The organism is Pseudoduganella plicata, assembly GCF_004421005.1.
In the GTDB taxonomy this organism is placed as follows: domain Bacteria; phylum Pseudomonadota; class Gammaproteobacteria; order Burkholderiales; family Burkholderiaceae_D; genus Rugamonas; species Rugamonas plicata.
On sequence record NZ_CP038026.1, the window covers coordinates 1,836,682 to 1,952,024 of the forward strand.

The window sequence follows — 115,343 nt, forward strand, 5'->3', positions numbered from 1 at the left end:
TTTCGAATTCTGGCTCCCCGACCTGGACTCGAACCAGGGACCTGCGGATTAACAGTCCGTCGCTCTACCGACTGAGCTATCAGGGAAAAGAGGCCGCATTATATATGTCTGCGGCTGGGAAGCCAACTTTTTTTGCCAACATCGGGGACAGCCACCTTACATCTGGCGAAACAGGTGCGCATACAGGGGGCTGACGCGCACCTTCTCCGGGCGATGCCGCAGGGTGAGCGTCAGCTTGCCGGCGTCGTCGCGGGTGGCGGCAAGCACGCAGCCCGAATTGACGATGGTGCCGCGGTGGACCTGCCAGAACACGCGCTCGTCCAGTTGCGGCAGCAGCTCCTTCAGCGACGTGCGGATCAGCGCCTCGCCGTCGCTTGTCACGACGTTGACGTATTTGTCCAGCGCCTCGAAGTACACGACATCGGTCACGGGGATCATCCGCACCTGGTTGCCGACGGCGGCGCGGATCAGCGTCAGGCGTTCCGGCCGCGCCGCCGGTGCCGGTGCGGCGGGTGTCAGCGCGCGCAACTGCTCCATCAGTGTTTCCAGGGCGCCGCCGTCGGGCCGTGCGGGTTCCGTCTTCAGCCGCGCCTTCAGGCGTTCCACCGTGCGGGCCAGCCGCTCGTCGCTGACGGGCTTGAGTACGTAATCGGCCGCCGCGTTGTCGAAGGCGCGCACCGCATATTCGTCGTATGCCGTCACAAACACGACCTGTGGGAACGGGCGCGGGCCGGACCACTCGTCGGCCAGTTCCTCGGCCGCCTCCAGACCCGTCTTGCCGGGCATTTTGATATCGAGGAACAGCACTTCGGGCTGCAGCGCCAGCGCCTGCTCCAGCGCGGCCTGGCCGTGCGGGCACATGGCGACGATCTTCAGTTCGGGCCACAGGCGGCCCAGGGTCGCGGCCAGCGTGGCGGCCAGTATCGGTTCGTCTTCGGCAATCAGCGCGGTAATGGTCATCGGTTCACTCGTGTTTGTCCGGCATGGGAAGGGTAACGCGGGCGATGGCGCCGCCGCCGGGTGCCGCGTCCAGCGTCACGCCGGAACGCTCGCCGAACAGCGCCTTCAGGCGTTCGCGCGTATTCGACAGCCCGACGCTGGTGCCCTCCTTGCCTGGCCCCGCGTCGGGCCCGCGGCCGTTGTCGGTCACGGTCAGCAGCAGCAGGTCGCCTTCGCGGCGCGCTGCAATGCCGACATGGCCGCCCGCGATGGTGGGTTCGAGGCCATGGGCGATGGCGTTTTCCACCAGCGGCTGCAGCAGCATGGGAGGTATCCGTACAGTGCGCAGCGGCTCCGGCAGGTCGAACGAATAGCTCAGGCGCTCGCCCATGCGCACGGCCATCAGGCCCAGATAGGCGTCGAGCAGCGTGAATTCCTGCGCCAGCGGCGTGGCCTGAGAACGGGACGACGACAGCGTCCCGCGCAGGAACTGGATCAGCTGGTCCAGCATGCGCTGGGCGCGCGGCGGGTCGATGGCGATCAGTCCCTGCAGGTTGGCCAGGGTATTGAACAGCATATGCGGTTCGATCTGCGCCTGCAGCAGCTGCAACTGGGCCTGCAGCGCCTGGCGCTCGACCGCCTCGGCGCGCGCCCGTTCCTGGGCTGCGGCAGCCTCCGCACGGGCGAGCCGGTCGCGACCTGCGAAATACAGCGTGACGCCGCCCGTGGCCAGCAGCGTAAACAGCAGCATGCCACTGGTGCGCGTGGTACCCAGCGTGTGCAGCTGTTTCAATTCCATCCCCAGCAGCAGCCCTGCGAGCCGCGCGCCGAAGATCTGGCCGGCCGGCACGCCGACGGCAATGACGGCTCCGAATGCGAGCCAGTGCGGCCGCCTGCTCTCGCCCCACACGGCCAGGCGCACCCCGTCGATGATGCAGAACGAAATCGTGCCGATGCAGGCCGAGATGACGAGGCTTGCCAGGAAGTCGCTGCCGTCGCCGAAAGCGTATGTGACGATCAGCGCGCACAGGATGACCAGCCCGACCAGCGGAAAGGCATCCTTGCCGAGACGACGCCATGGGAACCGACTGCGCGCAGACGGAATCGTCGCGTCGGCAAGGACAGGTGAGTCGGACAGTGGCATCGGGGCTCTCGGCAGCGGTAAGGACTGCGCCATTCTGCGTCGCGCATACTGTTCTGGCAACGCCAGTGCGACGAAACTGCCACGCGGCACCGTCAACATGGTCTCCCACGGCGCCAATCGGCAAACGCGCCGGCACAGCCGCGTAGCAAAAACGCCACAACGAATAACGCTTATCTCGTTGCGCGCAGCTGATAGCGCTATCACGATTACCCCGTGCGACAGAGTGGAAACTTGCATCACAGCGCTCGCCCGACAGGCCGGGGAACGTACGACGATACTGCTCCGCACCATCGAGAATGCTTTACAAAACCGCATTCTTGTTGAAGACTATAGCGATACTGATAGCGCTATCTGCCATAACCACACCGCATGCAGGCAGACGAGGCGCAGTGAAGACCATCGCAAGTCAAGGCGCCCCGCCCCAAGGCGAAGACGCCGATCACACAAAAATGGAGACACTATGCGAACACCCCTTCCCCGGACCCTGATCTGGCTTGCCATCGCCAGCGCCTTCGCCCTGCCCGGTTCCGCCGTACACGCGCAGCAGGCTCCGACCGATGCCCCCGCGCCGGACAGCGCCGCCCAGGCAGCCGAACCGGCAGCGCCAGCACAAGAGGCCCCGCCTGCCGTGACAACGTCCGGCGCCTCCAGCGCAACGGAGGAAGCCACCACCGTCGTGCGCATCTCCGGCTCGCGCATCGTCGCGCGCGGCTTCACGCAGCCCACGCCGACGACCAGCCTGACGACGGCCGACCTGGAAAAGGCCGCGAAACCGAACCTGTTCAATACCCTGGCCGAACTGCCGGCGCTGCAGGGCAGCACGGGCCGCACCACCAGCACGAACAGCACCAGCAACGGCATCCAGGGCCTCAGTTCCCTCAGCCTGCGCGGCCTGGGCACGATCCGGACATTGACCCTGCTGGACGGCCAGCGCGTTGTCGGCGCCAACGTCACCGGGGTGACGGACGTCAGCCAGTTCCCGCAGCTGCTCGTCAAGCGGGTGGACGTGGTGACGGGTGGCGCGTCCGCATCGTACGGGTCGGACGCCGTCGGCGGTGTCGTCAACTTCGTCACGGACAAGAAATTCACGGGCTTCAAGGCCAACGTGCAAGGCGGCATGACGAAGTACGACGACGACAAGGGCGGCACGTTGCAGGCGGCATGGGGCAGCGGCTTCCTGAACGACCGCTTCCACATCGCCGTCAGCGGCGAGTTCACGAAGGAGAACGGCATCGATTCCCCCGGCTTCGGCGAAGTGGGGCCGAACGGGCGCACGTGGTACAAGAACCCCGCCTACTCCGTGCGTCCGCTGGCCCAGACCAACGACGGCCTGCCGCAGTACCGCGTCATCCAGCACGCGCAGCAGTACCAGTACGCGAAATATGGCCTGATCACCAGCGGCCCGCTGCAGGGTACCGCGTTCGGCCCCGGCGGCCAGCCCTTCCCGTTCCAGTACGGCTCGAACGGCGTGCCGGATGGCCGCGGCGGGGTGAGCGGCTGCGTCAATCCGTTCTGCATCGGCGGCGACCTTTCCGGCAGCGTGGGCGCCGGCACCAACCTGGCCATGAACTTCAAGCGCCAAGTGGCGTACACGCGCATGTCGTGGGACATCAATCCCGACAACGAGATCTACTTCACCGCCAACTTCGCGCAGGTCGCATCGAACTTCTCGCCCAATCCCGGCGCGGCCAAGAACGCCAACCTGACGGTGCAGTGCTCGAACCCGTTCCTGCCCGCGTCGATCGTCGCGGCCTGCGCGCAGAACAACATCACCAGCTTCCAGTACGGTACCGCCAACGCCATCTTCCCGGCCAATATCAACGTGCACCCGACGCGCACGCAGCGCCGCTTCGTGCTGGGCGCGGACGGCAAGTTCAACTTCCTCGGCAAGGAATGGTCGTACGACGCCTACGCGACGCATGGCGAGAACAAGACCAATATCGACGTGCACGACATCACGCTCAATGCGCGCTATAACGCCGCCATCGACGCGGTGCGCGGCCCGGACGGCCGCATCGTCTGCCGCAATCCCGTGGCCGCGGCATCCGGCTGCGTCCCGCTGAACATCATCGGCGACAATCCGATCGATCCGGCCGCCTGGGCATACATCGCACCTAGCCAGGGCCCGCGCCAGCGCACCACGCAAAGCCAGGACGTGGCCAGCTTCAACCTGAACGGCGAAGTGTTCGAAGGCTGGGCCGGTCCGATCGCGCTGGCCACCGGTGCCGAGTACCGCCGCGAGAAGTACCGCGTGCGGGGCGACGCGTACGGTGCCGGCGTTGCGCCCGAGTCCCCCAACAACGACTACTACCCGGCCGATCCGCTGCTCAATACCGTTGTCGGTAACAACTGGTATGCCGGGAATTACCACAACGGCGAAGGGTCGTACAACGTGCGCGAGGCGTACGTCGAGCTGAATATCCCAGTGCTGAAGTCCGACACGTGGGGCGAGGCCAACATCAATATCGCCGACCGGGAAACGAAGTACAGCACGGCCGGCAAGGTGCGCAGCTGGAAGCTGGGCGCGAGCTGGCAGACGCCGATCGACGGCCTGCGCCTGCGCGGCGTGACTTCCCAGGACGTGCGCGCGCCGAACCTGTCCGAGCTGTACGCGGCGCCGGTCGTCGTCAACAACATCGTGCAGTACCAGGGCAACACGATCTCGGTACAGGAACGCACCGTCGGCAATACGGCGCTGCGGCCGGAGATCGCCCGCAACAACTCGTTCGGCATCGTGCTGAACCAGCCGAAATGGGCGCCGGGCTTTTCCATCTCGGCCGACTACTTCGACATCAAGGTGAAGGGCGTGATCTCGGCCCTGACGGCCCAGCAGGAAGTAGACCTGTGCGTGGCCGGCAACCAGGAAATCTGTTCGGCGATGGTGCTGAACAGCCCGGGCAGCAACTACGTCACGCTGCAGAACTTCAACCTGGCTTCGCTGCACACGAAGGGCATCGACATCGAGACCGCTTACCGCACCCCGCTGGCGAAACTGGGCCTGCCGGGCCGCTTCACGTTCCGCGCGCTGGGCACGCGCATGCTGCACGCGATCACGGAATCGGGGGTCGTCGGCACGATCGCCGTCGACGGTGCGGGCTCGAACCTGGGCAACACGCCGAAGTGGAAGGTGCTGGCGCAGCAGACGTGGGAACACGACAAGCTGTCGCTGTCCCTGACGGAACGGTGGATCAGCGACGGCACCTACCGCAACGACTTCATCGAGTGCCAGACCAACTGCCCCGTTTCGACGCTGATCCATCCGACGATCTACGACAACAAGATGAAGGGGGCCGCGTATCTGGACATCGGCGGCAGCTGGAATTTTTCCAGGCAGCTGCAGGCCTACTTCAAGATCGACAACGTGACGGACCGCGATCCGGAAGCGGCGCCGCAGACCAACGCCAGCTTCGGCATCAACCCGGCGCTGTACGACGTCGTCGGCCGGGCCTACCGCGTTGGCCTGCGTTACACGTACTGATACGACCGTGCCGGATCTCGTATCGGTATTGCTGGCGGTCGGCCTGCTGACCGTCATGATCGCCTGGGGCAAGGTGCAGCCGCTGGTGGCGTTCGTCGTCGCCTCGCTGCTGGCCGCCCTGCTTCTCGGCGTGCCCGCGGCGCAGATCCCCGCCGCGATCGAGAAAGGCATCGGCGACCTGCTTGGCTCGCTCGTTGTCGTCATCTGCCTGGGCGCCGTGTTCGGCAAGCTGATTGCCGACAGCGGCGCCGCCCGGCGCATCGCCACGTGCCTGATCGGCGTGCTGGGGCCCTCCCGGCTGCCGGTGGCGCTGACGGTCACCGGGCTCGTCGTCGGCGTGCCGCTGTACTACAACGTCGGCTTCGTGCTGCTCGTGCCGCTGATCCTGTCGCTCGTCTTCCAGTCGGGTCGCCCGGCCGTGGCCCTGGCGATTCCGCTGCTGGCGGGCCTGTCGATCGCCCACGGCTTCCTGCCGCCACACCCGGCGCCGACGGCGCTGGTCGCGGCCGTGCATGCGGACATGGGCAGGACGCTGCTGTACGGGATCCTCGTCGCCATCCCGACGCTGATCGTCGCCGGCCCCGTGTTCGCCATGACGCTGCAACGCATCCGCGCCGAGCCGCCGCTGTTCCGCGCGGTGGACGTACCCGAGGCCGAACTTCCCGGCACCTTCAACAGCTTCGCCACGGCGCTGCTGCCCGTGATCCTGCTGGGTGTCGGCACCGTCGCGACGATGATCCGCCCGGAGCTGACGGCACCGCTGGCCTTCTGGACCAATCCGCTGACGGTGATGCTGGTGTCGTACGGTGTTGCCGTCGTCACGCTCGGGCTGGCGCGCGGCAAAAGATTCGCCGCGATGATGGGCGGCTCGCAGGACGCGATGCGCGAGATCGCGCCGATCCTTTTGATCATCGCCGGCGCCGGGGCACTGAAGCAGGTGCTCGTGGTATCGGGCGTCAGCGCGCAACTGGGGGCCATGCTGGGCGACCTGCCGGTGCCGCCGCTGGTACTGGGCTGGTCGGTGGCGACGGTGATCCGCATCTGCCTGGGATCGGCGACTGTCGCCGGTGTGACGGCGGGCGGCATCGTCGCGCCGCTGGTGCAAAGCTCGGGTGTCGATCCCAACCTGATGGTGCTGGCCATCGGCGCGGGAAGCCTGATGTGCAGCCACGTGAACGATTCGGGCTTCTGGATGTTCAAGGAATATTTCGGGCTGTCGCTGGCGGACACGTTCCGTTCGTGGACGCTGATGGAAACGCTGGTGGGTGTATTCGGCCTGCTGTTCGTGATGCTGTTATCGCTGTTGATCGGATAAATCGATGAAGAGAATGCTTACGATGAGTGCCCTGCTGCTGGCCGCGTCCGCCGCGGTTGCCTCCCCTTCCGCTTATGAGGCCATGCCGGACGATCCGGGCGCCGTCGTCGCCCGCGCCAAGGGCGACGGCACCACCGACGACAGCGCCGCGCTGCAGCAGGCCATCGACCGCGCCGCCAACCAGGGGCAAGGCGGCGTGGTGTTCCTGCCGTCCGGCCGTTATCGCATCACGCGCAGCATCCTGATACCGCTGGCTGTGCGCGTGTATGGGGTGGGGCCTACCCGCCCGGTGTTCGTGCTGGCACCGAACACGCCCGGCTTCCAGAAGGGCGTGGCGAACATGGTGATCTTCACGGGCGGCGACCAGTACAGCGTGGGCAAGGTGCCGATGCCGGTACCGAGCGCCGTCCCGGCCGACGGGCCGCCCGTGCGCGACGCGAATTCTTCCACGTTTTATTCCGCGCTGTCGAACGTCGACTTCGAGATCGGCGACGGGAACCCGGCCGCCGCGGCGGTACGCATGCATACGGCGCAGCACTCGAACCTGAGCCACATCGACTTCCATATCGGCTCGGGCCTGGCGGGCGTCTACCAGGTCGGCAATATCGCCTACAACCTGCGCTTCCACGGCGGCCGTTACGGCATTCTCAGCGAAAAGACGTCGCCGGCGTGGCAGTTCACGTTGCTTGATTCCACGTTCGACGGCCAGCGCGATGCGGCCATCCGCGAGCACGAGGCGGGCCTGACGCTGGTGAATACCGACATCCGCAACACCCCCGTCGGCGTCGAGATCAACCGCGGCTACGGCGACTGGCTGTGGGGGAAGGACGTACGCTTCGAAAACGTCAGCAAGGCCGCCGTCATCGTCAGCAACGAGAACAATGTCTACACGCAGGTCGGCTTCGAGAACGCCACCGCCCGCAATGTGCCTACGTTTGTCCGCTTCCGCGACAGCGGCAAGACGCTGGCCGGCGCCGGGCGCGATTACAAGGTCACCGAATTTACATATGGCCTGACCTTGAAGCAGCTGGGCGAGCCGGGCCAGTTCGCCAGCAATTACAAGACGGCGGCGTTCACCGCTGCGGCGCCGGATCAGCGCGCGCTGCGCCTGCTGCCGCCCTCCTCGCAGTGGGCCAGCGTGCGCCGCTTCGGCGCGAAAGGCGACGGCGTGACGGACGATACGGCCGCCCTCCAGAAAGCCATCGACAGCAGCCGTGTCGTCTACCTGCCGCTGGGCTTTTATGTTGTCAACGATACGATCCGGCTGAAGGCCGACAGCGTCATCGTCGGCCTGCATCCCGGCCTGACGCAGCTGCTGCTGCCGAACGGCTCGCCCGCCTACCAGGGCGTCGGCGCGCCGAAGGCGCTGCTGGAAAGCGCGCGCGGCGGCGATGCGATCGTCTCCGGCATCGGCCTGGCGACGGGTGAAGTCAACCAGCGCGCCGTGGGCGTGCTGTGGCGCGCCGGCGAACGGTCGCTGGTGGACGACGTGCGCATCCAGGGCGGCCACGGCACCCGGCTGTACGACGGCAGCCGTAACGACCCGTACCGCAAGGACGCGAAGTTCGACACGACGGCGCACTGGGACCGCCAGTACCCCAGCATCTGGGTGACCGACAATGGCGGCGGCACGTTCTCCGGCATCTGGTCGCCCAGCGGCTATGCGCAAGCGGGCTTCTATGTGACGAACACGAAGACGCCGGGCCACGTCTACGAGCTGTCGGCCGAGCACCACGTGCGCGCCGAGATCGTGCTGGACAACGTGGAGAACTGGGAATTCCTCGCGCCGCAAACGGAAGAGGAAGTGCGCGACGGTGCGGATGCCGTCTCGCTGGAGATCCGTAATTCGCGCAACCTGCTGTTCGCGAACTATCATGCCTACCGCGTCACCCGCTCCATCAAGCCGATGCCGGCGGCGGCGCTGATCACGAATTCGTCGAACATCCGCTTCCGCAACGTGCACGTCAACGGCGAAAGCGGCTTTTCGACCTGCGACGACAATGGCTGCACCACGTTCCTGCGCGCCAGCAAATACCCGTACGAGAACGCCATCCGCGACGTCACCAACAAGATCGACGTGCGCGAGCGCGAGTTCGCAGTGCTGGACTATCCGGGCACGCAGAAGAAAGCCCCGGCACCGCTGGGTAAAGTGGAAAAACTGGAGAGCGGGTTCTTCTCCATCGCCGGCGCGGCCGTGGATGCGAACGGCAAGCTGTACTTCGTCGACCGCCACTGGCGCCGCATCTACAGCTGGGCCAGGGACGAAGGGCTGGTCGTCGTGCGCGACGCGCCGCTCGATCCCGTCAACCTGGCCATCGACCATTCGGGCAACGTGATGGTGCTGTCGTCGTTCGGGCCGCAGGCATCCGTGTATGCGTTCAAGCCGGGAGCGCCGGCTACGGACGTGACGATGATCGAGCCGACGCCCGTCGCCGCGCGTGCCGGCGCGCAGGTGGCCGTCCCCGTCAACTTCTGGCAGAACGGCGAGTTCCGCGACCAGCTGAACTTCGACACGTATGAGTTCACCACCCTGGCGGAGATGTTCGCGCGCGACGTGGCGCTGCCGAAGGCGCAGCAGTACGTGTCGCCCGACGGCAGCCTCGTACTGCCCGCCTACCGGGTGCTGCGCCAGGGTGCGGCGGATCACCTGGGTTATCGCTGGTCCGATACGCTCAACACGCACGGCTTCGTCAGCGCGCCGGTAGGCCAGCGCGTCGTGTTCACGAATGGCTCCGAGAACCGCACGTTCAGTGGCATGGTCGGCGCGGCCGGTGGCATCACCGATCTCAAACAGGTGGCCGACCGGGGTGGCGAAAGCGCGGCGGTGGACCGTGCCGGCAATGTGTACGTCGCCAACGGTCAGGTATTTGTGTATGGTCCGGATGGCAAACAGCGCGGCCGCATCGACGTGCCGGAACGCCCGCTGCAGCTGATCTTCGGCGGCGCCGACCGGCGTACGCTGTTCATCCTGACGCACCATGCGCTGTATGCGACGCGCGTGCAGTGAGAGGCTGGCCGTGAAATTCGCAGCCATCGTGTTATGCCTGGCGACGTTGCCGGCATTCGCCCAGCAGTCGTTCCAGCTGTGGCCGGACGGCGCGCCAGGGTCGGAGCGCCGCCACAACGAGCCGGAAACCGTCAAGGATACCTACGTCAGCAATGTGCACGACCCGTCGCTGACGGTGATGCGGGCGGATGCGCGCCATGCCAACGGCGCCGCCGTCATCGTCGTGCCCGGCGGTGGCCATCGCATGCTGGTGTTCCAGAACGAAGGCGTGCAGGCCGCGAAGAACCTGAATCGCGCCGGCGTCACGGCGTTCGTGCTGAAATACCGGCTGGCGCGCGACGCGGGATCGACATACAGCATCGAGAACAACGCCGCTGCGGACCTGCGACGCGCGGTGCGCTGGGTGCGCGCGCATGCGGCGGAGTATGGCGTCGATCCGCAACGCGTGGGCATCATGGGCTTCTCCGCTGGCGGCGAGCTGGTATCGCTGGTGGCGGACAATCCCGCCCCCGCCGCGCAGCCACGCGATGCCGTCGATCGCCACAGCGCGCGGCCCGACTTCCAGGTGCTGGTCTATCCCGGCCCGCTGGGTGTGCCGGCCAAGGCAGCAACGGGCGCGCCGCCAGCGTTCATCGTCGCCGGCTCGCGCGACAAGTGCTGCATGCCGCCCGCGCTGGGTCTCTACCAGCAACTGGTGGCGGCAGGCGTGTCGGCCGAACTGCACCTGTACGCCGACACGGACCACGCGTTCAACGTGGGCCAGCGCGGCGAGCGCATCTCGCTGCAGCACTGGCCCGACCGCCTGACGGACTGGCTGGCCGACGGCGGCTGGCTGGTCCCGCGCGGCGACCGACCGCCTGAAGGCGTGCCGGCGCCATGACTGATTGAGGAGACTGAATGAAGCGTTTTGCCGTCGGCATCCTGACCCTGGCCGCCGCTGCCGACAGCCTGGCGGACAGCCAGTACAAGCTGCTGGTACTGGCCATGCCGGGCAAGTACCACTACGAATACATCCCCATCGCCCGCGACAGCCTCGAAAAGCTGGGCAAGCTGCACGCCTTCGACGTCACGTATACGCACCGCCCCGAAGCATTCGACGGCGACCTGAAACAGTATGCGGCCGTGATGTTCCTGAACACGCCGGGCGAAGAACTGAACGCCGGCCAGCGTGCCAAATTCGAGGCATATATGAAAGGCGGCGGCAACGCCATCGTCGTCCACCGCGCCGCCATCACGCCACCGGGCGAGTGGCCGTTCTACGAAAAGCTCGTTGGCCGCAGGGTCGGTGTGCACCCGATGCTGCAGACGGGCGTCGTCACCGTCGTGGACAAGGGTTTCCCCGCCACGTATGGCTTACCGGAGCGCTGGGTCTGGAGCGACGAGTTCTACGTGCTGACCAATCCGTACAACGTCAAGATCCACCCGGTGCTGAACGTCGACGAGTCCAGCTACGATCCCGAGAAGATCTGGCCGGGGCAGGTGTCGAAGGGGATGGGTAAGGAGCATCCCATCGCGTGGTACCACCAGGTCGAGGCTGGGCGGGTGTTTGTTACCACGCTTGGGCACAACGGCGAGATGTATCGGGATCCCCAGTATCTGGGGCATTTGATGGGCGGGATTTATTGGGCGGTTACTGGCAAGGGGCAATCCACACGGTGAGTATACTTTGGATGGAACCCGCAACGAGTGGCCTAACCGATCCCTAAAGAGCACTGCATCGTTCGGTAGGCCGGCGTTGGAGGTGTACAGGCTATCCATGCACGTCACCTCTCGGTAGCGCTACGTTAGGTCAATGTACGGCCTTGACGCTTGAGTAGTACTGCTAACCGGCCGCGCGAAGAACTAGCCAAGATGTACTAGCCAAGATACGTGTCAGTTTCACCAACAATGAATTTCCAGTTTTCCTCGAATTCGCCAGCCGGTCGTCGCACAAGTACGGTCTAACATGATGCCTAGTGAGGACCGCTAATCTCCAAGATTGCCCTCGGCACGACTGAGAAAATGCGCGAGCGTGGGATGCTTGCGTTATCATTCCCAGCCCATATACCTGATCATAAGGTGCCCCTGAACGCAGACTGCCGCTATCCGGCCACCGAACCATTTTAGTGTTCGCGCGATTTCGCTGCAGGCAGATCAAAATGTTAGCTATGTTCAACACAAGGTGCCCACATAGCATTCTAGATAGCGCTATGATGCTCAAGAAATCTTTGGGTTCGTCCCTTTTACGACCATTTGATTTCGACGAACTACTACGACTCGAATCCCGGAGCTCGCTGGCATTACTCGTTAGCGTTATTCACCTGAGAGACGGAAGCTGTCGCTTCAACTGCCCAACTGTTCTGATGAGCTCATTGCCGAGCAACGCAGTGGTAACAGCAATTCTTAAAGCGCCCTCCTCTGACGGCAACTTGCCATAGTCAGCGGCGGTGCTTAGTGTGTTTTCGATATCACTTACTATGAGATGTACCTAGATTATTCCATACTAATATGCAGCTCACCAAACTAATTCTCGAAGACTTTAAGAAAGTTAAGAAAGTTCAGATCGATCTGGCCGAAATTAACGTGTTAGTAGGCGGGAACAATGCCGGAAAAAGCAGCGTACTCCAGGGAATACACTTTAGTGTTGCCGCTGCGATAGCGTCGCGGATTGCCGGAAAAGACACATACCCGCAAGACTCCCTACTATATTGCCCCTCTCGCAACTTCGAGGATTTGCGGCACGGCGCCGCATACACGAACCAGACCAACTTCAGTTTCTTCCGCGTATATGCTAAGTTCGCTGATGAGGAAGACGATGCCATCCATGTGGTCCGCGTGTATCGGGGCAGAAATGAGGGTAACGTCGGATGCGTTCGGACAAATCCAAGAGGTGCACAGTACGGTTTAGGCCTGTCTATTTCAAACTCCGACGAGATATTCAGCATATACGTCCCAGGGTTGGCTGGCATCCCTCAGTCCGAGCAGTACCGCTCCGAGAGTGTGATTCGCCGGGGAGTTGCTAGCGGCGATGCTAACCTTTATTTGCGAAATGTCCTGCTTCAAATTCAGACTAGCGGCAAGCTCCCAGTTCTAACAACTAGAATGCGGGAGATATTTCCGAAATTCTGGATTGAAGTAAGCTTCGACCCCAAACGGGACATTTACATTGACGTTCAAATCTCCACTACTACCGGAGCAGGGAGGAAGTGCCCTCTGGAGTTAGTAGGGACAGGAGTTTTGCAAACGTTACAAATTTTTTCCTACGTCACACTATTTGCGCCAAAATTATTACTGCTCGACGAACCTGATTCACACCTTCACCCAGACAACCAATCTGCGCTTGCCAAAGCACTTCAATACATCTCAGAAGATACTTCGACGAAGATCATTGTTTCGACTCATAGTCGCCATTTGGTAGAATCCCTTTATGAAAGTTCGAATTTTATTTGGCTGAAAGATGGCAAAGTATTCAAACAAGGCGTCGATATTGATGTCTTACCTATGTTATTGGATATCGGCGCATTGGACAGCTACGACAAGCTGAAAGCTGGCAAGATCAACCAAGTCTTCCTGACGGAAGACAGTAAAATGGAATTCGTAATGGCGCTTGCATCCGCATCCGGATTCGATCTCGACAAAACGCTATTCTTTTCGTATAAGACCTCTACCAACCTTGAAGCGGCGATTATCCTTGCAGAGTTTCTGCAGGATATTGCGCCAAATACGATGGTCATTGTTCATCGAGACCGGGACTTCATGACTGACGTAGAGGTCGAATTAGTGGAACAGAGGATTACAAAAATTGGAGCGCACAGCTTCATTACGGAAGGTTCGGATATCGAGGATTATTTTGTTATCGCAGAACATGTTGCATCTCTTCTGCAAGTGGATACAGATGAGGTCCGGATTTGGCTGGATGAGCTTGCAACAGATAGTCACAACGATTTAAGCATCACTTATAGCAGAAAAAGAGACGCCATCAAGACCCTTCTATATAAAAAAAATTCTGCCGAGTTTCCAGATACGATTAAGCTACTGGGCAAAGCTATCCCTTTACCTGTGGAGAAAAGAAAAGGAAAGGATATGATGAAACTTGTCCGTGCAGACATGCATCGTCGGTTCGGGAAAACTGTAGATTTGAAAACGCCTTCGGACTATCTATATTCATATTTTTTATATGAGCTTTCCCCTCTTTAACGCCGTATTTCCACTCAGTTTCTAAAGAATTGGTAGCTGTGTTCAACTGAGGTGGGACGATGCTCGTCCAATAAAACTTTCCAATGTATTGCACAACCACAGCAAATGTTACAACAAGAAAGCAAAAAGCCCAACCGAAAGGCTGGGCTTTTTGCTACAACTTGAATTCTGGCTCCCCGACCTGGACTCGAACCAGGGACCTGCGGATTAACAGTCCGTCGCTCTACCGACTGAGCTATCAGGGATTAGATGGCAGCATTGTAACCGTTCTGGACAACTTGCACAACACTATTTCCGCTGCGCACTACCCAAAACCATTTAGCTGCCAGACTACTTCTTCGATGACTCACGTCAACGAAGAAGCAGGATTTTAGAGGACTTTGGCGATCGCGTCAACAACGATGTCCAGGTTGCGCGAGTTCAGCGCGGCGACGCAGATGCGGCCCGTGTCCACGGCGTAGATCGACTGTTCGCGCAGCTTGGCGACCTGCTCTTTCGTCAGGCCCGAGTACGAGAACATGCCCACCTGCTGGCGCACGAATTCGAAGTCGTGCTGCGGCGCCTTTTCCTTCAGCTTCTTGACGAACGTATCGCGGGTTTCCTTGATGCGCACGCGCATCGCGGCCAGCTCTTCTTCCCACAGCTGGCGCAGTTCCGGCGTGGCCAGGACGGTGGCGACGACCTTGCCGCCGTGGACCGGCGGGTTCGAGTAGTTGGTGCGGACAACGCGCTTGAGCTGCGACAGCAGGCGGCCGGCCTCTTCGGCGCTGGAGGCGACGACGGACAGCGCGCCCACGCGCTCGCCGTACAGCGAGAACGACTTCGAGAACGAGTTCGACACCAGCAGCGGCACGCCCGTGGCGGCGAAGCGGCGCACCACGGCGCCGTCCTCGGCGATGCCGGCGCCGAAGCCCTGGTAAGCCATGTCCAGGAACGGGATCAGGCCGTTCGTGACGACGGCGTCGATGACCTTGTCCCACTGCTCGCTCGTCAGGTCCGCGCCGGTCGGGTTATGGCAGCAGGCGTGCAGCACGACGATGGCGCCTTGCGGCATGGCCTTCAGTGCGGCCAGCATGCCTTCGAAGTTGACGCCGTGCGTGGCGGCGTCGTAGTACGCGTAATTGTTGACCTTGAAGCCGGCGCTTTCGAACAGCGCGCGGTGGTTTTCCCAGCTCGGGTCGCTGATGAACACTTCCGACGCCGGCGAGAAACGCTTCAGGAAGTCGGCACCGATCTTCAGTGCGCCCGTGCCGCCGATGGCCTGCACGGTGATCGCGCGGCGCTCTTGAACAATGGCACTGTCGGCACCAAATACCAGCTCCTGCACAGCCTTGTCGTATGCTGCCAGGCCCTCGATGGGCAAGTAGGTACGCGGCGCTGGCTGCTCAATCAGAATGTTTTCGGCCTTCTGTACGCAAGATAACAGCGGCACCTTGCCGTTGTCGTCATAATAGACACCCACGCCCAGATTGATCTTGGCGGGATTGGTGTCTGCGTTAAATGCTTCGGTGATACCCAGGATCGGGTCGCGCGGAGCCATCTCGATGGCACTGAAAACGGAAGGGTTCGTCATGATAAGATTGGATTCGATTGGAAGCGGTTCGCAGCGGAATGATGACAGTTGCCGCCCATTGCGGGCAAAGCTGACTGCCAGCTCACTATTCTAACAAAGGTCTGACTTCATGGCTGATTTATCACTTGCCGGTGGCCCCGAGCCTACCGTCATCACCTTCCCGGACTCGCCGTTCAAGCTGCACCAGCCCTTCCCGCCTGCCGGCGACCAGCCCAGCGCCATCGAACAGCTGTGCGAAGGCATCTCCGACGGGCTGTCGTTCCAGACGCTGCTGGGCGTGACGGGTTCCGGCAAGACCTACACCATGGCCAACGTGATCGCCCGCATGGGCCGGCCCGCCATCGTGTTCGCGCCCAACAAGACGCTGGCCGCGCAGCTCTACAGCGAGTTCCGCGAGTTCTTCCCGCAGAACGCCGTCGAGTATTTCGTCTCGTACTACGATTACTACCAGCCGGAAGCCTACGTGCCGCAGCGCGACCTGTTCATCGAGAAGGACTCGTCGATCAACGAGCACATCGAGCAGATGCGCCTGTCGTGCACCAAGTCGCTGATGGAGCGGCGCGACGTCGTCATCGTCGCCACCGTGTCGGCCATCTACGGTATCGGTAATCCGAACGAATACCACCAGATGATCCTGACCCTGCGCGCCAAGGACAAGGTCAGCCAGCGCGACATCATCGCGCGCCTGATCCAGATGCAGTACACGCGCAACGAAGTGGACTTCGGCCGCGGCACGTTCCGCGTGCGCGGCGACACGCTCGACATCTTCCCGGCCGAACACGCCGAGCTGGCCGTGCGCCTGGAGCTGTTCGACGACGAGCTGGAGTCGATCCAGCTGTTCGACCCGCTGACCGGCCGCGTGCGCCAGAAGATCCCGCGCTTTACCGTCTATCCCGGCTCGCACTATGTGACGCCCCGTTCGACGGTGCTGCGCGCGATCGAGAGCATCAAGGCGGAGCTGCGCGACCGGCTGGAATTCTTCCGCCAGGAAGGCAAGCTGATTGAAGAACAGCGACTGGAACAGCGTACCCGCTTCGACCTGGAGATGATGGCGGAAATCGGCTTCACCAAGGGCATCGAGAACTACTCGCGCCACCTGTCCGGCGCCATGCCAGGGCAACCGCCACCGACGCTGATCGACTACCTGCCGAAGGACGCGCTGATGTTCATGGACGAATCGCACGTCCTGGTCGGCCAGCTCTCCGCGATGTACAACGGCGACCGCTCGCGCAAGACGAACCTCGTCGACTACGGCTTCCGCCTGCCGTCCGCGCTGGACAACCGGCCGCTCAAGTTCGAGGAATTCGAGAACAAGATGCGGCAGACGATCTTCGTCTCTGCCACGCCGGCCGACTACGAGAACTCGCATGCGGACCAGGTGGTGGAACAGGTGGTGCGGCCGACGGGCCTCGTCGACCCGCTGGTTATCGTGCGCCCTGCGCGCACGCAGGTGGACGACCTGATGTCCGAGATCACCGACCGCATCGCCAAGAACGAGCGCGTGCTGGTGACGACGTTGACGAAGCGGATGTCCGAGCAGCTGACGGAATACCTGTCGGATCACGGCATCAAGGTGCGCTACCTGCACAGCGACATCGAGACGGTGGAACGCGTGGAGATCCTGCGCGACCTGCGCATCGGCACGTTCGACGTCGTCGTCGGCATCAACCTGCTGCGCGAGGGCCTCGACCTGCCGGAAGTGTCACTGGTGGCGATCCTGGACGCGGACAAGGAAGGCTTCCTGCGCTCCGAGCGCTCGCTGATCCAGACGATCGGCCGCGCTGCCCGTAACCTGAACGGCGTCGCGCTGCTGTACGCGGACCAGATGACGGACTCGATGAAGAAGGCCATCGACGAAACGGAGCGCCGCCGCGCCAAGCAGATCGCGCACAACCTGAAGCACGGCATCATCGCGCGCGGCGTCAACAAGGTCATCCGCGACATGATCGACGGCGTCTACGATCCGAACAAGGAGTCGACGCAGCTCGAGGCGGCCCAGGAGACGGCCAAGTACGAGACGATGAGCCAGAAGCAGGTGTCAAAAGAAATCAAGCGCCTGGAAAAGCTGATGGTCGAACACGCCAAGAACCTGGAGTTCGAGAAGGCCGCGCAGGTGCGGGATCAGCTGCATCTGTTGAAGGAGCAGCTGTTCGGGGCGCCTGGAGCGGATGTGATTTCGATTACCGGCAAGTAGCCTGCCCTGCCTGACGAAGAGCCGCCACCGCCACAGCGGTGGCGGCTTTTTACGTTACAGCTCCCCTGCCCGCTCCAGCCGTTTGTACAGCAGCAGCGAATAGATCACGGGCCACAGCGGCATGATCACAAGAAGGGCAAGCAGCAGCGCCTGCCCTACGTCAGCCAGCACCGCCAGCAAACCCGCGAGCCCAGTACCGACCAGCACCTTGCCTCCTAGTCGATGGGTGGCGTACCAGACCTTTTCGCTCGCCAGTGTCCACGGCGTGCGGATCCCGACGAAGAAATTCCGCCTGACCTTTCCCATCGGATTACCGATAAGGATGAGCGACATGAACGTAATCCCCATCAGCATGCGGCCGATATCGAGATCGCCGTGCCAGACTGCGGCAAGCACTGTGACCTGAATGGACGCAAACACGATGACGAGTATGGTGATCAGGTGATCGAACGTGGCAGCGAACGCCTCGATGCTGAATCCCTTCGGCGACAGCCACGGCAGCAAGCCGCGCAAGCCCAATATAGCGACAATCAGCAATGGCCCGCTCAGCCAGACGTGCCAGCGCGGACCGTATGCGTCGATCTCGCCTTTCAGGTTCCAGTGTATCGGGACGACTTCCGGAAGCTGCGCATAGACATATGCGGTCAACGCGAGCGTTACAACCAAGGCTATGACGCAAGTGATCAGGTGACGCCTGTTCATGTCTTCCTCCTTGTTCGCTGTGGTTCGGTAACGTCCAGCATCCACGCGACGACATCCTGCAGCACAGTCGTATTCAGGCCATACCAGATCGTCTGGCCTTCGCGCCGGCGAGTAATAAGGTCGGCGTCGGCCAGAACAGCGAAATGGTGCGACATCGTCGGCCGGCTCATGTGGAAGCGTTCGGCCAACTGGCCAGCGGTCATTTCGCCGTCGCGCAGCAGGCGCAGGATTTCGCGCCTGGCCGGATCGGCAATAGCCTTGAAGGCGTCGGCGCTGGCAGTCATGTGTCGATGTAGGTCTAATTAGATAACTATCTAAATATAGAACGGAATCGGGTTCGATGCAAGCGTAGTGATGTCGCTGGCTGAACGTCGGGACAGACTCCTGTCACAGGGCGATTGTCCGGAGACACGAGCCAGCCCCCTATACCTCGTCGCCCCCGCCGTTCGGCTGCCCCGATGGCTTATTGATAGTGCCCATGCCCGCGCTCGAGCATATCCTTCAGCATCTTCGTGCGCTGCTGCGTCAGGTCCTTCTTGCGCATCATGAAGGACATCCCCTCCATCGAGCCCCAGCACATGCGGGGGTTGTCGCTGTCGCAGGCGAAGTGGGCTTCGAGTTCGGCGTCGCGGAATGCCAGCCATGCTTTCTGCGCCGCGCGCAGCTTGGCGATAAACACCTTGTCGTCCGCCTCCTTGCGCAGCAACGCCTGCCACGTGGCGTTCAGCTCCTTGTCCGCCTTCCTGAAGTCGTCCGCCGCGCAGGCATTCAGCTCCTGCTGGCCGCCAGACGGGTTGCAGCGGATCTCCTGGCCCGCAGCGCTTGCGAGGAACGCCAGGCTGCAAGCCACAGCGGCGATGGGGGTGGTCCACTTCATTGCGACTCCTTTTATTGTAGCGTTGAAACGGAGTGTCATTCGGCCGGCGCGGGCGTGAATTCGAGCAGCTCGCTCGACTCGTGAAACCGCACGCGGCCCACGCTGTCCAGGTGCTCGCGCACGATGCACGCCATGCCTTTCAGCTCGGGCACATACCAGTAGGTCGTGCGGGTCTTCTTGCGTGCACCGAGGCCATCGGCGCCCACGTCGAAATCGTTCAGGTCCGTGCGCTCGCTGCGGATGACGGTGGCCCGCCAGGAGCGCGGGCCTACTTTCACCTCTTCGTGGCTCGTCACGGTCAGCCACTCCTCCAGCGACTCGTGGTCGACCCGCGCGTACCAGCTCTTGCCGGTCGGCAGAGGCTCGTCGCAGGTTATCCCACCCGGCAGTGCCTTGCCGACCGGGATATCGAAAAGGCAGCTGTCGCTGGCGGTGCCCCCGTGGGGAGTTCCGCTGTCGGACGAAGGGGGGTCGACCTGATACCGATAGAACACGGGCTTGCCTACGATGTTGAGGTAAGACGCCACATAGCGGTCGGTGGTGATGTTGGTCTTGTAGCGTGGGGGCTGGAACGTCTCGACCGTTGTACGGTAAATCCAGCGATCGCCCAGCACTACATTATCCTGCGCCACCGCCGGGCCGCACAGCAGCACCGCAGCCAGCCAGCATCCTGCGCGCATGCTCATACGCCCTCCTCACAAGGTCTTGACGAACTCCCGAATCCCGCCCAGCAGCATCTCCACGGCCATCGCGGCCAGTATGAGGCCCATCAGCCGCTCGAACGCCGTCATCACCTGCGTGCCCAGCACCTTCTGCAGCCGCTCGGCGCCGAGGAACACGGCCAGCCAGATCACCACCACTGCAGCCAGCGCGGCCACGTGCATGACGACTTCGCCCGTGCTCTCGCGCGAGAACAGCAGCACCGTCGCCAGCGCCGACGGACCGGCCAGCGCGGGAATGGCCAGCGGCACAATGAACGGCTCGCCGCCATCGGACTTGCCCAGCACACCGTCCGGGTGCGGGAATACCATCCGGATCGCGATCATCATCAGGATCACGCTGCCGGCGATGCGCAGCGACACTTCGGAAAGGCTCAGCGCCTGCAGGAAGTGGCGGCCGAAGAACATGAACGTCAGCAGCACGATAAAGGCAATGAGGCACTCGCGCACGACGATTCTCGGGCGCTTGGCCGGCGCGACGGGCGCCAGCGCGGTGGCGAACAGCGGCACATTGCCGAACGGGTCGGTCACGAGCAGCAGCAGGATGAAGGTCTGGAAGAAGCTTTCGGTCATGATTTACTCTTGTTCTTATTGGCCTGCCGCCATGGTAGCAGCGGCGATAAAAAAATGGCGGAAGGCTGTGCAGCCTTCCGCCATCTCATTTTCTTACGCACGTCTAGGGGCCCCGAGAAACCGTAGCGGGCATCGTCAGGTGCCGTCGAGGGGCGGAGCCGTATGCTCTATACGGCGAGCAGCACAGGCGGCATCCTGGCGATGCGCAGTAGGTTTATCGGGGTCCCATCACGACTGGGACTCGCCCTTCTTGATCCACGCCGCCAGCTGGTGCGGGCGCAGGCCGTCGTAATCCTCGAACGGCTGGTGGATCCACGGGTTGTGCGGCAGTTCTTCCATCTGGTAGTCCGGCTTGAAGGCGGAGCAGCCCTTCGTCCAGATCACCGCGGAGCGCACTTCTTCCACGCCTTCGAAATTGTCCTTCAGGTGCGCGATGACCTTCGTCAGCGTCACGCCCGAATCGGCCAGGTCGTCGACCAGCAGGATCTTGCCTTTCAGCGGGCCCTTCGTCATCGTCATGTACTTGGCGATGTCCAGGTCGCCCTGCGTCGTGCCCTTGTCTTCGCGGTAGGAGCTGGTCGACAGGATCGCCAGCGGCACGTCGAAGATGCGCGAGAACACGTCGCCGGGGCGCACGCCGCCGCGCGCCAGGCACAGCACCATGTCGAATTTCCAACCCGATTCGTAGACCTTCAGTGCCAGGCGCTCAACCAGGCGGTTGTACTCGTCCCAGGTCACCCACAGGTGCTTTTCGTTGGATTGCGGAGCGTTCATGTGATTCCTTTACCTCTTGATTCTGTTATTCGAACGGGTGACGCAGGACGATCGTCTCTTCGCGGTCAGGGCCGGTGGAGACCATATCGACCGGCACGCCGACCAGTTCTTCGATACGCTTGATGTAGGCACGTGCGGCGGCAGGCAGCGCGGCCAGCGACTTGGCGCCGACGGTGCTGTCGGTCCAGCCGGGCATCTCTTCGTAGATCGGCTCGCAGCGCGCGGCTTCTTCGGCGCCGACAGGGAAGATGTCGGTGCGTACGCCATCGACCATGTAGCCGGTGCACAGCTTCAGCGTTTCCAGGCCGTCCAGCACGTCCAGCTTCGTCAGGCACATGCCCGAGACGCCGTTGATCTGCACGGAGCGGCGCAGCAGCGCGGCATCGAACCAGCCGCAGCGACGGGCGCGGCCCGTGACGGTGCCGAACTCGTGGCCCACTTGCGCCAGGTGGTGGCCCACGCCGACATCGGTCGGCAGCTCGGACGGGAACGGGCCCGAACCGACGCGCGTCGTGTATGCCTTGGTGATGCCCAGGATGTAGTGCAGCATGTTCGGACCCACGCCCGAACCGGCGGCGGCGTTGCCGGCCACGCAGTTCGACGACGTGACGAACGGGTAGGTGCCGTGGTCGACGTCCAGCAGCGAGCCTTGCGCGCCTTCGAACAGCAGGTTGGCGCCGGCCTTGTGGGCGGCGTACAGGGCGCTCGACACGTCGGTGACCATCGGGCGCAGGCGCGGCACGTAGGCCAGCGCGTCGTCCAGCGTCTTCTGGTACTCGACCTTCGGCGCCTTCAGATAGTTTTCCAGCACGAAGTTGTGGTAGTCCAGGTTCTCGGCCAGCTTCTCGGCAAAACGCTTTTCGTTCAGCAGGTCGGCAACGCGGATGGCGCGGCGCGCCACCTTGTCTTCGTAGGCCGGGCCGATGCCCTTGCCCGTCGTGCCGATCTTGGCCGCGCCGCGGGCGGCTTCACGGGCCGCATCCAGCGCGGCGTGGTAAGGCAGGATGACCGGCGAGGCTTCCGACACTTTCAGGCGCGACGCCACTTCGACGCCGACCGCTTCCAGCTTGTCGATCTCGCGCAGCACGTCCGGCACGGAGACGACGACGCCGTTGCCGATGTAGCAGGCCACGCCCGGGCGCATGATGCCCGACGGGATCAGCTGCAGTGCCGTTTTGACGCCGCCGATGACCAGCGTATGGCCCGCGTTGTGGCCGCCCTGGAAGCGCACCACGCCTTGCGCGTGTTCCGTCAGCCAGTCGACGATTTTGCCCTTGCCTTCATCGCCCCACTGGGTACCGATAACGACGACGTTTTTTGCAGTGATTTTCTTTGACATCACACTTAACCTAAGTTTTTAAGAATCCAGTTACTACCACTATCGTCGAGCACCAGCGCACGGTCGCACTCGAACTCGTCCTGTTCATTGCTGTGACCCGGCAAAGACTGGATCACCACCTCGCCGGACTTGCGCAGCTCGGCGATTTTTTCCTTCAGTTCCGGCGCATTGCCCCACGGTGCGCGGATCGCGTGCTTGCGGTCCGCCGTGGGCAGCAGGCGTGCCAGTTCGCGCAGGTCCATCGAGAACCCCGTCGCGGGCCGGGCGCGGCCGAAGGCCTCGCCCACGTGATCGTAGCGGCCGCCACGGGCGACGGCGTTCGGCAGGCCAGGCACGTACAGCGCGAACATGGCGCCGCTTTCGTACTGGTAGCCGCGCAGGTCGGCCAGGTCGATGGCCACCTCGGCGCGGCCGATGGCCGATGCCGCCAGCGCGGCCAGTTCGGCCAGCGCCTTCGTGATGCCGGGGACATCCGGCAGCGCCGCGCGGGCCGCTTTCAGGACGTCGACGTCGCCATACAGGTTCGGCAGCGCCAGCAGCGCGGCGCGCGTGGTCGGCGCGTAAGCGGCGGTCAGTTCGGCCAGGCCCGCCACGTCCTTCGCGCGCAGCAGCTGCACGATGGCGATCTGGTCCTTGCCGGCGGCAGGGTCCAGCTCGAGGACCGCGCGCAGCACGCCCATGTGCGCCAGGTCGAGGCGCACTTCGGAGAAGCCGGCCAGTTCGAGCGACGCCAGCGCCAGCTCCTGGATCTCGGCATCGGCTTCCAGGCCGGCATGGCCATAGATCTCGGCACCGATCTGCAGCGGCTCGCGGGTCGTGTGCAAGCCCGACGGGCGGGTATGCAGCACGGGACCGGCGTAGCACAGGCGCGTGACGGTGGCGCGATTGAGCAGGTGCGCGTCGATGCGGGCGACCTGCGTCGTCATGTCGGCGCGCAGGCCCAGCATGCGCCCGGAGATCTGGTCAACGAGCTTGAAGGTGCGCAGGTCGGTGTCCTGGCCGGCACCGGCCAGCAGGGATTCGACGTATTCCAGCAGCGGCGGCATGACGAGCTCGTAGCCGTAGCGGCGGAAGTTATCCAGCATCAGGCGGCGCAGCTCTTCGATCTTGCGCGCTTCGGACGGCAGGACGTCGGCGATATGTTCAGGCAATAGCCAATTCGGCATGAGGGAACCGGTTGTTCGCAGTTGTTAAAAATCGATCAAGTCATCGACGCGGCGCAAGGGCGCACCGCTCGGCGGCGGAGGCCGAACCGCATATTTTACGCGAAAACCGTGATAAAGAGGAAAAAAAGGCCGCCCGGAGGGGCGGCCTTTTTCGGCTTGCTGCTGTCGGCTTGCCGACCAAACGTCCGCGACTACGTCATTTGCCGGCGCTGCCCGAGCCCTTGAAGTACTTGAAGAACTCCGAGTTCGGATCGACCAGCATCACGTCGGCCTTCGTCTTGAACGACGCGCGATAGGCTTCCAGGCTGCGGTAGAACTTGTAGAACTCCGGATTGCGCCCGAACGCTTCGGCGTAGATCGCGCTGGCCTTGGCATCGCCCTCGCCCTTGATCTTCTCCGCTTCGCGATAGGCTTCGGCCAGGATCACCGTGCGCTGCTTGTCGGCATCGGCACGGATCTTTTCCGAGTCCGCCGAGCCCGTCGAACGCAGCTCGTTGGCGACGCGCATACGCTCGGCCTTCATCCGTTCGTAGACCGAGTTGTTGATCTGCTCGACGTAGTCGACGCGCTTCAGGCGCACGTCCAGGATCTGCACGCCGATCTGGCGGGCTTCCTCGACCACCTTGCCGCGGATCGCTTCCATTACCTTGCCGCGCTGGCCGGAGATCACTTCGCGCACGGTGCGCTTGGTGATCTCGTCGTTCAGCGCCGCCTTGACGATCTGCGACATGCGGTCGCGCGCACGGCCTTCATCGCCGCCGAAGCTGACGAAATACAGCTTCGGTTCCACGATGCGCCATTTGACGAACGAGTCGACCAGGATATTCATCTTCTCGGCCGTGATGAAGCGGTCCGCTTCCGGCGAATCGAGCGTCAGGATGCGCTTGTCCAGGTACAGGATGTTCTGGAACGGCGGCGGCAGCTTGAAGTGCAGCCCCGGTTCGTTGATCACCTGCTTGACTTCACCCAGCGCGAAGACGATGGCGAACTTGCGCTGGTCCACCACGAAGACGGTGGACGACAGCAGCATCACGGCGATGAAGCCCGTGACGAGGAAAGTTACGATGCGGTTCATTTAACGGCTCTCCCGATCGCGCGACGATTCGCGCGCGCGGCGCGGATCGGTCGTGCTCATGGTGTTCTCCGGCGGCGGCAGCAGCACGGCCGACGGCGGCGGCGCCGTCACGTTGGCGCGGTTCGCTTCGGTGGCGGCCACCTGTGCGATCAGCTTGTCCAGCGGCAGGTACAGCAGGTTGCTGCCGGCCTTGGCGTCCACCATCACCTTGCTCGTGTTGGTGAAGATCTGCTGCATCGTGTCCAGGTACATGCGGTCGCGCGTCACGCCCGGCGCCTTCTGGTACTCGGCCAGCACGGACTTGAAGCGGTCGGCGTTACCGGACGCGTTTTCGGTGACCATCGAACGGTACGCTTCGGCTTCCTGCAGCAGGCGGAATGCATAGCCGCGCGCCTTCGGAATGATGTCGTTGGCGTAGGCCTGGCCTTCGTTCTTCTGGCGCTCGCGGTCCTGGCCGGCCTTGACGGCGTCGTCGAACGCGGCCTGCACCTGCTCGGGCGGCTGCACGGCCTGCATCGTCACGTTGGTGACCATGGCGCCGGAAGCGTAGCGGTCCAGGATCTGCTGCATCAGCTGCTGCGTCTCGTACGCCACCTTCTCGCGGCCTTCGTACAGCACGAAGTCCATCTTGCTCTTGCCGACGATCTCGCGGATCGACGTCTCGGCCACCTGGCGCACGGTGTCTTCCGCATCGCGGTTGTTGTACAGCCAGGCGCGCGGGTCGGACAGGCGGTACTGCACGGCGAACTGGATGTCGATGATGTTCTCGTCGTCCGTCAGCATCAGCGCCTCGGCGGGCTGCTTGGTGCGCACGTTGCCGCGGTAGCCCACTTCGACGGTGCGGACCTGCGAGACGTTGACGGTCTCGTTGGCCTGGAACGGATACGGCCAGCGCCAGTTGAAGCCGGCCGGCGTTTCGTGGCTGTAGCGCCCGAACGTCGTGACGATGCCCTTCTGGCCTTCCTGGACGATGAACGCCCCGCTGGCCAGCCACACCAGGACCGCGATGGCAGCGACGGCGCCGACGGTGATGCCGGCACCTTTCAGTTCGCCGCCACCGCTGCCGCCGCCGTTGCCACCACCGCCGTTGTTGCGGTTCTTGTTGAACAGGCCGTTCAGGCGCTGATTGAAATCGCGCCACAGCTGATCGAGGTCCGGCGGTCCTTCACCGGGCTTTTTGCCTTCCTGGGCCTGCCTGTTGCCGTCCTTGTCCGAGCCCCAGCGGGGGTCGTTCAGCGACAGCTTCAGGCCTGTTCTTTTCTTTAGAGAGGGAAAAGGCATGTCTTAGTGTGTTCCGCCATTGGTAAATGTGGAGATAGCGTCCGGCGCCGTATCGTCGCGTGGACGGAGGTCGGCTTCCTGCTGATCCCTGGCTGCCTCGGTGATGGCGTCGCGCAGCAGGTCGAGTCCAACGCCTGTGCGCGCGCTGATGAAAACGCGTGAAATTTTATCATATTCATCACGTTCCACCGCCGGCTCCTGCCCCGCCGCGTCGATCTTGTTCCACACCAGAATCTGTGGAATGTGATCGGCGCCGATCTCGGCCAGGACCATGTTGACCTGCTCGATCTGCTCCATCTTGACGGGGCTGGCCGCGTCGACGACGTGCAGCAGCAGGTCGGCATGGATCGTCTCTTCCAGCGTGGCGCGAAACGCCGCCACCAGCTGGTGGGGCAGCTCGCGCACGAAGCCGACCGTGTCCGAGATGACGACGTGGCCCGCTTCCTCGCCCATGTACATGCGGCGCGACGTCGTGTCCAGCGTTGCGAACAGCTGGTCGGCAACGTACACGCCGGCCTTCGTCATCGTATTGAACAGCGTCGATTTGCCGGCATTGGTGTAGCCGACGAGGGAGACGGAGAACGTCTTGTTGCGGCCACGGGCGCGCCGCTGGGTTTCGTGCTGCTTGCGCAGCTTGGCCAGCCGCGCGCGCAACGCCTTGACCCGCTCGCCGATCAGCCGGCGGTCGGTCTCCAGCTGGGTTTCCCCGGGACCGCGCAGGCCGATACCGCCCTTTTGCCGTTCCAGGTGAGTCCAGCCGCGGATCAGCCGCGTGGAAAGATGCTGCAGCTGTGCCAGCTCGACCTGCAGCTTGCCCTCGTGGCTCTGCGCCCGCTGGGCGAAGATGTCGAGGATCAGGCTGGTACGGTCGAGCACGCGCACGTTCAGGCGTTTCTCGAGATTGCGCTGCTGGGCCGGCGACAGCGCATGGTTGAAGATGACGATTTCGAGCCCCAAGTCCTGTGCGGCATGACCGATCTCGTCGGCCTTGCCGCTGCCGACGAAATAGGCCGCATCGGGACTGGAGCGCTTGCCGGTAATGGTCGTGACCGGATCGGCTCCCGCGGACCGCGCGAGCAGCATCAGTTCGGCGATACTGGCGTCGAAATCGCCCTGACCGAAATCCACACCAACTAAGGCTGCGCGCATACGACGGTCAGACGATAGTGAAGCGAAGGACGGTTAAACGGCGTTATCTGATCGATCAACGCGTTCACTCGGCCTCGGATTCGATGTTGAGATTGACGGCGCGGGCCGGGACGACGGTCGAGATGGCGTGCTTGTAGACCATCTGCGTCACGGTATTGCGCAGCAGGACGACGTACTGGTCGAACGATTCGATATGGCCTTGCAGCTTGATACCGTTGACCAGGTAAATCGAGACGGGAACGTGCTCTTTGCGCAGCGCATTCAGAAATGGGTCTTGTAACAATTGCCCTTTATTGCTCATAACAGCTCCAGTTTATGTTGTAGTGTTGGAATTGGAGGCGAAACGCTTGAATTCAAGTGCCGGCCACACCCCTTTTACAGAGGGAAAAAGCGCCCTCGGCATAGCAGGAATGCTTTGGGGCTACTGTAACCTGTTTTCGTGTTTTATGCAGTGGGGTTTGGCTTAAATCGTGTTGAGGGGGTCTGTCCCCGGCCGGTCGGCGCCGGTGGCTCCGCTGGGGTCTGTCCCGGTAAGTCATGGCCTTTGCTTTTGCCGTTATCGTCTCAAGGGGACGGACCCCTGACGGGGCCGCTGACTTCGTTAAAGCTAACACTTACCGGGAGCAGACCCCTGCGGATCAACGGCTGCGGTACAAGCCAGGGTCAGTCCCCTGATGAAGCCGCTGACGTCGTTGAAGCTGCGACTTGGCGGGGACGGACGCCAACTGCCGCGGGCCAAACCCGGGACAGCCCCTGAGCTTATTCCTTACGCTTGTCGAAAGGATTCTTGCCAGTACGCAGCTCGATGCGCAGCGGCGTGCCGACCAGCTTGAACGTGTCGCGGAAGTGCTTTTCCAGGTAGCGCTTGTACGGCTCGCTGATCGCGTCCAGCGAGTTGCCGTGGATGACGATGATCGGCGGGTTCATGCCGCCCTGGTGGGCGTAGCGCATCTTCGGCCGCAGGCCGCCCTTGCGCTTCGGTTCCTGCTTCTCGACCGCCTCGGCCAGCGCGCGCGTCAGCTTCGGCGTCGACAGGTCGGCCATCGCGGCCGCGTAGGCCGAGTCCACCGATTTCATCAGCTGGGCAATGCCCGTCCCTTTGAGCGCCGAGATGAAGTGCGTGTTGGCGAAGCTGAGGAAGTCGATCTTGCGATCCATGTCCATCTTGACCTGGTCGCGCTGGTCCGACGTCAGGCCGTCCCACTTGTTCACGGCCAGCACCAGGGCGCGGCCGCTTTCCAGGATGAAGCCGGCGATGTGGGCGTCCTGCTCCGAGATGTCCTGCTGGGCATCCAGCATCAGCACGACGACGTTCGCTTCCGAGATCGACTGCAGGGTTTTCACGACCGAGAACTTCTCGACCGCTTCGAACACCTTGCCGCGGCGGCGGATGCCGGCCGTGTCGATCAGCGTGTAGTGCTTGCCGTCGCGCTCGAATGGAATCTCGATCGAGTCGCGCGTGGTGCCCGGCATGTCGAACGCGATGACGCGCTCTTCGCCCAGCAGCGTATTGATCAAGGTGGACTTGCCCACGTTCGGGCGGCCGACCAGCGCCAGCTTGATGCCGCGCTCGGACGGCAGCAGTTCCTCGACATCTTCCGGGCGCGACGCAAACGCCTTGTCCAGCGCTTCCTGCACGAGGTCGTGCACGCCGTCGCCGTGGGCGCCGGAAATCGCGTACGGATCGCCCAGGCCCAGTTCGTAGAAGTCGGAGACGGCCGACGTGTACTTCATGCCTTCGGCCTTGTTCACGACCAGCAGCACCGGCCGGCCGCTCTTGCGCAGGAAGTCGGTAATGGTCTTGTCGTGGGGCGTCATGCCCTGGCGGCCGTCGACGAGGAACACGACGACGTCCGCTTCCGCCACGGCCTGCTTGGTCTGCAGGGCCATCTGGAACATGATGCCTTCCTTCGCGACCGGTTCGAAACCGCCGGTATCGATGACCAGGAAGGGACGTTCGCCAATGCGGCCCTCGCCATAGTGACGATCGCGCGTCAGACCAGGCAAGTCCGCCACCAGCGCGTCGCGCGAGCGGGTCAGACGATTGAATAGGGTCGATTTCCCGACGTTCGGGCGACCCACGAGTGCAATTACCGGCTTCATTCTTTTTCAACTCAACCGCCGGAGCGGTCATAAATACTGCTTGGTTTTTAAAATACTGCGGGATGGCCGCCCCTTGCGGCCACCTTCGTTACTTATTCGACCGCGACGGCAGCCACGGTGCCGTTCTGGGTCTGGAAGACCATGTTCGAGCCCGACACCAGCGGCGCCGCCTTGATGGCGCTGCTGTCGATCTGCACGCGGCCCAGCATGGCGCCGTCCTCGCGCGACAGCAGGTGCACGTAGCCCTGGTAGTCGCCGACGGCCACGACGCGGCCGTACGACACCGGCGTGGACAGCACGCGGTTCGACAGCGTGTCGTTCTTCCACGCGCTGGCGCCGCCATCGCGGCCGTAGGCGGCCACGTGGCCCTTGTCGTCCGCGACGAATACGAAGCGCTGGTCGACGGCCACGCCGACATCCGACGAGGTTTCCTTGGTCCAGCGCGGCACGCCCGTCTGCAGGTCGAAGCAGCCGACCTTGCCCTGGTACGTGACGGCGCAGATATCGCTGCCCAGCACGACGGGATTGCCGCCGATGTCGGACACGCGTTCCAGCTCCGTGGCGCCGCGCGGCTCGGCCACGGGCACCTCGAAGCGCGGCACGCCGTTCGACAGCGCCAGCGCCAGCAGGCGCCCGGCCGGCTGCGCGATGTAGACGTTCGGCGCCGCGACGACGAGGCCCGGCGCGTTACGCAATGTCAGCGGCGGCGTGGTGCGCTGGATGAACCATTTGCGCTCGCCCGTCTTGCTGTCGTACGCCGTGATCTTGTTGTCCATGCTGCGCACGATCACCAGCTCGTCGCTGACGGCCGGTGCCGACAGCACTTCCGACGACGCCTGCACCTTCCACAGCCGGCTGCCGGTGGCGCCATCGAACGCCACGACCTGGCCCTTGGTGCCGCCCACGGCGACGACCTTGCCGTTCGAGCCCACGCCGGCCGTCAGGTTCGTGCCCGCCTTGACGCGCCACTGCGGCTTGCCGGTGGCCGCGTCCAGGCGCTCGACGTTGCCGTCGGCATCGGCCACGAACAGGCTGTTATCGGCCAGCGCCGGCGCGAACACGTACAGACCCGCCTTGCCGGTCGAGTGCTTCCAGACGATGCGCGCCGGGATCGGCGATTTCAGGTCGACCAGCTTGGCCGGCGGGTTCTTGTCTTTTTCCTTGAACGGGTTCAGCGAACCCAGTGTACCGCAGCCGGCTGTCACTGCCAGCAGGCTCACGCCGATTACTTTTCCGGTGATACGCATAAGTTTTTACTTGCTCCTCTTACTGTGGGGCTTCTGGCAAAGCGCTCGGGGCGCGGTACCTCTTGGTGTTACGTATTACGCTGCGGGTTTCTCTTCCGGCACTACGCCGCCGACGGCTTCGAATTTCAGTTCGATCAGCTGGCGCGCCGGGCTTTTCTTGTCCGTCTTGTCGAGCGCGGCCTGGTATGCCGTGCGGGCTTCGGCCAGCTTCTGCTGCGCGGCCAGGATGTCGCCCTTGCGGTCGTTGACGCTCGCGGCGAATGCCGCGGGAACGTCGCCGTCCAGCGCCTTCAGCGCCGCGTCGTACGCCTTCTCGTCCAGCAGCACGCCGGCCAGGCGCACTTTCGCCATCGCCTTGTATTCGTCCGTGCCATGGTCGATCACCCACTGCAGCTGCGCCTTGGCGGTCTTGTTGTCCTTCGCTTCGAACGCGCTCTTGGCTGCCGTCAGGGCGCCCATCTGGGCGTACACGGTGCTGCCGAAGCGGCTTTCCAGGTCGGCGGCAGCGCGCTGCACTTTCGCGTTGTCCTTCTCGGCGGCGTTACGCAGTTCGTCGTACAGCGCCGACGCCTGGGTCGACTGGGTGCGCTGGTGGTAGTTCCAGTAGGTCCAGCCGGAATAAGCCGCCAGGCCCGCGATGACGACCCACGTCGCCACGTTGCCGTACTTTGCCCACCAGGCCTTCAGGGTGGCCAGTTGTTCTTGTTCTTCGAGATCGTATGCCATGGATGCTTCTCAATCAGATGGGTTAATGGTGGTAGTGCACGTGGTCGTGACCATGGTCGCCGACGACCAGGTCGACGATGTGGTCCACCACGTCGTCGAACGGAACGGTGGCCTGCTGCTGCTCGCCCTCTTCGCCGCGCAGCGCCTTGACGTTGGCCGTGTTGTTGGCCACTTCATCGTCGCCGATGATGACGGCAAAGGCGGCGCCGCTGCCGTCGGCCTTCTTCATCTGGCTCTTGAAGCTGCCGGCGCCGGCAGGCGTCGCACAGTGCAGCATCACGTCCAGGCCCGCGTCGCGCAGGCGTTCGCCCAGGATGAATGCCTGCATCTGCGCTTCCTCGCCCTGGTGCACCAGGTAGACGTCGCACTGGTTCGGCGCGGCCGTCTCGCCGGCGGACTTCATCAGTTCGATCAGGCGCTCGATGCCCATCGCGAAGCCGACACCCGGCGTCGGCTTGCCTCCGAACATTTCGATCAGCGGGTCGTAGCGGCCGCCGGCACAGACGGTGCCCTGCGCGCCCAGTTCGTCCGTCACCCATTCGAACACGGTGCGGTTGTAGTAGTCGATGCCGCGCACGAGGCGCGTGTTGACGATATACGGCACGTTGTTGCGGTCGAGGATCTTGCGCAGGCCGTCGAAATGGGCGCGCGATGCGTCGCCCAGGTAATCCAGCAGCTTCGGTGCACCATTGACCATTTCCTGCATGGCCGGGTTCTTCGTATCCAGGATGCGCAGCGGGTTAGAGTGCAGGCGGCGCTTGGCCTCCGCATCCAGGATGTCCTCATGCTTTTCCAGGTATGCGATCAGGTCGACGCGGTGGCGCGCGCGCTCTTCCGCGTCGCCGATCGAGTTCAGTTCCAGGCGGATGTTCTGCAGGCCCAGGTCGTCCCACAGGCGGCGGCACAGCATGATCAGTTCCGCGTCGATGTCCGGACCGGCAAAGCCCACGGCTTCCGCGCCGAACTGGTGGAACTGGCGATAGCGGCCGCGCTGCGGACGCTCGTGGCGGAACATCTGGCCCTTGTACCACAGGCGCTTCGGGCCTTCGTACGTCAGGTTGTGTTCCAGCACGGCGCGCACGACGCCGGCGGTGCCTTCGGGGCGGAGCGTCAGCTGGTCGCCGTTCATCGAATCGGTAAAGGAATACATCTCCTTCTCGACGATGTCGGTCACGGCGCCGATGGCGCGTGCGAACAGGCGCGTCTCCTCGACGACCGGCGTGCGGATGTTCTGGTAGCCGTAGCTTTGCAGGATCGACTGCGCCGTGTTCTCGAAAATCTCCCACAGGTGGGCGTCGGCCGGCAGGATGTCGTTCATCCCCTTGATTCCGACGATCTTTTCAGGTTTCTTGTTTTCGGACATTAGCAATTCTCGTTAAATTCTCTTGATACTTGGTCAGAGTGTCTCTGGGAGTTCCGGCTTGCAAGCCGGAACCGTTCAGCCGGCGCGCGGCATGCCGCGCGAAACCCCGGTTTCACCCAGGATCTTTTCAGGTTTCTTGTTATCGGACATTTGATTTCTTAAGCTGTAACTGGTGAGTAGTTCTTCTGTACGTAATCGAGCACGATGCGCTGGAAATCCTGCACGATCGTCTCGCCGCGCAGGGTGGCGACCTTCTGGCCGTCGACGAACACCGGCGCGGCCGGCGATTCGCCCGTGCCGGGCAGGCTGATGCCGATATTGGCGTGCTTCGATTCGCCCGGACCGTTGACGATGCAGCCCATCACGGCCACGTTCATCGCCTCGACACCCGGATGCGACTTTTTCCATTCCGGCATCTGCTCGCGCAGGAACGTCTGGATGTCGTCCGCCAGCTCCTGGAACGTGGTCGACGTCGTGCGCCCGCAACCCGGGCAGGCGATGACCATCGGCGCGAACTTGCGCAGGCCCATTGTCTGCAGGATTTCCTGGCCGACCACGACTTCCTTGGTGCGGTCCCCGCCCGGTTCCGGCGTCAGCGAAATGCGGATCGTGTCGCCGATGCCTTCCTGCAACAGCACGGACAGCGCGGCCGTCGAGGCAACGATGCCCTTGCTGCCCATGCCCGCTTCCGTCAGGCCCAGGTGCAGCGGGTAGTGGCAGCGCTTTGCCAGTTCGCGGTAGACGGCGATCAGGTCCTGCACGCCGGAGACCTTGCAGGACAGGATGATCTTGTCCTTCGACAAGCCGATTTCCTCGGCGCGCACGGCGTTCTCGATGGCCGACGTGATCAGCGCTTCGTACATGACGGCCTGCGCGCTCCAGGGCTGCGCACGCGCCGCGTTTTCATCCATGATGCGGGCCAGCAGCGCCTGGTCCAGCGAGCCCCAGTTGACGCCGATGCGCACCGGCTTGTCGTGACGGATCGCCACTTCGATCATCTGGGCGAACTGCGTGTCGCGCTTGGCGCCCTTGCCCACGTTGCCCGGATTGATGCGGTACTTCGACAGCGCGGCGGCGCAGTCGGGATATTCCGTCAGCAGCGTGTGGCCGTTGTAGTGGAAGTCGCCCACCAGCGGCACGTCGATGCCCATCCTGTCGAGCTGTTCGCGGATGTACGGCACGGCGGCCGCAGCTTCCGGCCGGTCCACCGTCAGGCGCACCAGTTCTGAGCCGGCGCGGGCCAGCTCCTTGATCTGGATGGCCGTGCCGACGGCATCGGCCGTGTCGGTATTCGTCATCGACTGGACGACAACGGGGTTGTCGCCGCCGACCCAGACCTTGCGGTCGCCATGCGCCACCAGCACGCCATGGCTGGCGCGCCGCGGCGTCGGGCCGGACGGAATGGCCTGCGCGGGCGCGGCCGGGATATTCAGGGAAGACATGCTCATGCTATTAACTTAACTGATCACTTGACGGGCACGCGCGAAATCGTGCCGTTCGGGATTTTCGGCAGAGCCAGCGGCTGGCCGCGCAACGTGGCGCGCACGCCGTCCGGATTGCCGACGACCAGGGTGGACTGGCGGTCGATCTCGACCGTCTCAGTGCTGCCTGCCTTGACCAGGCGGGAAATCAGCGACTTCGCGCCGGGGCGCTTGACCTCGATCCACGAATCCTGCGTGACCGTCAGCACCAGGGCGTTGCCCGCCTCGGCAGGCGCTGCAGGCGCGGCGGGCGTCGCACCAGGCGCAGGCGTCGCAGCGACGGGCGGCTGGGCGGCAGGTGCCGGCGTGGTCGCGGCCGCCGTTGCGGGCGGCTCCGTTGCCGCGGGCACGGGTGCCGGCGGCGTCGCCTCGGCGGCAGGGGTACCCGTTGGCATGGTCGGCTGCACCAGCGGCACGTTCGGTGCCGGCAGCGCCGTTGTTTCCGTGCCCGGCTGCGACGGCACGGCCGCTGTTTCCGTGCCGGCCGAGCGGTGGAATATGTCGGTCGAGACGATGCCGGACTGCCACGCGGCAGCGGCCGCGACAAGGACCAGCACGACGGCGCCGCCAACGATCCAGCGTTTCGGTTTCGCGCGGCTCTCCGTCATCGACGGGAAACGCGATTCGCTGAACGTGGTGGAAATCTTCTCGCGGCGCACCGTGCCGTGGTCGACGGTCGGGGCCACGGTAGGCGTCACTTCGATCTGGGCCACCAGCGGCGCCGGGTCGAGCCGCACCACCTTGGCATAGGCGCGGATGAAGCCGCGCGTGACGGCCATGTTCGGCAGCGACGCGTAATCGCCCTGCTCGATGGCCACCACCTGGCGCGGGGCCAGTTTCAGCTGGTCCGCGATCTGGTCGATCGAGAGGCCCATCGCCTCCCGTTGTGCCGCCAGCTGTGCTCCGGGCGCCTGGGCCTGCTGGTTTTTAGGCTGCTCCTGCCATTCTGAATCCATTGTTATCCCTGTCTCACTCATCGAACGCCCCTCGTTGATACGCAGCATACTCGGGCGAGGCGGCATGGTGGCGGCGCAATGGCGTCACCCAACCCTGCTCCGCGTCCACGTCGCCCAGCTTATGCTGCACCTTGATCGCCAGCCACAATACATCGGCCGGCAGGCTGTCTGTCCTGGCAAGCTTGCCCAGCCGGGTGATGAATAAATTCGCGCGCGCATAGTCACGGCGCTCATAATAAACCCGTGCCAGGTTCGCATTGGTGGACGGCTGGTCCGGCGTCAGCTGCAGCGCCTGCAGCAGATACTTCTCGGCCGTGCCGATATCTTTCGACTTCAGCGCGCAATTGCCCGCATTGTTCAGTGCCTTGGCAGGCGAAGCATACTGCCGGCTGGCCAGCGCGGTATCGAAATACCGGAACGATTCGGCGACCCGGCCGTTCTGGCACAGGAAGGAACCGTAGTTGTTGGCAATGTCCGGATTGCCCGGCGCCAGCCCCAGCGCATGGCGGAAATTGGCGTCGGCCAGCGCCGTCTCGCCCATCGCCATGTAGATCAGCGCCCGCACCCCCCACGCCTCGGCGTACGCGGGATCGGCGGTAATCGCCTTCTTGATTTCGTCCAGCGCCACCGGCAGCTGGCCCTGCTCGTAGTAGCCGACGGCCAGCTGCATGCGGATCTGCGCGCGCTTCTGCGCGGCCGTGGTGTCGGACAGCGTGGGCAGCTCGGCCTTGCCTCCGCCGCCCGCGTCACCCGATCCGCTGCCCGCGCACGCCGCCAGCAGCCCGGCCATGCCGAAGGCTGCCAGACAGGCCGGAGTGCGCTGGGCCAGTTGCACCATCAGGAACGGATCTCCACAATCTTGCCGAAGTTGGCACCGAACTTCTGCTGGTATTCCGTCATCTTCTCCATGCGCTCCTGCACGCGGGTGCGGTCCTTGACCTCGCCGGCCAGCTGGCCGCAGGCGGCGTCGATGTCGTCGCCGCGCGTCTTGCGGATCGTCGTGACGATGCCCGCCTGCATCAGGACCTCGGCAAACGCCTTGATGCGCGGATTTTTCGAGCGTGTCAGGCCCGACTCCGGGAAGGGATTGAACGGAATCAGGTTGAATTTGCAGTTGATGCCCGTTTTCGGGTCGTTCACCAGCGCCACCAGTTCGCGTGCGTGCTCGTCGGTATCGTTGAAACCGTCCAGCATGCAGTACTCGAACGTAATGAAATCGCGCGGCGCGAATTCCAGATAGCGCTTGCAGGCCGCCAGCAGTTCCGCCAGCGGGTATTTCTTGTTCAGTGGGACGAGGCCATTGCGCAGCTCGTCGTTGGACGCGTGCAGCGAGACGGCCAGCGCGACGGGAACGTCCTGCGCCAGCTTGTCGATCATCGGCACGACGCCGGACGTGGACAGGGTGACGCGGCGGCGCGACAGGCCATACGCGTTATCGTCCAGCATCAGCTTCAGCGCGGTTGCCGTCGGCTCGTAGTTCAGCAGCGGCTCGCCCATGCCCATCATGACGACGTTGGTGATCTGGCGCTCGCCTTTCGGGCCAGGCTCGATGCCCTTGGTCTTGCGCAGCTCGAACTCGGCCATCCACAGCTGGCCGATGATTTCGGCCACCGTCAGGTTGCGGTTGAAGCCCTGCTTGCCCGTCGAGCAGAAGCGGCAGTTGACGGCGCAGCCGGCCTGCGTGGAGATGCACAGCGTGCCGCGGTTCTCTTCCGGGATGAACACGGTTTCCACGGCATTGCCGTTGCCGACGTCGACCAGCCACTTGCGGGTGCCGTCGGTGGACGTGTGGTCGCTGATGACGGCCGGCGCCGTGATGTGGGCGCGCGTTTTCAGCTTCTCGCGCAGCGACTTGGCGAGGTCCGTCATGCTGTCGAAGTCGGATGCACCGAACTGGTGGATCCAGCGTTGCAGCTGTTTGGCGCGGAACGGCTTCTCACCCAACTGAGCACAGTAGTCGATCAGTTGCGCGGGATCCAGGTCCAGCAGATTGGTGAGCGTCGTTTCCATAAGCCTGTTCAATTACCATTTCAAAACGCCCGCACCCCGGACAGTGTCCGGGGCGGCAAGCGCTACAACTTTACAGCAGACGCCGGCATGGCCGTGTCCGCATTGCACCGTTATCGCAGGAGCGAATTAACGGGAGTACACGTTCAGTGCTGGGAAGTAGTAAGCGATTTCCACAGCGGCGGTTTCGGCAGCGTCCGAACCGTGAACGGCGTTGGCGTCGATCGAGTCGGCGAAATCGGCGCGGATCGTGCCTTTTTCAGCTTTCTTCGGATCGGTGGCGCCCATCAGGTCGCGATGTGCGGCGATGGCGTTCTCGCCTTCCAGGACCGTGATCATGACAGGGCCGGAAACCATGAAGTCGACCAGGTCCTTGAAGAATGGGCGGGCAGCGTGCACGGCGTAGAAGCCTTCGGCTTCGGCGCGCGACAGTTGCGTCATGCGGGCAGCCACGATCTTCAGGCCAGCGCCTTCGAAACGGCTGTAGATCTGGCCGATAACGTTCTTCGCGACTGCGTCTGGTTTGATGATCGACAGGGTGCGTTCGATTGCCATTATGAAAAACTCCAATAAAAAGAAAGGTTTAAAACGGAATTGATTTCTGAATCAACCTTTGATTTTACCATACAACACCCCATATACTATGCATATAGGGGCGGAAGATGGCACGACAAGCGCTGAAGTACGGCGCTTCGGACCGAGCGGTGAAATCCGCGTGGCAGCCCAGGAGGATCGTCATGGCGCGTTGGCCGGCCGGGAAGCACGGCGGCGCGTCGGCAGCGGACGAATCCTCCGGATGACCAGGTTCAGACCATTCCGGCGGGCGCAAGCCCTTTTCCCGGCATCACGGGCAACCGCGCATGCTATGCTTTGGCAAGGGTACACCGTACCGATCCAACAAGGAGTGCAATATGGAACACAAGCTACAAAAGACGTATGACCTGTCCGCGGGCCGGCAGGTCGCCCGCAACACGGTGTTGCGCAACACATACTGGCTGCTGGCACTGTCGATGATTCCGACCGTGCTGGGCGCCGCCATCGGCGTGTCCTTCGGCGTGCCGATGCCGCGCGGCTTCATGGGCGCCCTGCTGTTCCTGGGCGTTGCCTTCGGCTTCATCTGGGCCATCGAGAAAAACAAGAACAGCGGCGTCGGCGTGGCTCTGCTGCTCGGCTTCACGTTCTTCATGGGCCTGATGCTGACACCTCTGCTGCAGCGCACGCTGGGCTACAGCAACGGCGGCACCCTGATCATGCTGGCCTTCGGCGGCACGGCGGCCGTGTTCGGCGTACTGGCAAGCATCGCCACCGTCTCGAAGCGCGACTTCTCGGCAGTTGGCAAATGGGCCATGGCCGGTCTGGTCGTGATCATCCTGGCATCGCTGGCGAATATCTTCTTCCAGATTCCCGCCCTGACGCTGACGATCTCCGTGCTGGCAATCGGCATCTTCTCCGCCTTCCTGCTGTACGACGTGCAGCGCATCGCCAACGGCGGCGAAACCAACTACATCAGCGCCACGCTGGCTGTGTACCTGGACGTGTACAACATCTTCACCAGCCTGCTGCAACTGCTGGGCTTCTCGAGCGGCAGCCGCGAGTAAGCTTGAGTTGCGTCATCGGAAGCCGGCCTTGGGCCGGCTTTTTTTTGCCTGCCGAGGCATGCAACGTCCCTGGTTTTGCATCCTTGGGTGACAGCCGAGGCGTGCAGGAGTTCCGTTTGATCGCCTGATCGGGCATAAGCAGCCCTGTGCGCTGACGCCTACGATTCGGTAGCCACACCCGCCGATCAGTTAATCCAGAGTGAGGACGCCATGACCTGTCCGCTGCCCTGCCGCCTTGCGGCTGCCCTGTTTGCGATGCTGCTGGTCGCCTCCCCCGCCATGGCGGACGGATTCGCCTCCGCTGCGATTACCGGCGTGCGGCTGGGCGCGCTCGACCTGACGCCGGATGACGGCGTCGCTGCCGGCTTCAGCATCTCGGGCATCACGCCGGCACTCTCCGCCACCCTGTACGGCGCCAGCTCGGACCACTACTCGGTCGGCTATCCCGGGCCGGACGTGCCCGCCAGCGTTGCGCTTGTGCTCAGCGACAGCGCCAGCTCGGCAGCCACGGACGGCACACTGGGCCACGTAACGTCACGCGCCTTCGGTACCGCGGCGCTCGGCGAATTTGGCTATGGCACCGCTTCCGGCAGCGAAGAAGTGCGCGTGCTGCTGGAACCGCACAGCGTGCTGACGATCGGCGGCCACCTGTCGAGCCTGGCGTATCGGACGGATGAGGTGCGGGACTACGATACGGTGGGGCTGACGACCGTCAGCATCGTCGGTGCAAGCGGCCACACATACACGCAGCTGGCGCGCCAGAGCCTCAGTTATGCCGACTGGCCGGCGCGGATGGCAATCGAGGATGATTTCATGCTGGCGTTCGCCAACGGGACCGCGCAGCGGCAGGCGGTGTCCCTGTACTTCCAGGCATGGTCCGCGGTGACGCGCAGCGTGACGCCGGTGCCCGAGCCGCCCATGGCTGCGCTGCTGCTTGGCGGCGCGGTTTTGCTGGCGGCGCAGCGCAAGCGAGGAAAGGTTCGAAGCCGGGGATCAGGTCCGACATGACAGTTTGTCCGAATGTCGAACCCCACCCCGGGTCTTATCAGATGAGGTCGAAGACCGCCATCGATTCCACGTGCGACGTGTGCGGGAACATATTGACCACACCCGCCTGGCGCAGCGCGTAGCCGGCGCGGTGAACGAGGACGCCGGCATCGCGCGCCAGCGTGGACGGGCTGCACGAAACGTAGACGATGCGCTTCGGCAGCAGCTCCGGATGCGTCTCCTTCAGCTCGGCCAACGCCAGCGACAGCGCCATCGCGCCGTCGCGCGGCGGGTCGATCAGCATGCGGTCGAACTTGCCCAGCGCGATCAGGTCGTCTTTCGTTACTTCGAACAGGTTGCGGGTCGAGAACGACGTTTTCGCGTCCAGGCCGTTGACCCTGGCGTTAGCCAGGGCGCGCTCCGTCAGCGCCGTGCTGCCCTCGATGCCGACGACTTCGCGCGCCTGCGTCGCCAGCGGCAGCGTAAAGTTGCCCAGGCCGCAGAACAGGTCGGCGACGCGGTCGTCCGGCTGCACGTCCAGCAGGCGCAACGCCTTGTGCACCAGCACGCGGTTGATATGGTGGTTCACCTGCGTGAAGTCGACGGGCTTGAACGGCATCCGCACATTGAACTCGGGCAGCAGGTAGTGCAGCTCCTTGTCCAGCGGGTAGAACGGGTAGGCCGTGTCCGGCCCTTTCGGCTGCAGCCACCACTGGATATCGTACTGGTCGGCGAATGCCTTGACCTTGGTTTCGTCATCCGCCGTCAACGGTTCCATATTGCGCATGACGAGCACCGTCAGGTCTTCGCCGATGGCCAGCTCGATCTGCGGCACCTTGTCGAAGATCGAGAGCGAGCCGATCAGCGCGCGCAGCGGCATCATCATGTCCGACACGTGCTTTGGCAGGATCTGGCAGCTCTGGATATCGGCCACGTACACGGACTTCTTCTCGTGGAAGCCCACCAGCACCGTGCCCTTCTTGGCGACAAAGCGCGCCGACAGCCGCGCGCGGTAGCGATAGCCCCACGTGGGGCCGTACATCGGCCGCATCATCAGCTCGGGCTTCACCTTCGACAGGTGCCACAGATTGTCTTCCAGCACACGCTGCTTGATGGCCACCTGCGCGGACGGCTCCAGGTGCTGCATCGAGCAGCCGCCGCAGTAGTCGAAGTGCACGCACTTCGGCTGCACCCGCATCGACGATTCGCGGTGCAGCGCCGTCATGCGCGCCGCTTCCCAGTTCTTCTTCTTGCGGAACGTCTCGAAGCTGACCCGTTCGCCGGGCAGCGCCCCTTCGACAAACACCACCTTGCCCGGCGTGCCGTCCTCGTTGTCCTGCATATGGCCGACGCCACGCGCGTCCATGTCGAGCGATTTGATATCGATGATGTTGTCTTGCATGAGTAGCAGTCGGTTGGCTATCGCCTTGGCGCCCGGGAGGTAGCGGGCGATGGAAAGGCTGAATCGGAAGGCCGATATGATAGCAGAGAAGCGGGCGCGGATCACCTGCCGGCGGGGCCGGCAGGCCCGTGGCCCAGACAGCGGAGGTGGCGTTGGCGCGGCTAGAGCAGCGAGTCGCGCACGACGCCGCGTGCCGCCATCGCCCGCTTCAGCTTGACGAGCGCTTCCTGCTGGATTTGCCGCACGCGCTCGCGGGTGACGCCCATTTCCTCGGCCAGTGTTTCCAGCGTTGCGGGGTCGTCGTTGTCAAGGCCGAACCGGCGCATGATGACGATGCGCTGCTTGTCCGGCAGCCTGGTCAGCCAGTCGCGCACCAGCTGCGTCATTTCGTGGTGTTCGGCCCTGGCGTCGGGACCATCCTCGGCATCGCCGGGCAGCATGTCCATCAGCGACGACTGCGGATCGTTGTCCAGTGGCGCATCGAGCGACGTGGCATGCTCGGACATGGCCAGGATGTCCTGAACATCCTCGACGGGACGGCCGACAAGCTCGGCGATATCCTCGGCGGTGGCGTCCTTGCCGTTGTGGTGCTGCGCTTCCAGGTGGTATTTGCCGCGCAGGATCTGGTTCAGCTCGCGCACCATATGGACCGGCAGGCGCACCGTGCGGGCCTGGTTCATGATGGCGCGTTCGATGCTCTGGCGGATCCACCAGGTGGCGTACGTGGAAAAGCGGAAGCCGCGCTCGGGCTCGAACTTGTCGATGGCACGCATCAGCCCGATATTGCCCTCCTCAATCATATCGAGCAGGACCACGCCCCGGTTGATGTAGTGCTTGGCGATGGAGACGACGAGCCGCAGGTTGTGCTCGATCATTTTCTGGCGGGCCGCAAAGTCGCCGGCCTTCGCCAGGGTGGCGTAGTGCACTTCCTGCTGGGCCGTCAGCAACGGCCGCGTACCGATCTGGTTCAGGTAATGCTGGGTTGTGTCGGTGGACAGCTCGGCGGCCAGCACCTTCTTCAGTTCGTCGACGGTCTCGAGGACCGTCACCGCTTCGGCGACAGTATTGGCGCCGTCCAGTCCATCGCCATCGTCGCCGTCGATCTGCTCTGCCGGGAAATCAATCGGTAGCGAGTCTTCTTCCAGCTGATCGTGCGGCGAGCTTGTCATGGCGGTCCCTAGCGGTTAGGCAGGAATTTGGACGGATCCACCGGCTTGCCCTGCTGCCTTATTTCAAAGTGCAGCTTGACACTGTCGGAATCGGAATCCCCCATCTCGGCGATGGCCTGGCCCCGGTTGACCGTCTGGCCCTCCTTGACAAGGATGGCGCGGTTGTGGGCATACGCGGACAGCAGACCGTTACTGTGCTTCACGATGACCAGATTACCATATCCGCGGATGCCGCTGCCGGCATACATCACCTTTCCTGCACCTGCCGCAAGCACCTGCTGACCTGGCCGGCCGGCGATATCGATACCCTTGTTCTTGCCTTCGTCGAAGCCCGCCACGACCTTGCCGTCGGACGGCCACGTCCAGGCGACTTCGCGGTCTTCCGCGCTCAGCGTCGAGGCCGCGGCGGGGGCCGACGGCTTGATGCTGGCCACCTGCGCCGGCTTCGTTGCCGGCGCGTCGGGCTTGCCGTCGCCATCCTTATCGACTTTCTGCAGATCGCCCAGCGTGCCTTCCGTGTACGGCTTCTTGTCGCCCTTCGGCTCCGTCTTTTTCGGCGGCGGTGGCGTCGTGATCTTCGTCTCCGGCGGCATCACGACGGCGGCGGTGCGCACGCCCGGCGCGTCTTCCGGCGGCGCCACGCGCAGCACCTGGTCGACCTTGATGTCGTTCGGATTGGCCAGGTTATTCCAGGTCACGAGATCGCGGTAGTTCTGGCCATGATCCAGCGCGATACGCAGCAACGTGTCGCCCTTGCGGACGGTGTAATAGCCCTCCCGATCCTTCTGCTCCTGCACGGGTGCAGCAGGTGGCGTGTGCGGGCGGCGCACGATCGGACGTTCCACCACGGGCGCCTGATTCGGCGTCGACGTACAGGCGCTCAGCACCGCGAGCGGCAGCAACAACAACAAGGAACTTTTCTTCGTCATACTCATCTGATTTTGTAATGGTTCATTCTCTACCCCGCCGGACGGCGACAGTGCTGCGCGCTGCATTCGCGCGCGCCATGGCACCGCCGCAACCCGGCAGGCTGTGACTTCGCCCGGGACCGGTGCGGATCCCAGGCGGACAATTTCATGCGGCGCCGCGGTCATCCCGGCAGGCTGGGTGTGGCTGCTGTGGCATGCCGCAGATCGGCCTGCACGTCGGCGACACAGACGGCGGGCCTGCAGACCCGCCTTTTTGACGTCGGGAAAGGCAGCTGTTTCGGGCCAACCCAAACAGGCGCCTGCCCCGGCACTTCTCCCGCATTCGCGCGCAATTTGCCCGCATTTTCTCATACCGGCCATGCCATGCTGACATCTCACCGATAACGCGGCCGGAGCGCTGGCCGATGACTTGCGCGTTGGCGTCCGCGCTGACGGTTACATTATTTACAAATCAAACAACGCCGGAGCGCAGCGGCACGAAGTGACAGTGCTCCAGCGTCTGGCGCGTCCAGTCGGCCTTGCCCGTGCGCGTCACCAGCTCGAGATGCTGGGTACGCTCACCGATCGGCGCCACCAGCCGCCCGCCAATCGCCAGCTGCTCCAGCAGCGCCTGCGGGACCTGCAAGCCGGCTGCAGCGAGGATGATGCCGTCGAACGGCGCTGCCTGGGGCAGCCCAAGCATACCATCTCCGTAATGCAACCGCAGATTTGCCACCCGCAGCGGGCGCAGATTCGACTTTGCCAGCTCGTGCAGCGGCCTGATGCGCTCAATGGAGTAGACCTCTTGCGCGATGCAGGCCAGCACCGCTGCCTGGTAGCCGCAACCCGTGCCGATTTCCAGCACCCGCGCAAGGTTGGCGCCATTACGCATCACTTCGATCATGCGCGCCACCATATACGGCTGCGAAATCGTCTGCTGGTGGCCGATCGGCAGCGAGGCGTCGATATACGCCTGGGCCGCCAGTCCTTCCTCCATGAACATGTGGCGCGGCACCGTGTCCAGCGCGGCCAGCACGACGGGGTCGTGCACGCCCTGCTTCGCCACCCGCGCCACCATTGCACGGCGCACGGCATCCGACACCAGTGCATGTGGCCGCGGCGGGCCGGCGGCGCGGTCCGCTCGGCATGCGGCCGTGCCGGCACCAGCGTCGGCTGCGCATGGCGCAGCTTGGGCGGCGCCGTGTTGTAGACGGCATTGTGCGCGGCGTTGCGCGTGGCCGTTTGCGGTGTTGCGACGGGCGAGAACACGGTCTGCTTTTTCGGCCCCTTGTCCGTCACGGACGACAGCGGCAACGGAAAGGTGCGGGGCTTGTCGCTCATGCGAGGGCCTTTGCCAGGAGGTCGAGTTGCTGCTTGTGGGTCAGGTCGATCTGCAATGGCGTCATCGAGATGCGCCCCTGCGCGACGGCGTGAAAGTCGGTACCCTCGCCCGCGTCCTTGCAGGCGCCGGGAGGGCCGATCCAGAAGATTTCGCGGCCACGCGGGTCCAGCGCCTTGATGACCGGCTCGGCCTGGTGGCGCCGACCGAGCCGAGTCGGTACGGGCGCGCCCAGCGCGTCGTACGGCAGGTTGGGAATATTGACGTTCAGCAGATAAGGCTTCTGCAGCGCGTCGGCATAGCGCTGCACGATATCGCACGCGGCCCTGGCGGCATCCTCGATATGGCTCCAGCCATAGGTCCCCTGCGAGAAGGCAATGGCGGGAATGCCGAACAGGTAACCTTCCGTGGCGGCGGCTACGGTGCCGGAGTACAGCGTGTCGTCGCCCATGTTCGGGCCGTGATTGATGCCGGAGACGACCAGGTCGGGCGGCTCCGACAGCAATCCGGTCAGCGCGATATGGACGCAGTCCGTCGGCGTACCGTTTACAAAATAGAAACCATTGGCAGCCTGCTGCACCGACAGCGGCCGGTCCAGCGACAGCGAATTGGAAGCGCCGGAGCGGTTGCTGTCGGGTGCCACCACGACAATATCCGCGATCCGGCCCAGCGCATCGGCCAGCGCATTGATGCCCGGCGCCAGGTAGCCGTCGTCGTTACTGATCAGGATTCTCATACGAAGAATTTTACCTGAAGCAACGCGACACCAGCGCATGCGGGCACGTTTGCCTGCCAAAAAAAGCGGCGCGGTGCGACGCTTAGCGCATCCCGATGCGCGGTTCCGACAGTTCGCCGTCTTCCGCCAGCTCGCCACGGTCCGTCCGGCTGCGTGGAACACGCCGGTATCCCGCGCGCGACTGCTCGGCGCTGACGACCTGGTGGCGCCCATGGCGCTCGCGCAGCGCCGGCTCCGCCATGCGGCTGCGCGCCTGCGCCAGCGCCGTGCGGGTGCGGATCGTGTCCGCATGCTCCGCGCCCAGCAGCCGGGTGCGCAGCCGCATGACGTGCTCCAGCAGATTGCAGGCCTGCTCCAGGTCCTCGGCGTGGACGAGGATGTCGGCCCGCACAGCCAGGCTTTCCACCGTTGCCAGGTGTTCGCTGCCCAGCAGCCTTTCATGCGAATCGATGACGACATCCTGGAGCGCCAGCGCCTCCGGGAACTGGCCCAGTTGTGCCAGCGTCGCGGCCAGCGCCGTGGATGCCTCCAGGGTGGCAGGCGCCCCCGCACCCAGCATGCGTTCGCGTGCTTCCAGCACGGCCTCCTGCTGCAGGCGTGCTTCGTCGAACTTGCCCTGCTCGAACAGTACTTCGGCCAGCAGCGCCTTGCTGTCCAGCGTATCGGCATGTTCGTCGCCCAGCATCAGCACGTACAGCGCCAGGCTTTCTTCCGCGCAGGCGGCGGCTCGCCCCACGTGCCCTTCGCCACGGTACAGGGCGGCGAGCCGGGCCAGGTCGCGCGCCAGCGGTAACGCCACGCCGCGCACGCCGCCCTGCTCCATCGCCGCCCTGGCCGCCCGCACGTTCGTCAGCAGTGGGATTTCCTCGCGCGACTGCCACGGACAGTGACCGCCCGCGAACCAGCCCAGGAATGCCTCGAATGTGCGGGCGACGGAAAAGCGGTCGTCGTCGTGGTCGCGGACGGGCAGATGTTCGCCGGCGGCCAGGCTGCGCGATTGCTGCACCTGCACTTCGTCGAAATAGCTTTCCAGCGACATGCGCGAATGCCCGTATGCCTGGGCGAGCAGGCGCTCGAACAGCGGCTGGTAGCCGGGAATGCCACGTTCCGTATCGCCCCGGCGCCACAGCGCGCGCCCGATCGGATCGTCCATCTCGATGCGCGAAGGCAGCGGGTAGATCAGCAACGGCCGCTGCTCTTCCTCGTGACTGCGGCGCCAGGCGGTCGCGCGCTGGACCAGCGCTTCCAGTCCCTCCAGGTGCTGCCGGTTCGGCGTGAATACGAGCACCAGCCTGGTGGGCAGCAGCGTGGTGCAGATGCCCGCCGTATCGGTGCGGCCCGCGCGCGAATCGACCAGCACGTAGCGGAAGCGCCGCGCCAGATTGGCGGCAAAAACGCGGAACAGCGCCGGACAGCCGGCGAACAGCGCCTCCCAGTCCAGCCGCGCCAGCCGCTCCGTGTAACCGGCATCGAGCCGGCCGGCGCGCAGCAGGTACAGCGGCCGGCTGTGGTCGACACGGACAATGTAACTCTCCCAGCCGACGGCATCGAGCACGGCCTGGGCCAGCGCTTCGTCGTCGTGGGCGGACGCCAGCCGGCTGCGTCGCAGCAGCTGATCGCGGCATGCCTCGAACAGCTCCAGCACGCCAGGGCCTTCTCCGCCCGCGCGGAAAAATTGATGCAGGCCCGGCGCCTCCATATCCCAATCCACCATGAGGGTGGGCACCGTCGCGTTGTTGCCACGCGCCAGCATGACGGCGAGGTTGGCCAGCGCCATCGTACGCCCCGCGCCGCCCTTGTGCGAATGAAAGGTGACGACTTCTCCAGGTTCGTCGAGCGGCGGAAGAGACAGGCGATGTGTTTCCATAGCGGACCTTCAGGGTGGGCTGGGGCGGGTAGGCAAGGAGTGACGTGCGGTCAACGGGGAAAACTGGGCGGCGCCGCGGGGCGCCATGGCGGTGGTACGGGCGGCAGCTCGAAGTCGCCGCATTGGTGATGCGCCGGAATGCTGCACTTCAGGTAGTGGTAGTGTGCGACGATGCGCTGGACGATCTTGTCGATGTCCGGCAGGAACTCCGGATTTGTTTTCAGGTCGCCGGTCGCCAGCGTATAGCGTGAAAAATCCACGTACATGCGGTCCGTGATCTGCAGTGGCAGACTGAGCGGATGGCGCGTCATGATCACGGGAATCGTGAAGTGGCTGGGCAGCGGATACCACGTGCGGCGCTCCGCCTCGATCAGCTGCATCGCCGCGAACTCGCGGCGTGTGTATGCATGGGCTTCGTACTTCGGCGTGTAGATCACGATCATGCAGACGCTTTCGCACAGCGCAAGCGCGATCTTGCGATCGAGGTCGTCTCCTCCACCGAGCTGTTCGCTGTCGACAAAGAGCTCCCGTTCGGTATCGAAGTGCGGCTCGAGGTAGCAGCGCAGAGCGTCGATCAGGTCATTCTTGAACTTGCTCATATAGGCGTGCTGGCCGTGGGCGTAGCTGAAGAAACAGCCGTAGCGGATCGTCATCTCATCCTCTCCTGTTTCTCCCCTGCTTATGTAATTTTAATAACGCATGCAAGCCCACTGTAACAAGCTTGCCGGGGGTGTCCCTTGCGCTGGCGCAAACGGCGCATGCGCAGTCAACCGACTGCGCAGTCAGGAGCGAATCATGCGCAAACAAAGCAAAAAAACCGGTGACAGGCTCCGGTTTTTCGAAAACAGGAGCCTGTCACCGGTTTTTGTCACCCTCTTTCCTGGCGGTGCCGTTCGGGCTTACGCGGGTTTGCCGGCGCCGGTCTGGAAGAACTCGATGACTTCGGCCTGCTCGCGGGTGCGCTTGAAGGGCGGCAGGCTTTGCCAGATGCGGCGGCCGTAGGGCTTGCTGATGACGCGCGGGTCGCACAGCATCAGCACGCCGCGATCGCCTTCGTCGCGGATCAGCCGGCCGGCGCCCTGCTTCAGGTTGATGATCGCTTCCGGCAGCGTGTGGTGGACGAAGCCGTTCATGCCCTTTTTTTCCATCACTTCGATGCGGGCGGCCAGCACCGGGTCGTCCGGCGGCGCGAACGGCAGCTTGTCGATGATGACGAGCGACAGCGCTTCGCCCCGCACGTCGACACCTTCCCAGAAGCTCTGGCTGCCGATCAGCACGCCGTTGCCGGCCTTGCGGAACTGATCCAGCAGTTCCGTGCGGCCCCGGTCGCCCTGGACGAACAGGGGGAACTTCAGCCCGCGTTTCTCGAACTCGTCGCGCAGCCGCTCGGCGGCCCGCTTGACGGCCCGCAGCGTCGTACACAGCAGGAACGTCCGTCCGCCGGCCGCCTCGATCACCGGCAGTGCGCAGTCCAGTACGGCATCGGTGTAGCCCATCGAGTTCGGATCGGGCAGCCCCTGGGGGACGTAAAGAATGCCCTGATCGCCGTAGTTGAACGGGCTTGGCCAGGACTTGGCCGGTTCGTCGTACAGCCCCAGCTGGTGGGCAAAATGCTTGAAATCGTTTTTGACGGCCAACGTTGCCGACGTGAAGATCCAGCTGCGCGGCACGCCTTCGCGCTGGTTGTTGAAGATCTGCGCGATCGACAGCGGCGTCTTGTGCAGCTGCAGGGAGCTGGCGAACGCCTCGACCCAGTACACCGCTTCCTGTCCCGCCGGCACCTTGGCCTTCGGATCGTATTGCCAGTCCTTGAATTTCTGCGCCAGTTCCACGCCGCGCACGCGGCACTGTTCCAGCGTTTCGGCGCGCTGGGCCTGGCCGTCCAGCACTTCCAGCATGCCGTCCAGTTCTTCCTTCAGCTTGGCGAGCGCAGGGAAAAAGTCCGACGACGGCGCGATCTGCGGCAGCGAGAGCCGGACGATGTCCTGCGGGAACGTCAGGCGCAGGTCGCGTGCCGCCTTTTCGACCACCGACACGACCTGCCCCCAGTTGGCGCCGTCGCGGGCATGCGACAGGCCTTCGGCCAGCACGTCGCGGCACAATTCCAGCACTTGCGACGTCGACACGCTTTCGCCAAAGAACAGCGTGGCCGTGTCCGGCAGCTGGTGCGCTTCGTCGAAGATGATGGTGTTGGCGGACGGCAGCAGCTCGGCCACGCCCGTATCTTTCAGCGCCACGTCGGCAAAGAACAGGTGGTGGTTGACGACGACCACGTCGGCCTGCTGCGCCTCGCGCCGCGCCTTCATGACGAAACAGTCTTCGTAATACTGGCATTCCTGGCCGACGCAGTTCTCGCGTGTGGACGTGACCAGGTTCCAGACGGGTGCATTCTCCGGCACGCGCGCCAGTTCGGCCTTGTCGCCCGTCTGCGTCATCTTCAGGAAGCGCGAAATCTCGCGCAGGTAGCCCACGTCCTCGCGCGACGTCATGCGCCCGTTCGCCAGCGTGCGCTCCAGGTGATAGTGGCACAGGTAGTTGGCGCGGCCCTTCAGCAACGCCACCGAAACGGGCGCCTGCAGCGCCTTGCGCACGGTCGGGATATCGCGCGAGAACAGCTGGTCCTGCAGGTTCTTGGTCCCCGTCGAGACAATGGTCTTGCCGCCCCACAGCAGCGCCGGGACGAGATACGCGAACGTCTTGCCCGTGCCGGTGCCCGCCTCGGCGATCAGCGTCTCCTGCCCGGCAATGGCCTGGGCGATGGCCTTGGCCATCTCGGTCTGCGATTTGCGCGGACGAAAGCCGCCAACCGCCGGCCCCAGCGGGCCGCCGGTGCCGAACAGGCGCTCCACTTCAGCGTCGTACTTGCCCGGTGGCGCGGCGGGAACGGCAGGTTCGCCGCTGCCCTCTTCGGGCGCGGCAGGCGTCAGGTCTTGATCGGTCAAAATAGTCTGTGAGGGTAAGCACCCGACGCAATCGCGCCAGGGCCATGTGGGTCAGGCCAATGCGTCAGGCCGGTACGTCGGGCACCAGCTGCATCTTCAGCAGCGTGATGTAGTCTTTCAGTTGCAGTTTGCGCTTTTTCAGGCGACGCAGTTGCAGCTGGTCGCAATGCCCGTCGAGCGTCAGCATATCGATCACCGCGTCGAGGTCACGATGTTCCACGTCCAGTTCGACAATGCGGCGCCGGATCTCTTCTTCGTTCTTCATGGGGATACGCTACCGTAAAGGGCGCCGTAGCGCCATCGTATGAAAAGTTTCCAATTCGCAACAATCCATATCGCAAACCGACCCTCTGTGAAACACCCGGCCCGCGACGAAACTGCTGGCCGGTGCATAGTTTAACCCAGGTAAGCATGAGAAAGAAGCCGCCGGGCATTTTATGCGCACACCCCTACCGGCACTTGGCCTGACCGGAACGCCGCAAGCAAGGCACCCGACTGCGCATGGTTTTCCAGGTCTACGCGGTGTGCGGCGCATTGATCGGCATCCTTGCGCTGGCATGCTATTTCCTGCGCCACCTGGAGCTGAACCTGACCGCGACGGATGTGACGATCCTCGTCACCGCGGGCATCGGTCTTGCCACGTCCACGCTGTCGATCGTCTACCTCGTGCTGGTGCGGGCGCGCACCCGCGCGCTCGTGTGCGGCGACGGGTATGTACTCGCCGCGTCGAAATTCCTGTCCGGGTGGGCGCGGTTCGAGGAAACGGGTCGCGCCAAGCTGACGCAGCTGCGCATCGATTTCAACCGGGCGTCGATCCGCGACCTCATCGCGCATCTCCACGATCTCGGGCTGATCTGCCGGGCCGACGGCGACACGCTCAATGAAGCGCTGCGGCTGCGCGACGAAATCGTCCATGGCGGCGCGCTGGCCGACCGGCGCCGGATCGAACATCTGGCATCGCTGATCGACGAAATCACCCGCCGCGTGAAAACCGTCACCACGGTGCGCGAGCACGAACCCGCCGCCCGGGACCACTGAACCAGCGAGTATCCGCTGCCCGCGATCGCCCTCCTTCGTACAGCCCTGCCGTCACGCCCCCGCGCGGCCCAATTGGCGTGATCCGACAGAAAAAAGGCCGGCAACGCCGGCCCCGCTGTCACGTCTATTTCGCTTCGGCCTTGCGCCGCGCCCGCTCCGCATCGGCAGCCGCCTTTGCCGCCGCGTCGGCTTCCCGCTTCGCCTTCCTGGCAGCGCGCTCGGCCTGCTTGCGGGCGATCTCTTCCTGGCGCTCTTTCGACTCGGCCTGCTTGGCCTGGAACTGCTCTACCTTCCTGGCGCGCTCTCCCGCGCCGGCAGCCTCCTGCGCTGCCCGTTCGCGCACGCGGGCATCATGCTCGGCCTGGCGCTGCGCCGGCGTCTTCGCCAGCGGTCGCGGGCGTGGCTTGTCGGCCGGGTCGGCCTTGGGCGCCGGCGGCTTCGCCGCGTTCTTCGCCGCGTCCTCGGCGTCCTTGCGGGCACGCTGTTCGAGCTCACGGTCACGCTCATCGACGGCATGCTTGCGCTTGAAATGACTGGCGTCGATCTCGATGGCGCGCAGCTCGCTCAGGCGCAGCCGGCGTTGCTCCTTTGCCTTGTCCAGGCAGTTATTGACGAAGAATTTCGTATAGCAGACCGCTTCCTGCGTGGCGAATTCGCGCTCCGCCGCCGCGCGCTCCTCCTTCACTTGCGCCAGCCGCGTATCGGCCTGCTCGACCGTCTCTGCGGGCGGGACGTTCTGATTGAGCTGCTGGGCGACAGCGCTCCCGGCCAGCAGGGCCGTGAGGACGATCATCGATATTTTCAGTTGTAAAGCCATGGTGTTCCGCGGTTTTTCTTGTGGGGTCAGGTCAGGGCGGCGGCCGCGCCGCGCTGGGCCTTGTCCATGTATTCGCGCGACTGCATCTCGACGATGCGCGAGACGGTGCGGTGGAATTCGTTGGCCAGCATGCCGCTCGTGTACAGCTCTTCCGGCTCCACCTCCGCCGACATGATCAGCTTGACGCCCTGGTCGTAAAACACGTCGATCAGCCACGTGAAGCGGCGCGCTTCGGACGACTGCCCGGCCGACATCATCGGCACACCGGACAATATCACGGTATGGAAGCGGCTGGCGATTTCCAGATAGTCGTTCTGCGAGCGCGGGCCGCCGCACAGTGTCTTGAAATCGAACCAGATCACGGTGCCGGCGCGGCGCAGCGCGCGGATTTCGCGATTCTCGATGTGCACGTGCGGATCTTCGTCCTTGCCCACCACCAGCTTTGCGTAAGCCTCGCGCAGCTTCTCGTCCGTCACCGGACCCAGCGGCGTGTAGTAGGCATTGACCTGCTCCAGCGCGCGGCCGCGATAGTCCACGCCGGCGTCCACATTCAGCACGTCCATCCTCTCCTTCAGCAGGGCAATGGTCGGCAGGATGCGGTCGCGGTGCAGGCCGTCCGGGTACAAGGTGGACGGCTCGTAGTTCGACGTCATGATGAACGACACGCCGTTGTCGTACAGCGCCTTCATCAGGTTGTACAGGATCATCGCGTCGGCCACGTCGGAGACGTGGAACTCGTCGAAACAGATCAGCCGGTATTTCTTGGCAATGCGTTTTGCCACCTCGTCGAGCGGATCGGCAATGCCCATCAGCTCGTCGAGCTGCAGATGCACGGCGCGCATGAATTCGTGGAAGTGCAGGCGCGTCTTGCGCACCACGGGCACGACCGAATAGAACGAGTCCATCAGGAACGACTTGCCGCGCCCCACCCCGCCCCACATGTAGACGCCGCGCGGCACGTCGGGACGGTTGATCAGGCGCTTGAAGCTGTTCGAGCGCTGGGCCTTGTACTCGACCCACTCGTCGTAGCACTGCTGCAGGCGTTCGACGGCGCGGCGCTGCGCCTCGTCGGGCTTGAAATGGCGCTGCTCCAGCGCTTCCTGGTAGAACTCGAGGACGTTCATCGATGGTTTCGTTTCGTACAAAAACACCGGGCCGGCGCTTGAGGCCGGCCCGGAGGGACTTACGCGATACTTAGAAGTTCAGCGTGCGCTTGTCGATGGCCAGTGCCGCTTCCTTCGTCGCTTCGGACAGCGAAGGGTGGGCGTGGCAGATGCGGGCGATGTCTTCGGCCGACGCCTTGAACTCCATTGCCACGACGGCTTCGGAAATCAGTTCGGAAGCCATCGGACCGATGATGTGCACGCCCAGGATTTCGTCCGTCGTCGCGTCGGCCAGGAATTTCACCATGCCCGACGTGTCGCCCAGGGCGCGCGCGCGGCCGTTGGCCAGGAACGGGAACGTGCCCGCCTTGTAGGCCACGCCGTCAGCCTTCAATTGCTGTTCGGTACGACCTACCCACGCGATTTCCGGCGACGTGTAGATCACCCATGGAATCGTGTCGAAGTTGGTGTGGCCATGCTGGCCGGCGATACGCTCGGCCACGGCAACGCCTTCTTCTTCCGCCTTGTGCGCCAGCATCGGGCCACGCACGACGTCGCCGATCGCCCACACGTTCGGCAGGTTGGTCTTGCAGTCGGCGTCCACGGCGATGAAGCCGCGCTCGTCCAGCTGCAGGCCGGCCTTCTCGGCGTTCAGGCCATTGGTGTTCGGCGTACGGCCGATCGAGACGATCAGCTTGTCGAACGTGCCTTCCTGCGCTTCGCCCTTGGCGTTGGTGTACTTGACGGTGACGTTGTTCTCGCCCGTCGTCACGCTCTCGATCTTCACGCCCAGGTTGATACCCAGGCCCTGCTTCGTGAACAGCTTCAGCGCCTCCTTGGCGATCTGCTCGTCCACGGCGCCCAGGAACGTCGGCAGGCCTTCCAGCACCGTCACTTCCGCGCCGAGACGACGCCAGACGGAACCCATCTCCAGGCCGATGACGCCGGCGCCGATGACGCCCAGCCTGGCCGGCACGCCTTCGATGGCCAGGGCGCCCGTATTCGACAGGATCAGCTTCTCGTCGAACGGTGCGCCTGGCAGCGCGCGGGCATTCGAGCCCGTCGCCACGATCACCTGCCTGGCGTTGATGGTTTCCGTGGTCGGACCGGAGATCTCGATCGGGTAGCCTTCCGCGCCGGCGGCGCCGCCAAAGGCGGCACGGCCGTGGAAGAACGTGACCTTGTTCTTCTTGAACAGGAACAGGATGCCGTCGTTGTTCTGCTTGACGACGGTGTTCTTGCGCTTGAGCATTTGCGGCAGGTTCAGCGACAGGCCGGCAACGTCGATGCCGTGCTCCTTGAACGCGTGACCGGCGTGCTCGAAATGTTCCGACGACTGCAGCAGTGCCTTCGATGGGATGCAGCCCACGTTGGTGCAGGTGCCGCCCGGTGCCGGGCCGCCCTTTTCGTTGGCCCACTCGTCGATACAGGCGACGGAGAAGCCCAGCTGCGCTGCGCGGATGGCCGCGATATAGCCGCCGGGACCGGCGCCGATCACCACTACGTCAAATTGCTTATTGCTCATATTTTTTTCCAATCAGGTCGCTCCCTGGAAGCGTTTCTTCCGGAACGAATATCCACAACAGAATGTAAATCACCAGCCCGAATCCGAACGAGACCGTAAACAGCACGAACACCAGGCGCCAGATCCACGCCTCGACACCGGACGCCACGCCGATACCGCCGCAGACACCGCCAAGCCAGCGGTCCGTACGCGAACGGCGCAGGCGGGAGAACTCGCTGGCCAGGTCGCCGTTGCCGGCGTTCGCGGCGTTGGGCGCCGCATCGAGCAGCCGCGCTTTCGCGCGGGCGAATTCCTCGTCCGTCAGCGCGCCGGCCTGGTGCAGTTCGTGCAGGCGCTTGATTTCGTCGGAGATCATTGTTGCCTCCAGAGGTCGGGGGTCTTGGGGACTGTCCCTTCCGGACTGTCCCCGACGTTTGCCGGCGTTTCGGCCGATCAGGCGGACTTCGTTCACCGTCGCGGGTGAAAACCGGTGACAGTCCCCATGCGGGGACCGTCACCAGCTCCGGTCAGCCGTCAGGCTGAACGCGGGCTGGTGCCTTCGATTACAGGTCCAGCAGCAGACGCGCAGGATCTTCCAGCGCTTCCTTCATCGCGACCAGGCCCAGCACGGCTTCGCGGCCGTCGATGATACGGTGGTCGTACGACATCGCCAGGTAGTTCATCGGGCGGATGACGATCTGGCCGTCTTCCACGACGGCACGGTCCTTGGTCGCGTGCACGCCCAGGATCGCCGACTGCGGCGGGTTGATGATCGGGGTCGACAGCATCGAGCCGAACGTGCCGCCGTTCGAGATCGAGAACGTACCGCCCGTCAGGTCTTCCAGCGTCAGCTTGCCTTCCTTGGCCTTGGCGCCGAATTCGCCGATCTTCTTCTCGATCTCGGCAATGCTCATCTGGTCGGCGTCGCGCAGGATCGGCACGACCAGGCCGCGTGGCGAGCCGACGGCGATACCGATGTCGAAGTAGCCGTGGTAGACGATGTCGTTGCCGTCGACCGAGGCGTTCAGGATCGGATACTTCTTCAGCGCGGCCACGGCGGCCTTGACGAAGAACGACATGAAGCCCAGCTTGACGCCGTGCTCTTTCTCGAACTTGTCCTTGTACTTGTTGCGCAGGTCCATCACCGGCTTCATGTTCACTTCGTTGAACGTGGTCAGGATGGCGTTGGTGGATTGCGATTCGACCAGGCGCTCGGCGATACGGGCGCGCAGGCGGCTCATCGGCACGCGCTCTTCCGGACGGTCGCCCAGCTTCGGTGCCGGTGCGGCCACTTGCTGCAGCGCCGGCTTGGCGGCTGGCGCAGGCTTGGCGGCGGCAGGTGCGGCGGCTGGCTTGGCGCCGGCGGCCAGGGCGTCGCCCTTGGTCACGCGGCCGTCCTTGCCGGAGCCGGACACGTCGGTCGCGGACAGGCCTTTTTCGGACAGGATCTTGGCGGCGGCGGGCATGGCCACGTCGCCCTTCGAGCCACCGGTGGCGGCAGCGGCGGCAGGTGCGGCAGCGGCTGGCGCCTCAGCCTGGACCGGGGCAGCGGTGACGGGCAGCGGCGAAGCCATTGCCGTGGCATCGGTGTCGATGATCGCGATCACCTGGCCGGCCACGACGGTGGCACCGTCGGCGGCGATGATCTGGGCGATCACACCGGACTCGGGAGCCGGCAGTTCCAGGACAACCTTGTCGGTTTCGATATCGATCATGTTTTCGTCGCGCGTGACGGACTCGCCCATCCGCTTGTGCCAGGACAGCAGGGTCGCTTCGGCGACGGATTCCGACAGTTGTGGAACTTTGACTTCGATTTTTGCCATTGATTACTCCGTGAATTTATGCGTGGGTAACCACGCCGCCCCGCTCTTGCGGTGGCGGCGTGGCGTGCCGGTTTTACTTGGTCAGGATGAAGCCCTTCAGCTTCGAGAATGCCGTCTCCAGCAGTTCTTTCTGCTGGGCGTAGTGCTTGTCGTAGTAACCGACAGCCGGCGACGCGGAAGCGGGACGGCCGGCATACGCCAGGCGCTGGCCCGATTCCATCGACTCGAAGATGTTGTGCTGGATCTGGAACCATGGACCCTGGTTCTGCGGCTCGTCCTGCGCCCACACCACTTCGGTGGCGGCCGGGAACTTCTTCAGTTCGGCGGCAAACGCCTTGTGCGGGAACGGATAGAGCTGCTCGACGCGGATGATGGCCGTATCAAGCTGGCCGCGCGTCTTGCGGGCGTTGGCCAGATCGAAGTAGACCTTGCCCGAGCAGGCGATCACGCGCTTGACCTTCTTGGCGTCGATTTTCTCGTCGACTTCGCCGATCACGGTCTGGAACGCGCCCTTGGCCAGTTCGGACAGCGGCGAGCCGGCATCCTTGTTACGCAGCAGCGACTTCGGCGTCATGACGACGAGCGGCTTGCGGAACTGGCGCACCATCTGGCGGCGCAGCAGGTGGAAGATCTGCGCGGCGGTCGTCGGCTGGACCACTTGCATATTGTTGTCCGCGCACAGCTGCAGGAAACGCTCGGGACGGGCGGACGAGTGTTCCGGACCCTGGCCTTCGTAACCGTGCGGCAGCAGCATGACGAGGCCGGAAGCACGGCCCCACTTCACTTCGCCGGAGCTGATGAACTGGTCGATGACGACCTGCGCACCATTGACGAAGTCGCCGAACTGGGCTTCCCAGATCGTCAGCGTGTTCGGCTCGGCGGTCGAGTAACCGTATTCGAAGCCCAGCACCGCTTCTTCCGACAGCACGGAGTCGATGACGGTGAATGGCGCCTGGCCTTCGGAAACGTTTTGCAGCGGCACATAGGTGCCGGCATCCCAACGCTCGCGGTTCTGGTCGTGCAGCACGGCGTGGCGGTGCGTGAAGGTTCCGCGGCCGGCGTCCTGGCCGGTCAGGCGCACGGCGTAGCCGGACGAGACCAGCGACGCGTAGGCCAGGTGTTCGCCCATGCCCCAGTCCAGGTTCAGCTCGCCTTTACCCATGTTGGCGCGGTCGGCCAGCACTTTTTCCACCAGCGAGTGGACCTTGAAGCCTTCCGGCACCGTGGTGATGCGGGTGGCCAGGCGCTTCAGTTCCGTCAGCGGCACGGCGGTATCGGCCGCGTCGGTCCACTTGCGGTTCAGGAACGGCAGCCAGTCGACGGCGAACTTGTTCTTGAAGTTCGAGATGACCGGATCGACGGTATGCTTGCCGGCATCCATGGCGGCGCGGTAAGCCGCGACCATCTGGTCGCCGCCGTCGGCCGGGATCACGCCCTGCGCCGCCAGCTTGTCGGCGTACAGGCGGCGGGTGCCCGGATGTTGCGCGATCTTCTTGTACATCAGCGGCTGCGTCAGCGCCGGCGTGTCCTGCTCGTTGTGGCCCAGCTTGCGGTAGCAGATGATGTCGACAACGATGTCCTTCTGGAACTGCGCGCGGTAGTCCAGCGCGATCTGCGAGGCCAGCACGCAAGCTTCAGGGTCGTCGGCATTGACGTGCAGCACCGGCGCTTCGATCATCTTGACGACGTCGGAGCAGTAGATCGTCGAGCGCGCATCGCGCGGGTCGGACGTGGTGAAACCGATCTGGTTGTTGATGACGATGTGCACCGTGCCGCCCGTGCCGTAGCCGCGGGTCTGCGCCAGGTTCAGCGTTTCCATGACGACACCCTGGCCGGCAAACGCGGCGTCGCCGTGCACCAGGATCGGCAGCACTTGCGCGCCGTGGACGTCGCCGCGGCGGTCCATGCGTGCCTTGACGGAGCCTTCGACGACCGGGTTGACGATTTCCAGGTGGGACGGGTTGAACGCCAGCGACAGGTGGACCGGGCCGCCCGCGGTGGAGATGTCGGACGAGAAGCCCTGGTGGTATTTCACGTCGCCGGCCGGCAGGTCGTCGCCGTGCTTGCCTTCGAACTCTTCGAACAGGTCTTTCGGCGCCTTGCCCAGCGTATTGACCAGCACGTTCAGACGGCCGCGGTGGGCCATGCCGATGACGATTTCCTGCACGCCTTTTTCACCGGCGCGCTGGATGATCTCGTCGATCGAGGCGATGAACGTTTCGCCGCCTTCCAGCGAGAAGCGCTTCTGGCCGACGTATTTCGTATGGAGGTAGCGTTCCAGGCCTTCGGCCGCGGTCAGGCGCTCCAGGATGTGCTTTTTCTTTTCCGGCGAGAAGTTCGGCGTGGAGCGGATCGATTCCAGGCGTTCCTGCAGCCAGCGCTTCTCGGCCGGGTCGGAGATGTACATGAATTCCGCGCCGATCGAACGGGTGTACGTGTCGCGCAGGAAGTTGGTCAGATCGCGCAGCGACGCGTTTTCAGGACCGAAATAGGTGTTGCTGATGTTGAACACGGTGTCCATGTCCGCATCGGTGAAGCCGTAGGATGCCGGATCCAGCTCGGGGATCATTGGCCGTTCCTGGCGCTGCAGCGGGTCCAGGTTGGCCCAGCGCGAACCCAAGTAGCGGTAGGCGGCGATGAGTTGCGTGGCAGCAACGCGCTTGCGGCCCATTTCCGGGTCGCCGGAAGCGACGACGGTGCGGATCGGGCCGGCCTTGGCGCGCTCGGCGAAGGACGCGATGACGGAAGCGTGGGCGACGTCGGGTTTGTTGGAGCCGTCTACCGCGGGGACGTGCTGCATGGCGTCGAAATACGCGCGCCAGTTGTCGGGGACGGAGCCTGGATTCTCCAGGTACGCCTCGTAGAGCTCTTCTACGTACGGCGCATTCCCACCGAACAGGTAGGAGTTGGACGTCAGTTGTTGCATCATTCTTGCTCACCTTTCTTCGCGCTTCGCGAGGAATTAGCGGGTTAATCTAACCTTCCGCGACACGGCCTGACCGATTAGCGGATTGCACATCAAGTTGTGGGGGAAGGGCTGTACACCTAAAACCCGAAATCGCCGGTGCCGCTGTGCAGTCTTTCTGCACGCATATGAAAGCGGCAACAACTCCTCCGAAATTTCAACAATGGTTGTTTAGCATAGCACGCTACGCTGAGGTAGAACAACATGGTACGCCAAAAAGCCTGGCGGCGCAGGCGCCACCGGCAGGTCCAGGGTTGGGAACCGTCCCCCTTGCGAGATCCAAGCGCTGCTCGACCAGGGCGCCCGTCCCGACTGATACTCCTGCCCGGCAGCGAAGCACGCGGACTGCCAAGCGCGCGGCGCACTTTTGTTTTTTCGATCACACTACGGCTGTAAACGTTGGTTGTCCGCCGGCAGCGGCCACACCCTCCCCGCCGGCAGTAGCAAGCCGCATGTGCCGAGCCTGCGTGCTCTGTTCTGCGTGATGTTTGCTTCGGTATTGCTTCGGTATCTGCTTCGGTATTTGCTCCAATAAAAAGTAACAACACAGCGACTATTGCACTTCGGGGGAAGCATGGGGGAAAGCGGGCTGCAACCAGCGGGCGACGTTGGCAACTTGCCGTTGCAGGATGTGATGGACCTGCTTGCCGGGACTTTTTATGTCCTGGACGACTCGGGCTACTTTGTCCTGTGGAACCAGCAGGTGGAGCGGGTCACCGGGCTATCGGCCGAGCGCCTGCGCGGACTGCACCTGCTCGAAGTATTCGATCCGTCCGACCGGCCCAATGTGGCGCGCGCCTTCTGCACCGTCCTGCAGCAGGATGAGCGCGTACAGCTGGAGGCGCGGGTGCGCTCCACATCGGGCGAACTGATCCCCTTTGCCTGCTGCGCCTCGCGCCTGCTGGTGGGCGAGGGCACCAGCTACGTCTGCGGCATGGGCCTGGACCTGTCGCGCGACCAGCGCCAGCGCGACAAGCTCGAACTGTTCGAGCGGGCACTCATGGCGGCCAGCAACGGCATTGTCATTACCCGGCATGATGGCGTGGACAATCCCATCGAGTACGTCAACCCGGCCTTCGAACGCATCAGCGGTTACTCGGCCGACGAGGTGACTGGCCGGGATTCGCGCTTCATGGGCGCGCCAGGCCTGGACGACGAGCCGCGCCGCAAGCTGGCGGCCGCGATCCAGGCACACGAGCCCGCGTCCATCGTGTTCCGCAACCAGCGCAAGAATGGCGAACTGTTCTGGAATCACCTGACCGTGACGCCCGTGCGCGACCACCACCACCGCGTTACGCACTTCATCGGCATCATCGAGGACATCACCGCCACCAAACAGCGCGCCGCGCAGCTGGAACACCTCGTCACGCACGACGCGCTGACGGGACTGGCAAACCGCGTGCTGCTGCGCGACCGGCTCGATCACGCGATCCACTCGGCCCAGCGCAACCACGAAATGGTGGCCGTCGTCATGATGGACCTGAACAAGTTCAAGGAAATCAACGACACGCAGGGTCACGCTGCCGGCGACCACGTGCTCAGGAACGTGGCCCAGCGGCTGCAGTCGGCACTGCGCGAATCCGACACCGTGGCACGCCTGGGCGGCGATGAGTTCGTGCTGGTGCTGGCCGAGCAGCCCAACCTGCGCTTCACGCTGCGCATGATCGACCGGGTGCGGCGCGCCATGTCGGGCGAAATGGATATCGAAGGCCGCATCCTGTCCGTCGGCGCCAGCATGGGCGTGGCCGTCTATCCGAACGACGGCCGCAACGTGCACGACCTGCTGCAGGCGGCGGACGCGGCCATGTACGAAAGCAAGCACGGCGGGCCTGACGCCATCCATTTCTACTCGCCGACAATGGCTACCACGACGGCGGCCCGCCAGCATATGGAGCATGCATTGCGCGATGCGCTCGACCGTGACGACCTGTACCTGCTGTTCCAGCCCGCCGTCTGCGTCGAAACCGGCAAGATCCTTGGCCTGGAAGCGTTGCTGCGCTGGCGCCACCCCGAGCGGGGCGAGCTGCTGCCGGCGGACTTCCTGCCGGAAGCGGAAGAAAACGGCCTGATCGTGCCGCTGGGCCGGCGCGTGCTGGAGGACGTCTGCGCCACCCTGCACTACCTGGCCGAGCTTGGCTACCCCGACCTGCCGATCTCGATCAATGCATCCAGCCGCGAGTTCACGCAGCGCGATTACCTGCTGCACCTGGGCCGACGCATTGCCCATCACGGCATCAAGCCGTCCAACCTGGCCCTGGAGCTGCACGAAGAGCAGCTGATGCACGATCCGGAGCAGGCCACGCGCCTGGCGAACGGGCTGCAGGAGCTGGGCATACGGCTGTCGGTGGACGAGTTCGGCGCCGGGCTGAACAACCTTTCCTGCCTGCGCCGCCTGCCCGTCAGCCAGCTCAAGATGACGCGGCGGCACGTCCAGGAAATCGGCGCCACGCCCAGCGACGGCATGCTGACCAAGACGATGCTCGACATCGGTCACAACCTCAACATCCGCGTCGTCGCAACAGGCGTCGAAACGCGCGACCAGCACGACTTCCTGGCCGCCCACGGCTGCAGCAGCGTGCAGGGCAATTACATCAGCGAGCCGCTGGCGCGGCCCGCACTGGCGGAATGGCTGACGGCGCACTAGCCATTGCCAGGACTACCAGCTGCCCCGCCGGCTGAACAGATTGGGCTCCAGTCGATGGCAGCGCCCGTGCGCATGGCGCATCACCTGCTGTCCATACCGGTTGCGCAGCGTGATCACGCAGTCGAACGGCTCACCCGTCGTGAAGTACCGGACTGCCGGTACGGCCGGCGCGGTCTCGAACGTCACCTCGATAGTGGCTTCGATCAGCTCGTCGGCTGCCAGGCCGATCTTCGGCAGTGCCCGCCGCAGCTGCTCGCCATAGTTGCGGGCTACCGTGACAGTAACATCGGTAGCGGGCTCGGCATCCCAACGCAGCAGGTCCAGGCGCACGACGCATCCCGGCAGTTGGGCGTACAGCATTCCGGGCGCCCAGTACCCTTCAACGTCGTTGTTGCGGCCGACGAAGGAGTCCAGCAGACCGGCTGCCAGGTGCCGCAATCTTCCGATACGTTTCAATGCGGGTTCTCCTTGCGCGCCGGTGGTTGCACTGCGCTATACATGCATCGGTTGCCCCTGCCAGAGCTGTCAGGACGGCCCGGCGGGCGCCGCGAGGCCCCAACAGACGCCCCGCGCTAGCGTATCATAGAGAGATCAGGACGCCGGGGCGTCCCATCCATTACGAGGCGCGCCTGGCGCGGATCAAACCTTGCACATGCATACTTCACACCGCAACTCGGGGATCGACGCCGTCGGCAGCATCCCTTGGGGCTCACACTTCTGCCAGTTCTACCGCAACGAGGCCGATCTGGCCGAGACACTCGTCCCCTTCTTCCAGGCTGGCCTGGACGCCAACGAATCCTGCCTGTGGGTGACGTCGCAATCGCTCGATGCCGGCAAGGCCACGTCGCTGATGGCGCGTGCCATCCCGGACTTCGACCGCTATGTCAGCAGCGGCCAGATGGAAATCGTCTCGATCTCGGACTGGTACAAGGCCGGCGACGTGTTCGACCCGGACGTCGTGCTGAACGGCTGGATCGAACGCGAACAGCGCTCGCGGGAACGTGGCTTTGCCGGCCTGCGCCTGACGGGCGACACGATCTGGGTCGAGCGCTCCGGCTGGGACGATTTCATGGACTACGAACGCAAGGTCAACGGCGCGTTCCGCCGCCACAACCTGGTGGCGCTGTGCACCTACTGCGTGGAAACGTGCAGCGCGGAGGACGTGATCGACGTCTGCCGCCACCACCAGTTTGCCCTGACCCGCCGCGACGGCGACTGGGAACTGCTGGAAAGCTCGTCGCTGAAGATCGCCAAGGAAGAGCTGATGCGCCTGAACATGGAGCTGGAACACCGTGTCGAGTCCCGCACGGCCGCCCTGAACACCGCCGTGCGCGCCCGCGACGAATTCCTTGCCATGCTGGGCCACGAGCTGCGCAATCCACTGGCGCCCATCCGCACCGCGGCCGAGGTCATCGGCTCCCTGGCGCCGGCCGGCTCGCCCATTGCCGCCAGCTCGGCCATCCTGGATCGCCAGGTGGGCCACCTGACGCGCCTGGTGGACGATCTGCTCGACGTTGCCCGGATCACGCAGGGCCATATCCAGCTGAACATGAAGGAAACGTCGCTGGCCGACATCATCGACATGGCCGTCGAGCAGGCCCGCCCGCTGATCGACCAACGCGGCCATTCGCTGGCGGTCGCCCTGCCCGGCCGCGCCGTGCGCGTCAACGCCGATGCCACACGGCTGGCACAGGTGTTCGGCAACCTGCTGCATAACGCGGCAAAATACACGCCGAACGGCGGCGAGGTCGGCATTGCCACGCGTATTCTCGGCAATATGGCAACGATCACCGTCACGGATACGGGCGCCGGCATCCCGTCAGGAATGCTGGACGCGGTATTCGGGCTGTTTACCCAGCTGCCGCGCTCGCTAGACCGCTCCGACGGCGGCCTCGGCATCGGACTGACGCTGGCTCGCCGCATCGTCGAACTGCACGGCGGGACGATCGCGGCGCACAGCGACGGTCCCGACCAGGGCAGCAGCTTTACCGTGCAGCTGGGTCTGGTGGAGCCAACACGAACGTCCGCACCCAGCCTGCCCGCGCCGGACCGTGCCGCTGCAGGAACGTCGGGCCGCCGTATCCTGCTGGTGGACGACAACGCCGACGCGCGCGAACTGATGGCTACGTTGCTGTCGCTCCACGGCCACGACGTCACCACGGCCGAGGACGGCGAAGGCGCACTGGCGGCAGCCCAACGCTGCGACCCGGAAGTGGTCATGCTCGATATCGGCCTGCCCGGCATCGACGGCTACGAAGTCGCCCGCCGGCTGCGCGCAATGCCGGCAACGGCCTGCGCGATGCTGATCGCATTGACGGGCTACGGCCAGCCGTCCGACCTGCAGGCGGCCACGGCGGCCGGGTTCGACGACCATATCCTGAAGCCGGCGAAGCTGGAGGACGTGCTGGCGAAGGTGGCGGCGCCGCGCTGAGCGGCGCGGTCCGCTACGACGGGGTAACGTTTTTGACCTGAACCAGGACGGACAGCGGTGGCTCAGCCGTGCAGCATGATGCGGCTGACAATGCTGTAATCGACCTTCCTGTACCTGCTGGCGCCGTCCGGGTCGTCGAATTGCTCGCCCCAGCTGCACAGCTTGCCGGCACCGTCACCGCAGACATGGTGCGCCAGGTTGCACCAGCGGTTGACAATACCTGTGCGTGCCAGGTCCAGGATGGCAGCCCCTGGCACGCCGTCGTCCTTCCGGTATGGCCGCAAATCCACATCGTCCGGGCATAGGCGATCACGGCTTGCGGCGGCAACGCGATGGAGTAGGCGGTATCGTCCCCGCCTTTGGCGATATCCTCGATATAGCCCTCGATCGTCCACTTGCCTGGGTTCGGAAGGTCCGGGCCAGCTCCACGATATCGTTGAGCAGGTTGGCCTCCCCGCCCGCATCATGCGAGGTAAAGTCTTGATCCCGCCTGTACGCGCGTGTTGCGCATGTATTCTTGTCGCCCAGCGCCTTGTCGAGACGCTTGTACGATCCTGGACGGTGCTTGTGGACCATGTACAGCGTGCTGGCGAAACCGAAGATGCCATGCGCCTTGTTGGCTCAATCAAGCCGAGCCACGAAATAGCGTCGGCCTGGATGACTATCAGGTTGCACCATCCTGCTGCGCCATGGGCCAAACCTCGACGACTCCGTACGCGACAGCACACGGTGTTTTCGAAACCAACTCGATCGCCTCAGCTATGTCTGATGCTTCAATGATGGCAAAGCCGGCAATCGGCAGGCGTGACGACATGAATGAGCCCGCCTCCGTATGCACTCCTTTCGCACCGTGGTTGCGCACCTGGACCGGCTGCCCCGCGATTCCCATGTCGGCGCCGCGCCGCAGTAGCAACTCGTCATGGGCATGGGCTGCACTCCGTACAGTCTCGCTCGTGCGCTCGTAGCCTTCGCGATCGCCATAACCGATAGTGATGAATTTTGCCATTCCCGAACTCCACTCGCAAAGAGACGCCCCATTTCGGTTTCGCATTCAGCGAAGCCGGTCTTCGGCCTTGTCGCATCGCAGGTTCACTTAGAAGCACCCGGGCACATCTCGGCCATACCATGTCGACGAATGAGGTTGGGCATATTCGACAAACCGACAAGAATCATCTGAAGCTTTCTTGCCCCTGTCATGTGCTGGTAGTGAGCTGCTGATCAAACAGGCTCGAGTCCCACCAGCGTGGGGACCATCGTCCGATCGACCGTCCAGTTCAAAATGGTGCTGAGTTCACGCTGACGTTACGGCAGACGTCGACTTTACTTGTTCGCGGCCGCGTATGCCCGCGCACTGCTAGCTGGCCGCGCTCGACCGCCGGCCAAGCAGTGACAGCAGTGCTTGAGGCTGAACGGGCTTGACGAGGTGCTGTTCGAAGCCGGCGTCCTTGCTGCGCAGCGCGTCTTCCGGCTGACCGAAGCCGCTGAGGGCGATGAGCCGGCAGGACTCCCCACCCGGCTTGTTGCGTATCCGTTGCGCCAGCTCATGGCCACTCATCAGCGGCAGTCCGATGTCGAGGATCGCCAGGTCCGGCCGGAACGCCGCCAGCTTGTCCAGTGCCGTGATCGGATCGTGGCATAGCTCGACGATATGTCCGTGTTGTTCCAGCATCACGCCCAGCATGCGTGCCGCGTCGGCATTGTCGTCGACAATGAGGATGCGGGAGCGGACCGCGTCGATCGCTTCGGTCGGGCTGACGCGTGCGTCCATTACCGGTACAGCCGCGGCCGGGAGCACCGGAAGCACGACGATAAACTCGCTGCCCAGTCCCGGACCGGCACTATGAGCTTCGATGTGCCCGCCATGCAACTCAACCAGCCGGTGCGCCAGCGAGAGGCCGACGCCGAGGCCTCCCTCGGCCCGGTCGATGCCGCGCGGGCCTTGATAGAACAGGTCGAAGACCTGGCGCAATTCCTGCCCCGACATGCCGCGCCCGTTGTCGAGGATACTGATGCGGGCGCTGCCGGCTGCATCCCGTGCGGCGGTCAATCGGATCGCGCCGCCGTTGGCCGTGTAGCGCGCCGCGTTGATCAGAAGATTGGCGACAACCTGCGCCAGCCGGACCGGATCGCCATTGACCATCAGCGCGGGCTCGACCGACAGCGTGAGTGCGTGCGCGCGCGACCGTATATCCGCAGAGGCGATCTCCACCGCCTTGTGGAGCGCTGCGTCCAGCGCCATGCTCTCGCTCTTCAGTTCGATCTTCCCCTGCGTGACCCGGGCAATATCGAGAAGGTCGTCGACCAGACGCACCAGATGATCGAGCTGCCGGCGCATCACGCGCCGCTCCTGACCGAAGGATGCATCGCCGCGCAATTCCATCATCTCCAGTGCCATCAGGATCGGCGAGAGCGGGTTGCGCAGCTCATGCCCCAGCATGGCCAGGAACTGGTCCTTGTTGCGGTTGGCTTCCGTCAACGCCGTCAGGATGACCTCACGCTCGTCGCGCGCCTGCTCCAGCGATTTTCGCGCCGTGACGTGTTCCGTTATGTCGACCACTACCGCCAGGACGCCCTCTGTGGCACCTTGTTCGTTTTGCAGCGGCTCCAGGCTGAGCCTGATGTAGCGCTCCGATGCGCCGTGAAACTCCTGCAGGCATATCTCATCGGCGCTGAACGCCGTGCCGCTCGCATGAACCTGTTGCAACAGGGCGTGCAGCCGGCCCCCCACAGCCGCAGGAAACGCCTGCGCAAACGTCCTGTCCCGGAGCTCCGCGCCGCCCGCCATCTCGACGAAGCGCTCGTTGACGACCTGGAAACGCAACTCCGGTCCGATCAGCAACGCGGTGGCAACGGGCGAGCGCAAGATCATCTGGTCGCGCTGCAGCAGCGCCCTGTCCCGTTCATGCCGTTCCGTGGCGTCGCGCGTAAAGCAGCGGGTATAGCGCAACTGGCCGTTCTCGAAACAACCGTTCGAGTGGATCACGACGTGGCGCACGCTGCCGTCACGGCAGCGCAGCCGCGCCGGCTGGTCGTACAGCGTGCCGCCACCCAGCAAAGTGTCGAGAATATGCTCGATGACGGGGCTGTCGACGTGGAACTCGGCAATATGGTGGCCCACGTACTCGTCCCACCGATACCCCAGCAGCGCCAGCTCGGCCTTGTTCGCCCACAGGATCGTGCCATCCGGCCCGACGCGGTGGATCCCTTCGGCGGCATTGTCCAGGAATTCCGCCAGATCGGCCTGCGTGGCCGCGGCCAGCCGCTCCGCCGCCTGCCGCCGCGCGACTTCGCCGTCCAGCGCGAAGGCTTTGCGCTCCAGTTCGAGCAGCACCATGGCATCGTTGCGCCCCACGGTGCCGGCACCCGGCTGGCGCTGCGAACCGGCGTGGGAGTGGCATTTGCAGATGGCAGCGAAACTTTCCGCCAGCTCCGCTGTCGGAAACAGTGTCCACGGATAGGCGCAAAACAGCGAAAATGCGGTCTGGCCGGCAAGTTCGTTCCATAGCTGCTCGAGTCGCACGGCAGCCTCATAGCGCCCGTCGGCACACAGCAAGGCCACCATTTCGCCGTATGCATGCAAGGGCGCTCCATCGTTTCGCGCGGTGCGCACGAGGGTCCCCATCACTGCGTCGAAGCGTCCTCTGTCGGGCCAGCCTCCCACCGACAGCTGCGCGAGCGTTTCCGCTGCATCCAGTACGACAAGCCTCGCCAGGGCGCCGGACGCCTGCGTGCCGAGCGCAGCGCGCAGGCGCGCCGTCACATCGCCTACTCGCGCCGCCGTGGCAATGAGGATGCCGGATCCGCCCTGCGCCAGAGCGGTGTGCAGGTGACTGACGATTTCCTCGGCAAGTAATACCTCGTCCTCGTAGAACCGGACAAAGTGATGGCTGTCGCGGCAAGCGGAGGACGCCGGGGCTTGTTCTGTGAACATGGGTACCTTGGATCGGTCCGGGGAACGGACACCGTCGGTCATTGTAGTCGTTATACGACTGGCGGGTAAATGACTATGTCAGGACTGCGGAACCGTCCAGGACAAACCAGATCCCGTCATCCGTTGCCCACCTGGCGGCCCGCCAGCCCGGCCGCTTCGTCCAGATAGTGCGCCAGCGTTTCCAGGCACGCCGGTTTGGTCAGGTGACGCGAGAATCCGGCGTCGAACGCGCGCTGCCGGGCCTCGCCCTGTCCGTAGCCCGTCACGGCAATAAACAGCGCCCCGGCGCAGCCCGGCTGCGTCTTCAGCCGGGCCACCAGCTCATAACCATCCATATCGGGCAGACCGATATCGAGCATTACCACGTGGGGCGCCGCCGCCGTGGCGCTCGACAACGCCGAGCGCGCATCGTGCGCCACCGTCACCGTGTGTCCCATTTGCCCGAGCAGCCGCGCAAGCATCGCGGCGCCGTCGGCATTGTCGTCGACCAGCAGGATGTTCAGCGGCGTGGAGGTGCCGCCGGCGCGTATCCCCGCTGCGCGCCGTTCGCTGCCGGCCGCCGGACCGCCGTGCCAGCGCGGCAGTTCGATCGTGATTGTCGTACCCAGCCGTTCGCCTTCGCTGTATGCGTGGACCCGCCCGTCGTGCAGCTCCACCAGCGATCGGACGAGTGCCAGGCCGAGTCCCAGCCCCCCTTGCGTGCGCCCCAGCGTTCGCCTGCCCTGGATGAAGGAGTCGAACACATCCGGCAACAACTCCGGCGCGATGCCGCTGCCGTTGTCCGTGACGGAAATACTGACGCGCTCGGCCTGTCCCGTCAGCACGACGGCGATCCGGCCACCTTCGGGCGTGTACTTGGCCGCGTTATTGATGACGTTCGCCAGGACCTGTACCAGACGCACGAAGTCGCCGTGCACCAGCATCGGCTCGGCCGGCGCCGAGTACGCGAGGACGTGACGGCGCTGTTCGACCAGCGGTCGCACCTGTTCGCTTGCCGTTTCGACCACAGAGTGCAGGTCGACCGCATGCAGATCCAGCTCGATCATGCCGCGCGTGACGCGTGACACGTCCAGCAGGTCATTGAGCAAGGTCGTCATATGGCCGACCTGGCGGGAAATGATCCTGCCCAGATCGAGCGCCCGCGCGCCCTCGACGTGGCCAAGCTCGAGCAGCTGCGCAGCCGCGCCAATCGGCGCGAGCGGATTGCGCAACTCGTGCGCGAGCATCGCCAGGAACTCGTCCTTGCGGCTGTTGGCAAGGCGCAGCGCGTTCTCCGCATTGGCCCGTTCGATGGCATCCCAGGTCCGTTGCGCCACCTCTTCCGCGACAAAGACGTCTGCGTCGCTCCACCGACGCGGGTTCGCACAGTGGAGGTAAAGGATGGCGACCAGCCGGCCACCCTTGACGAGCGGGACGACAAGCAGGCTCCTCGTCCCGATGCTGGCATAGCCGGCGGCGTACGGGGCGGAACGGGGGTCGGCTTCGATATCGTCGAGCCGCAGTGTCTGCCCCGCCCTGAGGACCGCGATGATGTTCGGCCCGAAACTGTCCAGCGGGCGGGTCTCGCCGGCCAGGCTCTGCATTGCGCCCCCGGCCGCCGTCCAGTCGCGGCGCACGGATACCGAGTCCGATACGGCATCGATTTCGCCATACCCGACGCGGTCTGCGTTGACGTATCGACCCAGCATTGAAGCGGCGTGTGCGGTAATCGCCAGCGGGTCATTCAGTCCGCGCAGTGTGTCGGACAGGGCAAGCTGGAACGCCTGCCGTTGTTCGGCAAGCACTTCGCGTGTGGTTTCGGCAAAGGTGACCAGTACGCCATTGGGCGTTCCGTCATCGGCGCGTACCGGACTGTATGAAAAACTGAAATAGCAGTCTTCCGGATAGCCGAACCGTTCGATCGTCAGCTTGAACCGCTCGAAACCGATGCCTTCGCCGGCCAGCACCTTCTGCCACATGGGGCCGATCGTCGGCCAGATTTCAGACCAGGTCACCCGGGCGTCGTTCCCCAGCGCGTCGGCGTCCTTCTCGCCCAGGATGGGCACGTAGGCATCGTTATAGAACTGCGTGAACCCGTCGCCCCACGCCAGGTACATCGGCAGACGGCAGTCGAGCAGCAGCCGAACCGCATTGCACAGGCTGGGCGGCCAATTGCCCACCGCGCCCAACGGGGTGCGGGACCAGTCGTGCGACATCATCCGCCGTTCCATTCGGGTGGGGGCGATGTCGGTCGCCGGGTCGTTGATAAGTCGAGGCCAATTCATGGTGGCTTTCCTGTCGATTCAGCGAGCAGGCCGAAGAAGTTCCCGGATCGACGCGATCAGTTGCTCCAGCGGTACCGGCTTGGTCAGATGTTTATCGAAACCGGCACCCAGCGCCCGCGCCCGGTCGGTTGGCTGTCCGTATCCTGTCACGGCGATCAGCCGGATGGCGGCGGTGAGCGGGTCGTTTCTCAGTCGTGCCGCCACATCATGGCCAGACATATCGGGCAGGTCGAGGTCGATCAGCGCCACGTCGGGGCTGGCCGAGGCGGCCAGCGCGATTCCCTCGGCCCCGTTTTCCGCGACATGCACCGTAAGACCGTGTTCGGCCAGCATCAGCGCCGTCATTTCCCGTACATCGCGGTTGTCCTCGATCACCAGGACGGTGCCGGCGGCCTGCGACCGTGCGTCCGGTGTCGCTGCCGGAGCGCCGGACCGGGTGTCGATCGTGGGGAAGCGCAGCGTGAAGACGCTGCCTTGCCCCACCCCGGCGCTGTGCGCCACCAGCGTGCCGCCATGCTGCCGCGCCAGTGCATCGACCACGGCCAGACCGATGCCCAACCCGTCTTTCGACCGATTGACCACCTTCCCCTGAACAAAGACCTCAAACGCCCTGGCCAGCAGTTCCGGCGCCAGGCCGATGCCGGTATCGGCAATGGCCAGTACGGCAAAACCCGCATCCGTGCGCAGGGTGATATCGATATTGCCGCCTTCGGGTGTATATTTCAGGGCATTATCGACAAGATTGCAGAACATCTGCTCCAGGCGCGTGGGGTCGCCCTGGATTGTCGCAGCGGCAAGGTCGACGCGGACCCGATGATTGCGCATGGCGCCGCGCGTCTCGAATCCCGCCAGACATCCCTCCAATGCCGCCTTCAGGTCGACCGGGCGGAGCACCATCCGGATTTTCCCGCTCAGGATGCGGTGGGCGTCCAACAAGTCGTCGACCAGCTTGGTCAGGTGCCCGGTTTGCCGGGCGATGATCGAACGGGCCTTCGCCGCCCGGTCGGCATCGATGCCCGGCAGGTTCAGCACCACCGTTCCCGAGGCGATCGCCGCCAGCGGATTGCGCAGTTCATGGCCAAGCATGGCCATGAATTCGTCCTTTGCCTGGTTTTGCGATTCAGCAATTTTCTGTGCCTCCTCGGCGTGGACGCGCGCGGCCCGAGCTTCGTCGAGCGTTCGCTGCCGGTTGTCCCGGGCGGCCGCGAGCAGGCAGCCCGCGTCGTGCAATGCCAGCTGCAGCCGGTTCATTTCGTCGACCCGTAAATCCTTCACGGGCGGGATCCGATGGCGCGACAACATCCCGGCATCGGCGGCGACCGTGCCGATCGCGCCCAGCAGCCGACGGCTGAACAGCACGGCGCCACCAATCGCGCACAGCAGCGCGGTGACGAAACCGGCAGCCGTCAACGCCACGGACTGCACGGCGGTTTTTTCGATTTCGGTGACGGGCACTCCGATACCGACAGTCCAGCCGGTGATGGCAGACCGTTCCCAGGCGCCGTACATCTCGACGCCGTCGCGCGTGTACGCCCGCCCGATGCCCTCGAAACCGGCAAGTATCGTGCGCAGCCGCTCTTCTCTTGGCGGAAGCCCGACAAATTTTTCCGGATGTTTGTTGCGCGCAATCGTGATGCCCTGCCGGTCGAACACGGCGATCAGCCATGACGGCGGAATATTTTCGTCCGGCAGCAACCTGTTCAGGTGGTCCGAATACATCCATTCGTTGACGACCATGCGGCGGCCGTCGCGGATCCGCACCGGATACTCCACGCTGACGACATACTTGCCAGTCGCACTACCTTTGATTAACCCGCTGTACACGGGCGCGCCGCCCGCGATGACGTTCTTTACCCTCGCTTGCGTGATGGCAACAGGGGCGGGAATCTTCGTACCGAAGGGACGCACCGTGTTGAACAGCTGCTGGCCGTTCTCGTCGATCAACGCCGCATGGATGTCCCGGTGGCTGTTTGCCGCTTTCGCCTGTGCATAGAACTCCTCGATCGCGCCGTTCTGCAGCACTCGCGACGTACTGAGCGTCTGCGCCGTCGCCATGGCGAACGTCATCTCGCGGTCCATCACGTTGACCGACGCCCGCGCCAGTTCCTGCATGCTGCGCAGGGCCGCCTGGCGCTCGGCCGTCAGCAGCAGGTCCAGTGCCACCGCCGAAAAAACCACCGTGGGAGCGAGGATGACCAGCACGAGCAATGCGATGTGGGATCTGACTTTCATGACTCAAGAAGAACTGGTGGGGACTCTGCAGGTCGCAGAGGGCGCCGCGGCGAACACCCTGCGGCATACGCTCCGGGCTGTGTGCACGGAGCTCTTGAGCTCGGCAGTAGCGGCGATTATAACAGTCGGGCCAGCGCTCCCTTCGGCACCCGCAATGTATTGTGCTGAGCACATTCCTGTATCCCCGGGACAAATACGTGTCGAGGGCGCTGGCGCCGCGCCTGCCCGCGGCGCCAGCGAGCGTGCCAGCAACACCTTGGCCGGGAACCGGGCGTATCGTCCAGGCGGACGACCGCCCGGGCAACGCTAGCCGCCGCGCCAGCTGCGCAAGGTCGACAATACGGTCAACAGCTCGGCGGGCTCGACCGGCTTGGCCACGTGCATCTGGAAACCGCTCGTCAACGCCCGCATCCGGTCCTGGACGCGTGCATAGGCGGTCAAGGCAACCGCAGGGGCAGCGGCGCGCCGCTCGGCGCTTTCACGCCGGCGCACCTCGGCAATGAAGCCGTGGCCATCCATGCCTGGCATGCCAATGTCGCTGACGATCATGTCCGGCCGAATCCCCTCCCACAGCAGGAGGCCCGACTCCGCGTCGTTGGCGGTTTCCACGATGGCGCCCGCGCCGGTCAGGACGGCGGCCAGCATGTTCCTGGCGTCGTCATCGTCCTCCACGAGCAGCACGACCGCTCCTGTCAGGCTGAACTGGTCCATGTCGATGGGCGCACGATAGGCGCCGGCGGCGACCTGCGGCGCAGCTGCATGAGCCTGGGCACTCGCCAGGGGCGCAACGGGCAGCACGACCGTGAAGGAAGCGCCCTGGCCCAGCCCTTCGCTGAACGCCGATACGGTGCCGCCATGCAGTTCGACCAGCTTCTTCACGATCGCCAGGCCAAGACCAAGGCCGCCATGCTTGCGACTCGACGTGGCATCGACTTGCGTGAAGCTTTCAAAGATGCGCGGCAGATATTCCTGCGGGATGCCGGCACCGTTATCGGACACGACGATGTGAATGCTCGAGTGATGCCGGTGCAAGGCGACGTGGACGCGGCCCCCCTTGGGCGTGAATTTGATGGCGTTGGACATCAGATTCCAGACGATCTGCTGCAGCCGCTCCGGATCGCCCGAGACGGGACCTGCCAGCGGGTCGAGCACCAGCTGGATGTTCAACGATTTCGCGATGGCGGCCGGGCGGACGGCCTCCACCGCCGCTTCGACCGAGGGTTGCGGCGAGAACAGCTGCACGTTCAGGCGCAGCTTGCCGCTGACAATGCGCGATATGTCCAGCAGATCCTCGACGATCTGCGCTTGCGCCCGCGCATTGCGTTCGATGGTCTCGATCGCCCGCTGGGCCATGGCACCATCGAGCTTGCCCGAGGTGAGCATATGGGACCAGCCCAGAATGGACGTCAGCGGCGTACGCAATTCGTGCGAGACCGTTGCCAGGAACTGGTCCTTTGCTTCGTTTGCGCGCGCGGCCTCCTCGTACAGCCGGTGCTTTTCGGCCGCTTCCAGCTCGGCACGTTTCTTGGCGAACAGCGCTTCCTGGTACAGCGAAGCCTTGTTCAGCCCGATCGCGGCCTGTGCCGCGAGCGTCTCGACGATGCGCTCATGCTCTTCCGTAAAAATATGTGGCGCCTCGTGTCCGAAGAAAAGCCCGCCGATGACCTCGTTCTCGCTTGATTTGACGCCCACCGCCAGATAGGAACGCACCGGCAGATGTCCGGCCGGCATGCCGTGGTGCGGCGCCATCCTGCCGTAGCGCGGGTCGAGCCGGATATCGTCACTGCGGATGGTACCCTCGCCACGGAACGTGGGGCCGAACAGGTGCGTGTTGCGCGGCAGGGGGAAACGGGAAAACGCTTCCTTGGGCACGCCCGCAATGGTGTAGAGCGTGTACGATTCGCCCGCCTCGTTGCGCACGTTATAGAAAAATGCGCCGAATTGGGCGCCGGTCAGGGCGGTCGCCTCGTCCGTGACGGCCTGGACAATTTTCTCGTGATCGAATTCCTGGACGATCAGCATCCCGATCCGCTGCAAGGCTTCGCGCTCACGCTCCCTCTCGAGACCGCCGCGGGCGTCCTGCACTTCAATGACGGTCCCCACGACCCGCCCGTCCCGCCGGATCGGGCTCGCCGTGAACGAGACCGGGTACAGGGTGCCGTCCTTGTGGACGAACACTTCCGTGCCCTGCTCCTGCATGTTGGCGGGCGCGGCGCGATCGATCGGGCACTCGGCAAGGGGGTACGGGCTGCCGTCGGGCCGCGTGTGGTGGACAAAATCATGCAGAGGCGCACCCTGCACCTCGGCAAGGGCAAAGCCGGTCAGCCGCTCGGCTGCCGGGTTCATGTATACGCAGTGCTGGTGCTCGTCCATGACGAACAAGGCAACTGTCGCGTTGGTGCACAGGTCATGCAGGTCGAGCAGACTTTTGGCAGTCTGGGTCATCGTTGGGTTTCCGAAAAATTAACGAATATTAGTGGGATCGGGCCGGTGGCGTCGCACGCACGTGGCCACGCGACCGACGAGCTGCCTGATGCATTCGATGAACGGTTCAACCCGTCCGCGCCTGGTGCAGTGACGATCGCATCCAGCTGCCGCCGCCGTCGCTTTCTCCGTCGGCCGTGCCTGTCATGGCCGGCGGATGCATCAACGCGCCCATGCCGCTTCGCGCCGGACCACGGCAATCAATTCCTGAGGTTCGTAAGGGACAACGATGTACTCGCTCGCTCCGCTGGCGATGCCCTTGGCGATGTCCCGTGTCGTGATAAAGGCTGCGGAGATATGGATGACACGGATCGCGCACGTTGCCGGGTCGGCCATGATCCTGCGGCACACCTCGATACCATCGATATCGGGCAGCCGGACATCGAGCAGCATGAGCGAAGGCAACAGTGCCGCGGCCATGCTGATCGCCTCCTGCCCGTTGCCCGCTTCCGCGACGACAAACCCCGCATTGCGGAGCAGGCGCGTCTTGACGTAGCGCGCCTGGGCATAATCGTCGACATTCAGTATCAGCATTCTTGAAGTCACCAAGGCTCTACGGGGAGAACGGATTGTAGCAGAGGTGAAATAAACACAACGCCTGAAAAGAACGCATGAAAAATATTGCAGCGTCCTGCAGCGCCACCGGAACTGCAGGATGCCTGTCAATCATGGGCACAAAAAAAGCGGACCCGAAGGTCCGCTTTCCCGTCGCTTGAAGCTTGACGCTTACTTGCGATCCTTCAGCGGCGGCACGTCGCGCACTGCCGAGCCGACGAACAGCTGGCGTGGACGGCCGATCTTCTGTTCCGGATCGGCGATCATTTCGTTCCACTGGGCGATCCAGCCGATGGTGCGGGCCATGGCGAAGATACCGGTGAACAGCGAAACCGGGATGCCCAGGGCCGACTGCACGATACCCGAGTAGAAGTCGACGTTCGGGTACAGCTTGCGCGAGACGAAGTACTCGTCGTTCAGCGCGATCTTTTCCAGTTCCATCGCCAGCTTGAACAGCGGGTCGTCCTGCAGGCCCAGCTCTTCCAGCACTTCGTGGCACGTTTCGCGCATCAGTTTTGCACGCGGGTCGAAGTTCTTGTAGACGCGGTGACCGAAGCCCATCAGCTTGACGCCCGAGTTCTTGTCCTTGACCTTCTCGATGAAGGCAGGGATGTTCTCGACCGAGCCGATTTCCTTCAGCATCGTCAGTGCCGCTTCGTTCGCGCCGCCGTGGGCAGGGCCCCACAGGCAGGCGATACCGGCAGCGATACAGGCGAACGGATTGGCGCCCGACGAACCGGCCAGGCGGACGGTCGAGGTGGAAGCGTTCTGCTCGTGGTCCGCGTGCAGGATCAGGATGCGGTCCAGCGCGCGCACCAGCACGTCGTTGACCTTGTACTCTTCGCACGGGTTACCGAACATCATGCGCATGAAGTTGGCGCTGTACGACAGGTCGTTGCGCGGGTACATGAACGGCTGGCCGATCGAATACTTGTACGCCATGGCGACCAGCGTCGGCATCTTGGCGATCAGGCGGATCGCGGAGATCTCGCGCTGCTGCGCGTCGTTGATGTCGAGCGAGTCGTGGTAGAACGACGCCAGTGCGCCGACGGTACCGACCAGGACCGACATCGGGTGCGCATCGCGGCGGAAGCCGCGGAAGAAGAACTGCATCTGCTCGTGCACCATCGTGTGCTTGGTGACGGTGTCGGCGAACGCGTCCTTCTGCGCCGCCGTCGGCAGTTCGCCGTTCAGCAGCAGGTAGCACGTTTCCATGAAGTCGGCGTTCACGGCCAGCTGCTCGATCGGGTAGCCACGGTACTGCAGCTCGCCCTTGTCGCCGTCGATATACGTGATCGACGAGTTGCACGACGCGGTGGACATGAAGCCCGGGTCGTACGTGAACTTGCCGGTCGCGCCGTACAGTTTGCGGATGTCGATGACGTCCGGACCGACGGTGCCTTTGTAGATCGGGAATTCGATCCCGGCGCTGCCGTCGGAGAACGACAGGGTGGCTTTGTTTTCAGAGGTGTTCATGGGCTCTTCCTTATGGAGAGATGCGGCATTAAAAAAAATCAGGCGCGGCGCAGGCGGGCCAGCAATGCATGCACGTGCGGAGAATCGACTTCGCCTTGCGGCTCGCTGCGCGCCAGAACCAGATCCATCAGCGCATTGTCCGACAAGTCGAGGAGCCGCGTGAATGCGTCCACTTCCTCGTCGGTCAATTCCGTTTCGTGCGCATCCAGAAAACGCGTCAGGATGATGTCGTTTTCCAGCAGACCGCGCCGCGCGCGCCAGCGCAGGCGGGCACGGTTGGCGGGGTCCGCCTGATGTTCACGGTTGATTTCGTCGCTCATATCAGATGGCGCGGCGGACCATCAATTCCTTGATCTTGCCGATCGCCTTGTTCGGGTTCAGGCCTTTCGGGCACACGTCCACGCAATTCATGATCGAGTGGCAGCGGAACAGGCGATACGGGTCTTCCAGGTTGTCCAGACGCTGGCCGGTCGCTTCGTCGCGCGAGTCGGCGATGAAGCGGTAGGCCTGCAGCAGGCCGGCGGGACCGACGAACTTGTCCGGATTCCACCAGAACGACGGGCACGAAGTGGAGCAGCATGCGCACAGGATGCACTCGTACAGGCCGTCCAGTTCCTCGCGCTCGGCGGGGGTCTGCAGGCGTTCCTTCTCCGGCGGAATCGAGTCGTTGATCAGGAACGGCTTGACCGAATCGTACTGCTTGAAGAACTGCGTCATGTCGACGATCAGGTCGCGGATGACCGGCAGGCCGGGCAGCGGACGCAGGACGATCGGCTCGGACAGCTCGTTCAGGTTGGTCGTGCAGGCCAGGCCGTTCTTGCCGTTGATGTTCATCGCGTCGGAACCGCACACGCCTTCGCGGCACGAGCGGCGCAGGGCCAGCGAATCGTCCACGTCGGACTTGATGCGCTGCAGGGCATCCAGCAGCATCTTGTCGGTGTCCTTCAGCTCGACCGTCAGGTCTTGCATGTACGGCTTGGCGTCCTTGTCCGGATCGTAGCGGTAAATCTTGAATTTGAGAGTGCGTGCCATTTTATGTGAGGCCCTTGCTTAGAAAGTACGTGCTTTTGGCTTGAAGGTTTCCACCGTCAGCGGTTTGGTGACGACCGGCTTGTACTCCAGGCGGTTGCCATTGGAGAACCACAGCGTGTGCTTCATCCAGTTTTCGTCGTCGCGTTGCGGGAAATCGCTGTGCGCGTGGGCGCCGCGCGATTCCTTGCGGGCGACGGCGGACGTGATCGTGGCCTTGGCCGTTTCGATCAGGTTGTCCAGTTCCAGCGCTTCCACGCGGGCGGTGTTGAACACCTTCGACTTGTCCTTGAACGACACGTGCTTGCGGCGCTCGTCCAGCTTCATGATCTCGTCGAAGCCCTGCTTGAGCAGGTCGTCGGTACGGAACACGCCGCAGTATTTCTGCATCGTGGCGCGGATGTCGTTGGCGACGCCCTGCACGCGCTCGGAACCGGTCGATGTTTCCAGGCGGTTCAGGCGCTCCATCGCGAAGTCGGCGGCGTCCTTCGGCAGGTCCTTGTGCTCTTTCGGGCCCAGGTTCTGGCCGACGACGTGGTTGCCGGCCGCGCGGCCGAACACCACCAGGTCCAGCAGCGAGTTCGTACCCAGGCGGTTGGCGCCGTGGACGGAAACGCAGGCGCATTCGCCGATCGCGTACAGACCGCCCACAACCTTCTGCGAACCGTCGCCGGCTGGCGTGACGACCTGGCCGTGGATATTGGTCGGGATGCCGCCCATCTGGTAGTGAATCGTCGGCACGACAGGAATCGGTTCCTTCGTCGCATCGACGTTGGCGAACTTGTGGCCGATTTCCAGGATCGACGGCAGGCGCTTCTCGATGGTGTCCTTGCCGATGTGGCGCAGGTCCAGCATGACGTGGTCCTTGTTCGGACCGCAGCCGCGGCCTTCCTTGATCTCCTGGTCCATCGAACGCGAAACGAAGTCGCGCGGCGCCAGATCCTTCAGGGTCGGCGCATAGCGTTCCATGAAGCGCTCGCCTTCGGAGTTGATCAGGATACCGCCCTCGCCGCGCACGCCTTCGGTGATCAGGACGCCCGCGCCGGCCACGCCGGTCGGGTGGAACTGCCAGAATTCCATGTCCTGCAGCGGCAGGCCGGCACGTGCCGCCATGCCCATGCCGTCGCCGGTGTTGATGAACGCATTGGTCGAGGCGGCGAAGATACGGCCGGCACCGCCCGTGGCGAAGATCGTCGTCTTCGCCTGCAGGATCATGCATTCGCCCGTTTCCATTTCCAGTGCCACGACACCGACCACGTCGCCTTCGGCGTCGCGGATCAGGTCCAGCGCCATCCATTCGACGAAGAAGTGGGTGCGTGCGCGCACGTTACGCTGATACAGCGTATGGAGCAGCGCGTGGCCGGTACGGTCGGCCGCGGCGCAGGCGCGCTGCACGGCTTTCTCGCCGAAGTTGGCCGTGTGGCCGCCGAACGGACGCTGATAAATCGTGCCGTCAGGATTGCGGTCGAACGGCATGCCGAAGTGTTCCAGTTCGTAGACGACCTTTGGCGCTTCGCGGCACATGAATTCGATGGCATCCTGGTCGCCCAGGTAGTCGCCGCCCTTGACGGTGTCGAACATGTGCCAGAACCAGCTGTCTTCGGCCATATTGCCCAGCGAAGCGCCGATGCCGCCCTGCGCCGCGACGGTGTGGGAACGGGTCGGGAAGACTTTCGACAGCACGGCAACGTTCAGGCCGGCTTCTGCCAGTTGCAGGGAAGCGCGCATGCCGGAACCGCCGGCGCCAACGATCACCGCGTCAAAGCGGCGGACAGGAATTCCAGATTTGATAGCTGCCACGATTTAAACACTCCAGAGTATCTGCACCGACCAGACGGCGCAAGCCACCAGCCAGATGGCGGAGGCGGTATGCAGGATGAAACGAACGGCGATGTTCTTGATGTAATCCTGGTAGATGCTGACCACGCCGACCCAGGCGTGGTAGAACATGCCGATCAGGGTGGCCAGCGTAAACAGCTTGAACCACGTCTGGGCGAACAGGCCGGCCCAGCCTTCGTACGTGAAATTACTGCCGGTCAGGAAAGCCAGCAGCAGCACGACGGTGTACACCACCATGACCACCGCCGTGGCGCGCTGCGCCAGGAACTCGCCCAGGCCGTAGCCCGCGCCCACGACGATGCGCTTCGGTCCGATATTGTTTTTCATTTTTTAGAACACTCCGAACAGTTTCAGGGCGACGAGAATGACGACAACCCACGTGATGACGAGTACGGCGATGGCGCTCTTGCGGGCCGAATCCTTGTCCAGGCCGACGTGCGTGTCCATGACCAGGTGGCGGACGCCGGCGCAGAAGTGGTGCATGTAGCCCCAGACCAGTGCCAGGATGACGAGCTTGGCGAACGGATGGGAGGCGATGCCCTGGAAGTGGGCAAAGGAGATCTCGGAACGGATGCTTTCCTGCAGCAGATACAGGATGAACGGCAGCAGGGCAAACATCAGGAAGCCGCTCACGCGGTGCATGATGGACACAATGGCGGAGAACGGCTGACGATAATTCATCAGCTCAGTAACGTGAATGTTACGGATTTCTCGCCGTTGCTTGCGCGGTGCTTCCCTTACGGCTTCAGACATGACAAACCTCCCTTTTACTTTCTATTTAATGAACCGCTGTTTGAGTCAATTCACGATGGCGCAGCTTTGTTGCGCTGCTCTGCAGTCCTGAGACAGCGATTTTCGCCTATTTCCCAGCTTCGACCAATATCTATTGTTACATATAACCAAAATTATGTTGCGCCGCTCCATGCGAACGCGGGTCACGCCGCTCCTCTAGTTCAGATCGTTCTGATAATGGTGGCGCGTGGTCAGGTACAGGCCGCGACGCAGCTCGACCGGCTTGTCGCCGTAAGTGAACGACACACGCTCGGCCGACAGCAGCGGCGTGCCGGGCTCGACCGCCAGCAGTACGGCCTCGTCAGGGCCCGCCACGACCGCGCGCACCTTCTCGTCGGCACGGATCATGCGCGTGCCGAATTCGGATTCGAACAGGCCGTACATGGGGCCCTTGTACTCGGACAGGCGCTCGGCCGTCAGCCCTTGAACAACCCGCCCGGCAGCCACTGCTCCTCAATGATCGTGGGAATGCCGTCGAACGACTGGACCCGCTTGATATAGATGATGGCGTCGCCCGACTTGAGCTCCAGCAGGCGCGCCACGTCCGCCGGCGCGCGCAGGCGGCGCACTTCCAGGAAACGGCTTTCGGGGTAATGGGGCACGCCTTCGTCCGGACGCAGCCGCAGGAAGCGGATGTGGGCGCGCGCTTCATGGTGCGTGGCAACAAACGTGCCCTTGCCCTGGCGGCGCATGACGAGATTGTCGGCAGCGAGTTCGTCGATCGCCTTGCGCACGGTGCCCTGGCTGACCTTGTAGCGGTTGGCCAGCTCCACTTCGCTGGGAATCATCTCGCCCGGTTTCCACTCGCCCGACTGCAGGCTCTGCGTGATCAGCGCCTTGATCTGCTGGTACAGAGGCGAAAACGTGGGCGAAGCGACGGCGGAGGCGGAAGGTGTGGCGGAGGCGGCCGGCGTGGCGGGCACGGTGGCCGGGGTGACCGATCCTGCGCCCGCAGCCGGCGCATCCGTTGTGCTGCCTGGACTGGTCTGGGTGGGCGTGACGGAATTCATAGACCGCGATTTCACCACAAAAGCCCCTGCCCGTCCAGTAAAACCACCCGAGTTATATGTCTTATATAAGACATAAGATATGATTGACAGAAGGCATAACGAAGCCTACACTCGCCCACGATGTTATTCCTGGCGAGCCTCGTGCGGCGCACCGCATGACCTCTCGCACAGGGCGAACATGGAGAGTATTGCCTCTGCGCGCCCGCTGCGCCCCTTGCAAATGGGGGGGCGAAAGTGAAGCCGCGCCGGGAGGCGAATTTGGTATCATTGCTGTTTTGAGCAACGGACGCCGCGCCCGGCAGTGCAGCAGAGCCGTAGGTGGGCAGGAGCGCGGGCATCAGCGCAAAACAGCAACAGTCAGTCAGCTTCGTTTTTTATTCCACTTTGGAGATTCATCATGGCTAAAACCCCAATGCGTGTTGCCGTAACCGGCGCCGCCGGCCAGATCGGCTATTCCCTGCTGTTCCGCATCGCCAACGGCGACATGCTGGGCAAGGATCAGCCGGTCATCCTGCAACTGCTTGAAATCCCTGACGAGAAAGCGCAGAAGGCGCTGAAGGGCGTCATGATGGAAATCGACGACTGCGCATTCCCGCTGCTGGCCGGCATGACCGCGCACAGCGACCCGATGACCGCCTTCAAGGATGCCGACGTGGCCCTGCTGGTCGGCGCCCGTCCACGCGGCCCGGGCATGGAACGCAAGGACCTGCTGGAAGCGAACGCGCAGATCTTCACGGTGCAGGGCAAGGCGCTGGACGCCGTCGCTTCGCGCAACGTGAAAGTGCTGGTCGTCGGCAATCCTGCCAACACCAACGCCTACATCGCCATGAAATCGGCACCTTCGCTGCCGGCCAAGAACTTCACCGCGATGCTGCGCCTGGACCACAACCGCGCCCTGTCGCAAGTGGCCGCCAAGACCGGCACGGCCGTCAAGGACATCGAGCAGCTGACCGTGTGGGGCAACCACTCGCCGACGATGTACGCCGACTACCGCTTCGCCACGGTGAACGGCAAGTCCGTCAAGGAACTGATCAACGACCAGGAATGGAATGCCAACACGTTCCTGCCGACCGTCGGCAAGCGCGGCGCGGCCATCATCGAAGCACGCGGCCTGTCCTCGGCAGCCTCGGCAGCCAACGCGGCCATCGACCACGTGCGCGACTGGGTGCTGGGCACCAACGGCAAGTGGACCACGATGGGCGTGCCGTCGGATGGTTCGTACGGCATTCCTGAAGGCATCATGTTCGGCTTCCCGGTCACGACCGAGAACGGCGAGTACAAGATCGTCCAGGGCCTGGAAATCGACGAATTCTCGCAGGAACGCATCAACCTGACGCTGAAGGAACTGACCGAAGAGCGCGAAGGCGTCAAGCACCTGCTGCCGTAACCCTCTTCGCTGTGGGACCCAAGCGTCCCATAACGTTCGCCGCGCTGCCCCCGGGCCGCGCGGCGTTATCGTCTCCAGACCACGCAGTTACCAAACACTCACCACACCCAGACGATGCACCCATCCGAGGTTTTATTCCAGGGCGAACGCCAGCCGCTGCTCCTGCCGGCCTGCGACCATTACGCGGGTTCGGAAAAGCTGATGCGCAAATCGATGGCCCTGCAACAAGAGCTTGGTCCCGTGTTCGACATCACGTTCGACTGCGAGGATGGCGCCGCCGCCGGCAACGAGGAAGCGCATGCACGCCTCGTGGCCGAGCTGCTGAACGACGCCGGCAACACCCAGAAACGCATCGGCGCCCGCGTGCACGACGTCTCCAGCCCGCACTTCGAGCGCGATGTCGAGATCATCGTCGGCACCGCGGCGCACAACGTCGCCTACATCGTGCTGCCGAAGCCGGACAGCGTGCAAGACGTCATGCGCGCCATCGAAACCATCAACGTCCATGCCCACAAGGCGGGCCGGCAGAACCTGCCGGTGCACGTGCTGATCGAGACGCACGGCGCCCTGCGCGGCGTGTTCGCCATCGCCGCCCTGCCCCAGGTCGAGTGCCTGTCGTTCGGCATCATGGACTTCGTCTCCAGCCACTACGGCGCGATTCCCGCCAATGCGATGCGCACGCCGAACCAGTTCGTGCACCCGCTGGTGGTGCGCGCCAAGCTGGAGATCGCCGCCGCCTGCCACGCATATGGCAAGGTGCCGTCGCATAACGTGACGACGGAAATCAAGGATTCGGCCGTGGTGGCGACGGACGCCCAGCGCGCCGCCGCCGAGTTCGGCTATACGCGCATGTGGAGCATCCACCCCAGCCAGATCAAGCCCATCGTCAAGGCATTCACGCCGCGCCTGTCGGAAGTCAACGAGGCGGCCGCGATCTTGCACGAGGCGCAGAAGACACAGTGGGGTCCGATCAACCAGCACGGCCGCTTGCACGACCGCGCCAGCTACCGATACTATTGGACGGTTTTGCAGCGCGCCCGCCTGGCGGGCCTGAGCCTGCCGGAAACGGCGGCGGCGCTGCTGGACCCGAAACCAACCGCAACGGAAACCAAGTAATGTCCATGTCCCGACTGATTGCCGCCGCGTTCGCGCTGGCGCTCGCCTCCGCCGCTCCGGCCGCTCTCGCTGCCGAGCCCGTCAAAACGAAAGCCAAGGCCGAGAAAACGGCCAAGCCGAAGGCCGCCAAGACCAAGGGCGCCAAGGCCAAGCCGGTTGCCGCGCCGAAGGAAGCCGATCCCGAGGCCGACGAGCCCGATATCGCGGACACCGCCGTGCAGGACTACCACTGCGAGCTGGGCAACAAGGTCACGATCTATCAGAACGCGACCGACGACGGCCATATCGCCCTGCGCTGGAAGAAGCGCCTGCACCGCCTGACGCGGGTGGCGACAACGACGGGCGCGCAGCGCTTCGAGAACAAGATGTATGGTCTGATCTGGATCGGCATCCCCGCCAAGGCGATGCTGCTCGATTCGAAGCAGAACCGCCAGCTGGCCAACGAATGCCGCAACGAAGAGCAGAGCAAGCCCCAGCCGGCGCCCGTGCCCGACACGCAGGTCAACAATGCGGCGGCAACGCCGGCCATGCCGGTATCTCAGCCCGTAGTGCAGCCGGCCTCGCAGTCTGCGGCGCAGGCCGCACCGCACGGCAGCGCCCATTGAACGAATAGCACCACCGTAGTTTCACAAATGACGGCAACCCAACCGTGGCGACGGGGGTGCCGAAGATATCCACCCGAAGGAGAGGTTATGCCCCACAACACATTCAACACGCTCAAGGATTTCCCGATTTCGGGCAAGACAAAGGGCAAGCTGTATTCGCTGCCCGCGCTGGAACAGGCGCTGGGCGCCAGGATCTCGCGCCTGCCAGTGTCGATCCGCGTGGTGCTGGAGTCCGTGCTGCGTAACTGCGACGGCAAGAAAGTCACCGAAGAGCATGTGAAGCAGGTTGCCAACTGGGCCGCCACGGCAGACCGTACCGACGAGATCCCGTTCGTCGTCGCCCGCGTCGTGCTGCAGGATTTCACCGGGGTGCCCCTGCTGGCCGACCTGGCCGCGATGCGCAACGTCGCCTACAAGATGGGTGCCAATCCGAAGAAGATCGAGCCGCTGGTGCCCGTCGACCTGGTCGTCGACCACTCCGTCACGATCGACCACTTCCGCGAGCCGAAGGCGCTGGACCTGAACATGAAGCTGGAATTTTCGCGCAACAACGAGCGCTACCAGTTCATGAAGTGGGGCATGCAGGCGTTCGACACGTTCGGCGTCGTGCCACCGGGCTTCGGCATCGTCCACCAGGTCAACCTGGAATACCTGGCACGCGGCGTGCACAACAACGGCGGCGTGTACTACCCTGACTCGCTGGTCGGCACCGACTCGCACACGACGATGATCAACGGTATCGGCGTTGTCGGCTGGGGCGTGGGCGGCATCGAGGCCGAAGCGGGCATGCTGGGCCAGCCCGTGTACTTCCTGACGCCGGACGTCATCGGCGTCAACCTGACCGGCAAGCTGCGCGAAGGCTGCACGGCAACCGACCTGGTGCTGACGATCACCGAAATGCTGCGCAAGGAAAAGGTCGTCGGCAAGTTCGTCGAGTTCTTCGGCGAAGGCACCGAATCGCTGACCGTGACGGACCGCGCCACCATCGCCAACATGGCGCCGGAATACGGCGCCACGATGGGCTTCTTCCCGGTCGACGACAAGACCATCGACTACTTCGAAGGCACCGGCCGCACGAAGGAAGAGATCGCCGCGTTCCAGGCCTACTTCAAGGCGCAGGGCATGTACGGCGTGCCGAAAGCGGGCGAAATCGACTTCACCCGTGAACTGCACCTGGACCTGGCATCGGTCACGCCGTCGCTGGCCGGCCCGAAGCGTCCACAGGACCGTATCGAAATCGGCAACGTCAAGGCGACGTTTACCGACCTGTTCTCGAAGCCGACCACGCAGAACGGCTTCAACAAGAACCCGATGGACCTGAACACGACGTACGAAACGACCAACAACGTGCAAGTGAAAAACGGCGACATCCTGATCGCCGCCATCACGTCGTGCACCAACACGTCGAACCCTTCCGTGCTGCTGGCCGCCGGCCTGCTGGCGAAGAAGGCCGTGGAAGCGGGCCTGACCGTCGCGCCGCACATCAAGACGTCGCTGGCCCCGGGCTCGCGCGTCGTGACGGAATACCTGACCGCCGCCGGCCTCTTGCCGTACCTGGAAAAGCTGGGCTTCGGCGTGACCGCCTATGGCTGCACGACCTGCATCGGTAACGCGGGCGACCTGACGCCGGAACTGAACGCCGCCATCACGACCAACGACATCGTCGCTGCCGCCGTGCTGTCCGGCAACCGTAACTTCGAAGCGCGTATCCACCCGAACATCCGCTCGAACTTCCTGGCGTCGCCACCGCTGGTCGTTGCCTACGCCATCGCCGGCAACATCACGCGCGACCTGATGACCGAACCGGTCGGCAAGGGCACGAACGGCCGCGACATCTACCTGGGCGATATCTGGCCGTCCTCGGAAGAGATCAACAAGCTGATGAAGTTCGCCATGAACTCCAAGGTCTTCAAGGAGAACTACGCGCAGGTCAAGGGCAACCCGGGCAAGCTGTGGGAAAACGTGTCGTCGACCGAAGGCCAGGTCTACAACTGGCCTGACTCGACGTACATCGCCGAGCCGCCATTCTTCGACGGCTTCGAGATGACGCCAAAAGCGGCCGCCACCGGCATCAGCAACGCGCGCGCGCTGGGCGTGTTCGGCGACTCGATCACGACCGACCACATCTCCCCTGCCGGCTCCATCAAGGAAGACGGCCCGGCCGGTAAATGGCTGAAGGAAAACGGCGTCCTGAAGGCCGACTTCAACTCGTACGGCTCGCGTCGCGGCAACCACGAGATCATGATGCGCGGCACGTTCGCCAACGTGCGCATCAAGAACAAGATGATCCCGGCGAAGCCTGACGGTTCCGCGGTCGAAGGCGGCATCACGATCCACCAGCCGTCCGGCGAACAGATGTCGATCTACGACGCGGCCATGAAGTACGTCAATGAAGGCACGCCGACAATGATCTTCGGCGGCGAAGAGTACGGCACCGGCTCGTCGCGCGACTGGGCCGCCAAGGGCACCCAGCTGCTGGGCGTGAAGGCCGTGCTGGTCCGTTCGTTCGAGCGTATCCACCGTTCCAACCTGGTCGGCATGGGCGTGCTGCCGCTGCAGTTCATCGGCAACGACAGCGTCGAATCTTTGGGCATCACCGGCAAGGAAACGTACGACCTGGTGGGCCTGGAAGGCGACATCAAGCCACAGCAGATCGTCACGCTGGTGATCAAGCGCGAAGACGGCAGCCGCCAGGACGTCAAGGTCCTGCTGCGCATCGACACGCCGATCGAAGTGGACTACTACAAGCATGGCGGCATCCTGCCGTTCGTGCTGCGCCAGCTGCTGGCGGCCTGAAGCAGCCCCGGCGGTGAATGCGCCGGGGGACTGTCGCTTCGGGAGCGCCGGGGGTTCGGGGAGCACCGCTCCTCGCCTGCGCAGCGGTGCTGGCCCGCGGGCCAGCACCATGTCCCCGGCTCTCACGCCGATGTAACCGGCGTTGGACGCAATTAAAAATCGCGTCGGAGAGCGTCACAAGGGACTGTCTCCAAGTCGGTTCCTGCCTCGGGACCATGCCGAACGACGCTCATGATGACAACGTCACGCCAAAGTCTTGGTCGGGTGCGCGTGCCCGCGTGGCACGCGCCCCTGCGTGTCGTTTTCGCTCGTTGACTGTTCGTTGACTGTTCGTTGACTGTTCGGTGGCATCAGTCCGCCAGCTTGAACAGCAGTGTAGTTTGTAGCCTGGCCGGATCAGGCTCGATCGAGGGGTTGTTCTCATGAACCTCGAGGCGGCAAGCGAATGTCTCCCCGTCAGGTGTCTGACGACTGTCCCACTTCAATCCCTTCTCCTTTGCCCAACCGACAAGCATTGCTGTCACGTCCATCAGTTCTGCGTACGATCCCGTGTGGGTAAGGCTGGCATAACGACCGGCCGGCAGTTCGCCCTCGATCAGCCGCCCCGAGAGCGGTATGGCCGCGTTGGTGGTCATGCCGACTTCGATCTCCAGGCGGGGCATGTCGATCAGGTTGAACTTGATGAATTCCATTCCGTTCGGCTCCACGCCGGCACTGGCGAATGCCGAAAAAAGTGCATCGAAAGCTGGATCGAGGTCATCGCCAAACGGGATGGAAACGGGAAGGCGGACGGCAATGTAGCGCTGAGCGGTCCGGTTGACGATTCGAGGGATGGTGAGCATCAGGCAGTCTCCGGTTGTCTGTGTCAAACGAGACGGACAGCGGCTCCGGGAATCGACATATGGTGGGATATTTTTCCGGTTCAGCGTAAACGCCTGCTCAGCACTTTCCTGGGCGCCGCGCCTGGCATTTGCGCACTCGCTTTATTGTCGAGTAAGTTATCATCTGAGGCGGCTGGGACTGCCCTGGCATGGGGGCTATCCCTGATGTTGCGCCACGCCGTCGGCAATGCAGCGGAACGGCAAGAGCGGGCGGCGCCCCGAATGTCCGTTCGGTTACAGACGCCCACCGAATCAACTACAATACGCCTGATAAGATTTTTACACTGACAGAGATTCCCAAGCGCTATGCGTCGCCCATCCAAAGATTCATCCACCAAATTGTCCGCCGACAGCCAGCGCCTTTCCACCCTTGCCCAGGCCGTCGGTCAGTCCGGCAGCCGGCTCGAGGAGCGCAGCTGGGAGCGCGCACTCGACACGCAACTGCATAAACTGCTGAAGACGGGTCACCAGGATACCGTCGATGCCGCCCTGAACGGCCTGTTCTCGGTCGACCTGAGCGCGTACGACGTGCTGATGGACAGCGTGGAAGCCGTCAGCGAGTCGGCCTGCATCGGCGTCGACAGCGACGGTGCCACGGCCCAGTACGACGTGCTGCTGGTGGCCGCGCCGATTCTCGCCTGGACCCGCTACGCCATCGCTTCCGGCGCCATCCCTGCCGACATCCTGAACACGTTGTCGGCCCATTTCTCGGCCCACCTGCTGGCCGACGGCACGAAACTGGCCATGGCGTCGAACCTGTATTCGATCGACCAGCTGCCGCGCACGCATGCCGAAACGTATGCCAAGATGCACAAGCTGGCGCAGGCGGCCATCAAGGGCGTCGCCGTCAAGTCGGACGTAAAGCCGCCTGAAACGGCGCCCTTCCTCGCCGACACGCGTTACCTGATCGCTGCCATCGTCGCGCCGGCGGGTGGCCCGCTGTTCCGCTGGCAGATGCCCGGCGCCCACCTGCACCAGGCCGACGAGCGCCGCAACGCGCTGGAAGCCTGGCGCACCCAGGCGCAGCCGACGGTGGCACGCCTGCTGCCCGGCTGCGGCATCGAACTGCTGCTGCCGGAGGCGTATTACATGGCGTGCCGCGAAGCGGACAAGCTGATCCGCCCCGTATCGATCCGCGCGGCCGTGCACTACCTGACGCACACGCTGGCATGCGAAGCGTCCGAACTGCGCGCCGTGATCGCCGGCTTCGGCGAGGAAGCGGCCGATGGCCAGATCGACGAATACCGCGTGGCGTTTACACGCCGTTCCGACAGCGACGTCATCTATGGTGTCGTCTGGCCGCTGTACGGCCAGGAAGACGAGGAAGGCACGCCACCGGAAGGTCCGCTGGCCGGTGGCCTGGCCAACCTGCTGCAGCCGCGCACGCCTGTCGAGGAAATCGTCGAGCATCTGAACGCGGCCGGCGTGTCGGTCGTCAAGAAGCTGGGCGAACGCTACGTCGCCGAGTATTGCGACGATTGCGGCGCGCCGCTGTTTGCCGACCCGTCCGGCGAACTGGTGCATGCCGAAATGCCGGAAGATGCGTCGGCCGGGACCGAGCACTTCCATTAATTGCGGCTGTGCCCATGAAAAAACCTCGCCGCGGCGAGGTTTTTTTACGTCTGGCTGCCCTCAGCGGCTCATATTGCTGCTGCCCTGGGTGCCGTTGCTGTTGTTCGAGTTGCGGCTGTTGGCCTTCGCGGAGCCCTGGCCGGAAGTGTCCGCTGCGGAACTGCTGTCATTGCCCGCACGCTGGGCGGTACCGCCCAAAGCCGAGTGCGACGGTTTCGAGCTGCCCGTCTCGCCTGCCGCGCCGGAGTCGCCGCTGGCGCCGCCGTTCTTGCTGTTGGCATTACCGGTAGCATTGAGCGAACGCGGCGCATTGCTCTTCGCCCCTTCCTTGCGTGCCTTGCGATCGCTCGTGGACATGCTCTCGGAACTGGTGCTGTTGGCCTGCGTCGGTTGCAGGCCTACGCTGCCCGGTTTGTTTTTCAGCGCGTCCATTGCCGTCTGGGCCTGGCCCGCGCCGGCAATAATGGTGATCAGAAAAGCTGCCGTGGCGGATGCCGCTGTGAATGGTGAAACGCGCATGATCATCTCCTTATTGTCGACCTGCATTGATCTGTTTTGTCGCCTGTTTGTCTTCAGGCCTGGAGACAGAATATTCTTCACTGCCATCAGATTGCATAGGCGCACTGAGCTCGCACGAGTGGGACGTGTCCTACGGCAATTGCTTGAGGGAATAGAACGTGTTTCGAGGGAATACGGAGGTGTGGGACAGGTCCCACGCGCGGCGGCGGGGACCCGATGAGGCAGGCTCAGGGTATGCAGCGACCATGCGGCAAAGCCGTGGCCGCTGCGTGGATCAGCGTTTGTTGCCCGTATCGCCAGTCGACGTGCCCGAATTCGTCGACGAGCCGGCGGTGCCAGCCTTGTCGGTCGCGCCCGAGTTGGACATATTGGTGGTGCCCGTAGTGGCCGAACCCGTCGTACCGGACGCACCCGTGGCGCCGGACGTGGTGCCCGAGCCGGACATGCCGTCCGTGCCCGACGCGCCGGCAGCGCTGCCGGAATTGCCCGACTGTTTCTTCGATTTGGACTTGGACTGCTTGCCGGTTTGCTTGTCGCGTGCCGAACTCGTGCCGGTGGCGTCCTGGCCGGAGCCGCTTTGCATGCCGCTGGCCGCGGTACCGCCGGTCGTACTGCCGGCGCCGGCGCCGGTGCCGCTCTGGGCGAAGGCGAAGCTGGTCACGGTTGCGAGGACTGCTGCTGCGATCATCGATTTGCGCATTGTAAACTCCTGGGAATGGTTGAGTGCAGGCGGTGCGGGTCGACCGCGGAAGTAAAGCTTACTTCCGGTTGCCATACTTCCCCATCAGCGCGCACTGCGCAGGTGGGTGGGACAGTGCCTACAAACCATTGCAGCCGGACAAATTACGCCGTGCTCTCAACGATCGTCAGCAGGCCGGCCATCGATTTGCTGATAAAAAATGCCGCGCGAACCCGGCATTGGAACTGCAACCTGCGAAATTACCAGGCCGAGAATGGATGACTGATCAGATTCGAGTTCAGGTAACGGGAATCGTCGGTGACCTCGTCGCCCACCCAGTCGGGGCGCTCGAATGCCTGGTCTTCCGACGGCACTTCGATTTCCGCGACGACAAGCCCGGCATTCGCGCCCAGGAATTCATCGACTTCCCACGTGAAGCCGCCGTGCTCGATGCGGCGGCGGTACTTCTCGATGATCGGCCGTTCGCACAGCCGGTCGAGGAATTCCTGTGCGTCCGCCAGCGGCAGTGGATATTCCCACTCCCGCGCGACAGTGCGCTTGCGGTCTTCGTCTTGATCGTCATGAACGCCTCGTCGCCGTAGATGCGCACACGCACGACGCGCTCGGGATGCGACGACAGGTAGCCCTGACGGATCAGTACCGGTTCGCCCTGTGCCTTCCAGGCGTCCCCGCGGACGAGGAACTTGTGCTCGATCTCGACGCCCATGTCAGTCGTCCAGCGACAGCAGGATCGGCTGCAGGATCGCCGCGCCCAGTGCCGCGCTGCGGGCACCGTTCCAGCCCACGTGCGGCGCCGGCAGGTCGGCGTTGTCCTTGAACGGCATCTCCAGCGTCAGCGCCAGGCAGCCGAAGTGGTGGCCGACATACTTCGAGGCCAGCGTCAGCATGTCTTCCTTGTACTTGCTGGCCAGGTAGCCGACCTTGTCCTGGAAGTCCGGGCTGGCGTTCTTGTAGCGGTCGATGAAGGCTTTCTGCGCGGCGGCCTGCGCCGGCGTGAATTTCTCCAGCATCTCGTTACCGGCCACGAAGTTGTACGGCAGCGCTTCGTCGCCGTGGATGTCGAAGAACATGTCGACACCCGTCGCGTGGAGCTTCTCCTTCACACACAGGACTTCCGGCGAACGCTCCAGGCTCGGCGTCATCCACTCGCGGTTCAGGTTTGCACCTGCCGCGTTGGTGCGCAGGTTGCCGCGCACGGAGCCGTCCGGGTTCATGTTCGGCACGATGTAGAAGACGCAGCGCTGCAGCAGCTTGCGGGCGACCGGATTGGCATCGTCCAGCAGGGCGTCGATCAGGCCCTCGACGAACCATTCGGCCATCGATTCGCCCGGATGCTGGCGCGCAATGAACCAGATCTTCTTTTCCGCCTGCGCATTGCCGATCGTGACAAGGTTCATGTCCCGCCCGTCGACGGTCGACCCGAGGTCGGACACGCGCGCGATCGGGTTCTCGGCCACTTCGCCCAGCAGGCGCAGGTGGCGCTCCCACGAATACGGCTCGAAATAGGCGTAGTAGACGCTGTCCAGGTCGGGCGTGTGGCGGATCGTCATGACCTGGCCGTCGAACGACGTCGGCACGCGGAACCAGTTCTCGCCATCGTAGCTGGCGCACGCGTTGTAGTCCTCGAAGCCTTTCGCGTAGGTGGCCTGGCCGGCATTCGTGAACCGCAGCGCCAGCGCCTGGCCGCGGGCACCTTGCACGCGGAAGTGGAACCACTGGTGGATGTCCGCGTGGGAGTCGCTGCGCAGTTTCAGTTCGATATGGGCGGGGTCCGCCGCGTTCACGACCTCGATGGCGCCGGAATCGAAGTTCTGGCTGATTTTGATTGTCATTGTTCTCTGTTCCATGGGAAAACCGATGGCGCTATTGTCCACGGTTTGCCGCGTTAAAGCAAAAGCGAACAAACACGGACGCCAGCGCAAAAAACCCGGGACAAACCCGGGTTCGGACAACCGCTTCCGGAAAAACCGGAGCCTGTCACCGGTTTTTCCAGAAAACCGGTGACAGGCTCCGGTTTTTTCCAGTGCATCGCTCAGTCGATGTTGCGGCCGCGCGCTTTCAGGGCCGCGCGCACGCCGGCGCCGTAGGCGGGATCGGCCTTGTCGAAGTGGCCCAGCTGGCGAAACACGATCTCATCCGGCACCTGCGACAGCGGACCGGCGAGGTTGTCGAACAGCGCCTGCTTTTCGTCCGCCGGCAGCAGGCGGAACAGGTTGCCGGCCTGGGTGTAGTCGTCCTCGACGCCACGGCCGTCGTAGCGGGCCGCGGGGCCGTTGACGGGCATGGCCGGCTCGCCGTGGCCGAGGCCCTGCGGGCTGGTGCCGGAGGCTTCCACGGTCGCGTAGTTCTGGTCGGCGCCGCCGTTGGCCAGCGCCATCGCGCCGTCACGCTGCTGGTTGTGGAACGGGCAGCGTGGCGCATTCACGGGCAGGTACTGGTGGTTGGTGCCGACCCGGTACAGCTGTGCATCGTGATAGGCGAACAGGCGCGCCTGCAGCATCTTGTCCGGCGAGTAGCCCATGCCCGGCACCACGTTGGCCGGTGACAGCGCCGCCTGCTCCACTTCGGCATGGTAGTTCAGCGGATTGCGGTTCAGTTCCAGGACACCCACCTGCTGCAGCGGGAAGTCGCCGTGCGGCCATACCTTGGTCAGGTCGAACGGATTCCAGCCGGTACGGCCTTCCCATGCGGCCAGTTCCGCTTCCGTGGCCGTCTGCACGAACACGGTCCAGCGCGGGAACTCGCCCGCGGCAATCGCGTTGAACAGGTCGCGCTGCGCGTAATCCGGGTCTTCGCCGGCCAGGCGCACGGCATCGGCCGCCGTCAGGTTCTTGATGCCCTGCTGCGTCTTGAAGTGCCATTTGACATACACGCGCTCGCCGGCGTCGTTGATCAGGCTGAAGGTGTGGGAACCAAAACCATCCATGTGACGGTAGCCGTCCGGCGTGCCGCGGCTGGAAAACAGCGTCGTCACCTGGTGCAGCGACTCGGGCGCGCGGCTCCAGAAGTCGAACATCGCCGTGGCGGACTTCAGGTTCGACTGGGCCAGGCGTTTCTGTGTGTGGATGAAGTCGGGGAACTTGATGCCGTCCTTGATGAAGAAGACGGGCGTGTTGTTGCCGACCAGGTCCCAGTTGCCCTCTTCCGTATAGAAGCGCACGGCAAAGCCGCGTGGGTCGCGTTCCGTGTCGGCACTGCCCTTCTCGCCGCCCACGGTCGAGAAGCGCAGGAACGTTTCCGTTTCCTTGCCGATGGCGGAGAACAGCTTCGCCTTGGTATAGCGGCTGATGTCGTGCGTGACGGTAAACTTGCCGTACGCGCCGGAGCCCTTCGCGTGCACCACCCGCTCGGGAATGCGCTCGCGGTTGAAGTGCTGCAGTTTTTCGATCAGGTGGAAGTCCTGCAGCAGCAGCGGCCCCCGGGAGCCGGCACTGGCGGAATTCTGGTTGTCGGCGACGGGAATGCCGGACGCGGTGGTGATCTGCTGGCTCATGGGCTTGCTTCCTCAGTGATGTGAACGTAGAGCAATTCTACGGTCCCATCATCGATTGGCAAAGGTAATTGATCCAATCACATCAATAGCCATTACCAATGGTAGAGCTGCCCTTCTCTCCTCCTGCACAGGGCGGCAACGTCCGGCTGCCCCATCAACATCGGCAGGTTACAAGGTCCGCCACACCGTCAGCGCGTCCCGCAGTCACGGCACGTCCTGCAGCGAACAGATGCTGTTGCCGCGCCGGCCGTGAGGGTGCCGGTGCTGTCCGCCCTGACTCCGTACCTCGACGAGATTCGCCGCCCGCCGGCGCGCCTCGGCCGGCGGGCGGCCCTCTTACAAGCCGGTCGATGTCAGCTGCGCCGCGAGCACCGCATCCTGGCCGATCCACGTACCGATCAGGTCCGCACGCGTATGCTGCTCCAGGTATGCGATCCAGTTGGTCGCGCCGCCCGCCGCATCGGCCGCCAGTCCGGAGTTGGCGTACAGCGCCTGCACGAACCCGATGTCGCTCATGCTGTCGTAACGCGCCCGGAACTCGGCCGACTGCGCGAAGCCAACTGCCAGCTGCGCCGCCGTCAGATGCTGGCCGGCCCACCATGCCAAGCCAGGCAGGTCGGCGGCGCGATCCAGCACGGCCTGGTACAGCAGGCCCAGCGTTTCGACCTGCCCCCCTGGGTAAATGACAGGTCCAGCGTGCCGTCGGCGAATTCGCTCCGTTCGATGCCGGACACCGTATCCGCCTCGCCCGCCGACGCATTCGTCAGCACGACGGCCTCGCCACCCGTCACGAGCAGGCCCCAGTCGGACTGCTTGCCCGCAAAGACGGCCGTATCGATGCCGTCGCCGCCAACCACCACGTCGTTGCCGGCGCCCCCGTCGAGGCGATCGTCGCCGCTGCCGGTGATCCAGCCTTGCTCGGCCGTCACATCCGCCGCCGCGACGACGATACCGTCGGCATAATGTGCGCGGTGCTCGGGACTGGTGGCGAACGCCACCAGCACGTCGGCACGCGACAGCGCCGGCCCGTCCGTGCCGGCCAGCTTGGCGAGCCAGTGCGCGGCGCCCGTCGCCTCGCCTTCGCGCCCCAGCACCTGCCGGTACAGCGCCTGCGCATAGGCGCTGTCGGTCGTCACGTTCAGCGGCGATGCGGCCCATTCCGGCGACCTGAGGAACGATTGCGCCACCTGGGTCAGCGACGCCCCTTGCTCGACGTAGAAGTTCAACCCCGGCAGGTCGGCCGCGCGGCCGAACGCGCCGTGGTACAGCAGCGCGATGTCGCGCAGCGACACCGCCTCCGCCGCCAGGAACAAGAGCGCATCCGCCCCCGCATCGAGCTCCGCGCGTGCCAGCGTCTCGCTCTGCGCCGGGGCGAACATCAGCGTCTGGTGGCCCGCGCTCAGCGTACCGTCGGCAGCCAGCGTGAAGTCCCAGTGGCCGCGGTCGCTGCGCCCGCCCTGCAGCACGTCGTTGCCGGTCCCGCCGGAAACGCTGTCGTTGCCGATGCCGCCGGCCGCCGCGTCGTTGCCGGCGTCGCCCGACAACAGGTCGTTGCCCCCGGCGCTGCCGATCACGTCGTCACCGCCACCGCCGGACAACTGGTCATCCTCCGGTCCCAGGAAGACGCTCTGGCTGGCGTCGTCGCCGATGACGATGTTGTTGCCCGCGCCGCCGCGCAGCGTGGCCGCGCCGACGACGGCGGCAAATTGCACGTTGTCGAGCTGCAGCGTGACGTTCGGGCCCACCTGCCGCGCATCGAGCACGATGCCGTGCACGGTGGCGCCCGTCGGGGCGGCGCCGGTGATCAGGATTGTGCCCGCCGCCGTGGCGGGCGCGGTCGGCGTCACCGTGGCCGTCTGCAGCAGAGTACTGGCCAGCAGGTTGTCGAGGAAGCTCGTGCCCTGGCCCGTCATCTGCTGCTGCACGTCCGAGCCGGTCGTGGTCTTCTGCTCGATGCGGCGGATCAGGTCCAGCAGCGCCTCCTGGTTCGACAGCAGCGTGGCCGGCCCGCTGGCGTCCAGCCCCGTGCCCACCGGCAGGCTGACGGTGAGCGCCGCGCCCACGCCACCCTTCGTGGCGGCCAGCGGAATGTCGGCCAGGCCCTTGTTCGGCGTGTTCGGATCGTCGGTGCGCGTCGACGTCACGACCGGCACGGTGACGGTGGTGTTGACGATGCCGGTGCCCGGGTCGGTCTGCTGCGTGCTGGTGATGGGCACGCCGTCGACCGTGCCGGTAGGCTGCGGCTGGGGCGGCTGAGGCTGCGGCGGCTGCGGCTCGGTTCCCGTCTGCACGGCATAGCTGTTCGACGTGGCCGTGCCGATTCCCGCCGTGCCGTCCGCGCTATGCACCTGCGCCATGTTCAGCACGACCGTGTTCGACGCGGCCCATGCGTTGGCTGCCGGGGTCAGCGTCGCCGTCCACGTCAGGCCGCCGTCCGCCGTTGCCAGTTGGGTCAAGGTGCCGTTCGGCGCGGTTAGGTCGGCCAGGTCGAGATCCTGCACCGCCTGGGTGAACGCGATCGTCACCACGGTCGTCTCGCCTGCGGTCAATGTCGTGTCTCCGACGGTGATCGTCGCCGCCGGCCGGAAGCCGACGTGGAAGCTGTGCGCCGCGGGGTTTGCCACCAGCGCATTGCCTGCAACGTCCACCACGCCGGACAGGCCGATCGTGTAATCGCCCGCCTCGCTGGCGTCCCAGCTGCCACCCGGCGCCGCCACCGTGTAGGTGACGGTATTGCCGTTGGCCTGCGCAGCGCTGACGGTCAGCGCGCCTGCCGGGCCGGTGACGGACACGTTGCCCGTGCCGATCGATACCTTGTCCAGCCCCGCGCCGCCCGTGTCGCCGTAGGTCACGGTGAACGTGAAGGTGGCCGTGGCCGGATCGATCAGGTCCGCGCGCACGGGCGTGGCCGCCGTCGGCGCCGCCGTGTCGATTACATAGGCCTGCGTCAGCGCGTTGCCGTGATTGCCCGCCGTGTCGCTGACGCGCACCTGCAGCGTGCCGCTGCCGGACAGCGTCTTGTTCTGCAGCGACCACACGCGGGATCCGATCGACCCGGTGGCCGTCGTCCAGCTGGTGCCATTGTCGAGCGAGACTTCGACGAATTCGCCGGCGGCCAGCGGGCCGCTCAGCGTGCCGCCCATGTTCTGCGTCGCGTCGTTCGTGATGAAGTCGGTGCCGCTGGTGCCGTTGTCGGCCGACAGCGCCGCATCGTCGATGGCGAGCGTCGGCGTACCCGTGTCGAGCTGGTAAGCGTGGCTGGCCGCGATACCGTCCTGCGCGTTCTTGTCGGTGACCTTGATGACGATCGTGTCGGTGCCGGCCAGCGTGATGCCACTCCACTGCACGGTGGTGCCGCTGACCTGGCTCGTGATGTCCACCCACTTGCCGCCGTTGTCCAGCGAGCCGAATACCATGTCGTCCGCCGTCAGCGCCTTGCTGAGCGTTGCCGTGACCGTCTGCCCCGCCACGTTCGTGATGAAATCGGTATTGCTGATGCCGGTGTCGCTGGACAGCTTCAGCGCGGACACGGCCGGCGCGGTGCTGTAGGCAACGTTGAAGGTCCCGGCCGACGCATTCGCAGCGACGGCGTTGCCGGCCAGATCCAGCACGGAGCCAGCGTTGATGGCGATCTTGTACGTGCCCACGTCGCCTGTATCCCAGCTGCCGCCCGGTGCCTGCGCCGTATAAGTCACCTCGTTACCGTTGACGGCGAAACCGGTGACACCCAGCTTGTTTCCGTTCGGGTCGAAGACGCCGACATTGCTCGTGCCGAACGTGCTCGCATCGAGCGTCGCGCCGCCCGTGTCGGCATACGTTACCGCGAAGGTAAATGTACTGCCCGACGGCGCGATCTGGTCATCTGCCTTGATGGTTGCCGTTGGCGCTGCCGTATCGAGCACGTACGCCTGCGACGCGGCGCTGCCGTGGTTGCCGGCTGCATCGGTCACGCGCACCTGCAGCGTGTCGCTGCCGGTCAGCGTCTGCCCGGCCAGCGACCAGGTTTTCGTGCCCGCCGTATTGGCAGCCGCGGTCCACGTGCCGCCGTCGTTCAGCGATACCTCGACGGTGTCGCCCGCCGCCGTGTTGGCCGACAGCGTGCCGGAAAGGGTCTGCGCGGCGACATTGGTGATGAAATCACCGGCGCTGGCGCCGGTATCGGCCGCCAGCGCCAGCGACGCCGACGTCAGGGTGGGCGCGGTGGTATCGAGCGTATATCCCTGCGTGGCGGTCGTGCCCTCGTTGCCGTGCTGGTCGTCCACGCGCAGGCGGATGCCGCCGCCGGGAACGAGCGTCGCGCCCGTCCAGGCCAGCGTCGTGCCGCTGACCTTGCCGGTGATGTCGGCCCAGCTGCTGCCGTTGTCGACCGAACCGTAGACGACGTCGCCGGCCGCCAGCGCGCCGGAGAGCGTGGCCGTGATGGTCTGCGCGGCGGCGGACGTGGCGAAGTCCGAATCGCTCGCGCCCGTGTCGTTGGAAATATCGATGCCGGAGAACGTGACCGTCGGCGCCGTGCGGTCCACGGTAACCGCCAGCGGGCTGCTGGCTGCGCTGGTCAGGCTGCCGGTGGCCGACGTCACGACCGAGTAGACGTTGTAGGTACCCGTGGTGAGTGCGGCCGTATTGATGCCGGCCACGGTCCAGCTGCCATTGCCGACGGTGGCGGTACCTGTGGCTTCCCCGGCGTTATAGACGCCATTGCCGTTGACATCGACGAACACGCGCACGGTGCTGGTGGTGTCGCCCGCCGCGCTGGTGCCGGAAAACGTCATCGCATTCGCGGCCGTCACGTTGTCGGTCGTGCTCAGCCCGGTATCGCTGGCGGTGGCCAGGCCCGGCGCACCTGGCTGGCCAGGCGTGACGTTGACGGTGATCGTGCGGATCGCGGTGGCGCTGCCGTCGGATACCTGCACGCTGAAGCTGTCGGTGCCGGCATAACCTGCCGTCGGCACATAGGTCAGCGTGCCGCCGGGCGTGATGTCGGTCGCCCCGGTTGCGGCCGTGGCGCTGTTCAGGGTCAGCGTGCCGTGCGCGGGACCGCTATTCTGGGTCCACGTCAGCGTCTGGCCGGTATCGACGTCGCTGACGTGCAGCAGGCCGGCAAGGTTGACTGCGCCGCCGTTCTGCGCCGCGTTGAGCGACGTTGTCGCGCCGACGAACGATGGTGCGACGTTGGCCGCCGTGATATTGCTGAGGACGACATCGTCTATGCCGGGGATGAACGGGTCGTTCGAATTCACCATCTGGATATCGACGTAGGCGACGCCCTTGAGCGCGGGGTCCGAACCGATCAGCGTCAGCGAGAATTCCCCGTCCAGCGGGCCACTCACCACCGACCCTTTGTTGGTCGTGAAACGGAATTGCGCACCAGTCGTTCCGGGGATATCGGCAATATTGAGCGACGTCAGATCGAACAGCTTCCCATTGTCGAGCGACAGGCGCAGGGACGTGGCAATTTCGTCGAAAGTGTTGAACAGCGCTTTGCCATGCAGGCGCGCGTAATCGTGGTCGGTGTACATCACATCGTCCATCACAATCCACTCGCCGGCGTTGCCGGTAAATGTCAGCGTATGGCCGTCGACGGTCTGGCTGGCGATTCGCTGGAATGGACCGGCGTTGGGATCTTCGTCGGCGACTACGTTCGCGCTGAAATCAAATGTGCTGGACATAACTATTAATTCCTGTGAGACGTTTTCCTGGCGCCGCTAACAATAGCTGCCCGATACGGGCAGCACATGGGCTATGGGCGCGGGGGAATAAGCCTTCAAGCGCAATAATGAAATTCATTGTGATAAAAGGTGGCAAGGTCGATGCGGTTCCCTGCAGCGAAACAGGAACGCTCACGGGCTTGCCATCTCCCGACAATTCGGTCGTGACGGTGCCGCCGCCCGCCGGCACGGTGACGTCGAACGGTTTCAGTGTGGTATTGGCATTATTGCCGCTATACGTCTTCACGGCCGAGGCGCCCATTGCCGGCTTGCCCAGCACGAGGCCCGCCGCAGGCACGTTGTCGGACGAGCCGGTATTGTCGGCGGGGATGGCGATACTGACCGCGGCACCGCTGCCCGGCTTGAAACTGGCCGTGTGGTTATGCGACGGCATGTTCGCTGGCGTGAGCGTGAAGTCCGCATTGCCCGCAACGGTGACAGGCGAGGTGGTGCTGCCGCCAGTCTCTGGAGGCTGCCCGAGCTGCGTCGACCCCATCGGGAACCGGTTGCGCAGGTCAGGCAGCGCAAATGTCCTGACCCCGTCTCCACCCGGGAAGCGATTACCGATTACGGCATACAGCGCCGCGTATTGCTGTATCTGCAATAACGAGCCGTCGCATATTGCCCATCCCTGTGGCGCATAAGGCGCCGGCCAGAGCATTATGTGGCCAATGAATGTCTCCATCATTCCTCCAAGGTCTGATAATCGTCGCTGGTGGCGCGACCATCATGCCATAGGGCCTTACGCGCACGCGCATGAACCGGAAAATATTAATGTCCGGCAGAGGAAGAAAGATAAATTATTAATGTTGCCGTTATGCCTGCATCGTTCCGATAACCCGGTACCGCTCATGCCACGCCAGCGCCTCCTCCAGCACGTGCGGCGTCTGGCCGCCGCGCAGCAGCGCGCGCGCGTAATAATCGCGCAGCGCCGGGCGGAAGTCCGGGTGAGTGCAGCGCTCGATGATCAGCGGGGCCCGTTCGCGCGGCGCCAGGCCGCGCAGGTCCGCCAGTCCCCATTCGGTCACCAGCACGTCGACGTCGTGTTCCGTATGATCCACGTGCGCGACCATCGGCACGACACTGGAAATGGCACCGTCCTTCGCCGCCGATTTGCTGACGAAAATCGCCAGCTCGCCGTTGCGGGCGAAGTCGCCGGAGCCGCCGATGCCGTTCATCATATGGGTACCGCCCACGTGGGTGGAATTGACGTTGCCGTAAATATCGAACTCCAGCGCGGTATTCATGCCGATAATCCCCAGCCGGCGCACGATTTCCGGGTGATTGCTGATTTCCTGCGGCCGCAGCACGAGGCGATCGCGGTAACGGTCGATATTGTGGATGAAGTGTTCGTGCATCGGTGCCGACAAGGTGATCGACGACGCCGAGGCGAACGCCAGATGCCCCGAGTCGAGCAGCGCGATGGCCGAATCCTGCAGCACTTCCGAATACATCGTCAGGCCGCGGAACGGCGATTGCGACAGCCCGTGCAGCACGGCGTTGGCAATCGTGCCGATGCCGGCCTGCAGCGGCAGCAGCTGCGGTCCCATCCGTCCGGCAGCGACCTCCCCTTCCAGGAATGTCACGACGTGGCGCGCGATGGCGTCCGTTTCCGCATCCGGCGGCAGCACGTTGGACGGGCTGTCCGGGCTGTCGGTCACGACGATGGCGACGATGCGGTCCGGATCGATGGCGATCGCCGTGGTGCCGATGCGCTCGCCCGGGGACGTCAGTTGAATCGGTGCGCGTTCGGGGCGCGGACGCGGCAGATAGATGTCGTGCAGCCCTTCCAGCGCCAGCGGCGCGGAGAGGTTCAGTTCGACGATGACGTGTTTTGCCTGCTGCACGAAGCTGGCGCTGTTGCCGACCGCCATGGTCGGCACGATGGCGCCATCGGCGCGGATCGCCGCCGCCTCGATGACGGCGATGTCCACTGGCGGCAGCGCGCCGCTGCGCAGCTGCTCGGCCGTCTCGGACAGGTGCTGGTCGATGAACAGCACCTCGCCCGAGTTGATCTTGCGCCGCAAGGCGGCGTCGGCCTGGAACGGCAGGCGCCGCGCGATGACGCCGGCGTTGGCCATCAGGCCGTCGCTGTCATTGCCCAGCGAAGCGCCCGTGATCAGCGTCAGGCACAGCGGCTCGGTGCGGGCCCGCTCGACCAGCGCGCGCGGCAAGGCCTTGGCGTCGCCGGCCCGGGTAAAGCCGCTCATCCCGACCGTCATCGCCGGCGCGAACAGGCGCGCGGCCGCGTCGGCGGGCATCACGCGCGCCAGCAGGTCCGCGCGGCGGATGCGGTGCGCATACAGGGCTTGGTTCATGGCGTGCTCCTCGATTCTCTTGTTGGATCGCGCCAGTATAAAATCCCGCCTTCATGCAGAATATGACTAATCTTCCGATTCAGGATTCGCAAAATTCATGGACATCCGCTCGCTGCGCTACTTCGTCGAAACGGCCCGCCTGTCGAGTTTTACGCAGGCGGCCGGGCTGCTGCACGTGACCCAATCGACGATCAGCAAGATGGTGCACCAGCTGGAAGAAGAGCTGGGCACGCCGCTGCTGATCCGCGACGGCCGGCGCCTGACACTGACCGACACGGGCCGCGTCGTCTACGCACGGGGGCAGGAAATGCTGGCGACGATGCGCACGCTAGCGGCCGAGGTGCGCGACATCCAGGCCACGCGGCGCGGCACGCTGACGGTCGGCATCCCTCCCATGATCAACCTGCTGTTTACGCCCGCGCTGAAGGCGTTCCGCGAACGCCACCCGGACATCGCGCTAGTGCTGCGCGAGGAAACGGGACAGCAGGCCGAAAGGCTGGTGGCGGCGGGCGAACTGGAACTGGGCATGACCGTGCTGCCGGCGGATCCCGGCCTGGCTGTCGAGACGCTGCCGGTGGCGACGTACCCGATCTGGGCGCTGGCGGCGCCGGGCACGTTCCGCGCGGGCCGCAGGACGCTGCCGCTGAAAGCCCTGAAGGAGCTGCCGCTGGTGCTGCTGACGGACGATTTCGCCATAACGCGTGCGTTGCGGCAGGCTTTCACGGGCGCCGGGTTCGCGCCGCGCGTGGCTGCCCAGAGCGCACAATGGGACTGGCTGGTGGAGATGGCGTCCGCCGGCATCGGCGTGGCGCTGCTGCCGGAACCGTTCATCGACCGGCTGGCGGACGAGAAGCTGCACGCCGTGCGCATCGTCGAGCCGGAACTGCCGTGGCAGGTGGCGCACGTATGGAACGGACGCTATCTGTCGCACGCGGCGCGCGCGTGGCTGGACGTCTGTACCGAAGTGCTGGGCTGACCGTGCGAACCAGCGCCGCACCGGCAGCCCGACGGTCCACGTCAGGCCGGCCGTGCGGTGGTTCAGCCCACCCTGCATGGCTGCATCGATCTGGCAGTCTTTTCGTCCTGTCCCGCATGGACGCGACCGGCCAGCAGGCAGCCGGCAAGGCAGGCAAATAAGGTGCTGCGCATGGTGTCCCCCCTGTTGCGACACCGTCATGGTACCGGCGGCCAGCGCACCTGGCGTGTCCGGTTGCCCTTCAGGGCATGCGGCCCGTCCGCAGGGCATATGCCCAGTCGCCCCGGCCGTTGCGCTCGGCCAGTGCGGCCGCGCCATGCCAGTCGTACGCCAGGGCGATATGCTCGACAGTCCACGTCCCGCCGGTACGCTCGAGCACGGCGTAGCGGGCATGCGGCGTGCCGTTCTCCATCTTGTGCAGGATAGGATAGTCGTCGCGGTAGGCCTGCAGGCCGACGCTGCCGGGATTGACGATCAGGCGGCCGTCGTCCAGCAGCATGCTGCGCGGCAGATGTGTGTGGCCGCACAGGAACAGGCTGGCCTGCGCGGTGCCCGCGCGCTCGCGCACCTCGTCATGCGCGGCCGCGTGCCGGCCGGCGGGCGAGACGCCATCGAGCCAAAGCACGGTGTCCGATGCGGGCGTGCCGTGCACCATCAGGACATCGTCGACAGGCCGCAGCGTGGCGGGCAGCGCGCGCATCCAGTCGCGCTGGTCGTCCGTGATGTCGTCGTGGGCAAAACGGTCGGAGGGCCGCATCCGCGCCGGATCGCAGCCCATCTGGCGCTCGTGGTTGCCCGCGATGGTGGGAAAATTCAGCGGCATCAGGCGCGCTGCCGTGGCGCGCGGCTGCAATGGGCCGGACAGGATATCGCCCAGGTTGACCACCACGTCCACGCGGCGGCGCGCGATGTCGGCCAGCACGGCCTCCAGCGCTGCCAGGTTGCCATGGATGTCGGAGATGGCCGCGATTCTCATGATTGTCAGTATAAGCGAGGGACATCACAAATCGCGTCCCGCGGCCATGCCAGAATGGACGTTTGCAACGGAGGCTGGCGATGGAATACGAATACCGTGGTTATACGATCCGCAGCGAAGTATACGAAGACCCGACCGGCGGCCAGGTCAGGTGGCATTGCGCCGTCGAGATGCGGCCGCATACCGGAACCGCCCCCGAGCGCTTCACGACCGAGGAGCACTATGCTACCCGCGACGAGGCGGAACTGGGCGCGCAACGCGCGGCGCGCGACTACCTGGACCGCAAGCTGGCTGGCCTGACGGCGACCCACAACCCTCAGGTATAAGCCAGCAGGCGCCCGCAGCTGATCACCCCGACCCACAACAGCAGCGACAGCGCTGCGTGCAGCCGGGCGCGTGCAGGCGTGGCCGCCCCCACATCCCACGCGGATACGCGGCGCCACGGGCCCAGATGGAAGAACGCCGCGTTGATGCCGGCCGCCAGCAGCAGCGCCATCTTCAGCGTGAAGGTACGGTTGCCGAGGAAATCGCCGGGCTGGGATGAGAACATCAGCAGTCCGGCAGGCACGATGAGCAGCAGGCTGCCCACGGCCCACGGCAGCAGATGTGCCGCCAGCGCGCGCAGCGGCAACGCCCGCGCGCAGCCCAGCACGCGCAAGTCGAACAGCGCGACGGCGCCAACCAGCACGGCAAACCCCGTGATATGGACGATCTCGACGATGGGATACAGCCACGCGGCCTCGCGCATCGCCTGCGATACCGGGGTCGCCGCCAGCCACGCCGCCCACGCGGGCAGCGCCGCCATCAGCGCAGTTCCGTCGTCTTGTCGCCCACGGTGATGCGCTCGGCGCGCAGCTCATCGAGCTTGCTGCGGTGCGGATAGCCATAGACCATGACCTTCGTCCCGGCGGCCAGCGCCTCCTTGGCCAGGCCGCGGTTCTCCATCCGCGAGGGCGGCGCCAGCACGACGTGCCAGCGCTTGTCGGCCGACTGCAGCAGCACATGGCCGTGCGGCTGCGTGTAGCCGCTTTCGACGATGGTGCCGGACAGGTTCAGGGGTTTGCCCGCATCGTATTCGCTCCAGCCGTGGTGGGCAAAGGCGCTGGTGGACAGCAGCACGGCGGCGAGTGCCGGCATGAGCGACCGTGACACGGGCGTACGTGTCGCGGGGGTGCGTGATATGGAGCGGTTCATGGCTTCTCCTAGGTAGGTACTTCGGAAAACCGATAACGCAGCGGCTTGCGGCAAACGGTGGCGCCGGTGGCCGCGCGGTCACGATGGCGTCACAACAGCAATGTAATCTGCAGACTCCCGCCCGGCCCGGGCTATTCCCGGAGCGTGACGCTAACGCGGCTGGCTGCGGCGCTCCCGCCGCCGGTGCAACTGCGGCGAGCACAGCACCCGCAGCGCCGTCTGCCGCGGCACGCCGGCCAGCTGCATGTATTCCAGCGCAGGATGCACCCCGTCCGTATTCGCAATGCGTAATGCCTCGTCCACGCGCGCGGCCGTGAAATCGTCCGCGCGCGCCCTTCTGTTGCCGCGTTCCGCCATGATCGAACCCTTACTGCCAGTGGACCTGCCACGTTATCAAAACCTTATGGATGGAGGCGCACGCTTGTCACGCCGCAGCCCTGCCGTCCCTGCCTTGCCCGTCGAACGCACCAGGTTGCCGGCCCGATGACATCGTCAACCACGATGAGTGGCCGTCCCGCGTCACTGCGATCCACGTCGAGCGCTTAAAATACGCTTTTAAAAGGACAACGACGTGAAAAAAACCGACCTCGCCAAGAACGATGCCAAAAAACTGATGGGCAAGATGACGGGGCCGGGCGCCCCGCAGTTCGGCAGCGCCGCCGCACCCGCCATCGACAAACGCGAACAGCGCAAGCGCGACCAGGCGCTGGGGCTGGTGCCGTTTGCGGTCAAGCTCAACAGTGAGCTGGTGCAGCAGCTGCAGGCGCTGGCTGCCGAGAAGGGGCTGGATATGAATGCGACCGTGGCCGAGGTGCTGACCAAGGGGTTGGCGGCTGACTGACATCCGGCACAAGGACGATACGCCGCGGGCTGTCGCAATGGACCGGCTCCATTTGTGCCACATGCCGCATCCCGCGCCACGTCCGACGCCGGGTTGCTGCGATCCGCAATGCGGACATAACAACTCCTGACATCCCAACGGCTGTTCCGCAGCATGGTCGATGCTGTCTCCGCTCGAACAAATTGCGCGCCCAACAGCGGTTAGCGCTGAACTGCCTGCCGAGGCCAGCCCAAAAGCCGGCCTCGGCATCCATGCTCAAATGCGCACGCGGCTATTCGGCCGGGCAACCTCCGGTAGCGCTCATGCCTTGCGACGACGTGCGACGGCGCCAACCAGCCCCAGGCCGCCCAGCAACAGCATCCACATGGTCGGTTCCGGCACCGCGGCAATCTGTAGCGTCATCACGACATCGCTGACCTGCATTGCCGCAAAGGCGGGATAGCGGTCATACCAGCAATGATCCGTGCAGACGTAACGCTCGTAGCTCAAAGCGCCGGCATCCGCGGACGTCGAAAACTGAAGGACCGACCGGCCCGCGATCAACTGGTCCACGGTACTGGAATATGGCTGGCTGCCATCGATATCGCTGCCGCCGACGCGATAGATCGCCGGGTTGCCGTCGACAGTCCAGGAAGCGTAGAACGAGTTCTTTGCGAATGGACGCTCGAATTGTTCCAAACCCGCCGGCGGCGGGGTTACGTACAGTGCGCCCGTCACCTTGGCGTCGATCGTCAAGGCAGTGATCCGATAGCCGTCGCGCACGTCGAACTGCAGCGACGCCGTATTGAACCACCCTTTGAAGGTCGGAGAATAGTAGTCACCCATTACCCTGAAATCCGCGGCGGGGATCAACCCGGCCATCGACAGGCTGGCCGTGCTGCCCGTATCGGACAGCACGGCCAGGTCAACGCGATCGTGGGCAGACAACGTGGCGACATCAAAATTTGTTGTCGTAACCCGGTCAGCGGCCTGCGCTACGCCGGCCGATGCGGCAAGACCGAGAATCAGCCCGGCAATCGTTTGTTTCATGAGTTCTCCTCTTCTGTTTCGAATAATGCGGCATTGCTGCGGCTGGCAACACAATAGCATCCGCATTCGCCATCAAGAATCACGAACAGTAACAAAAGAACATTTTTTTCTCATCATCTGCATTGGCCGGTGCGCTCTCGTCGTTTCGCAAAGCGAAAAGGCCAGCGCAATGGCTGGCCTTTCTTTGGAATCTGCGGATCCGGGTCCGGTAAGCGCACGCCGCTCCCGTTCTTTCACCGATTGAACTCAGTTCGCCCTCTTGCGCGCGATCGCGCCAATGGCGAGCAACCCGGCCAGCATCATGCCATACGTCTCCGGCTCCGGCACCATGGACACATTGACGTGGGCCACGTCGGACGCAGGTCCGCCCAGGCATGGTCCCCGCCAAAATAACGGTGGCGATATTCCGCCGATGCCGTCGTGGGCGCCGCGATCCCGTGGAGTAATCAAATCGTCCTTCGTCTCCGTATCGTATCCGAAGACGGATGTCAGCTGGAACGGTGTGCCGGGCGTTTGCGATCGCTTCGACTTCCGCCAGCATGGCGTCCAGCTCACCGGCCTCGGCGACTGGCATGCGCTGATTAGCCGGGTACTTGTTGTTCAGGTCTTGCGCTTTCTTTGCAGCGGCGTCGCGCTGTGCGCGCAGTTGTGCGAGTTTCGACATGGATTTCCTCAGGGTTTGGTCCGCTCTCGCGGCCGATATGGACGAAAAAAAACCGCCTCGAGGGCGGCTGCTTTAGTGGCGCGAGAGCGTCAGCTAACTTGGAGGCGGGCCAGCATGGCGATGCGCTGCTGCTGGCGGGCGCGGTGTTCTTCAGTGGCGATATCCTCGATACCGCCGGCGTTGTCTTCGATCTTGGGCGCCTTGGAGTAGGCGCTCATGTTCCAGGCGGCCTGGGCCTTCTTGCCCTCGGCGATGCGGTCGACGAGGCCGGCCGCAAGCGCCTCCTCGGCGGAGTACCAGGTCTCGGCATCCATGGCGGCTTTCACGTCGTCGACGGCCATGCCGCTTTTCGCCGCGTACTGGCCCGCCAGCGTGCCGTCGATCTTCGACAGCAGCGACACGGTGGCCGTCAGGTCGGCTGCGTTGCCCATGGCCCAGGTCCAGGCGTTGTGAATCATGAAGAAGCCGCCCGGGGCGATCTCGACCTCGTCGGCCGCGATGGCGATGACGGTGGCCGCGCTGGCGGCATAGCCGTCAACGTGTGCGATGACGCGGGCGCCGGTGTCGCGGATGGCCTGGCAGATCGTCTGTGCGGCGAACACGTCGCCACCCGGGCTGTTGATCCGTAGGTGCACGTCGCCGCCCTTGATCGCGCGGATCTGCGGCACCAGCGCCTCGGCGGAGACGCCGCCCCACCAGTGCGCCGTTTCCTCATCGGCGACGATGGAGTCGTACAGGTAGATCGTGGTCTCGGCGCCCTCGGCGACGATTCGCGACTGCGGCAGCCGTTCAGGCCGTTTTTTGTTGCTCGCCAGGAGCTGGGTCAGGCTGTTGGGCACTCGCGCCTCCATTCAGTTGTAAATCCGCGTTCGGCGGCATGTTTTCGATCCGCCTGATTTCCTCTGGCGTCATCCACGGCATCTCACCTGCACGGACCAGCGCGATCCGGTACGCCTCGTAGTGCGCCCCGACGTCGCCTTTTTCCAAGGCTTCCGTCTTGTGCTCCATGAAGAATCGCTCGCGCACGGGCCACAAACGCCGGTTGAATTCCTGCTTGATCTCGTTCAGCCGGTCGTTGAGGACGTAGCGGACGAAATTGCCGCCCTGCTCGGCCATACCGGAACCCCAGGAGCTGTTCTTTTCGGTGTGCCCGACCAGGTGCGGCGGTACCCCGAAGACGCTACAGATTTCCTCGACCGTGAACAACCGAGTCGCCAGGATTTCCGCGTCCTTCGAATTCACGCTGAGCTGTGCCGGTTCCAGGCCGCCCGACAGGATCAGTGGGCCGCGCCCGCCGTTCTGTGCACGGGCAATCAACGACGCCTTGAGCTGCTCCAGCTGCGCCTTGTCCAGCTTCGCGGCTGTCATCAAGGCGTAATCAAAGTTCGTGCCGCCAGCGAAGAATCCGCCCGCGTTCTCCTGCGCCGCGATCGCGGTTCCGATTACTTCCTGTGCCGCAAACGTGATAGGGCTCGGGCTCAACAGCGTGTCTTCGCTATAACCCTGGCTCTTCAGGTGCACCACGTCTTCAGGTGGAAGCACGTAGGAGGCGCCGCCACCGGCCGGGAACACGCGGTAGAGCACCGCACCGCCCTGACGAAACGGCATCATCCTGCGGGGCTTCCAGCCGGTGACGTGGCTGCTTGAAAAACGGGGGCGCAGCAGCTCGGCAAATCCATCGCCATTGAACAGCTGCGCCTCGATAAGCATCTTCCAGGCCGTGGCGGCGCTCATGTCCGGGTTCGCCTGCTCATTGAGCATCCACCAGTACGGGTGCTCGGCAGGCGCGCGCCCTTGACCGGGCGTCCGCTCATAGATGCCCACTGGCAGGCTCGAGATCGCACCGGTGATTCGGGCGACGCAGCCGTACACCGCCGAGACGCGCATCGCCGTGGTTTCGGTAACAGCAGCGCCCGACGACGACCGGTGTGCGGCGCCCAGCAAGTTTGCCAGCTCGCCCATGCTCATGCTGCCGCTCGAGTTTTCGCCCAGCGCAACGATGCCAGCGCGCTCGGCGGCGCCATGGCGACCGGCCATCCAGGAGCCCAGCACGCGCGAATCATGACGCGCCGCCTCCAGATTTAGTAGTTTTCCGGTCATCAGAGGTCCAATACGAAAATTTCCGGGACGACTTGCGTCTCGGGGTTCAGTGCCATCAGCGTTACGGCGTTCAGCACGGCCAGCAGAGGGTCGATCTTCGCGGTGCCCGACGCCTGTTTCGTGATGATCACGCCGTTGCCGCGCGGCTCGATGCGGGCGTTGCCGACGCACCAGGCCATCAGCGCCTGGCCGGGGTGCACCATCACGCCCTCAGCCAGCTTCCGCTCGGCGGTCTTGATCGCGCCGGTCATCTTCCAGCCCTGGCTGATACCGACGACCTTCTCTTCGGGGATGCCGGCCTCCAGCAGCGCGTCGGCGATGCCGCCTAGGCCCATCGAATCGCACCCGACCTTGTCCAGTTTGCCGGCGTCCTCGATAGCGGCCACGAACTGCGCGACGCCGTCGACGTCGTCACCGATACGCGTCACCAGCGTCAGGTCGCCAGCTTTGGCGAAGTCCTGCAGCCGCGGCGCGATGTCCTTGCGGCGCTCCAGCACCGACGGGTGTGCCCAGGCATGCGCCCAGGTGAGCCACTGGCGCGTCTTCGCGCAGTGGCCGACAGCGGCGAAGCCCAGCAAGTCGTCCAGCCCGCCCCCGTCGATACCGACGTCGACGATCTCGGACCGTTCGATCAGCTCGTGCAGGTCGAACACCGGTACGGCCTGCCGTGCCCAGAAGTCGGCGCCGGCCCAGCGGTCCGACCGCAGGTTCATGCCGATTTCGACGTTGGCGTGCTTGGCCATGAAGCCGCGGAACGACTCAGGGCCGGCCTGCTCGGCAATCTTGTACTCGCGCTCGAGGAACGCTTCGTCGACCGAGAACCCGATGTTCGGGTTCACCAGCCGCATGTTTTCCAGCTTCAAGGCGTCGCCCGATGCCACCATCTCCGGCGGGTGTTCGAAGATGATCGGCACGAAGGCCGGGTCGACGATCTCGCCGTCGCGCACCTTGCGGGCATACTCCAGCTTCTGCCGGAACACGCCGGCCGGAGGCTCGTCCGACTGCGTGGACAGCCAGATCACGAACCCCTCGGGACGCGATGCACGGCCGCCCAGGGCCTCGCGGAACATGTTCTCGGCGCTGGATATCTTGCCGAATAGGTGCAGCTCGTCGACCAGCGTGCCGACCGACTTCTTGCCGCCGACCGTGTTCTGGTCCGCCGCCAGCACCTTCAGGGTGGCGTTGCTCTCGCGGTGCGTGATCGTTTTGACGTGCGACTGGACGTGCATCAGGTCGTCCAGGTCCTCATCCTTCTGCACCATGTCCCGCGCCGGCGCGTAGGCGTTGTTCGCCACTTCGACCGTCGGCGCCAGGACCGAGAACTCGGCCGACTGGCGCCAGTTCAGTATCAGGGCTGTCATCATGATCCCGGCCGCGATCGTCGATTTGCTGTTCTTCTTCGGGATGAGCACGAAGAACTCGACGATCAGCCGGCGCCCGTTCTCGGCGTCGTAGGCACCGAAGATGCAGCGCACCAGATCGAAGACCCATTCAGCGCAGGACTCGCCGAACGTCGGGCTGCCAGGGGCATCGACGATCTTGAGCGCCTTGAAGATCGCCAGCGCGTGCTCGCCCTGCTCCGGGAAGATCGGCGGCGGAATGATCGTCTCGCCCTTGAGCAGACGGTCTGCCCAGTCGGGACAAGCTGTTGACCATTCCATACTGTTCCTTTATTTCACTGCTCGTAGTGGCGGCGGGGTGGACGCGAACTTGTTGGCCGCCTTCTTCGCCGCCTCACCCTTCGCGTCCTTCTTGCCGCCCTCGCCCAGCTTCTGGTGCTTGAACGGCAACATCGCCTTCGCCGCGTCCGTGCGGATTTTTATGTCCGTCGCCGGATCGTTCATGACCGCCGTGAGAAATTCCAGCGGGTCTTTCGTCAGCAGCGATTCCGCCGCGCTAAGCGTGGGCGGATTTGATTTACGGCCGGCCCCAGGTCGGGCGCCGCCGCTCCTACCGGGCTTTCCTGCCATTTGAATTCCGTTTGAAAGGGGGATTTTTTCTGCGCGTGAGGTACAGTGCGGTGTCCGGCGGCCGGGGCGCCAGACTTTTGGCCCCCGGGGTACTTCGGCCGCGCTTCAGTAAACGAGCCGCAGGTTAGTCCTAAATCAGCGTGCAGCTGCGTTGATGCGGCGGCGGCTCAGACCAATAATCGACAGCCCAATGCCTAGCATTGCAAACGTCGTTGGCTCAGGAACGGAGGGAACGGAGGAGACTACGGTGGCCACCGTGTCGGTGGAGCTAAACCAGCTATCATAGTACGTATAGTCAGACGTTTCCCACCACTGATAGCTAGGGGTCCATCCCGCATAGAAGTAGCTCGCATGCGCGTAGTCATACGTGCTTTCTAGCTGCACGTAGATATCGTAATCCCTCGTGTTGCGATATCTGAACCCCCACGTGTACTGTGCGGCAGGTGTCCAAGGTGTTCTGAACTCGATACCGTTGGCAATGAGGCTTGTTACCTCATTCTTTTCGATAATATTATTTCCGTTTATGTCCTCCGCTGTGAACCGGGCAGACAGTGTAGCAGAAGGCTGCCAGTGAAATTCATAATCGGCTTGATCGCCGTTTTCATCATCGTGGTAGCTTTCGTGCCACGCGCCTGTGTAGTCAAAAGTAACCGTAATTGGTGCTGCGTTGGCGGATGCCGCTGTTGCCAACAGTAAAGCAAAGAGCGTTTTTTTCATATCAAGATCTCGGTCAATAGGGGCCTTTATCATAAACGAGATTTCTCTTGAAATAACTAAATTGCAACTTACCAGTCACGATTATTCTGTTACTGGCTATGCGGACATGATTCCCCACTGGATGCCGCAATTTCCACCCTGATCAGTACCCTCGGGCGCGTTCTGCGGCCTCCTGCGCCGTCTTCACGTCATGGCAGAGGTCACACAGCGTCTGCTTGTTCTCGGGCTCGTCGCTGCCGCCTTCCACAGCAGCACGATGTGATCGACCACGCTACCCAGGGCGCCGCACTTCCGGCACAGTCCACAGTCACGCGCCTTGATCTGGTTGCGGTCCTTCACGCCAGCACTGCCACGCTTCCGCTCTACACGGTCAGGCTGAACCGTGTGCACGGCGAGACGCGACATCGATACTGCTGCTAGCCGCGGCTAGTGTCTTCAATGCCATGTGCCTGCCCCTACTGCGTGTGCCCTATCAGCTCACGGAACGTTATGTGTCCGGTCGCTGGGTTGCGGCGCACGATGTACACGTCTGCAACTTCTTGTCCGTGCGCTTGTTCCACCTCGAAGTCCTGCCCGAAGAACAGACGCATGTTGGTGATGCGCTCCTCGGTGGTCAGGCGCTGAATGGTCAGTAGCCAGGCGTAGCGCTCTCTGCACGCCATGGCCACTGCGGCATCTGGCTGACCCTGCGCTGCTGTGACACTGCACGTGCACGCCAGCAGCAGTGCTGCCAGCACGGTCCTCATGCTGGAGCCGAAACAGGATGCAGGCCCAGGCCCACCGGCGACAGCTCGATAGTTGCGGTGCCGCCGATGTTCATCAGGAGGATGATCCCGACGCTCATCGATGTCGCACCGGCCTCGACCAGCATCGGGGCCGAGCGGAACGGGATACGCACCACGTCGCCATCCAGGTTATCCGTCTGCGTTGCGGCGCTCGAGCCCTGATCAATCGCCATGGAAGTAGGTGCCAGGCCGCCCTGCGTTGAGTGGATGATCGAGAAAGCCTGAATACCGGTGCCGGAAATGCGAATTTCACCCTCGAAACTGACGTACGTTCCGATTGCGAACCCCGTGATCAGCGCCGACGGGCGCATGCGGATGCCCTCGCCATTGACTGCGCTCGCATTGGCGTTCGATACCGCCACACTCCAGTAGAAGCCTGGCATGTTGTCTGGCAGTGGGACGGCGCCAGCGCTGGCGGGCGCCTTCGATACAGCCGTAATCGTGCTCCCGACCTCCCGGACGACCGTCCAGCCCGTCGGCACTTCGCCCGAGATGCCAGCATTCGCTACCGTCACGGCGCCGGCGAGCTGGCCATTCACGAGGAAGCTGCCATACGGTGCATTCACCGGGTCGTATGCCGCACCGGAAAACGGCTTGGCGAACATCTGGCGCACGCGCTTTGCTAGCAGTGGCACCGGACCATGCTTGGCGATGATGTAGCCGCCCTTCGACGAGGGGTGCAATTTATCCGCCGACATGCCAGGCGCATAGCCGCCCGAGCCGGTTGTCAGGCCGACGTAGGGCCAC

At 64.1% G+C, this 115,343-nt stretch carries 95 protein-coding genes, 2 tRNA genes and 3 pseudogenes (1 of these 100 running past the window's edge); 20 read left to right on the plus strand and 80 right to left on the minus strand.

Annotated elements, in window-relative coordinates; translation table 11 throughout:
- Positions 1 to 10: 10 nt before the first annotated feature.
- From E1742_RS08090 to E1742_RS08100, 3 genes are all read right to left on the minus strand, one after another.
- Positions 11 to 86: transfer RNA gene (locus E1742_RS08090), tRNA-Asn, on the minus strand.
- A 70-nt stretch (positions 87 to 156) separates the two neighbouring features.
- Positions 157 to 960, minus strand: a complete 804-nt coding sequence (locus tag E1742_RS08095; RefSeq protein WP_134384404.1) for a LytR/AlgR family response regulator transcription factor — start codon at positions 958 to 960, stop codon at positions 157 to 159.
- Between the two features lie 4 nt (positions 961 to 964).
- Positions 965 to 2,083 (minus strand): sensor histidine kinase, encoded by a 1,119-nt coding sequence (locus E1742_RS08100; protein ID WP_166793445.1) that lies wholly within the window; start codon positions 2,081 to 2,083, stop codon positions 965 to 967.
- A 460-nt stretch (positions 2,084 to 2,543) separates the two neighbouring features.
- Between E1742_RS08100 and E1742_RS08105 the strand changes: the two genes are divergently transcribed.
- From E1742_RS08105 to E1742_RS08130, 6 genes are all read left to right on the plus strand, one after another.
- The gene (locus E1742_RS08105) at positions 2,544 to 5,561 is read left to right on the plus strand and encodes a TonB-dependent receptor plug domain-containing protein (protein WP_134384406.1); all 3,018 of its coding nucleotides are present in this window, start codon (positions 2,544 to 2,546) and stop codon (positions 5,559 to 5,561) included.
- A 7-nt stretch (positions 5,562 to 5,568) separates the two neighbouring features.
- Positions 5,569 to 6,876 (plus strand): gluconate:H+ symporter, encoded by a 1,308-nt coding sequence (locus E1742_RS08110; RefSeq protein WP_134384407.1) that lies wholly within the window; start codon positions 5,569 to 5,571, stop codon positions 6,874 to 6,876.
- Positions 6,877 to 6,880: 4 nt separating this feature from the next.
- Complete coding sequence (locus E1742_RS08115) at positions 6,881 to 9,883, plus strand: glycosyl hydrolase family 28-related protein (protein WP_134384408.1); 3,003 nt, start codon at positions 6,881 to 6,883, stop codon at positions 9,881 to 9,883.
- Positions 9,884 to 9,893: 10 nt separating this feature from the next.
- Positions 9,894 to 10,763, plus strand: a complete 870-nt coding sequence (locus E1742_RS08120; RefSeq protein ID WP_229466639.1) for an alpha/beta hydrolase — start codon at positions 9,894 to 9,896, stop codon at positions 10,761 to 10,763.
- Positions 10,764 to 10,780: 17 nt separating this feature from the next.
- A complete protein-coding gene (locus tag E1742_RS08125; protein WP_134384410.1) occupies positions 10,781 to 11,542 on the plus strand; it encodes a ThuA domain-containing protein in 762 nt (253 codons plus the stop codon).
- Positions 11,543 to 12,370: 828 nt separating this feature from the next.
- Positions 12,371 to 14,059 carry an AAA family ATPase gene (locus E1742_RS08130; RefSeq protein ID WP_134384411.1) on the plus strand — a complete coding sequence of 563 codons (1,689 nt, stop codon included), beginning with the start codon at positions 12,371 to 12,373 and terminating at the stop codon, positions 14,057 to 14,059.
- 169 nt (positions 14,060 to 14,228) lie between these two features.
- Here the strand turns inward: E1742_RS08130 and E1742_RS08135 are convergent.
- A tRNA-Asn gene (locus E1742_RS08135) sits at positions 14,229 to 14,304 on the minus strand.
- Positions 14,305 to 14,429: 125 nt separating this feature from the next.
- Positions 14,430 to 15,632 (minus strand): amino acid aminotransferase, encoded by a 1,203-nt coding sequence (locus E1742_RS08140; protein WP_134384412.1) that lies wholly within the window; start codon positions 15,630 to 15,632, stop codon positions 14,430 to 14,432.
- Between the two features lie 109 nt (positions 15,633 to 15,741).
- Between E1742_RS08140 and uvrB the strand changes: the two genes are divergently transcribed.
- On the plus strand, positions 15,742 to 17,826 hold the full coding sequence (gene uvrB, locus E1742_RS08145; RefSeq protein ID WP_134384413.1) for an excinuclease ABC subunit UvrB: 2,085 nt from the start codon (positions 15,742 to 15,744) through the stop codon (positions 17,824 to 17,826).
- A gap of 54 nt (positions 17,827 to 17,880) precedes the next feature.
- On the opposite strand, the gene E1742_RS08150 is transcribed toward uvrB, so the two are convergent.
- The 21 genes from E1742_RS08150 to ndk form a co-directional block, all read right to left on the minus strand.
- On the minus strand, positions 17,881 to 18,528 hold the full coding sequence (locus E1742_RS08150) for an SdpI family protein (protein WP_134384414.1): 648 nt from the start codon (positions 18,526 to 18,528) through the stop codon (positions 17,881 to 17,883).
- A complete protein-coding gene (locus tag E1742_RS08155; RefSeq protein WP_134384415.1) occupies positions 18,525 to 18,812 on the minus strand; it encodes an autorepressor SdpR family transcription factor in 288 nt (95 codons plus the stop codon). Before E1742_RS08155 ends, E1742_RS08150 begins: the two co-directional genes overlap by 4 nt.
- A 179-nt stretch (positions 18,813 to 18,991) precedes the next feature.
- Positions 18,992 to 19,405, minus strand: a complete 414-nt coding sequence (locus tag E1742_RS08160) for a lysozyme inhibitor LprI family protein (protein WP_134384416.1) — start codon at positions 19,403 to 19,405, stop codon at positions 18,992 to 18,994.
- A gap of 35 nt (positions 19,406 to 19,440) precedes the next feature.
- Positions 19,441 to 20,091 carry a hypothetical protein gene (locus tag E1742_RS08165; protein ID WP_134384417.1) on the minus strand — a complete coding sequence of 217 codons (651 nt, stop codon included), beginning with the start codon at positions 20,089 to 20,091 and terminating at the stop codon, positions 19,441 to 19,443.
- A 9-nt stretch (positions 20,092 to 20,100) separates the two neighbouring features.
- Positions 20,101 to 20,697, minus strand: a complete 597-nt coding sequence (locus E1742_RS08170) for a MarC family protein (RefSeq protein WP_134384418.1) — start codon at positions 20,695 to 20,697, stop codon at positions 20,101 to 20,103.
- Between the two features lie 228 nt (positions 20,698 to 20,925).
- Complete coding sequence (locus tag E1742_RS08175; protein WP_134384419.1) at positions 20,926 to 21,471, minus strand: phosphoribosyltransferase; 546 nt, start codon at positions 21,469 to 21,471, stop codon at positions 20,926 to 20,928.
- A gap of 25 nt (positions 21,472 to 21,496) precedes the next feature.
- Positions 21,497 to 22,810 (minus strand): adenylosuccinate synthase, encoded by a 1,314-nt coding sequence (locus tag E1742_RS08180; RefSeq protein WP_134384420.1) that lies wholly within the window; start codon positions 22,808 to 22,810, stop codon positions 21,497 to 21,499.
- A gap of 5 nt (positions 22,811 to 22,815) precedes the next feature.
- Complete coding sequence (locus E1742_RS08185) at positions 22,816 to 23,976, minus strand: ATP phosphoribosyltransferase regulatory subunit (protein ID WP_134384421.1); 1,161 nt, start codon at positions 23,974 to 23,976, stop codon at positions 22,816 to 22,818.
- A 196-nt stretch (positions 23,977 to 24,172) separates the two neighbouring features.
- Entirely contained in the window at positions 24,173 to 25,051 is an 879-nt protein-coding gene (gene hflC / locus E1742_RS08190) for a protease modulator HflC (RefSeq protein ID WP_134384422.1), read from the minus strand.
- Positions 25,052 to 26,332: an FtsH protease activity modulator HflK gene (gene hflK, locus E1742_RS08195; protein WP_134384423.1), complete on the minus strand. Its 1,281-nt coding sequence runs from the start codon at positions 26,330 to 26,332 to the stop codon at positions 25,052 to 25,054.
- 3 nt (positions 26,333 to 26,335) lie between these two features.
- On the minus strand, positions 26,336 to 27,481 hold the full coding sequence (gene hflX / locus E1742_RS08200) for a GTPase HflX (RefSeq protein ID WP_134384424.1): 1,146 nt from the start codon (positions 27,479 to 27,481) through the stop codon (positions 26,336 to 26,338).
- Positions 27,482 to 27,545: 64 nt separating this feature from the next.
- Positions 27,546 to 27,782 (minus strand): RNA chaperone Hfq, encoded by a 237-nt coding sequence (hfq, locus tag E1742_RS08205; RefSeq protein ID WP_008450615.1) that lies wholly within the window; start codon positions 27,780 to 27,782, stop codon positions 27,546 to 27,548.
- 458 nt (positions 27,783 to 28,240) lie between these two features.
- The gene (der, locus tag E1742_RS08210) at positions 28,241 to 29,584 is read right to left on the minus strand and encodes a ribosome biogenesis GTPase Der (protein WP_134384425.1); all 1,344 of its coding nucleotides are present in this window, start codon (positions 29,582 to 29,584) and stop codon (positions 28,241 to 28,243) included.
- Between the two features lie 92 nt (positions 29,585 to 29,676).
- Positions 29,677 to 30,831 (minus strand): outer membrane protein assembly factor BamB, encoded by a 1,155-nt coding sequence (gene bamB / locus E1742_RS08215; protein WP_134384426.1) that lies wholly within the window; start codon positions 30,829 to 30,831, stop codon positions 29,677 to 29,679.
- A gap of 75 nt (positions 30,832 to 30,906) precedes the next feature.
- Entirely contained in the window at positions 30,907 to 31,557 is a 651-nt protein-coding gene (locus tag E1742_RS08220; RefSeq protein ID WP_134384427.1) for a YfgM family protein, read from the minus strand.
- 22 nt (positions 31,558 to 31,579) lie between these two features.
- On the minus strand, positions 31,580 to 32,920 hold the full coding sequence (gene hisS, locus E1742_RS08225) for a histidine--tRNA ligase (protein ID WP_134384428.1): 1,341 nt from the start codon (positions 32,918 to 32,920) through the stop codon (positions 31,580 to 31,582).
- Positions 32,921 to 33,078: 158 nt separating this feature from the next.
- On the minus strand, positions 33,079 to 34,362 hold the full coding sequence (gene ispG / locus E1742_RS08230; protein WP_134388088.1) for a flavodoxin-dependent (E)-4-hydroxy-3-methylbut-2-enyl-diphosphate synthase: 1,284 nt from the start codon (positions 34,360 to 34,362) through the stop codon (positions 33,079 to 33,081).
- Positions 34,363 to 34,385: 23 nt separating this feature from the next.
- Positions 34,386 to 35,357: a RodZ domain-containing protein gene (locus tag E1742_RS08235; protein ID WP_134384429.1), complete on the minus strand. Its 972-nt coding sequence runs from the start codon at positions 35,355 to 35,357 to the stop codon at positions 34,386 to 34,388.
- A 13-nt stretch (positions 35,358 to 35,370) separates the two neighbouring features.
- The gene (pilW, locus tag E1742_RS08240; RefSeq protein ID WP_134384430.1) at positions 35,371 to 36,195 is read right to left on the minus strand and encodes a type IV pilus biogenesis/stability protein PilW; all 825 of its coding nucleotides are present in this window, start codon (positions 36,193 to 36,195) and stop codon (positions 35,371 to 35,373) included.
- On the minus strand, positions 36,195 to 37,367 hold the full coding sequence (gene rlmN, locus E1742_RS08245; protein WP_134384431.1) for a dual-specificity RNA methyltransferase RlmN: 1,173 nt from the start codon (positions 37,365 to 37,367) through the stop codon (positions 36,195 to 36,197). Before rlmN ends, pilW begins: the two co-directional genes overlap by 1 nt.
- 126 nt (positions 37,368 to 37,493) lie before the next feature.
- Positions 37,494 to 37,919 (minus strand): nucleoside-diphosphate kinase, encoded by a 426-nt coding sequence (ndk, locus tag E1742_RS08250; RefSeq protein ID WP_130188234.1) that lies wholly within the window; start codon positions 37,917 to 37,919, stop codon positions 37,494 to 37,496.
- 356 nt (positions 37,920 to 38,275) lie between these two features.
- Between ndk and E1742_RS08255 the strand changes: the two genes are divergently transcribed.
- Both E1742_RS08255 and E1742_RS08260 read left to right on the plus strand, forming a co-directional pair.
- Positions 38,276 to 38,962 (plus strand): Bax inhibitor-1/YccA family protein, encoded by a 687-nt coding sequence (locus tag E1742_RS08255; RefSeq protein WP_134384432.1) that lies wholly within the window; start codon positions 38,276 to 38,278, stop codon positions 38,960 to 38,962.
- Positions 38,963 to 39,172: 210 nt separating this feature from the next.
- Positions 39,173 to 39,970 (plus strand): hypothetical protein, encoded by a 798-nt coding sequence (locus tag E1742_RS08260; RefSeq protein ID WP_134384433.1) that lies wholly within the window; start codon positions 39,173 to 39,175, stop codon positions 39,968 to 39,970.
- Between the two features lie 37 nt (positions 39,971 to 40,007).
- On the opposite strand, the gene rlmD is transcribed toward E1742_RS08260, so the two are convergent.
- The 9 genes and pseudogenes from rlmD to E1742_RS08305 all read right to left on the minus strand — a co-directional run bounded on the left by rlmD (position 40,008) and on the right by E1742_RS08305 (position 50,577).
- Positions 40,008 to 41,351, minus strand: a complete 1,344-nt coding sequence (gene rlmD, locus E1742_RS08265; protein WP_134384434.1) for a 23S rRNA (uracil(1939)-C(5))-methyltransferase RlmD — start codon at positions 41,349 to 41,351, stop codon at positions 40,008 to 40,010.
- 161 nt (positions 41,352 to 41,512) lie between these two features.
- Entirely contained in the window at positions 41,513 to 42,520 is a 1,008-nt protein-coding gene (gene rpoS / locus E1742_RS08270) for an RNA polymerase sigma factor RpoS (RefSeq protein ID WP_134384435.1), read from the minus strand.
- Between the two features lie 8 nt (positions 42,521 to 42,528).
- Complete coding sequence (locus tag E1742_RS08275) at positions 42,529 to 43,449, minus strand: peptidoglycan DD-metalloendopeptidase family protein (RefSeq protein WP_134384436.1); 921 nt, start codon at positions 43,447 to 43,449, stop codon at positions 42,529 to 42,531.
- A gap of 451 nt (positions 43,450 to 43,900) precedes the next feature.
- Positions 43,901 to 44,769 (minus strand): annotated as a pseudogene (locus E1742_RS08280) (protein-L-isoaspartate(D-aspartate) O-methyltransferase).
- Positions 44,766 to 45,503, minus strand: coding sequence for a 5'/3'-nucleotidase SurE (gene surE, locus E1742_RS08285; protein WP_134384437.1), 738 nt, complete (start codon positions 45,501 to 45,503; stop codon positions 44,766 to 44,768). Before surE ends, E1742_RS08280 begins: the two are co-directional and overlap by 4 nt.
- An 82-nt stretch (positions 45,504 to 45,585) precedes the next feature.
- The gene (locus E1742_RS08290; protein WP_134384438.1) at positions 45,586 to 47,370 is read right to left on the minus strand and encodes a KGGVGR-motif variant AAA ATPase; all 1,785 of its coding nucleotides are present in this window, start codon (positions 47,368 to 47,370) and stop codon (positions 45,586 to 45,588) included.
- Positions 47,371 to 47,420: 50 nt separating this feature from the next.
- Positions 47,421 to 48,023, minus strand: a complete 603-nt coding sequence (locus E1742_RS08295) for a toll/interleukin-1 receptor domain-containing protein (protein WP_134384439.1) — start codon at positions 48,021 to 48,023, stop codon at positions 47,421 to 47,423.
- Positions 48,024 to 48,269: 246 nt separating this feature from the next.
- Entirely contained in the window at positions 48,270 to 50,312 is a 2,043-nt protein-coding gene (yoaA, locus tag E1742_RS08300) for a DNA repair helicase YoaA (protein ID WP_134384440.1), read from the minus strand.
- A 64-nt stretch (positions 50,313 to 50,376) separates the two neighbouring features.
- The gene (locus E1742_RS08305) at positions 50,377 to 50,577 is read right to left on the minus strand and encodes a YdcH family protein (protein WP_134384441.1); all 201 of its coding nucleotides are present in this window, start codon (positions 50,575 to 50,577) and stop codon (positions 50,377 to 50,379) included.
- Positions 50,578 to 50,813: 236 nt separating this feature from the next.
- Here E1742_RS08305 and E1742_RS08310 point away from each other — a divergent pair, with 236 nt between their 5' ends.
- Entirely contained in the window at positions 50,814 to 51,350 is a 537-nt protein-coding gene (locus E1742_RS08310; protein WP_134384442.1) for a hypothetical protein, read from the plus strand.
- A 124-nt stretch (positions 51,351 to 51,474) separates the two neighbouring features.
- Here E1742_RS08310 and E1742_RS08315 read toward each other — a convergent pair whose 3' ends face one another.
- The 6 genes from E1742_RS08315 to E1742_RS08340 all read right to left on the minus strand — a co-directional run bounded on the left by E1742_RS08315 (position 51,475) and on the right by E1742_RS08340 (position 59,526).
- Positions 51,475 to 52,167 (minus strand): hypothetical protein, encoded by a 693-nt coding sequence (locus tag E1742_RS08315; RefSeq protein ID WP_134384443.1) that lies wholly within the window; start codon positions 52,165 to 52,167, stop codon positions 51,475 to 51,477.
- 26 nt (positions 52,168 to 52,193) lie between these two features.
- A complete protein-coding gene (gene zapE, locus E1742_RS08320; protein WP_134384444.1) occupies positions 52,194 to 53,291 on the minus strand; it encodes a cell division protein ZapE in 1,098 nt (365 codons plus the stop codon).
- 70 nt (positions 53,292 to 53,361) lie between these two features.
- Positions 53,362 to 54,795: a dihydrolipoyl dehydrogenase gene (lpdA, locus tag E1742_RS08325; RefSeq protein WP_134384445.1), complete on the minus strand. Its 1,434-nt coding sequence runs from the start codon at positions 54,793 to 54,795 to the stop codon at positions 53,362 to 53,364.
- Complete coding sequence (locus E1742_RS08330; protein WP_134384446.1) at positions 54,785 to 55,150, minus strand: PspC domain-containing protein; 366 nt, start codon at positions 55,148 to 55,150, stop codon at positions 54,785 to 54,787. Before E1742_RS08330 ends, lpdA begins: the two co-directional genes overlap by 11 nt.
- 187 nt (positions 55,151 to 55,337) lie before the next feature.
- Entirely contained in the window at positions 55,338 to 56,597 is a 1,260-nt protein-coding gene (odhB, locus tag E1742_RS08335) for a 2-oxoglutarate dehydrogenase complex dihydrolipoyllysine-residue succinyltransferase (RefSeq protein ID WP_134384447.1), read from the minus strand.
- Between the two features lie 73 nt (positions 56,598 to 56,670).
- A complete protein-coding gene (locus tag E1742_RS08340) occupies positions 56,671 to 59,526 on the minus strand; it encodes a 2-oxoglutarate dehydrogenase E1 component (RefSeq protein WP_134384448.1) in 2,856 nt (951 codons plus the stop codon).
- Between the two features lie 670 nt (positions 59,527 to 60,196).
- Here E1742_RS08340 and E1742_RS08345 point away from each other — a divergent pair.
- A complete protein-coding gene (locus E1742_RS08345) occupies positions 60,197 to 62,206 on the plus strand; it encodes a putative bifunctional diguanylate cyclase/phosphodiesterase (protein WP_166793446.1) in 2,010 nt (669 codons plus the stop codon).
- Positions 62,207 to 62,218: 12 nt separating this feature from the next.
- On the opposite strand, the gene E1742_RS08350 is transcribed toward E1742_RS08345, so the two are convergent.
- Complete coding sequence (locus E1742_RS08350) at positions 62,219 to 62,662, minus strand: hypothetical protein (protein WP_134384450.1); 444 nt, start codon at positions 62,660 to 62,662, stop codon at positions 62,219 to 62,221.
- 196 nt (positions 62,663 to 62,858) lie between these two features.
- On the opposite strand from E1742_RS08350, the gene E1742_RS08355 reads away from it, so the two are divergent.
- Entirely contained in the window at positions 62,859 to 64,637 is a 1,779-nt protein-coding gene (locus tag E1742_RS08355; protein WP_134384451.1) for a hybrid sensor histidine kinase/response regulator, read from the plus strand.
- A gap of 62 nt (positions 64,638 to 64,699) precedes the next feature.
- On the opposite strand, the gene E1742_RS08360 is transcribed toward E1742_RS08355, so the two are convergent.
- The 14 genes and pseudogenes from E1742_RS08360 to E1742_RS08425 form a co-directional block, all read right to left on the minus strand.
- Positions 64,700 to 64,921: a hypothetical protein gene (locus E1742_RS08360; RefSeq protein WP_134384452.1), complete on the minus strand. Its 222-nt coding sequence runs from the start codon at positions 64,919 to 64,921 to the stop codon at positions 64,700 to 64,702.
- 380 nt (positions 64,922 to 65,301) lie between these two features.
- Entirely contained in the window at positions 65,302 to 65,643 is a 342-nt protein-coding gene (locus E1742_RS08365) for a YciI family protein (RefSeq protein ID WP_134384453.1), read from the minus strand.
- 348 nt (positions 65,644 to 65,991) lie between these two features.
- Positions 65,992 to 68,568: a hybrid sensor histidine kinase/response regulator gene (locus tag E1742_RS08370; protein WP_134384454.1), complete on the minus strand. Its 2,577-nt coding sequence runs from the start codon at positions 68,566 to 68,568 to the stop codon at positions 65,992 to 65,994.
- Between the two features lie 116 nt (positions 68,569 to 68,684).
- Complete coding sequence (locus E1742_RS08375) at positions 68,685 to 70,832, minus strand: hybrid sensor histidine kinase/response regulator (protein ID WP_134384455.1); 2,148 nt, start codon at positions 70,830 to 70,832, stop codon at positions 68,685 to 68,687.
- 18 nt (positions 70,833 to 70,850) lie between these two features.
- Positions 70,851 to 73,064 carry a hybrid sensor histidine kinase/response regulator gene (locus E1742_RS08380; RefSeq protein ID WP_134384456.1) on the minus strand — a complete coding sequence of 738 codons (2,214 nt, stop codon included), beginning with the start codon at positions 73,062 to 73,064 and terminating at the stop codon, positions 70,851 to 70,853.
- Between the two features lie 306 nt (positions 73,065 to 73,370).
- A complete protein-coding gene (locus E1742_RS08385; protein WP_134384457.1) occupies positions 73,371 to 75,509 on the minus strand; it encodes a PAS domain-containing hybrid sensor histidine kinase/response regulator in 2,139 nt (712 codons plus the stop codon).
- A 201-nt stretch (positions 75,510 to 75,710) separates the two neighbouring features.
- Positions 75,711 to 76,082: a response regulator gene (locus tag E1742_RS08390; protein WP_134384458.1), complete on the minus strand. Its 372-nt coding sequence runs from the start codon at positions 76,080 to 76,082 to the stop codon at positions 75,711 to 75,713.
- A gap of 192 nt (positions 76,083 to 76,274) precedes the next feature.
- Entirely contained in the window at positions 76,275 to 77,579 is a 1,305-nt protein-coding gene (gene gltA, locus E1742_RS08395; protein ID WP_134384459.1) for a citrate synthase, read from the minus strand.
- Between the two features lie 38 nt (positions 77,580 to 77,617).
- Positions 77,618 to 77,899: an FAD assembly factor SdhE gene (locus tag E1742_RS08400; protein ID WP_134384460.1), complete on the minus strand. Its 282-nt coding sequence runs from the start codon at positions 77,897 to 77,899 to the stop codon at positions 77,618 to 77,620.
- A gap of 1 nt (position 77,900) precedes the next feature.
- Positions 77,901 to 78,611, minus strand: a complete 711-nt coding sequence (locus E1742_RS08405; protein ID WP_134384461.1) for a succinate dehydrogenase iron-sulfur subunit — start codon at positions 78,609 to 78,611, stop codon at positions 77,901 to 77,903.
- An 18-nt stretch (positions 78,612 to 78,629) separates the two neighbouring features.
- Entirely contained in the window at positions 78,630 to 80,408 is a 1,779-nt protein-coding gene (sdhA, locus tag E1742_RS08410) for a succinate dehydrogenase flavoprotein subunit (RefSeq protein ID WP_134384462.1), read from the minus strand.
- A gap of 3 nt (positions 80,409 to 80,411) precedes the next feature.
- A complete protein-coding gene (gene sdhD / locus E1742_RS08415; RefSeq protein WP_134384463.1) occupies positions 80,412 to 80,774 on the minus strand; it encodes a succinate dehydrogenase, hydrophobic membrane anchor protein in 363 nt (120 codons plus the stop codon).
- 3 nt (positions 80,775 to 80,777) lie between these two features.
- Positions 80,778 to 81,200 (minus strand): succinate dehydrogenase, cytochrome b556 subunit, encoded by a 423-nt coding sequence (gene sdhC / locus E1742_RS08420; RefSeq protein WP_134384464.1) that lies wholly within the window; start codon positions 81,198 to 81,200, stop codon positions 80,778 to 80,780.
- A gap of 195 nt (positions 81,201 to 81,395) precedes the next feature.
- Positions 81,396 to 82,249, minus strand: a pseudogene (locus E1742_RS08425) (GntR family transcriptional regulator).
- A gap of 397 nt (positions 82,250 to 82,646) precedes the next feature.
- On the opposite strand from E1742_RS08425, the gene E1742_RS08430 reads away from it, so the two are divergent.
- The 4 genes from E1742_RS08430 to acnA all read left to right on the plus strand — a co-directional run bounded on the left by E1742_RS08430 (position 82,647) and on the right by acnA (position 88,153).
- A complete protein-coding gene (locus E1742_RS08430; protein WP_134384465.1) occupies positions 82,647 to 83,636 on the plus strand; it encodes a malate dehydrogenase in 990 nt (329 codons plus the stop codon).
- 114 nt (positions 83,637 to 83,750) lie between these two features.
- The gene (locus tag E1742_RS08435; protein WP_134384466.1) at positions 83,751 to 84,752 is read left to right on the plus strand and encodes an HpcH/HpaI aldolase/citrate lyase family protein; all 1,002 of its coding nucleotides are present in this window, start codon (positions 83,751 to 83,753) and stop codon (positions 84,750 to 84,752) included.
- A gap of 5 nt (positions 84,753 to 84,757) precedes the next feature.
- Positions 84,758 to 85,357 (plus strand): hypothetical protein, encoded by a 600-nt coding sequence (locus E1742_RS08440; protein ID WP_307721914.1) that lies wholly within the window; start codon positions 84,758 to 84,760, stop codon positions 85,355 to 85,357.
- An 87-nt stretch (positions 85,358 to 85,444) separates the two neighbouring features.
- Positions 85,445 to 88,153 (plus strand): aconitate hydratase AcnA, encoded by a 2,709-nt coding sequence (gene acnA / locus E1742_RS08445; RefSeq protein WP_134384467.1) that lies wholly within the window; start codon positions 85,445 to 85,447, stop codon positions 88,151 to 88,153.
- 350 nt (positions 88,154 to 88,503) lie between these two features.
- Here acnA and E1742_RS08450 read toward each other — a convergent pair whose 3' ends face one another.
- Positions 88,504 to 88,995: a GyrI-like domain-containing protein gene (locus E1742_RS08450; protein ID WP_134384468.1), complete on the minus strand. Its 492-nt coding sequence runs from the start codon at positions 88,993 to 88,995 to the stop codon at positions 88,504 to 88,506.
- 345 nt (positions 88,996 to 89,340) lie between these two features.
- Here E1742_RS08450 and E1742_RS08455 point away from each other — a divergent pair, with 345 nt between their 5' ends.
- Positions 89,341 to 90,606, plus strand: a complete 1,266-nt coding sequence (locus E1742_RS08455; RefSeq protein WP_134384469.1) for a DUF2863 family protein — start codon at positions 89,341 to 89,343, stop codon at positions 90,604 to 90,606.
- 60 nt (positions 90,607 to 90,666) lie between these two features.
- Here E1742_RS08455 and E1742_RS08460 read toward each other — a convergent pair whose 3' ends face one another.
- The 9 genes and pseudogenes from E1742_RS08460 to scpC all read right to left on the minus strand — a co-directional run bounded on the left by E1742_RS08460 (position 90,667) and on the right by scpC (position 103,332).
- Positions 90,667 to 91,125, minus strand: coding sequence for a hypothetical protein (locus tag E1742_RS08460; protein WP_134384470.1), 459 nt, complete (start codon positions 91,123 to 91,125; stop codon positions 90,667 to 90,669).
- 274 nt (positions 91,126 to 91,399) lie between these two features.
- Positions 91,400 to 91,825 carry a hypothetical protein gene (locus E1742_RS08465; protein WP_134384471.1) on the minus strand — a complete coding sequence of 142 codons (426 nt, stop codon included), beginning with the start codon at positions 91,823 to 91,825 and terminating at the stop codon, positions 91,400 to 91,402.
- 239 nt (positions 91,826 to 92,064) lie between these two features.
- Positions 92,065 to 92,531, minus strand: a pseudogene (locus E1742_RS08470) (CYTH domain-containing protein).
- Position 92,532: 1 nt separating this feature from the next.
- Positions 92,533 to 93,657: a M14 family metallopeptidase gene (locus E1742_RS08475; protein ID WP_134384472.1), complete on the minus strand. Its 1,125-nt coding sequence runs from the start codon at positions 93,655 to 93,657 to the stop codon at positions 92,533 to 92,535.
- A gap of 200 nt (positions 93,658 to 93,857) precedes the next feature.
- The gene (locus E1742_RS08480; protein WP_134384473.1) at positions 93,858 to 95,318 is read right to left on the minus strand and encodes a catalase; all 1,461 of its coding nucleotides are present in this window, start codon (positions 95,316 to 95,318) and stop codon (positions 93,858 to 93,860) included.
- 336 nt (positions 95,319 to 95,654) lie between these two features.
- On the minus strand, positions 95,655 to 95,954 hold the full coding sequence (locus E1742_RS26120) for a DUF4214 domain-containing protein (protein ID WP_166793447.1): 300 nt from the start codon (positions 95,952 to 95,954) through the stop codon (positions 95,655 to 95,657).
- Positions 95,897 to 100,987 carry a beta strand repeat-containing protein gene (locus E1742_RS08490; protein ID WP_134384474.1) on the minus strand — a complete coding sequence of 1,697 codons (5,091 nt, stop codon included), beginning with the start codon at positions 100,985 to 100,987 and terminating at the stop codon, positions 95,897 to 95,899. The genes E1742_RS26120 and E1742_RS08490 overlap by 58 nt, the downstream gene beginning before the upstream one ends.
- On the minus strand, positions 100,971 to 101,714 hold the full coding sequence (locus E1742_RS08495) for a phage tail protein (protein ID WP_206076738.1): 744 nt from the start codon (positions 101,712 to 101,714) through the stop codon (positions 100,971 to 100,973). The genes E1742_RS08490 and E1742_RS08495 overlap by 17 nt, the downstream gene beginning before the upstream one ends.
- Before the next feature lie 127 nt (positions 101,715 to 101,841).
- Positions 101,842 to 103,332 (minus strand): succinyl-CoA:acetate CoA-transferase ScpC, encoded by a 1,491-nt coding sequence (gene scpC / locus E1742_RS08500; RefSeq protein WP_134388090.1) that lies wholly within the window; start codon positions 103,330 to 103,332, stop codon positions 101,842 to 101,844.
- 109 nt (positions 103,333 to 103,441) lie between these two features.
- On the opposite strand from scpC, the gene E1742_RS08505 reads away from it, so the two are divergent.
- Positions 103,442 to 104,320: a LysR family transcriptional regulator gene (locus tag E1742_RS08505; RefSeq protein ID WP_134384476.1), complete on the plus strand. Its 879-nt coding sequence runs from the start codon at positions 103,442 to 103,444 to the stop codon at positions 104,318 to 104,320.
- Positions 104,321 to 104,561: 241 nt separating this feature from the next.
- On the opposite strand, the gene E1742_RS08510 is transcribed toward E1742_RS08505, so the two are convergent.
- Positions 104,562 to 105,296 carry a metallophosphoesterase family protein gene (locus E1742_RS08510; protein WP_134384477.1) on the minus strand — a complete coding sequence of 245 codons (735 nt, stop codon included), beginning with the start codon at positions 105,294 to 105,296 and terminating at the stop codon, positions 104,562 to 104,564.
- An 80-nt stretch (positions 105,297 to 105,376) separates the two neighbouring features.
- Here E1742_RS08510 and E1742_RS08515 point away from each other — a divergent pair, with 80 nt between their 5' ends.
- Positions 105,377 to 105,622 carry a hypothetical protein gene (locus E1742_RS08515; protein ID WP_134384478.1) on the plus strand — a complete coding sequence of 82 codons (246 nt, stop codon included), beginning with the start codon at positions 105,377 to 105,379 and terminating at the stop codon, positions 105,620 to 105,622.
- On the opposite strand, the gene E1742_RS08520 is transcribed toward E1742_RS08515, so the two are convergent.
- The 3 genes from E1742_RS08520 to E1742_RS08530 all read right to left on the minus strand — a co-directional run bounded on the left by E1742_RS08520 (position 105,613) and on the right by E1742_RS08530 (position 106,847).
- Positions 105,613 to 106,101 (minus strand): DUF6644 family protein, encoded by a 489-nt coding sequence (locus E1742_RS08520; protein ID WP_166793448.1) that lies wholly within the window; start codon positions 106,099 to 106,101, stop codon positions 105,613 to 105,615. The genes E1742_RS08515 and E1742_RS08520 overlap by 10 nt on opposite strands.
- Entirely contained in the window at positions 106,101 to 106,490 is a 390-nt protein-coding gene (locus tag E1742_RS08525; protein WP_307721915.1) for a DUF6152 family protein, read from the minus strand. Before E1742_RS08525 ends, E1742_RS08520 begins: the two co-directional genes overlap by 1 nt.
- Before the next feature lie 150 nt (positions 106,491 to 106,640).
- Complete coding sequence (locus E1742_RS08530) at positions 106,641 to 106,847, minus strand: hypothetical protein (protein ID WP_134384479.1); 207 nt, start codon at positions 106,845 to 106,847, stop codon at positions 106,641 to 106,643.
- A gap of 214 nt (positions 106,848 to 107,061) precedes the next feature.
- Here E1742_RS08530 and E1742_RS08535 point away from each other — a divergent pair, with 214 nt between their 5' ends.
- The gene (locus E1742_RS08535; protein ID WP_134384480.1) at positions 107,062 to 107,331 is read left to right on the plus strand and encodes a hypothetical protein; all 270 of its coding nucleotides are present in this window, start codon (positions 107,062 to 107,064) and stop codon (positions 107,329 to 107,331) included.
- Positions 107,332 to 107,631: 300 nt separating this feature from the next.
- Here E1742_RS08535 and E1742_RS08540 read toward each other — a convergent pair whose 3' ends face one another.
- From E1742_RS08540 to E1742_RS08585, 10 genes are all read right to left on the minus strand, one after another.
- Positions 107,632 to 108,360 carry a PEP-CTERM sorting domain-containing protein gene (locus E1742_RS08540; RefSeq protein WP_206076739.1) on the minus strand — a complete coding sequence of 243 codons (729 nt, stop codon included), beginning with the start codon at positions 108,358 to 108,360 and terminating at the stop codon, positions 107,632 to 107,634.
- A 79-nt stretch (positions 108,361 to 108,439) separates the two neighbouring features.
- Entirely contained in the window at positions 108,440 to 109,024 is a 585-nt protein-coding gene (locus E1742_RS27460) for a hypothetical protein (RefSeq protein WP_443094116.1), read from the minus strand.
- Between the two features lie 89 nt (positions 109,025 to 109,113).
- Positions 109,114 to 109,863, minus strand: a complete 750-nt coding sequence (locus tag E1742_RS08550) for a head maturation protease, ClpP-related (protein ID WP_206076740.1) — start codon at positions 109,861 to 109,863, stop codon at positions 109,114 to 109,116.
- Positions 109,814 to 111,124, minus strand: coding sequence for a phage portal protein (locus E1742_RS08555; RefSeq protein WP_134384482.1), 1,311 nt, complete (start codon positions 111,122 to 111,124; stop codon positions 109,814 to 109,816). The genes E1742_RS08550 and E1742_RS08555 overlap by 50 nt, the downstream gene beginning before the upstream one ends.
- On the minus strand, positions 111,124 to 112,785 hold the full coding sequence (locus E1742_RS08560) for a terminase large subunit (RefSeq protein ID WP_134384483.1): 1,662 nt from the start codon (positions 112,783 to 112,785) through the stop codon (positions 111,124 to 111,126). Before E1742_RS08560 ends, E1742_RS08555 begins: the two co-directional genes overlap by 1 nt.
- A 9-nt stretch (positions 112,786 to 112,794) precedes the next feature.
- A complete protein-coding gene (locus tag E1742_RS08565) occupies positions 112,795 to 113,094 on the minus strand; it encodes a hypothetical protein (RefSeq protein ID WP_134384484.1) in 300 nt (99 codons plus the stop codon).
- Between the two features lie 135 nt (positions 113,095 to 113,229).
- Entirely contained in the window at positions 113,230 to 113,811 is a 582-nt protein-coding gene (locus E1742_RS08570) for a PEP-CTERM sorting domain-containing protein (protein WP_166793449.1), read from the minus strand.
- Positions 113,812 to 113,953: 142 nt separating this feature from the next.
- Complete coding sequence (locus E1742_RS26675; protein ID WP_229466643.1) at positions 113,954 to 114,058, minus strand: HNH endonuclease; 105 nt, start codon at positions 114,056 to 114,058, stop codon at positions 113,954 to 113,956.
- Between the two features lie 208 nt (positions 114,059 to 114,266).
- Entirely contained in the window at positions 114,267 to 114,557 is a 291-nt protein-coding gene (locus tag E1742_RS08580; RefSeq protein ID WP_134384486.1) for a hypothetical protein, read from the minus strand.
- A protein-coding gene (locus E1742_RS08585; protein ID WP_134384487.1) for an SGNH/GDSL hydrolase family protein crosses the window boundary here: on the minus strand, positions 114,554 to 115,343 show its 3' end. Its footprint extends 962 nt past the window's final position; only the last 790 of its 1,752 coding nucleotides appear in the window; its start codon lies off the right edge, out of view; the stop codon is at positions 114,554 to 114,556. The genes E1742_RS08580 and E1742_RS08585 overlap by 4 nt, the downstream gene beginning before the upstream one ends.

Excerpts from the sequence above, each read along its gene's own strand:
- hflK (WP_134384423.1), bottom strand. The coding sequence starts at position 26,332 with ATGCCTTTTCCCTCTCTAAAGAAAAGAACAGGCCTGAAGCTGTCGCTG.
- E1742_RS08220 (WP_134384427.1), bottom strand. The coding sequence starts at position 31,557 with ATGGCATACGATCTCGAAGAACAAGAACAACTGGCCACCCTGAAGGCC.
- E1742_RS08315 (WP_134384443.1), bottom strand. The coding sequence starts at position 52,167 with ATGGCTTTACAACTGAAAATATCGATGATCGTCCTCACGGCCCTGCTG.
- E1742_RS08495 (WP_206076738.1), bottom strand. The coding sequence starts at position 101,714 with ATGATGGAGACATTCATTGGCCACATAATGCTCTGGCCGGCGCCTTAT.
- E1742_RS08115 (WP_134384408.1), top strand. The coding sequence starts at position 6,881 with ATGAAGAGAATGCTTACGATGAGTGCCCTGCTGCTGGCCGCGTCCGCC.
- E1742_RS08385 (WP_134384457.1), bottom strand. The coding sequence starts at position 75,509 with ATGACCCAGACTGCCAAAAGTCTGCTCGACCTGCATGACCTGTGCACC.
- E1742_RS08435 (WP_134384466.1), top strand. The coding sequence starts at position 83,751 with ATGCACCCATCCGAGGTTTTATTCCAGGGCGAACGCCAGCCGCTGCTC.
- E1742_RS08520 (WP_166793448.1), bottom strand. The coding sequence starts at position 106,101 with ATGGCGGCGCTGCCCGCGTGGGCGGCGTGGCTGGCGGCGACCCCGGTA.
- E1742_RS08565 (WP_134384484.1), bottom strand. The coding sequence starts at position 113,094 with ATGGCAGGAAAGCCCGGTAGGAGCGGCGGCGCCCGACCTGGGGCCGGC.
- E1742_RS08165 (WP_134384417.1), bottom strand. The coding sequence starts at position 20,091 with ATGAGCATGCGCGCAGGATGCTGGCTGGCTGCGGTGCTGCTGTGCGGC.
- hflC (WP_134384422.1), bottom strand. The coding sequence starts at position 25,051 with ATGAACCGCATCGTAACTTTCCTCGTCACGGGCTTCATCGCCGTGATG.
- E1742_RS08340 (WP_134384448.1), bottom strand. The coding sequence starts at position 59,526 with ATGATGCAACAACTGACGTCCAACTCCTACCTGTTCGGTGGGAATGCG.
- rpoS (WP_134384435.1), bottom strand. The coding sequence starts at position 42,520 with ATGACAAGCTCGCCGCACGATCAGCTGGAAGAAGACTCGCTACCGATT.
- E1742_RS08555 (WP_134384482.1), bottom strand. The coding sequence starts at position 111,124 with ATGACCGGAAAACTACTAAATCTGGAGGCGGCGCGTCATGATTCGCGC.
- E1742_RS08235 (WP_134384429.1), bottom strand. The coding sequence starts at position 35,357 with ATGGATTCAGAATGGCAGGAGCAGCCTAAAAACCAGCAGGCCCAGGCG.
- E1742_RS08095 (WP_134384404.1), bottom strand. The coding sequence starts at position 960 with ATGACCATTACCGCGCTGATTGCCGAAGACGAACCGATACTGGCCGCC.
- sdhD (WP_134384463.1), bottom strand. The coding sequence starts at position 80,774 with ATGAAAAACAATATCGGACCGAAGCGCATCGTCGTGGGCGCGGGCTAC.
- pilW (WP_134384430.1), bottom strand. The coding sequence starts at position 36,195 with ATGGTGCAACTGGCCCAGCGCACTCCGGCCTGTCTGGCAGCCTTCGGC.
- E1742_RS08505 (WP_134384476.1), top strand. The coding sequence starts at position 103,442 with ATGGACATCCGCTCGCTGCGCTACTTCGTCGAAACGGCCCGCCTGTCG.
- E1742_RS08160 (WP_134384416.1), bottom strand. The coding sequence starts at position 19,405 with ATGAAGTGGACCACCCCCATCGCCGCTGTGGCTTGCAGCCTGGCGTTC.
- E1742_RS08345 (WP_166793446.1), top strand. The coding sequence starts at position 60,197 with ATGGACCTGCTTGCCGGGACTTTTTATGTCCTGGACGACTCGGGCTAC.
- E1742_RS08275 (WP_134384436.1), bottom strand. The coding sequence starts at position 43,449 with ATGACGAAGAAAAGTTCCTTGTTGTTGTTGCTGCCGCTCGCGGTGCTG.
- E1742_RS08290 (WP_134384438.1), bottom strand. The coding sequence starts at position 47,370 with ATGGAAACACATCGCCTGTCTCTTCCGCCGCTCGACGAACCTGGAGAA.
- E1742_RS08450 (WP_134384468.1), bottom strand. The coding sequence starts at position 88,995 with ATGCTCACCATCCCTCGAATCGTCAACCGGACCGCTCAGCGCTACATT.
- E1742_RS08530 (WP_134384479.1), bottom strand. The coding sequence starts at position 106,847 with ATGGCGGAACGCGGCAACAGAAGGGCGCGCGCGGACGATTTCACGGCC.
- zapE (WP_134384444.1), bottom strand. The coding sequence starts at position 53,291 with ATGAACGTCCTCGAGTTCTACCAGGAAGCGCTGGAGCAGCGCCATTTC.
- odhB (WP_134384447.1), bottom strand. The coding sequence starts at position 56,597 with ATGGCAAAAATCGAAGTCAAAGTTCCACAACTGTCGGAATCCGTCGCC.
- E1742_RS08175 (WP_134384419.1), bottom strand. The coding sequence starts at position 21,471 with ATGAACGCTCCGCAATCCAACGAAAAGCACCTGTGGGTGACCTGGGAC.
- hfq (WP_008450615.1), bottom strand. The coding sequence starts at position 27,782 with ATGAGCAATAAAGGGCAATTGTTACAAGACCCATTTCTGAATGCGCTG.
- der (WP_134384425.1), bottom strand. The coding sequence starts at position 29,584 with ATGAAGCCGGTAATTGCACTCGTGGGTCGCCCGAACGTCGGGAAATCG.
- acnA (WP_134384467.1), top strand. The coding sequence starts at position 85,445 with ATGCCCCACAACACATTCAACACGCTCAAGGATTTCCCGATTTCGGGC.
- E1742_RS08355 (WP_134384451.1), top strand. The coding sequence starts at position 62,859 with ATGCATACTTCACACCGCAACTCGGGGATCGACGCCGTCGGCAGCATC.
- E1742_RS08105 (WP_134384406.1), top strand. The coding sequence starts at position 2,544 with ATGCGAACACCCCTTCCCCGGACCCTGATCTGGCTTGCCATCGCCAGC.
- E1742_RS08405 (WP_134384461.1), bottom strand. The coding sequence starts at position 78,611 with ATGGCACGCACTCTCAAATTCAAGATTTACCGCTACGATCCGGACAAG.
- sdhC (WP_134384464.1), bottom strand. The coding sequence starts at position 81,200 with ATGTCTGAAGCCGTAAGGGAAGCACCGCGCAAGCAACGGCGAGAAATC.
- E1742_RS08375 (WP_134384455.1), bottom strand. The coding sequence starts at position 70,832 with ATGAATTGGCCTCGACTTATCAACGACCCGGCGACCGACATCGCCCCC.
- E1742_RS08170 (WP_134384418.1), bottom strand. The coding sequence starts at position 20,697 with ATGACCGAAAGCTTCTTCCAGACCTTCATCCTGCTGCTGCTCGTGACC.
- E1742_RS08310 (WP_134384442.1), top strand. The coding sequence starts at position 50,814 with ATGGTTTTCCAGGTCTACGCGGTGTGCGGCGCATTGATCGGCATCCTT.
- E1742_RS08510 (WP_134384477.1), bottom strand. The coding sequence starts at position 105,296 with ATGAGAATCGCGGCCATCTCCGACATCCATGGCAACCTGGCAGCGCTG.
- E1742_RS08480 (WP_134384473.1), bottom strand. The coding sequence starts at position 95,318 with ATGAGCCAGCAGATCACCACCGCGTCCGGCATTCCCGTCGCCGACAAC.
- E1742_RS08125 (WP_134384410.1), top strand. The coding sequence starts at position 10,781 with ATGAAGCGTTTTGCCGTCGGCATCCTGACCCTGGCCGCCGCTGCCGAC.
- E1742_RS08490 (WP_134384474.1), bottom strand. The coding sequence starts at position 100,987 with ATGTCCAGCACATTTGATTTCAGCGCGAACGTAGTCGCCGACGAAGAT.
- E1742_RS08560 (WP_134384483.1), bottom strand. The coding sequence starts at position 112,785 with ATGGAATGGTCAACAGCTTGTCCCGACTGGGCAGACCGTCTGCTCAAG.
- E1742_RS08150 (WP_134384414.1), bottom strand. The coding sequence starts at position 18,528 with ATGAACAGGCGTCACCTGATCACTTGCGTCATAGCCTTGGTTGTAACG.
- E1742_RS08380 (WP_134384456.1), bottom strand. The coding sequence starts at position 73,064 with ATGAAAGTCAGATCCCACATCGCATTGCTCGTGCTGGTCATCCTCGCT.
- rlmD (WP_134384434.1), bottom strand. The coding sequence starts at position 41,351 with ATGCAAGACAACATCATCGATATCAAATCGCTCGACATGGACGCGCGT.
- rlmN (WP_134384431.1), bottom strand. The coding sequence starts at position 37,367 with ATGGAAACGACGCTCACCAATCTGCTGGACCTGGATCCCGCGCAACTG.
- E1742_RS08430 (WP_134384465.1), top strand. The coding sequence starts at position 82,647 with ATGGCTAAAACCCCAATGCGTGTTGCCGTAACCGGCGCCGCCGGCCAG.
- ndk (WP_130188234.1), bottom strand. The coding sequence starts at position 37,919 with ATGGCAATCGAACGCACCCTGTCGATCATCAAACCAGACGCAGTCGCG.
- uvrB (WP_134384413.1), top strand. The coding sequence starts at position 15,742 with ATGGCTGATTTATCACTTGCCGGTGGCCCCGAGCCTACCGTCATCACC.
- E1742_RS08140 (WP_134384412.1), bottom strand. The coding sequence starts at position 15,632 with ATGACGAACCCTTCCGTTTTCAGTGCCATCGAGATGGCTCCGCGCGAC.
- E1742_RS08330 (WP_134384446.1), bottom strand. The coding sequence starts at position 55,150 with ATGATCTCCGACGAAATCAAGCGCCTGCACGAACTGCACCAGGCCGGC.
- E1742_RS08570 (WP_166793449.1), bottom strand. The coding sequence starts at position 113,811 with ATGAAAAAAACGCTCTTTGCTTTACTGTTGGCAACAGCGGCATCCGCC.
- E1742_RS08465 (WP_134384471.1), bottom strand. The coding sequence starts at position 91,825 with ATGCGCAAATCGATGATCGCAGCAGCAGTCCTCGCAACCGTGACCAGC.
- E1742_RS08185 (WP_134384421.1), bottom strand. The coding sequence starts at position 23,976 with ATGCCGAATTGGCTATTGCCTGAACATATCGCCGACGTCCTGCCGTCC.
- E1742_RS08295 (WP_134384439.1), bottom strand. The coding sequence starts at position 48,023 with ATGACGATCCGCTACGGCTGTTTCTTCAGCTACGCCCACGGCCAGCAC.
- E1742_RS08460 (WP_134384470.1), bottom strand. The coding sequence starts at position 91,125 with ATGCGCGTTTCACCATTCACAGCGGCATCCGCCACGGCAGCTTTTCTG.
- bamB (WP_134384426.1), bottom strand. The coding sequence starts at position 30,831 with ATGCGTATCACCGGAAAAGTAATCGGCGTGAGCCTGCTGGCAGTGACA.
- gltA (WP_134384459.1), bottom strand. The coding sequence starts at position 77,579 with ATGAACACCTCTGAAAACAAAGCCACCCTGTCGTTCTCCGACGGCAGC.
- ispG (WP_134388088.1), bottom strand. The coding sequence starts at position 34,362 with ATGTCTTCCCTGAATATCCCGGCCGCGCCCGCGCAGGCCATTCCGTCC.
- E1742_RS08525 (WP_307721915.1), bottom strand. The coding sequence starts at position 106,490 with ATGAACCGCTCCATATCACGCACCCCCGCGACACGTACGCCCGTGTCA.
- E1742_RS08365 (WP_134384453.1), bottom strand. The coding sequence starts at position 65,643 with ATGGCAAAATTCATCACTATCGGTTATGGCGATCGCGAAGGCTACGAG.
- E1742_RS08255 (WP_134384432.1), top strand. The coding sequence starts at position 38,276 with ATGGAACACAAGCTACAAAAGACGTATGACCTGTCCGCGGGCCGGCAG.
- E1742_RS08475 (WP_134384472.1), bottom strand. The coding sequence starts at position 93,657 with ATGACAATCAAAATCAGCCAGAACTTCGATTCCGGCGCCATCGAGGTC.
- hisS (WP_134384428.1), bottom strand. The coding sequence starts at position 32,920 with ATGTCCGAAAACAAGAAACCTGAAAAGATCGTCGGAATCAAGGGGATG.
- E1742_RS08540 (WP_206076739.1), bottom strand. The coding sequence starts at position 108,360 with ATGAAACAAACGATTGCCGGGCTGATTCTCGGTCTTGCCGCATCGGCC.
- E1742_RS08100 (WP_166793445.1), bottom strand. The coding sequence starts at position 2,083 with ATGCCACTGTCCGACTCACCTGTCCTTGCCGACGCGACGATTCCGTCT.
- hflX (WP_134384424.1), bottom strand. The coding sequence starts at position 27,481 with ATGCGCGCAGCCTTAGTTGGTGTGGATTTCGGTCAGGGCGATTTCGAC.
- E1742_RS08305 (WP_134384441.1), bottom strand. The coding sequence starts at position 50,577 with ATGAAGAACGAAGAAGAGATCCGGCGCCGCATTGTCGAACTGGACGTG.
- E1742_RS08260 (WP_134384433.1), top strand. The coding sequence starts at position 39,173 with ATGACCTGTCCGCTGCCCTGCCGCCTTGCGGCTGCCCTGTTTGCGATG.
- E1742_RS08515 (WP_134384478.1), top strand. The coding sequence starts at position 105,377 with ATGGAATACGAATACCGTGGTTATACGATCCGCAGCGAAGTATACGAA.
- surE (WP_134384437.1), bottom strand. The coding sequence starts at position 45,503 with ATGAGAATCCTGATCAGTAACGACGACGGCTACCTGGCGCCGGGCATC.
- E1742_RS08440 (WP_307721914.1), top strand. The coding sequence starts at position 84,758 with ATGTCCCGACTGATTGCCGCCGCGTTCGCGCTGGCGCTCGCCTCCGCC.
- E1742_RS08455 (WP_134384469.1), top strand. The coding sequence starts at position 89,341 with ATGCGTCGCCCATCCAAAGATTCATCCACCAAATTGTCCGCCGACAGC.
- lpdA (WP_134384445.1), bottom strand. The coding sequence starts at position 54,795 with ATGAGCAATAAGCAATTTGACGTAGTGGTGATCGGCGCCGGTCCCGGC.
- E1742_RS08580 (WP_134384486.1), bottom strand. The coding sequence starts at position 114,557 with ATGAGGACCGTGCTGGCAGCACTGCTGCTGGCGTGCACGTGCAGTGTC.
- E1742_RS08370 (WP_134384454.1), bottom strand. The coding sequence starts at position 68,568 with ATGTTCACAGAACAAGCCCCGGCGTCCTCCGCTTGCCGCGACAGCCAT.
- E1742_RS08400 (WP_134384460.1), bottom strand. The coding sequence starts at position 77,899 with ATGAGCGACGAAATCAACCGTGAACATCAGGCGGACCCCGCCAACCGT.
- E1742_RS08390 (WP_134384458.1), bottom strand. The coding sequence starts at position 76,082 with ATGCTGATACTGAATGTCGACGATTATGCCCAGGCGCGCTACGTCAAG.
- E1742_RS08130 (WP_134384411.1), top strand. The coding sequence starts at position 12,371 with ATGCAGCTCACCAAACTAATTCTCGAAGACTTTAAGAAAGTTAAGAAA.
- E1742_RS08155 (WP_134384415.1), bottom strand. The coding sequence starts at position 18,812 with ATGACTGCCAGCGCCGACGCCTTCAAGGCTATTGCCGATCCGGCCAGG.
- E1742_RS27460 (WP_443094116.1), bottom strand. The coding sequence starts at position 109,024 with ATGTCGAAACTCGCACAACTGCGCGCACAGCGCGACGCCGCTGCAAAG.
- E1742_RS08180 (WP_134384420.1), bottom strand. The coding sequence starts at position 22,810 with ATGTCAAAGAAAATCACTGCAAAAAACGTCGTCGTTATCGGTACCCAG.